Source organism: Acinetobacter sp. NBRC 100985, assembly GCF_000241225.1.
Classification (GTDB): Bacteria; Pseudomonadota; Gammaproteobacteria; order Pseudomonadales; family Moraxellaceae; genus Acinetobacter; species Acinetobacter venetianus.
In genome coordinates, this window is record NZ_BAEB01000023.1 from 1 (window position 1) to 115,343 (window position 115,343).

Genomic DNA, 115,343 nt, shown 5'->3' on the forward strand with positions numbered 1-115,343 from the left:
TTTTTTTATATCCAGTTGTTTAGAACTTGAAGTTCACACCAACTTTAGCCACTGGCATCCACTCGTATTTGCTCTTGTTAGCAATTTTGTCTGCTTCACGATCAGCCGCTGATTGACCTGACTCAACACCACCAACTTTTACCAGACCTTCTGATTTCAGATCAACAGTTGGGTTACCAGTATAGTAAGCACCGACTTCACCAAACACACCTATGTTTTTATAAACTGGAGTGTTAAGACCAAAACCTAAGTATGGAGCAAGCTGGTTGTCATAGTTTAAATGACCTTTTACAGAACCACTGCCGCCAGGTGCATAGTAGTTAGAACCATCGATTTTAATCGTATCGTTCGAGTTAGATACTGATTTTTTCAAATCATAGCTATTATCTAAATAACCAACACCCGCTGCTACATATAATGCACGAGCAAACGCATTTTCATTCGCACCCCATGGATAAATTTCTGCATTTAAATATGCATTTTTATTATCCATATCCATATCATACTTAGTGCCATCAATTTTCAAGCTATCAGACCAAGAGATATCTCCGCCGTTATAACCTAAGCTTAGTGCCACATAAGGATTCACACGATATGAAATCGCACCACCATAACCTGTCGTACCTACTTCAGCACGTACAGAAACTGGATCTAAATATGAAGGGAAAGCATAAACTGATTCCTTCACAACTTGTTCATCTGCTGCAAATGCAGTACCTGCAATCGCTGTTAATGCACCTGCTGCTAACATAACACGCAAAGCTTTCATTGGAGTCTCCTCAAAAAATGCTCTTATTTAAAAATGTATAATTGTTGCTTGTGGAATTAGCATAAAAGAATGATCGCTAACTTTTTATACAGAAAATGATTACTTTTTGTTATTTTTTGATACAAATTCAGAATAATTGTGAATTGTAAAATAATGAATAAAAAACAATAAAATCCGTTTTTATTACAATTTTGTTGCATAAATTTAAAACAGTTTATTGTAACTACTTTTTTCAAAGCTAATTGATCTAATTTAGTGTAAAATCTTCAAAATTTTTTTGGAAGAAGGAAGATCATGTCTCAGCTTTCTACAATCATTGAGCAAGCATTTGAAGACCGCGCCAACTATAGCGCAGCGGACTGCCCTACTGAAATTCGTCAAGCTGTTGAAGAAGCTTTGACTGGCTTAGACAACGGTACACTTCGTGTAGCTGAGAAAATCGATGGTGAATGGGTTGTTCACCAATGGTTAAAAAAAGCAGTTTTATTATCATTCAAACTTAATGACAATAAACCAATCGAGTCTTGTGATCTTCGTTTCTATGACAAAGTTGATACAAAACACGCAGGTTGGACTGAAGAACAATTTAAAGCAGCTGGTGTGCGTGTTGTACCGCCTGCTGTTGCTCGTCGTGGAAGTTTCCAAGCGAAAAATGTTGTGTTGATGCCATCATATGTCAACATCGGTGCGTATGTTGATGAAGGCACAATGGTTGACACATGGGCAACTGTAGGTTCATGTGCACAAATTGGTAAAAATGTTCACTTGTCTGGTGGCGTTGGTATTGGTGGTGTTTTAGAACCATTACAAGCAAACCCAACAATTATTGAAGACAACTGCTTCATTGGTGCACGTTCTGAAATCGTTGAAGGCGTGATCGTTGAAGAAGGCTCTGTGATTTCAATGGGTGTTTTCATCGGTCAATCAACCAAGATCTTTGATCGTGAAACAGGTGAAATTCACTACGGTCGTGTACCTGCTGGTTCTGTTGTTGTTGCAGGTAACCTTCCTTCTAAATGTGGTACATACAGCTTATATGCTGCAATCATCGTGAAAAAAGTTGATGCTAAAACTCGTGCTAAAACGAGCTTGAACGACTTATTACGTGCAGACTAATCTGTCATTTATTTGAGGAACTTAACCGTTCCTTGGAGCTTCAGTCGCTCCTCGTCTCTACGATCAGACATGGTCGTAGAGATTTTGTTTTTATATAGCATGCTGCTTTTGTTATAACTGTTTGTGGTAACTCTTTATGGCTTCCTTACGTTCTTCTGCAATTCCTGTCTCTGATCCTGCGGCTGGGCTGCGTATTACTGAGATTTTTTATTCTTTGCAAGGCGAAGCGAATACCTTTGGTTTACCGACCGTATTTATCCGCTTAACAGGTTGCCCACTACGCTGCAGTTATTGTGATACGACTTACTCCTTTGAAGGTGGTGAGCGTTTTTCACTTGAACATATCATCGAAACAGCAAGCCAATATAAAACACCTTATATCTGTGTCACAGGTGGAGAACCTCTGGCACAACCGAATTGCTTGATTTTGTTGCAACGTCTTTGCGATCTAGGTTTTCAAGTTTCTCTCGAAACCAGTGGTGCTTTAGATGTATCAAAAGTTGATTCACGCGTTTCTAAAGTGCTTGATTTGAAAACACCAACTTCAAAAGAAGATCATCGTAATTTATTGAGTAATATTGATCACCTCACGCAGCACGATCAAATCAAATTCGTCATTTGTAATCGAGAAGACTATGAATGGTCTAAACAGCAACTTGAACAATTTCAATTACAGGAAAAAGTGAGTACAGTGTGGTTCTCACCAGCCTTTGCTGTTGAAAAAGGTGCCGTTGCCTTACCTGCTTTAGCACGTGATTTGGCACAATGGATTTTAGAAGACCATCTCCCCGTTCGGTTCCAACTACAGTTACATAAACTGTTGTGGAACGATGAATCTGGTCGTTAGAAAACTTTAAAAGTTCGTTCTCAAAATAGATCAGCTTTTTTCAAATTTATTTTAGGTTGAATCATGGAAAATAATATGCGTTCTCGTGCCATCGTATTATTGTCTGGTGGCTTAGACTCGACAACTTGTCTTGCTTGGGCACAAGCAAACTATGAGTGTATAGCTTTAAGTTTTATGTACGGTCAACGTTCAACAACAGAACTTGATGCAGCTAAAACACTTGCGAAACGTGCAGGTGTTGAACATCGTGTGATTAATATTGATTTGGGTAACTTAGGTGGCTCAGCACTTACAGATCATAACATTGATGTTCCAGAGCAACTACAAGAAGGCATTCCTGTAACTTATGTTCCAGCTCGTAACACAATTTTCCTCTCTTATGCCCTAGCAGCAGCAGAGGTTTTTGATGCTGAAGCGATTGTGATTGGGGTAAATGCTGTTGATTATTCAGGATATCCAGATTGCCGCCCTGAATTTATTGATGCTTTTGCAAATCTTGCTCGTCTTGCAACAAAAGCAGGTGTTGAAGGAAAACCACTTAAAATTGAAACACCTCTGTTACATTTATCCAAAGCGAATATTATACGCTTAGGGATCGAACATGGCGTAGACTATAGTCAAACGGTATCCTGCTACCAAGCAGATGCTCAAGGACGTGCATGTGGCAAATGCGACAGTTGCCGTTTACGTCAACAAGGTTTTATCGAAGCAGGTATTGCGGATCCTACACGTTATACTGAATAGACGATATAGGGTAATAATTAGGTACAATATATGAAGTTTTTCAAATTAAATCTTATTCTTTCTACAATGATGTCAGCTGCTGCATTACTGGCAACAGGGGCTCACGCAGCTGATAATCCTTTACAAACTGCGTATAAAAGTACCAATGTAAAAGCTGCATTGATCAACGTATGTAAAGATCAAACTGCGAAAGGCGGTAAACTCACTTCTGCAGAAGTAAGCAAATTCTGTGGTTGCCAAATTGATGCTCAAGGTAAAGTGACCGAAGCGCAAAAATGGGAAATCCAAAGTGCGATCAATGCCAAGAAAAGCCCTAGTTCTTTAGCTTTTGTACAAAAGCAAAATAAAGACTTACAAGCTTGCTTAGGCGCACCACTCGTTTCTAAGCTAGAAAAGTTAACTGAAGAAGCAATGAAAGCAGCTCAACAAGCGCAGAAAAAATAAGCCTTTGTTGTTCTAAAGAAAGCCTGCATTTTGCAGGCTTTTTTTCTTTTCTGTTAGACTCTATTGATCTTAATTCAGTTGAATTCGCATGCAAGATCAATGGAAAACTAACGCCAATCATAAGCGATCTATCGTGTCATTCAGTGGTGGTAAAGATAGCTCTCTCGCGTTATATCATGCGCTACAATCAGGTACAGTAATTGGTTTGATTGTCATGCTAGAAGAGCAAGGACAACGATCACGTTCACATGCCATGCCTCTTGATATTATTGAAGCACAAGCAGATGCAATTGGTTTACCTGTTTTTATGACATCTTCGAGTTGGGCTGATTACGAAGATAAGTTCATAGATTTAATGAATCAAGCAAAGCAAAAAGGTGCTGAAGTTTTAGTGACAGGTGATCTGGATATGCCCCAACACGGTTGTTGGCACGATCGTGTGACTCAACAAGTTGGCCTTAAATTGGCAATGCCCCTTTGGTTACGCCCACATCGTGAAGTCGTAGAAGAATTCATCAATTTAGGTTTCCGAAGTGTCGTCGTCACTGTAAATTTAAAGCTCGGTATGAAAGTCGAAGACCTTGGTAAAATCCTAACCTTAGAATATATCCAAGAACTCGAAAGCCGTGGCATTGATCCATGTGGTGAAGGCGGCGAATTCCATACTACGGTTATTGATGGACCAATTTTTAACAAAGCTATACCTATACGTCAGTGCAATATTGTTTATCATGAAGAATATGCTTTTCTACCACTTGAATTAGATCAAATTTAATTTATTAAAAGGATGCACAATGTCTGAGAATATTCAATTACCAAATCACGTTTTCCCAACAACACAAGGCGAAATTAATCTAGCCGAGATAACAAGTAAATGGTTGGTGTTATACTTTTATCCCAAAGATTCAACACCAGGATGTACAACCCAAGCTGTTGGTTTTTCATGCTTGAAAGATCAATTTGACGCTTTAGGTTGTCAAATTATTGGTGTATCTCGTGACTCAGTGAAGGCACACCAAAACTTCACTGAAAAGCAATCACTAACCATTGATCTCATCAGTGATAAAGAAGAAGTGCTGTGTAAACATTTTGACGTAATTAAAGAAAAAAACATGTATGGCAAACAAGTGATGGGAATCGAGCGCTCAACTTTTATTTTCCATAATAAACAACTGGTGAAATCTTATAGAAAGGTTAAAGCTGCTGGTCATGCTGAACAGGTATTAGAAGATTTAAAAGCATTACAAGCTGGATAAATTAGTGTTTTAATGCTAAAGGCGAGTTTTAAACTCGCTTTTTTACTGAAGTAAATTGATCAGTGCTTTACTCTTCACGTATGATAAAAAACTAAAAAAATTACATTTAAGACATCGCCATGGACAAGCTCAAACTTCTTCTTGTTTTCCTTTTTTTATCTCCGCATGTAGTGCAAATGCACCAGATAGCTCGACACCAGTCTCTCCTAGTGTGGATCAAATCTCAAAATCTGCGATAGAAATTACTTGCCAAGATTTACAAAATCCAGCTTATCAACAATTAATTTTAAATGCGATTAACGAAATACGACAATATCCACGTCACTGCGGCCAAAAACTCTATCCAGCTGTAGCGCCTCTAGTTTGGAATAGTCATTTATACAACAGTGCATTTGCTCAGTCAGAAGACATGGCAAAATACAATTTTCTCGGTCATATCAGCACTGCGGGCTTAGACTTGAAGGCGAGATTAAAACTTTACCACTTCAAAGGTCGTGGCAGTGGTGAAAATGTTGCGCGCGGTCAGAAAAACTTAAATGAAGTCATGGCAACATGGCTTGCGAGTCCAGTGCATTGTGCAAATCTGATGCACCCTAAATTCACGGATTATGCACTTGCTTGCACATCCGACCGATCTGCAAAACAAAAGGCTTACTGGACTCAACAGTTTGGTGTTCGTTAGTCAGTCTGTAATTGATATTAAAAAACTTTCGCCATAATTTTCCATTCACCATGATCAAAAACGAAGGTTAGCGCATCATAAAAATATTTAGGTGAAATCGCACACTCTACATGTGCGACTGCCAGCTGATCATTGAGTAAATGAATTGACATAATTTTATCCTGCCTTGCTTCATGTTTAGATGCAGGTGAAATGCGCTTTGATACCATTGCAAAATAGGTTTGCATATCCAACTTTAAAATGGGTTTATCCGTGGCATTGATATAAATCGCGTCAGGGTGAAACACATCATTCAACTTGCTCACATCACAAAAATACAAAGCATCAAAATATTTTTGTAGTTGTGAGTTGATTTCAACTATTGCTTGCTGACTCATATTCTTACTCAACTTGATGAACTGTACATTTTGTTTGTTTCTGCCGTAAGGTCGTAACCGACTCCCCAGCAACCCCCCAATTATCTGTATCAACCTCATCGATCACGACAAAGGTAGTGGCAGGATCTTTATCAAGTACACGAACAACCAACTCTGTTGCTTCTTGAATCAACTGCTGCTTTTGCTGTTGTGAAACATTTTCTTTAGTGATCTGAATTAAAATATAAGGCATTTCATTTTCCTTGTGATGATTTTTATTATTTAGTTTCCGCCATGATTGCATCTTGAACCGTTTTTCGGTTAGCAACACGCTGCATAAAACTGGTTAAATACTTAAAATGCGTAAGCTCTAAACCAATAAATCCAGCCCATCTTGTCACCACAAATAGATAAATATCTGCAATGCTCAATTCATTTCCTGTTAGATAAAGCTGCCAAGTGAGTTGTTGATCGATCCATGCATAATGTTGTTTTAGAATTTCAGTAAATAGTGCTTTTGTCTGCTCACCGTAAGATTCATGGAAAAATGGTGAATACGCTTTATGAATTTCAGAGGCAATAAAATTCATCCATGCCAAGACTTGATAACGTGGCAATGTATTGATTTTTGGTAGTAAATCATCACGCTTTGCTTGATCAACCAAAAACTGACTAATGATCGCTCCTTCAGTTAAAAACTGACCATCATCAAGCTGTAAGAGTGGAACTTACCCTTTAGAATTTAACTGATAAAAATCTTCGCCGGATGTAGTCAGGTGTTGCTGTAAGTCGACTTTGACCAATTCAAAAGGAATACCAAGTTCTCTTAAAACAATATGAGGCGCTAAAGAACATGCATTTGGCGAATAAAAAAGTTTCATAAAATCACTCCATCATTTGAGATAAAGCCATCTTATTATTTACATTAATGTGCTTAAATAGCATACAAATCAAATCATTTTTTACATGGTGTAATCAATGACACAACTCAAAAGAATGATGTTCAGCAGTGTCGAACTTTTTTGCTTAGTTGCTGAATATGAAAGTTTTTCCAAAGCCGCATTACATGCCGGCGTTAGCCCCGCGGCCGTGAGTCGTTCAATCTCCCGATTAGAAAGACGTTTAACCACGCCACTTTTTATTCGAACTACACGCCAAGTCCGATTGACCACACAAGGAAAAACCTATTTTGAGGAATGTAAACAAGCACTGAATCAAATTTTAGAAGCAGAACAGCATCTCAAAAACCAAAATCAACAACCTACAGGACTGATTCGCATCAGTGTGCCAACACCTTACGGGCATTATCGAATTTTGCCCTTATTGGCTAAATTTACACAGCTATATCCAGCAATTGAAATTGATATTCAACTGACCAATAAGAATGTAGATTTCATTGCAGAAGGTTTTGACTTGGCGATTCGAGGTAGACAATTTGCCGATTCAAATTTGATTGCACGTAAGCTAGAACAAGCAGAGCTTATCGTGGTTGCATCACCAACATATTTAAAACGATTCGGTACACCACAACAGCTTGAAGATTTACAACATCATCAATGCATTCAGTTTGTGCTACCAAGTACGGGTAAAAATGTACCGTGGCTTTTCAACATCAACCATCAGACCATCGAATATATGACCAACGCTAAACTTCGTTGTTTAGATGATATTTTAGGCACAGTGACATTAGCTAAGCACAATGCAGGCCTATTACAAACTTATCGATTTATAGTGGAAAAAGAACTCGAAAGTGGTGCGCTAATAGAAGTATTGACTGATTTTTCTGGCGCATCTCGCCCATTTTCTTTGCTTTATCCATCAAAAAAACACGAGTCTTTTCATATCCGTGTTTTCATTGATTTCTTAATCGAAGCGTTAAAGCCGTAAAATGATTAAGTTAAATTGCTTTTATCTTCAGCAAAATATTTTCGTTGCAATTCCGCATAGACATTCGTCTTTTTAAATTCACTCAGGAATTTAATCGTTCCTTGAGGAAAATATTCCTTTTGAATATCACCACGATAATATGCCTCTCGCATCGGTGTCGCCGAGATTGCCCCTTTTAAGCTATCCAACTCCACCATTTCCCATTCAGGGAATAGGCTCAGGTAATAAGATGATTCATCTTTAAAATGACCAATCAAACCAACCTTTGCATCGGGCTGAATGACGCTATTAACCAAATCTTTAACTTGCTTCACCCACTTTTGATCATTATAAACGTCAACAACATGCACAAAACGAATCCGTTTCTGATCCTGTTCAGAGAAGTTGGAAAGAATCATTTGCTCACGTTCTATCGCTAAAAATGGATTCTTAATATTTCTCTCGGGCTGTGCTGAACCGAGAGCTAAAATCACAGATTGACTTTGTTGTAGTGCAATTTCAATGGTTTGCAGATGTGCCAAATGAAATGGCTGAAAGCGTCCAATAAAAACAAGATAGTCAAATGTGTACATAGGCTTAATTTCACTTTTTGTGAACTCATCAGTTGCACTATATTCAGTAAATATGCGACATAATGAGGGCACTTAAAAAATCAATCTGGATTAAAGCAAGGATAGTACGATGACACTTAGCTGTATTCAACAACCTCATCAACATTTGCAAGCAAATTTAGAAGATGGCGTACTCACCTTAGCCATTAACCGTTCAGAAGCAAAGAATGCGCTTTACGGCGAATTGTATCTTTGGATCGCTCAAGCATTAGATGAAGCTGATGCAAACAAAGAAGTTCGTGTCGTAATTTTCCGTGGTGCAGAACAAGACTTTACCGCGGGTAATGACATGAAAGACTTTATGGGCTTCATGCAAAAACCATACGAAGGCAAAGCAGGTGATCAACCTCCATTTGTCCTATTAAAAGCAGCAGCTCGTTTCTCTAAACCTCTCATTATTGCTGTGAAAGGTGTTGCAATTGGTATTGGAGTAACGATTTTATTACATGCTGATATCGTCTTTGCGGACAATACTGCCCTGTTCCAAATTCCATTTGTCAGTCTTGGTCTTTCTCCTGAAGGCGCAGCAAGCCGTTTATTAGTGAAGCAAGCTGGTTATCAAAAAGCGGCTGAATTATTATTCACGGCGAAGAAATTTGATGCTGCAACAGCGGTTAAGGCAAATCTTGTCAATGACGTAGTTGAGGACGTTTATGCAACTGCTCAACAAACTGCACAACATCTAGCGGCATTACCGTTAGCATCATTAAAACAAAGCAAAGCACTCATGAAAAAAGACTTGGCTGAAATCATCGCTTGTGTAGATGACGAAGCAGAAATCTTTATGCAACGTGTTCGCTCACCTGAAATGATGGAAGCTGTGCAAGCATTTATGCAAAAACGTAAACCTGACTTTTCTCAGTTCAATTAATGAGACAATAACTCATTAATAAAACGAAACCACTTCATTGCAAAATCGAGGTGGTTTTTTATTGAACATCCCAATATGAATATAAAAGTTTTAGGAAAATATCAAACTCATGTCAGATCAAAATCAAACTGAAAAAAAGCGTTATTATGAACCTGCCCCACAAGACATCGATATTGCCAACTTCCGTAAGGTTGTTGAAAGCAGACGCTCTGTGCGTAAATTTACAGATAAACCGATTCCAAATGAAGTTTTAGATGAATGTTTAGATTTGGCGCTACTTGCACCAAACTCATCCAACTTACAACCTTGGACATTTTATGTCGTTCAAAACCCGAGTAAGAAAAAGCAACTTGTTAAAGCGTGTCTAAACCAACTTGCTGCGAAAACTGCCTCTGAATTGATTGTCTGTGTTGCTCGTACAGATCGTCTGGATGAAATGGCAAAACGTAATATCAGCGAGTTCCCTTTTCCTGAAGCGCCGCCTGCTGTTCAAAAATATTATCGTTTTATTCCATATAATTATAAGACAGGCTATTTCAATGCCCTAGGTAACTTCAAAAAAGTGGCTTTCAAAGTTGTGAGGACACTGGATAAACAGCTTCCTGTTACAGCTTTTAATGCTGCTGATGCGAAACTATGGGCAACTAAAACTACTGCGCTCGCTTGTGAAAATTTGGTATTGGCTCTACGTGCTTATGGTTTTGATAGCTGTATGATGGAAGGCTTTGATGAGCCTTTGGTTCGCAAAATCTTAAAACTCAATGATCAACAATACCCCGTGATGGTGATTGGTGCGGGTGAACGTGCCAAAGACGGCGTATTCTTCCCACAATATCGTTTTGATCGTGATTTATTCATTCAAAAAGTATAATTATTCAATATCTAATATTTGGATAAATTCAAAGGCAGGCTCTTCATAAGGATGGCTTGCCTTTAATGCTTTGGCGACAGTACTGGCTTTATCTTTTGGGACAATGGTTTCAACCCGCCATTCTTCTAGTTGTTCGAGTTCATCTAATTGCCCAAGAAAAGGATTTGCACCTTTAATAGGCTTAAATTGCCCTATTCCTTTCACTTGCCAAGCACAGTGTTCATAATTGCCAATACCACCTGCACCCGCTTCAAAAATAGCAAGTTTGGTTGACTCTAAATGTGATTCAGGTACGTAATAAATAAGCTTTAGCATGTTTTTGATGATGTTAATCTTTATATGATCATCAAATCATAAGCTCAAAAATAAAGAAAAATCAAAGTGAAATATTCATCACAAGGTAACTTACCACGATAAACATCACTTGAATTATGACTGTTAAGCTAAACCAGAACCAGCCTTTATCTTTAGTATACGCTGTCCTTATATGATTCTCATGTTTCATCATATTGTTCTCCGAGTTTTATAATCATTATTGAGAAAGCAAAAATTGAACCAATTTTTAAAAGCAAAATTGATCTGAAGCCATACTTCTTAAATCAGTTATGCCAAGTTATATTCATAATATATTACTAAATTCTTCGATTTCAAAATATGAGCAACTCATTTCAATCTCAATGGGATCAGTTCTATCCCAACAACCTCCCAATTTCTCACCTCCTTAAGCACTACTTTCCACAATCTTGGTTTAGAATTCATAGTCTGCCCGAATCAAAAAGGTATGCGGATACGACTGCCGAATATGAATTGTTATTAAATCGACAAAATGAAATTATTACAGACTGTTTTAGGGAAAATACCTCTATCTTTATAGTTTCAGGTCACTATTTTAGCCGTTCCCGTAACAATAAAGCTTATGATCCAGCCTTTATATTCCCCTACAAATTTCATTTAGAGCAGGAAATCAACTTAACCCAAGCTAATCCTGAATATTATGATGGAGAAGATAAAGATCACTACTTTAGACCATGCTCTGTAAAAGTAGCTTGGCAAGCTAATGAACATAATGACTTATTGAAAAAAATCGCTGACGATGAAGTAAGGGCCTTTATGATTTCTTTTGAACAGAACATTATCGTTGCACCTTATGATGGCGGTATTGATTTTATTATTTTTGATAAAACCAAAAGAAATGCTTTAAGAGACAAATATAAAGACTGGCTTTCACCAAGAGAAGATGGACTATAGGATATTAGAATAAATCTTGTTGTTCCTTAATAAAACCTAGGGCCTCTTGAAACATTACATGCCAATTATCATTTGGCTGTTGATATAAAGGAAACCAAAAGAACTCAAAATCCAAACCGCCACCATCCTGACAATGATGTACCCAAGTCTCTGGTAATTCAGCCAGCGTTTCACATAAATAGAAATGCCAATCTTGCTGATTAGATTTAAGCATAAAACTTCCCATTAACTTAGGGTTTGGTTCAGCTGTCAGACCTGCTTCTTCATATAACTCGCGAATTGCAGCTTCATCATATTTTTCTCCTTGCTCTATTGTTCCTTTAACTAATTGACTACCTGCAAGTGGATGCCGAAAAGCTAATATTTCCAAACCTTGCGTTGGATTTCTTAGAATTACAGGGACAACTTTTTTCATAATTCATCTCAACAAAATAAGCCAATTTAACTGATTAGATTAAATTGGCTACATAGATGATTCAAACAAATCAAAGTTTAAATTTTAGATAGTTTAGTTCTAATCTATTGCCCAACAATCTCATATTTTTTCTTAATCTCTTGATTGATCGCAGCTGAGACATATATTTCACTTTGCTGGTTGCCACTTGCAGCAGAACAACTCACTTCTACAGTAGATTTTGGCTCGTGATATTGTCCAAAAGTATTTGTATTACCATGAATACGATTTTCTATTGCACTTGAAAAAGGGTTAATCGCATTTGTTTGTGGAAATACCACACTGCTGATCATTTCGTTTGAAGAATTAAGCACTTTAAAATTCAAACAACCTTTCGCAATCATCAACTCAGAAGCTCGTAACATTGCAAAATCATTGGCTTGTTTTTGTGAAGTCTTCTCATTGCCTTTAAACGTTACTTTATAATGATTCTGAGATAATTCAGTTTCAGCTAAGCCATTTTGCCCAATCAATGAATGTGGTTGATAGGTCGTTGAACATCCAGTTAATAGTACAGATAATATTAATATTTTTTTCATAGTGTGGTTCCCCTCTCACGTACAGAAGAATACCACAACAAAACCAATTTAAATAAAATAACTTTTATTATCAATAATTTAAATTTAATACACTTATATAGTTTATTCTTCTGCAAAATCGACAACTTGCCAAAAAAAATGCCACTAAAAAAGTGGCATTTTCAATCATCGGTTGTTTAATTAACCAATAAATTTACGTGCGTTGCGGAACATACGTAACCATGCACCATCTTCAGCCCAATCTTCAGGCTTCCATGAATGTTGTAAGGCACGGAAGTTACGCTCTGGATGCGGCATCATCACTGTTGCACGACCATCTTTAGAAGTTTGACCTGTAATCGCCTCAGGTGAACCATTCGGGTTCAACGGATAGTGCTGAGTTGGGTTACCCAAGCTATCCACATAACGCAAGATCACTTGATTCTCTGCATTTAAAGCAGCAATTTGCTGTTCAGTTGCAACCAAACGACCTTCACCATGTGCAACCGCGATTGGTAAAATCGAACCTTGCATATCTTCAAGCAATACAGAAACTGATTTTTCTACGCGAACGTTCACTGCACGCGCTTCAAAAACTTCTGACATGTTACGGTGGAAACGTCCCCAATGCTCTGCACCTGGAATCAGTGGTGCAAGTTGAGACATCATTTGACAGCCATTACATACGCCCAAGCTGAATGTATTTTCACGATGGAAGAATTGTTCGAACTGATCACGTAGTTTAGCATTGAACAATACTGATTTCGCCCAGCCACCGCCAGCACCCATTACGTCACCGTATGAGAAGCCACCACACGCCACTAAACCTTCAAAGTCGCTCAAGCTGACACGACCTGCAAGCAAGTCACTCATATGTACGTCGATGGTATTGAAGCCAACTTTGTCAAATGCAGCCGCCATTTCCACATGACCATTGACACCTTGCTCACGCAAGATGGCCATATTGGGACGACGTGTATTAATAAACGGTGCTTCAACTGGCTCATTTAAATCATAAGTTGCTTGTGCAATTAAACCTTTATGGTTTTTATCTGCAATCAAAGCAAACTCTTGATCAGCTGTTTCAGCATTGTCACGTAAACGTTGGATTTGATGAGAGACTTCAGCCCAAGCTTGTTGTAATTCAGCGCGCTCAAGCGTTAAACCATTTACAACCAATTGATCCGTGGTATTTACACGACCAACAACAGCAATTGCATCTTTCAGGCTTGATGCTGCAACTTCAACTTCTAACTGCGCCCAATCAGCAGCAGTAATTTGCAGTACGGCACCAATTTCTTCAGCAAATAGGCTTTCTGTTGATTGATTTTGTAATGCTACACCTAAGCGTGATGCAAACATCATCTCGGCAACAGTTGCTAATAAACCACCATCACCAATGTCATGGTAAGCCTTGATTAAACCACGATTGTTCCAGTCTTGAATCAAGGCAAAGAATGCTTTGAAGTCATCAAAACTATCGACATCAGGTGTCACCGAACCAATCGCTTTATACACTTGTGCAAGGATCGAACCACCTAAACGGAACTGGCCTTTAGATAAATCAATACGTACCAGTACAGAGCCTTCCAAGTTTTTCAATTCAGGCGTTAAGGTTTTACGAACATCTAGAACTGGTGCAAATGCAGTGATTACCCCTGTCATTGGCGAAGTAACAGCTTTGTCTTCACCATCATTCCACGTCGTACGCATTGAAAGTGAATCTTTACCCACTGGAATTGCGATGCCTAATGCAGGACACATTTCCATACCAATCGCTTTCACACCTTCAAACAAGGCTTGGTCTTCACCTTTTTGACCAGCTGCTGCCATCCAGTTTGCTGAAAGTTTGATATCGCTGATTTGTTCAATGTTGGCACAGGCAATATTGGTAATTGCTTCAGCAACCGCTAAACGTGCAGATGCCGCAGGATTTAACAAAGCAACTGGTGGACGTTCGCCCATTGCCATTGCTTCACCCGTGAAGCCTTGCAAACTTGTGGTGGTTACTGCTGCATCAGCAACAGGCACCTGCCAACGACCCACCATTTGATCACGCGCAACCATTCCCGTAATCGAACGGTCGCCAATGGTAATCAAGAATGATTTAGAAGCCACTGTTGGGTTCTTTAATACGCGGAAAATCGCATCTTTCAAATCAACTTTTGCTACGTCAAAGTCATTACCTGTACGCTCAATCGTTTCATATGAACGTTGCATACGTGGCGTACCGCCCAACATGACTTGCATTGGGATGTCGACTGCATTGTTTTCAAACAATGGATCTTCAACTGTTAAATGACGTGCTTCTGTCGCTTCACCTAACACGGCAAATGGACAACGTTCACGCGCACAAATTTCTTCAAACTGTTCTAAAGATTCTGGACGAATCGCTAACACATAACGTTCTTGTGCTTCGTTTGACCAGATTTCCATTGGGCTCATACCTGGCTCTAAAGATGGAATCTTACGAAGGTTTAATACTGCACCTAACTCATGGTCATTCACAAGTTCAGGCATGGCATTTGATAAACCGCCCGCACCTACATCATGTACAGATACGATTGGGTTGAAGTCTTCTAAACGCCAGCACGTATCGATCACTTCTTGGCAACGACGTTCCATTTCTGGATTTTCACGTTGTACTGAAGCAAAGTCCAAGCTCTCGCCCATGGTACCGCTGTCTACAGAAGATGCTGCACCACCGCCAAGACCGATCAACATTGCAGGGCCGCCCAATACAATAAGCAAGTCACCCGGTTGGATCGCATCTTTTTCTACATGGTCAGGACGAATGTTCCCGTAACCACCAGCAATCATGATTGGCTTATGGAAGCCTTTGACTTCACCATTTACATTTTGTTCGAAAGTACGGAAGTAACCATTTAATGCTGGACGACCAAATTCGTTGTTAAACGCAGCGCCACCCAATGGACCTTCAATCATGATTTGTAATGGCGAAGCCATACGTGAAGGTTTGCCGTAGTTTTCTTCCCAAGGTTGTTCAAAACCTGGAATATTCAAGTTTGATACAGTAAAGCCCGTTAAACCTGCTTTTGGTTTACCACCACGACCCGTTGCACCTTCATCACGGATTTCACCGCCCGAACCTGTTGCAGCACCAGCAAATGGAGCAATTGCTGTTGGATGGTTGTGTGTTTCAACCTTCATTAAAATGTGAGCAGCTTGGCTCTTATATTTATAAACAAAGTGACCATTTTCATCCGCTTTCGGATAAAAACGCATCGTGTCATAACCCACGATCACAGACGCATTGTCTTTATATGCTGACAATACATCTGTTGGAGACTCTTTATAGGTATTTTTAATCATTTGGAACAATGATAATGGTTGTTTTTCACCATCAATTGTCCATTCTGAACCAAAGATTTTATGACGACAGTGTTCAGAGTTTGCTTGTGCAAACATCATCAACTCGATGTCATTTGGATTACGACCCAGCTTGGTAAATGCTTCTGTTAAGTAATCAATTTCTTGCTCAGATAAAGCAAAACCAAACTCATTGTTGGCTTTAACTAACGCTTCTTTACCTTGACCCAAGATATCAATTGAGTTCAATGGCTTTGGCGCTGTTTCTGAGAACAAAGCTTTTGCATCATCAATTTGAGCAAAAACACTCTCTGTCATACGGTCATGTAGTGCCAATTTCACTTCGTTTGAAATCTCTGTTACACCTTTTAGCGTAAATAAGATTCCACGTTCTAAACGGTGAATTGGCGTATTACAGTTTTGGAAAATATCCGTTGCTTTAGAAGACCATGGCGAGATTGTACCAACACGTGGTGTCACTAAAATCTGGATTTCATCACTTGCAGCTTGGCGAAGTTCGAAAGATTGACCGTCGTTTAATAGTTGTAATGCCGATTGATGTTGCTGCTCGTTGAGCGCTTGATCAAACAAATAAACCCACTGGCTGTCAAAAGATTGAACAGAACTCATTGACGCTAAACTGTTTAAGAGTTGAGTTTTCTTAAAAGAAGAATGTGCTGCTGCACCGGCCACGATAAACATGTTGACTTTGGCTCCACGGGCGGGTCTGACGAACCTACCACAATGTGACTTATGAGAGAGCGCATATTCTACTGTGAAAGGCTCATTTCAGCTAGACATATCCATCTTAAAAAACAGAGTTTTCTAGCTCAAATGGTCTAATTTCTATTAGCTTTATCTGTTTTACTTTATTCGTAACAATTCATTTACTTCATTTATTAAGGATGCATGATTATTTCAACCTTTATATTTATGCATCTTAATCGACGTATAATTTATTTATCTGATCCTCATTTCAAGTAACGCCTTTTATTGTATTTTCAATCCTTAAACATTAATAAGACAAACTATGTCGCACTACGCTAGTGCTTTAATCTTTTTTTTGGCATGATGCATTGAACTTAGTTTGAATAATGATAAATGGAACAAATGCGTTGGTTAGAGTTGCTTTCTGCAATTCGTTTAGGTAGTAAAAAAAGCAGTACAGAATTGGCTCGAAGCCCTTTCCATAAAGATTATGACAGAATTATTTTTTCCCAAAGCTTTCGACAACTGAATAGAAAAACACAGGTTCACCCGCTTACACAGCATGATGGTATTCATACTCGCCTTACCCATTCGCTTGAAGTCTCTTGTATTGGACGCTCATTGGGTATGCTCGCAGCCGAAAAAATCAAAGATGAATTACCAATGTGGATTTCACCTGCTGATGTTGGCGCGATTATCCAAGCGGCTTGCTTAGCACATGATATTGGCAATCCTCCCTTTGGTCACGCTGGCGAATATGCCATCCGTGAATGGTTTGATGATGCGTCACATCGAGATTTTTTAACAAAACTTACGCCAGAAGAAGAAGCCGACGTGCGTCAGTTTGAAGGCAATGCACAAGGTCTTCGTTTACTCAGTCGAATTGACTATCACCCCGATGATGGTGGGATGCGACTGACTTGTGCGACACTTGGCGCTTATTTAAAATATCCATGGCTTTCAAAAACGATTGATGAACAAGGTGATACGCCATCCCATCAACGTGCAAAGTTTGGATGTTACCAATCTGAAAAAGAAATCTTAAAACAGCTTGCGGAACAACTCGGTTTGATTCAGCTTGGTGACTATCATTATTGTCGTCATCCACTCACCTATCTATTAGAAGCAGCTGATGATATTTGCTATGCACTGATTGATTTAGAAGATGGCATCATTCTGAATATGTTGAATTATGCAGAAGTTGAACCAATTTTTCTTAATCTAATTGCAGACTATGGAACACCTGAAGAACTGCATTTACCGCATACCACATGGCAACAAAAAATCGCAGCTTTACGTGGGCGTGTAATGAAACGCTTAGTCGATGAAGTCACAACCGCTTTTGCAAAGCATCATTATGAGATCATCACAGGTCAGCTTAAAGGTAGCCTTCTACAATATTGCTCACCCGATATTGAAGCAGGTATTCAAACAGCAAAAAATCTTGCGCGTGATCGAATTTTTGAGCATCCACAAAAATCTGGTTTGGAGATTATTGCTCATCAAAGTTTGCAAACAATTTTAGATGCTTTTGTTCCATTAACGATGCCACATAAGACATTAAGCTTTAAAGAACAGCGATTGATGTCAATTTTGCAACATTCGGGCGTAAATCTGCAAAACAACCATTATAATAATATTATGCAAGTCTTAGATATTATTAGTAAGTTTTCTGACCATCAAGCGTATAGTTTGGCACAAGAGCTACAAGGCAATAAAGTTGGATTCTTCTAATGGATAGATTTATTGATCAAGGAATTTATAGCCTATCTCTTCTCAAACCTGAAATCTGGGTACATTGCCCATCTTGTCAGAAGCTTGCAAAAATTATCGAAATAAAGGATCGAGAATCAGAAACTGTAAAAGTCTTTTGTACTCAGTGTACCTATCGCAAAGCGTTACAGCATATTCGTATCCAAAGTTATGACTACATGAGTTATCACTTTAATTTGAATCAAAATATGACTGAATGGAGTGGTGCATGTGAAGTCGAAATCAATACAAAATGTACAATATGCAAGCAAGGAAAATACAAATACCTTCAGCAATATGCTCGTAAATCACTTATTCCAAGACAAATAACTGTAAGTTGTAATTTTTGCCTACGAGAAAATAAGTTTGATGACTCTGTCTATATTTTAAGGAAGGTCAGTTATTCTAAAGTTGGCTTTGATCCCTATTATTCATATTCATTATTTTTAAATATTGCTGTTCGGCAAGGTCAAATCTGTGCTTATAACCCAACACATTTGGGAATATTAAAAAGTTTTATACAAGCTGGGCTAAGAGAACGTAAACTTCCTAACTACAATCGTAGTTATTTCTCACGTCTACCTGCTTGGGTAAAATCTAGTCGAAATCGAAAAGAAATTCTAAAAGCCATTTTGCGTTTAGAACAAATGGCATCTACTATTCAACCATTAACAAATAAGTGAAAGACTCGATGATCGGATGTTTAATTGGCGAAGTGTTTGCCTTAGAAGCCCCAACAGTATTACTCAATGTAAATGGTGTGGGTTATGAAATCGACACACCTCTTTCGACATTTTGCCAATTACATAAAGGAGAGAAAGTCACACTATGGACGCATTTAGTTGTTCGGGAAGATGCTCAACAACTTTACGGTTTTATTGATTCGCAAGAGAAAACTATTTTCCGTACACTACTCAAAGTGAATGGTGTTGGGCCAAAAATGGCATTAGGAATTCTATCAACATTAAGTGTAGAACTACTCATCCATACGATTGAACACGATGATATTAATACACTCGTTAAAGTTCCGGGTGTTGGTAAAAAAACAGCTGAACGTTTAATGATTGAGCTACGAGATCGTTTCAAAGCATTGGCTCAAACCACAAACAGCACAACAAATACCACTGCAACTCAAATACAATTTATGGCAAATTCACCTGTTGCTGAAGCTGAAGCCGCTTTACAATCTTTAGGCTATAAACCTGCGGAAGCACAAAAAGCGGTTGCTGCCGTAAAAGCAGATCATACTGAATCTGCCGATATTATTCGTGCTGCGCTTAAATCAATGATGAAGTAACTTTATGCAAGATCGTCTTATTAGTGGAACAGAAAAACCTGAAGATCATTTTGATCGTGCCATTCGCCCAACATCTTTAGCTGATTATATTGGTCAGCCTATCGTTCGTGAGCAAATGGAAATCTTCATCGGTGCAGCTCGTGGTCGTGGCGAAGCGCTAGACCATACATTGATCTTTGGCCCACCAGGTTTAGGTAAAACGACACTCGCAAATATTATCGCACGTGAAATGGGTGGAAATCTTAAATCAACTTCTGGCCCTGTCTTAGAGCGTGCTGGTGATTTAGCAGCCATGCTGACCAATTTAGAAGAAGGTGATGTTTTATTTATTGATGAAATTCATCGTCTTTCACCTGTGATTGAAGAAATTCTCTATCCCGCAATGGAAGACTATCAGCTCGACATCATGATCGGTGAAGGTCCAGCGGCTCGCTCAATTAAGCTCGATTTACCGCCATTTACACTCGTTGCAGCAACGACTCGTGCAGGTCTACTCACCTCACCTTTACGTGATCGTTTTGGGATCGTACAACGTTTAGAGTTTTATTCTGTCGAAGATTTAACTCACATTGTCACACGTTCGGCAAACCTCATGGATGTACCTATTACTCATGATGGTTCAATGGAAATTGCACGACGCTCACGCGGTACACCACGTATTGCAAATCGTCTACTCCGTCGTGTCCGCGACTATGCCCAAGTTAAAGGCACTGGTGAAGTGACACAAGACATGGCTCAACGCGCTTTAGATATGCTCAATGTTGACAAAATGGGCTTAGATACCTTAGATCGACGCTATCTGAGTATGTTACTAGAGCGTTTTGAAGGTCGCCCGACAGGTGTTGAAGCATTAGCAGCAGCAATGGCTGAAGATAGCGGTACATTAGAAGATGTCATCGAACCTTATCTTATTCAACAAGGTTATGTGATGCGTACAGCCCGTGGTCGTATTGCCACCAATATGGCTTATTTACAATTTGGTATGACTCCCCCTGAATAATATAAAAACATTCTTAATAAAATACTTTCTATAATGAAGCAATTAAAATAATATACAGATTATTCTAATTGCTTCATTATTTTATTAAGGGTCGAAATGAAAAATAAGTTATTAACAACAACACTTTATAGTAGCATTGTATTATTAACAGCTTGCGGTGGTGGGAGTGATAGCAACAATAATGAAAACTCTTTTCAAAGCAAAGAAAAAGTAGACTACACCAAAGCAGAGACAATTGAATCAATTTATGAACCAATAACAAATTTATCTCAAGATCAAAACAACATCTTATTAATCGGTACTGAGTTTGCTGAAAGTCTCTATTACGGTATTTATGCTAATAATAACTTTAAATGTTCGGATGGATCTTATACAAAAAATAGCGATAAGAGCATTACATTTAATAAATGCTCATTTCTAGATTATGCCAACGACGACAGCATCATTACACAGTTACGAGTTATAACCATTTCTGGATCAGTAAACAGTAAAGAAACACTTTATACAGATTCAGGCCGTTATGAGACTACGCTAAAAAACTTCAAAATCACGCCATCAAATAATGATACTATTACTTATAATGGCAGTATTATCAGCAAATACAGTTATAACAATGCTCAATACCAAATTAAAAAAATGACTTTTAATGTTTTTGATAACGAAACAAAGGAATCGAACCAACTAATTGCTAACAACTATCAACTCAACGTAAATAATCTGACAGTAACTAGTCAAGGAAATGTCGAAGGAAATCCAGACAACAAAATCTTCTCTGTGAATTTCAAAAGTGATATTAGATTTGAAAACATTAATGATAAAATTGCTTTCTACCCTAATTCAGCAGATATCGTAATTGAAGATACGAATAATGTGAAAAATTCAATTAAGATTTCGAATACGAGCAATTACAAAGCGCTCATTCGAGCTTATGCCGATGGAATCACAGTGGCCGGATATCCTAAAACGATTGAATGGTCTGACTTAGAATAAAGATTATTTATTTCTTTTTGAAGAAGCCCTACTTGTTAGGGCTTTTTTTATCAGCACCAAGAATATGTTATTTATTACTATTTCTTTAGTCTCATCGAGATCTTATCATTCCCTCATTGCTCCCAGTACGAAACCAATAGGTAAAAGAAATGGCAAATCATTTTGAGTTCAATATTCGCGTTTATATCGAAGACACTGATGCAGGCGGTATCGTTTACCATGCCAACCATATCCGCTTCATGGAGCGTGCACGTACTGAATGGCTACGCGCAGCAGGTGTTGATCACTACTGGCATCAACAAGACTACAACTTCGTTGTTCATCAAATTCAAGTCAAATATGTACGCCCAATATTAATGGATGATTTAATTACCGTTACAGCACGTGTTATTTCGTGTAAAGCAGCATCATTTGTGTTGCAACAAAATATTTATCGTGGTGAAATCTTGCTGGCTTCAGGTGAGGTAACGTTGGCATGTTTGAATAAAGAATTAATGCCACGTAGACTACCTGAGGAAATTCGTGATCTGATTCAAAAAGAATTAGCACAGGACTAAAAATAAACTTTCGGCACAGCAACTTATGGCAACTAACCTAGAATCTTCCCTGCATATTTCTGATTTGATTTTACAAGCAAGCCCTGTTGTACAACTGGTTATGCTGATCTTATTACTCGCATCCATTTATAGCTGGTATTTAATTGCCAAATTGCATATGGGTTTCAAGAAAGCAGATCAAGAGGATGAACATTTTCAAAAAATGTTCTGGTCAGGTGCCGAATTAAATACGTTATATAACAATGCTCAACTCAACTCTAAACGTCGTGGTTTAGAAGATATCTTCTATCAAGGTTTAGGTGAGTTTTTCAAACTTCAAAAACGTAAAGCTGATACTAACCAAACCATTGAAGGTACTGAACGCATCCTTCGTGTTGGTTTAAGCCGCGATCAAGGTGGTTTAGAACAAGGCTTGGGTGCTCTCGCAAGTATCGGTTCAGTTGCCCCTTATATCGGTTTGTTTGGAACAGTTTGGGGCATTATGAATGCCTTTATCGGTCTGGCAGCCGTTGATCAAGTGACTTTAGCCACTGTTGCCCCTGGTATTGCAGAAGCTTTAATCGCAACCGCAATTGGTCTTTTTGCAGCAATTCCAGCAGTACTTGCATTTAACCATTTCACTGCAAAAGGCGAATCTATCTATTCTGATCGCGCATTATTTGCAGAAGAAATGGTTGCTCTTCTACAACGTCAGTCAATTGGAACGACACAGGAAGATGCATAATGGCAATTCAGCGCTCAGGACGTTTTGATCGTATCAAAAAACCACTTAAAAGTGATATGAACGTCGTTCCTTATATTGACGTCATGTTGGTGCTCCTTGTGATTTTCATGGTTACGGCACCAATGATCACCAGTGGAATCAAAGTAGATTTGCCACAAGCAAATAATCATCCTATCGAATCGAAAGATATGCCTGCAATGGTAACGATTGGAAAAGATGGAAATATTTATCTGCAGTATCAAGAATACAAGGATAGTGAACCCCTATCGCTAGAACAACTTGAAACAGTCCTAAGTGATGCTCAAAAGCAAGCTGAACAAGACAACAAACAACTAACCGTATTGGTAAATGGTGATAAAACACGCCCTTACGGCGAAGTTGTATCACTCATGGCAAGTTTGCAAGAAGCAGGTTTAACACAAGTTGGTTTACTCACAGAGCCATTAAAATAAGCTATGAAAAAAATTCAAGAGCCTCCATTTAAACAAAATGCGATTGCACTGGGTTTTACACTCAGTGTTCATGCGATCGCAATTGTTGGCTTGCTTTTTTTAGGCTTGAGCAAACCACCTGAACAGCCAAAGAAACTGACAACAGTTTTAGTAAAACCCGAAGATCTTCCTCAAATCAATGATGAACAAGCTTCTGCAGAAAACCAAGCAAATGAAGTGCAAAGTCAGATCGTCGATCAAACCTTGCCAGAAAATATTCCTGTCGTGCCGCCCAAACCAACGACTCAACAACCAAATTTGGAACAACAAAAAACTGAGCAAGAAAAGTTAGCAGAACAAAAACATAATGCTGATGAAGCTGCTCGTGCTAAAAAAATTGAAGAGCAACGCAAACTTGCTGAAGCTCAGGTACAAAAGCAACGTGATGAAGCAGAAGCCAAACAAAAGGCAGATGCTAAAGCCAAATCGGATGCAGATGCTAAACGCAGAGCTGATCAAAAAGCGGAAGCTGACGCTAAAGCACGCCAAAAAGCTGAACAAGATGCCAAATTGAAGCAGCAACAGAAAGCTGCAGAAAATGCAAAGTTACAAGCTCAGCAAGATGCCAAGCGCAAAGCCGATGCTGATGCTAAACGAAAAGCTGATGCGGATGCCAAAGCTAAGGCTGACGCAGAAGCTAAACGCAAAGCCGATGCAGAAGCTAAACGAAAAGCCGATGCAGAGGCCAAAGCTAAAGCTGATGCAGAAGAAAAAGCTGCTGCTGCGAAAAAAGCTGAACAAGATGCTGCACAGAAAAAAGCGGAAGCTAGACGAATTGCATCGACAGCAAAACAAGATTTTGAAAAGAAAATCTATCGTACTTGGAATATTCCAATGGGCTCATCTGGTCAGAAAGCTACAGCTCGTGTAACTCTTAATGATAGCGGTGCTGTTATGTCTGTTATTGTAAATTCATCAGATCCAGACATGAAAGCAAGTATTGAAGCTGCCGTTCGAGCCGCTGCTCCATATCCGATGCCTCAAGATCCAGATGCTCGACGTGAAGCAAGAAGCTTTACTTCAAGTTTCACAGCAAAATAGTAATGAATAGTTAACATGCTTCGTTTTTAATAGCCGAAAGCATGTTAAGTATGTTAAATAATCAACTGTCTCAAAACACCAGCTCAAGTAATTGTAATTATGGAAAATACGCGTAGACATCTTATTTCTTTGGCAGTTCTTACAGCGCTTAGCCTAACTGTACCAGCCACGACCTTTGCACAATTACACCTAGAAATTGCTAAGGCACCCGAACAAGCGCCAAAGATTGCAATCGTTCCTTTTGGTAATGACAATAATGCGCTCTATCCCATCATTGAAAACGACTTAAATCGCTCAGGTCGTTTTACAAGTGCATCACAAAATCTTCCCGCTACAGCACAACTCAATCAGATCCAAGCGGAAAATTGGCAAAGTGCTGGCGTTCCTTATGTTGTCGTTGGTCAACTTAAGCCGATTGCAGGCAATTCTTTTGAAGTCCATTACCAGCTATACGATGTACAAAAACGTCAATACTTACTCAACGAAGTTTTAACCGTACCAAATTCACGAGTCCGCCAAGCGGGTCACATGATCAGTGATGCAATTTATCAAGCATTAACGGGTATTGCAGGTGACTTCAGCGGCCGTATTGCTTATGTATTACGAAACCAAGCGACTCCAGCTCAACGTTATACATTACAAATTGCTGATACAGATGGTGAACAGCCGAAAACTGTACTTTCATCACGCGATCCTATTCTGTCACCGACATGGTCACCTGATGCCAAGAAAATTGCTTATGTCTCATTTGAAACCAAACGCCCTGCAATTTATATGCAAGATTTAGCAACGGGTGAAAGAGAGGTTTTAGCGAGTTTCCGTGGTTTGAACGGCGCACCAAGTTTCTCTCCAGATGGCAAGTCTATGCTCTTCACAGCATCTATGCATGGAAACCCAGAAATCTATCAAATGGATTTAGGAACTCGCCAAGTAAAACGAATGACTACGGACTCAGCGATTGATACTGAAGCACGTTACGCACCAGATGGAAAATCATTTATTTTTACCTCTGACCGTGGTGGCTCTCCACAAATTTATCGTTATAGTTTTGATGATGGATCAGTTAAACGACTTACATTCAAAGGTGCGTTCAATGCACGAGGTACATTGAGTGCTGATGGCAAAAAAATTGCACTTGTTCATCGACCTAGCGGCAGCAATTACAAAGTCGCGATTCAAGATATTAATACTGGCATCACAAATATCTTAACCCCAACAAGTCTGGACGAATCACCAAGTTTCTCACCAAATGGACAAATGGTGGTTTATGCAACGCGTGAAGGTAATCGTGGCCTGTTATCAATTATGTCAACAGATGGTCGTTTCCGTATGAACTTGCCAAGCGAACAAGGCGAAGTTCGTGAACCAGCTTGGGCACCAAAATAAATTCAATCTATTGGAGATTCAAATGAATATTAAATATTTAACACTTCCACTTATTGCTGCAACGCTTGTATTTACGGGATGTGCAAGTCGTAAACCAGCTGCTGAAATTACAACGGGTAATACACCAAATGGTTCAACTACTGTAAGCACAGAAGGTTTAAGCGAAGATGCTGCATTAAATGCACAAAATCTAGCAGGTGCATCTTCTAAAGGTGTTACTGCTGCAAATAAAGCATTTTTAGCTAAACGAGTTGTTCATTTCGACTATGATAGTAGTGATTTATCAAATGAAGACTATCAAACACTACAAGCACATGCTCAATTCTTAGTTGCAAATGCCAACTCAAAAGTTGCTTTAACAGGCCACACTGATGAACGTGGTACTCGTGAATACAATATGGCACTTGGTGAGCGTCGTGCAAAAGCTGTAGAAAGCTTCTTGATTACCAATGGTGTAAATCCACAGCAACTTGAAGCTGTGAGCTATGGTAAAGAAGCACCTGTTAATACAGGTCACAATGAAGCAGCTTGGAAAGAAAACCGTCGTGTGGAAATCAACTACGAAGCAGTACCACCATTATTAAAATAATAATGATTTAGCTTCAAATAAAAATGCTCACATATCGTGAGCATTTTTTATGTTTGAGATTCTGCATCATCTTTTTTATCAGATGGCTGCATCGACTCAATCATATCGTGTTTATTAAACTCTTTATATTCAGGTTTTGATTCGTACTCTTTCCACGCCTCTTGCACATTTTCTTTAGAAATCTTTTCTAAGCTAATTGGCTCACTTGGCGTTGGGGTAGCGTCAAAATTCTTAGTCGACATCTGTGCTCTCCAAACTTCCTGTCTAGTATGCGATCAACATAGCATGTAATCTGTCGCTTGTAATCATAAAAGCAACATAAATAAAGTAAGATAATTTTTATTTTCGAGCGTTCTCATCTAAAATAGCCGCATTCTTTTATCAATTTTTTGACGCGGCTAAATCGGAGCTATTCAATTATGTCAAACCTTACCTTGTCCCAATATCTAGAACAACAAAATGGGAATTTGACACCAGAGTTGGCACAAGTCATCGAAACAATTGCAGACACTTGTAAGACAATTGATCAGGCATTACAAAAAGGTGCCTTAGCAGGTATTTTAGGCAGCGCTGGTAACGAAAATGTTCAAGGCGAAACTCAAAAGAAATTAGATGTTATTTCTAATGATTATTTAATTGATGCTTTAAAAGTACATCCTCAAGTTGGCGGTTTAGCGTCTGAAGAATTAGATGATTTCACACCTGCACAAGAAAATGGTAAATACCTCGTGTTATTTGATCCATTAGATGGTTCAAGCAACATCGACATCAATATGTGTGTAGGCACAATCTTCTCAATCTTGCCAGCAAAGAATGCCGTAACGCAATCTACTGACTTCATGCAAGCAGGTACAGAACAAGTTGCTGCGGGTTACGTATTATACGGTCCATCAACAATGTTGGCACTTACTGTTGGTGCTGGCGTAGTGTTCTTTACATTAGATCCAGTCAAACAAACCTATCTACTAACCACCGAACAAGTTCAGGTGTCAGCTGATACACAAGAATTTGCGATTAATGCATCGAATCAACGCCATTGGGAAAACCCTGTAAAACGTTATATTGATGAACTTTTAGCAGGTAAAACTTCAGTTCGTGAAAAAGACTTTAATATGCGTTGGGTTGCATGTATGGTTGGCGATATTCACCGTATTTTGTGCCGTGGTGGTGTCTTCCTCTACCCTTACGATTTAAAAGACCCTAAAAAAGCAGGTCGTTTACGTTTAATGTATGAAGCAAACCCAATGAGTATGTTAATCGAACAAGCTGGTGGTGCTTCAACAACAGGTCGTGTTCGTATTATGGAAATCCAACCGACAGAATTACACCAACGCGTTCCTGTCATTATTGGTTCTAAAAATGAAGTTGAACGTGTGACAAGCTATCACTAATCCAATCAAAATTTGATACTCGGAAACATCATCCACAACCTACGATGTATCAAAAATTCAAATATTTCATAGACATGATGAGATATTTAAATGAATAAAATCGATAGGTTTTGTGGATGACTATGGTTTACCTACTTTTCTCTCAAGAAAAGTAGGTTTAACCGAAGGCTAACCCTTAAATAAGATGAGAACTTAGCCTGATACTGCTAAACCATCCTATTCATTGAGCCTATATTTATTAGACAAACTCTTATGGCCATTATTTTCCTAGAATCAAAAGACAATGCAAAAATCAAACATTTGCGTGGGCTGATCGAGCTGAATAGTGCCCGAAAGAAACATCAGCAAACCGTTCTAGAGGGTACTCACCTATGCCTAGCGTGGTTACAACAACAAAAGAAAATCTTTTCACTATTTACCACTGAACAAGCATTAGAAAATTCCGAGTTACAACAAGTCTTTGAGCTTCATCAAGGGCATATTTTCGTTATTAGTGAGGTTTTATATAAAGATTTAAGTACACTCGGTACAACATTACCTTGTTTGGCAATCATTGATTTACCACAGAATCCTGCACAAATTGATTTTACTCAAGACGCTTTAATTCTTGAAAATGTCCAAGATCCAGGCAACGTAGGCACGCTTTTACGCTCAGCCGCAGCAGCAAATATCAAACAAGTTATTTGCACACAAGGATCTGCATCACTTTGGTCACCGCGTGTATTGCGCGCAGGAATGGGCGCACACTTTAGCTTAGTCTGCTTTGAAAATATTCAACTTGAAGACATCCTTCCTCAATTTAAAATTCCAGTTTTTGTTACGAGTTCCCATCGTTCAACAAGCTTATATAGTAAGGACTTAACACAAGCTTGCGTATGGATTTTAGGAAATGAAGGACAAGGTGCAAGTAATTATGCCCTCGAACATGCCGAGGCTGTTGCGATTCCACAACCAGGCGGACAAGAATCTCTAAATGTTGCAATTGCTGGATCAATTTGCTTTTTTGAAATGGTTCGCCAACGTCAGTAAAACGTTAATTTATTTTAAATACGATTTTTTTACTGAGAAAATCAATTACACTACTAAAAATAATTGCTTAAGTTGTCAACGAATCCACCATTTTCAACGTTATATGGTTAATGAATTGGAAATAATGGTGGGTATCCATGACAGGATTTTCCATCTCTATGGATTTAGCACCGAAACAGGCTCGAACAGATAGCTGTACTGATCACAGTACTGTTGAACAACGTCTGCGTTTTTTTATGCAAGACGTCACTGGTCGTGCCCTAGTGATGATGGAAAGTGCAACGCAAGGACAACAAGGTATTGCAATGGATTTAGTCCAAGAAGCCTTTATTTCCTTACACAAATCATATTCTGATAAAAGTACAGAAGAATGGTATCCCCTTTTCTATACCATCCTTAATAACAAATTACAGGATTGGCGACGTAAAGAAGCGCGTCGAGCAAGCCCATTTTCTCTATTCAAAAAAGTGAGTTTAGATGACGACAATGAAATTATTGATGTCGTCGATGAATCCACTCCAAATCCATTTGAATTTCTCAATCAAGAAGTAACAATGGAAGAAATTCAGGTAGCGATTAACCAGCTACCAGTAAGACAACAGCAAGCTTTTATGTTGAGAGCTTGGGAAGGTTTTGATACATCTACCACAGCTCAAATCATGGATTGTAGTGAGGGCAGTGTAAAAACACACTATCATCGTGCAATTCAAGGACTCAGAATCGCTTTAGAGCATTTAAATCCACATGGAGGATCATCAGATGAATAAAGATGAGTTCACAAAAAAAGTGACTTCCAAGCTCGATCAACTTGAGAAAGAGCAATATCACAACAAAATGTTAGTGATGAATCATGTTCTTGATACTGTTCAAAAGAAACCAACGTCTTACTACAGTATTTGGAAAATGACTGGCTTTGCTTTTGCAGCAGCACTTATGGGTATTGTTGTATTACCTAGTTCATTGCAACTTGCTGATAAGCAACAGAATCAAGTGATCGTAAATCCAAAACTTTCACCACAAATGGTTGAAGATATGGAAATGTTAATGGCCTTTGGTGAAGATAGAGTTCCTCATGGCAGCTAAAAGAATTGCTCTTGTTGTATGCACACTCAGCCTGCTACAAACCAGTTTTGCTAGTTCAGAGCGTTTTTGGGTTTTTTCTAAACCTAATAAACCAACAACTGAAGAAGCTTGGGATGATCTCTCGCCTGAAGAACAACGTGTATTGATTCAACGCTATCAAACACTAAAAGAAATTCCGACAAATCAAAGCACTCAACTCCAACAAAGAATGGAGTGGTTTACTCAACTGCCAGAAAATGAAAAACAAAAAATGCGTGACGTTTGGCAAAAAATGAGCACCCAAGAACGTAATACATTGCGCAAAAGAATGCAGAATGCCAGTGTTGAAGAAAGATTAAACATCCGAGAAGAATACTTAAGCAAATATTCTGAACATTGATTTCAAAAATTAAATTTAAAATATAAAAATAGCGCCTTTCGGCGCTATTTTATTGAATCAAATTTCATTTTTTCATTCGGCGATAACCCAGCAATCCAAATAGTCCAAGTAAAGAAAGCCACCCCATACTTCCCCCGCCACTACTTGCATTACGAGTATCATCTGTTGTTGTTGCTGTACTAATGATATTTACAGTGCCAACATTAGAAATAGCAGGTGTACTATCATTATCGTAAACTTGGTAATTAAATGAGTAATTGAACGGGTTAAAGTTATTTGACTCTTGAATATAAATATTACCGCCATAACAGGTTTCTTTATCATCTGGAGCAGGACAAGCACCCTGACGATCTGCAGTAACAATAATATTCTTACTCGGTACATTTGTTAAACGAATTGGTAATTCAATACCCTCTTCATTTATCCAAAAAGCTGATTTATTTGGATTATTATCTGGACCATTTCCACCCTCCCCCGTATCACCATCATCGTTAGCATATTTCAATAAATTCAAAGCAATTTTTTGATTTTGTTGATACTTTAAAGTTACCGAGGTATCTTCTACTTCAGGCGCAATATTAGTAAATGCGGCTTTAATTAACCCCGATGATTTTACTGTTGGATTAGCTATTGACTGAATAGTATACTTACAAAACACTTTATCGCCAGCTTGAGTAATTGTGTCATCTTTACGATAAATAATGATTTGCCCAAGATCTTGATTCCAAGAACAAACTAAATTTTCATCTGGCTGTACGCTAGTAACGGCATCATTAATTTGACCAACCCCTAATGCCTCAGTCGTAACATTATACAAAGTTTTATCAAAAAATTGGATCTTATGTGTACCATCTGATTGTATTAACTCTTCCGGTAGAGGTAACTGATATTTCTTTAAATCAACATAAATTGCACGATAATGCAGGTTATTCTTTGTACTGTCATAGAGATTTTTATTGATTTCTAAATTATCTTTATCCGATGTTGTAAGCAATGGATCGTCTGGATTTTCTATTAGATATTCATAGTTTTCAATTTGCTGTTTATAACCATCAACCAAACCTTTAATAGATACATTCGACAGATCTTCTAGATCACCAGCTGTAAACTTCATTAACTCTACTGAACCAATATCACAACTATTTCGGGCATCTGGATCATAATAAAGAGTACCATCTGCAATACGTGCTATCCCTCGTTGATCATTTGTACTACAACCATCCGCACCTACTGTGCTCACATCAACTAAATCTGTTTCAGTTTTATTATTCTTTGGATAGTACAGTGGTAAGAAAGAAGTATTTTCTGTTTCGGGCTGTAGAGCACTTAATAAAGTTCCCATACTTTGTGTACTAATATCAAGATTAGTATGGTCTTCAGGAAGTGCTTCTTTTGGTAAATCACATTTATTATTACTTGCGCTTAAAGCAAAAGCATTATAAGCAAGTAACATATTAACATTTTCTTGATCCTCAGCAGCACCTAGCAAATAACGACACGCATAACTACTATTATTAAAAGATAAGACATTGAAACCTAATGCTTTTAAGCCTAATTTATCATAGAGAAAAACTGTGTTCGCTTGGTTCTCAACGACCGTATTACTCGTCATCACTAAGCTACTATTACCACTCAGAATACTTGAAGAATTATCTGTAGCACTTCCAGCCTTAGTATCACCACTAAACTTAATTATTGTTCCAGTTGCACTATTTGCCTTGTTTTGAGCTATAGTATTTGTAGTTAAATTAACTGTTGGTTCCCCACAAAAATCGAACACGCTACCTGAAGATGTTGAACCATTTGCAATAATGCTACTTGCAGAGAAAGTAATCTCACGCTTTGAGTACACGTTGTCATTGAAACAACTCATACCCAAAACACTTCCAAATGGAGATTGATTCGCCTTAATTACAGAGTTTGCGACAGATAACCCCGCTGTTGGGCCAGCAAGAAAAATTGCCCCCCCAGCAACCGCGGCCTGAGAAGAAAGAATTTGTACATTATTCAGACTTATATCTGCCCCTGCATAAATTGCCCCACCACGATCAGAGGTTTTGCCACCTTTAAGGGTAAGGTTATTTAAAAACAATCCTCTTCCACCAATCGTTGTATTGAAAATACGAGAATTATTATTCCCATCAATCACTGTTTTAATTGCAGTTTGAGCTGGGTAACGATTAGTAATTGCACTTTTTTTCTCCCAATCCAAAGGGCTAGCACCATAAACAGTAACAGTAACATTAGGAACCAGCTCACTTTTTAATGTATATGTACCTGCCTCAAGTTGAATTTGTTTTGTTGTACTAGAAGAAATATCACTAATACTACAGCCACCATAGGACTTTCTTATTTCAGCAGCTTTTAGTGCTTCTCGTAATGAGCAAGCATTCGTATTTTCTCCATCTTCATCAGCAAAAGTAGTAACCTTAATAATATCGGTGCTTGTTGCAGCAATTAATGGCATTGATGCAACAACCATCGTAGCCAAAATTCCTTTTTTATAATTTTTCATCTTTAAACTCATCCTTGTTCAAGCTCTGAAACGGCGTAAACCAATTAACCCAAACAACATTAAAATTGCTGGAAAACCAAAACTTCCTCCACCAACATTGACTGTTTTACTTTCGAAATTATTTGGCGGGTCTTGAACAATCGTTGTAGGGATCGTGATGTAATAATTTGAAACATCATTGAAACGAGTTGTAGTTGTTATAATACGCAAATTGAATTTATCAGCACCATGCCAATTGCTATTCGGTGTATAAATAACATTACCCTCTTGATCAAGCGTTAATTTACCTTTTGATACAGTTTGAGTCTGCTGAATCTCTAAACAACCTGGTTGCCAAGATTGGCCATCTGAGCGTTTCCCCAAAATTTTCTCACATGAAGCAATATCTAATAACTCCCCATCTAAAAAGCTATCTGCAATATTAAATTTAGCTGTTTCTCCGTATAAAATATCTTGTCCAGCAACAGGTATTTCACTACGATTAATAACTAGCTCAATAGCTCCTAGATCACAAAGTTCATCATAACCGCTTCGAGTTTTCCCACGTTGATCACTTGCCTCACAACTTGCCAATCCTATTGAACTACCATCACTGTAAATTCGACCTTTATTCACAATAAGTGAGTCAGATAGTCGAATATATGACATTAATAGTCGGGGTTTAAAGTATCCAAGCATTTGATCTTTAGGAGTGTAGTATGGACATAATAGACCATTTGCTGGTGGGGCATCACAAGTTCCCTCATCGTCTACACCACCAGCTATTAATTTATGTTCGGGTTTACTCTTATCCCAAATAATATTTGGTCTTTCCGTTGGGGCATTACGATTACAATCTAATTCGGTTAAATTACTCTGTACTATCGATTCATCATTTGCTGAAGCTACGCAGTTTTTACCATCATTATCCACTAAAACACTATTTGAAATATTAGCACTTGGTAATTTCTCTGTAGTTGTTTCGCCATTGGTTGTAGATGTATATGTCCACTTAGGTGCTTGCAAATAGAGACCAGCAGCATTCTTAATCATAGTAATATTATTAAGAATCATGCCCTCTCGTACATTTGCAACATATCCACCCTTATTATGAAAAATTGTTGTGTTTCGCAAACCCGCAATACGTGTAGCGAGTGCTGTTCCAGTCGTAGTATCAGTAAATCCTGTTTGTGAATATAATAAAGCACCATCTGGTGTTGTAGCAGTGCCTTCGTTATCTCTAATGACTGATTGCGAAATTAAATAACGAGGCATTTCACTATAAATCACAGCACCTTGATCAGCCTTATTTTTTTCTATAATACTATTATTAAAACTTACGTATCCTGCTGTTTTTCGTTCATCTGACAAAATACCAGCATTATAAACAGCCCCACCTCGCGCAGCGTAGCCAGAAGATAATCTTGAATATACAATATTTAATGCCTCACGATTATAAATCAATCCACCATCGTTTAACTTACTTGATGAACCCTTAAGATTTAACTCATTAAATGTAACTAAAATAAGGTCTTTTTCTACACTGCCATCATCAATAAAGAACAATCGATCATTACCAACCATTTTCAATGTAGCATTATTTAATCCTTTTTTATTATCATTAAACTCACCACTACTTGCCACAGTAATAGTCATTGCTGCTTTAAGCTGTAATGAGCTATTTAAAGTATATTCTTTATCACGCTGCAAAATAATTGTAGATGAAGCATCTTTATCTCCACAACCATGATATCCATTTTCATATTCGGTCTGAGTTCTGTTATTTAAAAAGAATACGGCTTCACGTAATGAACAAACAGTATCATCTTTATCTTCATCAACTAATGTTGTAACTTGAATATCTGCAGAATATACATGTCCAGTAATCGCAAATAAAGCACAGGCAAGCGTCCGCTTGAGCATACCGATCTCCTTCTATTTTTCATTTTTCTTCGTATTGCAAACTAATTATTTGCAACCACAATCCTTTGTGCGTACTTTGTCACAGCTCTCGAAATTACTCAAGAAATTTTGTGCTATTGGCGATATTCATCAATTAATGCATAAATTTGCTTAAGTGTTGTATTTGAAAGCTTTGTTTTTTCGCCCTTCAACATTTTTTCGAGCTGCGCAAGAGTTTGTAATAAAATAGAGGCTTGGTGTGGGCCATTCAATAATAAATAATCAATGATTTGTTGATCAAAATGAATACCTCGACGGGTCATCACAGATTGAAGCAATGCTTGTCGATCAGTAAAAGAACTACCGTTGGGTACTTTAACACTCACAGCCTGCGTTAACCTTGACTGTAAATCTGGTAATTCTAGCTTTAACTCAATGGGAGCAACGCGAGAAGAAAAAACGAGTTGGCCTTCGTGATTATTCATTAAATGAAAAACAGCTTTTTGCCAATGTGGAACACCACTGATTGCATCAATATCATCTAAAGCAACTAAATCATAAAACTCTAATGAGGTAATCGCTTCAATAGGAGCATCTAATAACTCTAATAAAGATACCTTGATTGCTGGGCGTCCTAATTCAAGATAAGAGTCACAAATTGCTGATAGTAAATGACTTTTCCCTGTTCCAGCCCCACCATAAATATAAAAACGACTGACTAAGCCTGCATGTAACTGCCTAATCGCATCAACTACAGGCCCCCAACCTGGCCCCGAAAAATCACTGATTCGAGCATCCAGTTGGGGTTCAATATCCAGTTGGAGTTGACGCATATATGTCGTATTTTCCTCAATTACTTGGAAGTGTTTGTATCTGAAGTCTCTGTATCTTGAGAGTTTTTCACATCAATATCAATATCTATTTCATTCGTTTCAATACTAATGTGCTGGGTGCTGCCTTCTGCAACAATAATTTCGGTAGGTAATCCATAGAGACGACTTTTTTCATAGTTATTTCTTGCATGTTTAAGCAAAACAACGATGACCGCAGCGACAGGTAAAGCAATCAACATTCCAAGAAAACCACCTAATTGCGCACCTGCTAAAACAGCAAAGACAACAGCGACAGGAGATAAACCAATTTTATCACCTAACAGGAACGGTTGTAGAATATAACCTTCAACCATTTGGCCAATCATGAATACAATGCCAACTAACAATAATTGCATCCAATCAAGTCCGAATTGGAATAATGAAGCAATCACAGCTGCAATAATACCAACACCAAAACCTAAATAAGGAATAATACTCGCCAAGCCCGCAATCATTCCAATAATTAATCCAACCTCTAAACCGATAAGTTGTAGACCTACCGCATAAACAATTCCAAGTAAAAGCATCACCAAGAACTGCCCTTTTACAAATGCACCTAATACACTGTGACACTCACGAACAATTGTTAATGTTGATGCTTCGTATGGACGAGGAATTAAACGTCGAAGGCTTTGTAGCATTCTTTCCCAATCAAGTAAGAAATAGAAAGAAATAATTGGAATAAGAATAACTACCCCACCAATTTGAATAAAATTCAAACCAGACTGAGCAAGTCTTAACGCCATCGTTTGAATACTATCCGCACTATAATTAGTTTGGATATAATCCATTACAGTCTTAGAAATTTGCTCAGTATCGATTTCCATTGGTACCACATTGAACGTATGTGAAACCCAAGGCAAGAACGTCGCGTTGATCCAGTGAATGCCCGCAGGAATACTGTCTCTAGCGTACATTAACTGTTTCCATACCAATGGTACAAGGAACCACAAAACAACTGTCAGACCTACGCCAATACCAACAAATACGATACTAATGGCTAACCAACGGGGTAATTTAATTTTTACAAGAACATCAACAAGTGGACTAAACAGGTAAGCAATAAAAAATGCACCTACAAATGGCAGTACAACAGGTTTCAATAAGTATAAGACCCAGAGAAGCAATGCGAGTCCAGCGATGATAAAGATACGGCGCAGTACCTGATCTTGCATAAAATCTAGCCTTTTTTCGTGTAATCGTTATAAATGGAAAAAAATTTTAAATAAAGATAGCATTTTCGAGCATAAATAACATAAGAGTTTCGTATATTCGGGTTATAATCTGCCGCCAATGCGGAGACTTCATTATGAGCAACTCAACTTCTACCCCAAACACTGGTTTAAGCTACAAAGATGCGGGGGTCGACATTGAAGCGGGCGACGCACTGGTCGATCGTATCAAATCTGTCGCTAAACGTACCACTCGTCCTGAAGTTATGGGCGGTCTAGGTGGCTTTGGTGCGCTATGCAAAATTCCTAAAGGCTATGAAGAGCCTGTATTGGTTTCAGGAACTGACGGTGTAGGTACTAAGCTACGTTTAGCACTTAATCTGAACCGCCATGACACAATCGGTCAAGACCTTGTGGCAATGTGTGTAAATGACTTACTTGTATGTGGTGCTGAACCATTATTCTTCTTAGATTACTATGCAACAGGTCATTTGAATGTTGATGTTGCAGCGAATGTAGTCACTGGTATTGGTAAAGGTTGTGAGCTTGCAGGTTGTGCATTAGTCGGTGGTGAAACTGCTGAAATGCCTGGTATGTATGAAGGTGAAGATTACGATCTTGCTGGTTTTGCTGTCGGTGTTGTTGAGCAAAGCAAAATTATTGATGGCTCTAAAGTAAAAGCTGGTGATTTATTGATTGGTGTTGCCTCTAGCGGCGCGCATTCAAACGGCTATTCTTTACTACGTAAAATTTTAGATGTTAAAAATGTTGATTTAACTCAAATCGTTGATGGTCGTCCACTTGCAGATGTTGCAATGGAACCGACTCGCATTTATGTAAAACCTGTTTTAGAACTTTGCAAACAAGTTGATGTCCATGCAATGGCACATATCACTGGTGGTGGTTTGCCGGGTAACCTTCCGCGTGTTCTTCCAAATGGCGCTCAAGCCGTTATTGATGAATCAAGCTGGGAATGGTCTGAGTTATTCCAACTTTTACAGCGCGAAGGCAATGTAGAACGCTTTGAAATGTATCGCACATTCAACTGTGGTGTTGGTATGGTGATTGCTGTTGATCCAAGCGAAGCGGATAAAGCCGTTGAGGTATTGAACACTCAAGGTGAAAAAGCTTGGAAAATTGGTCATATCCAAGAAAATACTGAATCAGTTGAAGGCGCAGACGAAAAAATTCGTGTGATCTTTGCATAATGAAAATTGCTGTACTTGTCTCAGGCAATGGTAGCAACTTACAAGCCCTGATAGATGCTCAACAAGGCAAACAACTATCAGGGCAAATCATTGGTGTTCTTTCAAACAAAGCTGATGCTTATGCGTTACAACGTGCTGAGAACGCCAATATTGCAACTGCTGTCATTTCGCATAAAGACTTTCCAAATAGAGAAAGCTTCGATGAAGCAATGCATCAACAACTGCTGAATTGGCAGGTTGATTTAGTCATTCTTGCAGGTTTTATGCGCATATTAACACCAAACTTTGTCAGTAAATGGCAAGGGAAAATGTTAAATATTCACCCTTCTCTCTTGCCTTTCTATAAAGGTGTTAATACGCATCAACGCGTATTAAATACAGGGGATCGCCTGCATGGTTGTACGGTTCATTTTGTAACAGCTGAACTTGATGCTGGTCAAAGTATTGCTCAGTCAGTTATTGAAGTTGGTTTGCATGATACCGCTGAAAGTTTAGCACAGCGCATACATAAACTTGAGCATTTTATTTATCCTCAAGTTACGCAATGGATATGTAATGGTCAGCTATCTTGGAAAAATGGCAAAGCCTATTTCAACCAAAAACCTTTAGAGCGTCCTATTCAATTTGCTCAATTGTAGTTAATGAATCAGCAAATTTAGATTTGCTGATTCTTCTCAGCTTTTTTATTTTGATTTAATCAAACTTCTAATCTTTTCTACCGTATCCAGTGGATGTTCCAATGGGAACATATGCCCTCCGTCAACAACTGAAAATGGAATATCCAATTTCTTTTGTGCTACTTGAGGCAGCTTCTGCTTTAAAAATACGCTGTCTTGACCAACAACCAAATCAACAGGAACTTTTGGCTTTGGCATCGGCAACCACCACATTGATGGTGTTGTTCTAAATATCTTAACTTCTGCGTGCTTAGGTATGGTTAACATGACGCCATTATTTTGCGGATCGTTTGTTAAGGCATAATCGATATAGGCTTGAAAACAATCTTCATCGAAAAATTGATAAAAACCTTTTGATCTCAACAATTCAGCAGCCTGCTCTCGCGACTCCCAGCGATCTCTGCGTCTGGCAGATAAACCTGCTGGTGTAATCTGATCAACAAGTTTTGGCTTAAATAACTTTGCCAAATGAAAAGCGAAAGATGCTTTACCAATAATAAAAGGTGGATCAAGCATGATCACTTGAGAAAATAATTCTGGACGACGATATGCTGCCATTAAGGTCAAAACAGAACCCAAAGAGTGCCCTAATCCAATCACCTTACGTCCATGCGATTGCTGAACGATACTATCAATCACTTGGTCTACTAAGTATTTCCAACCGTGCGTAATTGGATAACGCTGATCAGAACCAATTTCTGATACATAAATGACATCATATTCATCTTTGAGTTGATCAAAAAGTTTTTGATAAACTTTTGAAGGGACACCGTTCGCATGTGCGAAATGGATTAAAGGTTTCATAAGTTTGTCTATAAATTTATTGATTGGTCAATTATCCCGCTATGTCACTTTAATGCAAATTAAAAGAAAGAACTAAGGAGTAATTTTTAGAGAGGGAAATTTGATGGATTAATTGATTTGCTTGGTTTCCCCTTACGAATAAGAGGAAACTAATTTTAAAAACTAAAATTATTGAATTTTTGCACTTTGCTGAGTTTCTAATTGAGCAGCTAATGAACTACTAATCCCTTCACCAATCTTCGCGCCCATACGTCCCAAAATTGACTCTAAAGGATTACGCTGTACTGTATAATCAACTTTTTGCTCAACTTTCAGCTCACGCATTAGCGTTGTAAGACTACCACTACGGTCAGCAACACCTAAAGCAATTGCTTGTTCACCCGTCCAAAATAGACCAGAGAACACCGAAGGATCAGTTGATTTCAAACGCTTACCACGACCTTCTTTAACCGCATTGATAAAATGTGTGTGCACGTTGTCTAAAACAGATTGCACATGCGCTTGTTGAGCAGGATTAATCGGTTTCGTCATACTCAAAATATCTTTGTTATTACCCGATGTGAGCGTACGATCTTCAATACCAAGCTTTTGTGCTAAGCCACTTAAACCATAATTTGGCATAATCACACCAATTGAACCCACCAAGCTTGAAGGATTCACGATAATTTCATCCGCTGCTGAAGCAATATAATAAGCACCTGATGCGCCCATATCACCAATCACAGCATAGACTTTTTTATCCGGATGTTGCTTTTTTAAATAACGAATTTCTTGCCAAATTTCATCGGATTGAACAGGAGAACCACCAGGTGAATTAATATTTAAAGCAATCGCTTTGCTACCGCTCGCTTCAAAAGCACGTTTTAATGCTTTATTGGTATCTTCACTATTGACAGTCGATTGACTGCTAGAAGAATCAATCGTACCAATAATATCCACGACTGCTAGGTGGTCGCTACTGATACTTGTTGTTGATTTTTCTGTTGATGTTGAACATCCTTTGGTCATCGCTATAAGTACAATCAGTAAATAAGCAAAACCTAAACATTTAAAGAAGATACTCCAACGACGGCTACGACGTTGTTCCTCTACGGAAGCTAAAACAGCCTTTTCTAAAATTTGCCATTCTTTGCCTGTGACATTATTACTATTTGTTGGTTCGTTTTGTGGTTTCGGTGGCCAATCGGACATAAGATTCCAATCCAATATATTGTAAAGTGGTTTTATTATATACGCGGATTTGCATAAAACTGTTTAAATAACTTGTCTTAACTTATAATTATTTTTTGCATTATACTTTCCTTTGTAATTCTCAATACCTTTGATAAATGACCCAACATACATCGACAAGTACTTCCTATCGTCTTATAAAATTGATTAGCCGCCAGCCGATTCAACTCGGGCGTTTCTTTGCGAAACTGCTGGCTGCACTATTTAATACATTTCAACTCTCTAAAATTTCTAAAATTATTGGTTTAAATCTCCGAATTGCTTTTCCACATTTATCTGAACAAGAACATCAACGACTCAAAAAACAAGCCATTCAAAATGAAATCACGTCCTATTTTGAGTTTTTGAGCATTTGGGGAGCATCAAACAAAAAAATATTCAACGTATTCATCATGTGAGTGGTGAACATTATTTCCATGAAGCTCTCGCCGCAAAAAAAGGGGTTGTCTTGATTCTTCCACACTTTGGCACCTGGGAAGTAATGAATGCATGGTTATCTCAACATACACAAATAACTATTTTGTATAAGCCCGTTAAAAACCCTGACGCTGATCGTTTTGTCCGTGATGCGAGAAGCCGAGAACAAGCAAACCTTGTTCCAACGGATGAAAGTGGCGTGCGTCAAATTTTTAAAGCTTTAAAACAAGGTGGAACCACAGCTATTTTGCCTGACCATACCCCTGATCATGGTGGTGAGATGGTCAATTATTTTGGTATTCCTCTAGCTTCAAGCAGCTTGAGTGCAAAACTGATTCAAAAAACTAAAGCTGCTGCATTATTGCTCTACACTAAACGTAATGATCAAGATGGATTTGATATAGTGATTGAACCTATTAATCCTCAAATCTATCAAGGAACTGCCGAGGATGGTACGCTGATCATTCATCAAAGCTTAGAACAACTGATTCGACGTTATCCTGAACATTATCATTGGAGTTATAAACGTTTTAGTGCCAATAAGGCATTGAAAAAAATTTATGACATTGATGAGAAAGAGGCATTAGAAAAAGTTGATGAAGTTCGCAATCAAGCAATGCAGCAGCATAATATCTAAGCTATTTCCGCTGCAACCATTTCACTTGTTGCCGTTGTTGTTTGAGCTGAACCTGCCCCTGATCAAAGATAAAGCTGATCGTTCCAGCATTTACAGTCGTCAGCAGTGGAATATTTAAAGCTTTCAATCGCTGTTGCAATTCTAAACTCGGATGACCATAACGATTGTCGAAACCTGCTGAGGCAATCGCTAGCCTTGGCTTCAATATTGCTAAAAAATCATAAGCAGAACTATGCTTGCTGCCATGATGACCAAGTACCAACACATCAACTTTTAAATCAGGATACTGCTGCAAAAGCTTATATTCAGTTTCCCATCCCGCATCTCCCATAATTAAAAAGTGCTGATAAGGCTGGGCATTGGAAAAAGTTAAATAAATGACACAGGATTGTTCATTTTGCTGACTGCTCGCAAGTGCTAAATCTTCAGTACGTGGTGATAGCACTTCAATTTTAAGATTAGTATAAGTCCACTGCTGTCCCTGCTGACACAATGAGAAATTATCTTTAAATTGCATACTGCTACGATATTCATTTGACTGAACTTGCTCAATAGCGAAAGCATTTTGAATCTTAGGAAATGCGCCACTGTGGTCTTGATCCAGATGCGATAACATCACATGATTAAGTTCCCTTATACCCTGTTGACGCAAGAAGGGAATAACAACGCGCTCTCCAATACTAAATTTTGTTTCATCATAAGAGCCACCTGTATCAATCATCAAAGTGTGCTCTGGGTGTTGCAGGAAAATCGCCTGCCCTTGTCCAACATCTAAAATATTTAAGACAGTTGGTTGTGCTTTGAAACCTAACAGAATGGGCAAAAAACCAATCAACGACCAAGCTTTTGGAAGTGTTCCATGTGGCAAAAAAAGTATGATGAGTCCGACAATTAAACTCACCATCATAAGTGGAGTACAACTGACACCATACAACGCAGGTGAAACTTGCTGTAAAATGCTTAAAATCCACAACAAAACGGATAAACAGACATCATTTAGATAAAATAAAAACGTTCCTAATATTGGAATAATGGAACTTAGGCAAGCAGCAAGAATATCCAATGGGATGACAATCATACTTAAAAATGGTATGGCGATTAAATTAGTCAAAGGTGCAAATAAAGAAATTTGCTGAAAGAAAATGAGTACTAACGGCAGTAAAGCTACAAAAATTTTCCATTGTGATTCTACTAAGAGCTTAATCGCAAAATACCCCTTTTGCACATAAGTCATCGGTTGATCTTGTGGTAATTTCGCTATGGTTTGATAAATTCTCAATAGAATAAAACATGCACCATAAGACAACCAAAATGCCGCTGATAAAATACTAAAAGGATCAAAAATCAGTAATAGACTTGCGCTATATACCAATAAAGCAAAAGGTCGAATCGACTGTCGAACAAGAAGAAAAAAGCCAACAATACAAACTGTAAGTAACGTTCTAAGTGCAGGGATTTCAAACCCAACAAAAGCAACATAGAGCAATACGCAGCAGATAAAAGGAAATAACAATACAACCTGTCTAGGCTGCCATAGATAAAGTTGTGGGCAATAACATTGTATCACTTTCTGCAATAACCACGTCAGCATCAAAGCAAATATCAGTACATGAGGTCCTGAAATTGCCAATAAATGTGAGATGCCAAGCAATTGAAATTGTTGTTTGATTTCATCAGAAAGTAAACTTTCATCGCCAGTCAACAATGCTAACATCAGTCCTTTATTCTGATAATTTGAGGTCTGTAACTTTAATCGAAATGACAATCGCATCATTTCAACATTCAAAAGAAATTTTGCAGTGATACTTTTTTGTTGTTTTAAATGTTGTTGATAACCGAGTCTATAAACCTCATCATCACTCAGAAGTTCGATCTGCTTTACTGAAAATGCAGACATGACATTTTGTTGCAAAAACCATTTTTCTTGATCAAATGCGCCAGAAACAGCATAACTATGCGCTGGCTTGATCGTGCCATAAATTTTGTAATAGCTACCGAGTTTTAAGGAAGAAGATAAGTCAAACTGATCTTTATTTTTCTTTAAATACAGAAACCAATTTACAGGCTGATCATAGCGATTTAAAACTTCTGCAATTTGCTTGTGCCCATTGTCGCTAAGCTCATCTATTTTCTTGATATAAATAATGGCTTCAAATGGCTGTGTTTGAGTTTCGCGGAATTGTAGGCGTTGCTGCAATGCCTGATCAGCAAAATGATATCCAGCACAAAACAATGCCCAACTTGAACTTATTAAAATGAGAAAAATAAATAAAGGCTGACGAACGGCTGACTGTCGTTTTTTATAAAATCCTATAGCAAATATAAGCATTGCCAGAGCAAGCCATACCCACCATGTTGCATTGATAAAAGCAAGGTTGTGCCCCATTAGAGCAATACCTGCAATCCACCCTATAAGAATAAGTTTTAACATTTAATTTTTAATTAAGTTTTTGATTTTTCTAAGGGCAAAATTAAAGCCCTTTTTCAGGGCTTTAACAAGAGTACAAACTAAAAATTATGGCTGATCAATCCATAAACCATCTTGCATATGCAAAATTGAATCAGCAGATTGTGCCAATTGCTCGTCGTGTGTCACGATCAACATCGCCATATTCAGCTCTTTTTTCAGATCAGTCAGCAGCTCAAAAATACTGAGTGCCGTTTTACGATCAAGGTTTCCTGTTGGTTCATCCGCAAGTACAACCGCAGGTTTCGTTACTAATGCACGCGCCAATGCAACACGCTGACGCTCACCACCAGACAACTCACCAGGTTTATGCTCCATACGATGCGATAAACCTACACGATCAAGTAAATATTCAGCTTGTCTTTTCACATCTTTAAAGTTGCTTTCACGACGCAACATCAAAGGCATTGCAACATTTTCAAGCGCTGAAAATTCAGGTAACAAATGATGGAACTGATAAACGAAACCTAGATGCTGGTTACGCTTGTAACCACGTTCTGCTTCGCCTAAATTATCAAAACGTTGGCCGTGTAAAAAAACCTGTCCTTGTGTTGGCTGCTCTAAACCACCCAACACATGCAATAAGGTACTTTTACCTGAACCGCTTGAACCAACGATTGAAACAAATTCACCCGCATTAACTTGTAAAGATAGACCTTTAATCACTTCAACTTTAGTTTTACCATCATCAAAATGTTTAAAAATATCTTTGGCTTCTAATACAATTTTACTCATAACGTAATGCCTCAGCAGGTTGAACTTTGGCTGCACGCAATGCAGGATAAATTGTCGCCAAGAAACTCAGCAATAAAGACACAATGACGATAATAACAACATCTTGCCATCTTAAATACGAAGGTAAGTAATGTACAAAATAGGCATCAAACAGATTCAAACCTAAGGCTGTATTAAACCAAGAAATAATATCACTGATGGTTAGAGCCAACGTTACCCCTAAAATCGTGCCCGCAATTGTACCGACTACCCCAATCACAGTTCCTTGCACCATGAAAATTTTAGTAATCATCGATGGTGAAGCACCTAAAGTACGTAAGATTGCAATATCTGACTTTTTATCTGTTACGACCATCACCAGTGATGAAACGATGTTAAACGCGGCAACTACGATGATGAGGAATAATAATAATCCAACAAGTGTTTTTTCCATTTGAATCGCATTGAACAAATTACCGTGGGTATACGTCCAGTTCGATGCGTAGAAATTACTTGGTAATTGACTCACAATTTCATCAGCGACTTTAGGCGCTGCGAAAATATTATCAAGTTTTAAACGTACACCTTGAGCCCCATCAGGTAGACGTAATAATGTCGATGCATCATTCAAGGCAATATAACCCACCATCGAATCGACTTCAGCGCCTACACTAAAAATACCCACGATTTTAAATCTTTTAAAACGAGGTACTACACCAGCTGGTGACGGCGTTGCTTCTGGTAAAACCAAAGTGACATTATCATTAAGCCCCAAGCCTAATGCATCCGTCATATCCTTACCAAGCACGATCCCAAACTCACCTTTTTTAAGTGAATTTAAATCACCTGCCACCATATGGTTCTGGATAATAGATACTTTCTTTTCGTATTCAGGTTCAATCCCTGTCACCATGATGCCTGCGACCTGCCCTTGAGCGGTCAACATGCCTTGTAATTGAGTAAAAGGTGCAGCACCCGTCACATGCGAATGTTGCTCAACCTTTTTTACAAGCTCAGGCCAATCTGTTAGAATTTGAGTAGAAGAAACAGTAGCTTGAGGAACCATTCCAAGGACACGGTTTTTAAGCTCACGATCAAAACCATTCATCACAGATAATACTGTAATGAGGACTGCAACGCCGAGAGTTAAACCAATCATGGAAACCAAGGCAATAAAAGAAATAAAATGATTACTCCGCCGAGCACGAGTGTATCTCAACCCTATATACAGCGAAATTGGCTTAAACATACCATCTAGTCCGAGGTGATTTATTATGGAAAGTTCACAACATCATCTTGTTGACGACAACACAGAACGTCGTGTGATGTCTCGTATTGATGCCGTGTTGAGAATCAACTATCAAGTCATTCCAGATGATGTTGCACTGAATGACCCATATGACTCTCATTTTGTATTGCCACGCTATTTTCTACTACTTGCAGAATTAGATCAATTTGATCATGCGTTTCGCTACGAATTAGAACAATTAAATGAAAAAGATCAACAAATTGCTCGCATCTTATCCCTATTTAATCAGAAGTTGAACCTTATCACAGGGTCTTTCTATGACAATATTGTGCAATCTTTATTGCCAGTGCCTGAGCAAGTTAATTTCTCGGAAAACGGCTTAAGTTTCTTCAGTACCCAAGATCTGAATGAAGGCACCTATATTCATATTACGTTAAGCCACCCTGAAAACTTCTTTCACATCGCTGCAACTGCGCAAGTGGCATATAGTACAGCCGAAGAGCATGGGAAATTTAGAATCGGGGCTTACTTTATTACGATTAACCCTCAAGATCGTGCAAAACTTGCTGACAGTATTCAGCTGAGTGACAACAATCAAGGTTAAATTTTTAAACGACGGTACATCTTTAAATCTTTATAGAAATAAAGTAGCAAGCCAAATAAGATGATGACAGCACCAACAAACACGCGGATTGATAGCTGTTCATTATTGAGATAAGCACCGACTAAAATTGCTAACATTGGGGTCATCACTGTGGTAAGTGAAAGTGTCGTTGCTTTTAAATTTTGCACCAATTTGAAATAGCAGAACATTGCAATCAATGAAGCCATAATCACAGTATAAGCCAATGCTAAAAGTGACTTAGCCGAAGGAATGTGTGTAGGTGCATATTGCCAAATCCAAGGCAAGATCATAACTGCAATGATCGTCGAAAAAAGGATTGATCCCGTTGCTTGTGCCATCGCCTGCACATCAGCATTAATCTTTTTAACCAAGAAAATAGATAGTGAGTATGAAAAGACACTGATCAACATTAAGACAATGCCGATTGGCTGTACATGCTTTTGGCTTCCACTCAAACAAATCATGGCCAGCCCAACAATCGATGTTCCCATACCAAGCCATTGCAGTCCTGCTAACTTTTGGTGAAAGCCAAATCGTCCTATCAAACCCGCTATAATTGGCGCAAGCCCAAACATCAGCGCAATCAAACCCGAACTGAGATAAGCTGTTGCTGCATAAGTAAAAATCTGTGATCCGATCAAACTAAATGAACCTGCAACATAACTTAGCAAGGCAAGTTTATGAACTGGAAACTTAATTTTTAAAAATAGTAGAACCGTAATTGCCAACGGTAATGCAATAAAAAACCGAATAACCAATGCCCACATTGGATGTAAATCTGAAACGCTCCAGACAATTGCTAAAGGCGTTGTCGCCCAAATAAATATAAGCAATCCATAAGTGAACATTAAGTTAAGACGTGATGGCATAGCGTGCTCAGCAAGCAGTTTTACGTTTTTGTTTTAAAATCGTTTGATCTAATGAGCTAGAGAATTCACGTTTATCTCTCTCAGAAATCGGTGGTGGCCCACCTGTCTGTACACCAGCTCCACGCAATGTATCCATAAAATCACGCAAATGAAGTCGGGCTTTTACATTCGCTGTGGTATAGATTTCACCGCGAGGATGAATCGCAATTCCACCTTTTTCAATCACTTGAGCCGCTAAGGGAATATCTTGCGTAATGACAATGTCATTCTCTTGCATACGTTCCACAATTTCTTGATCGGCACGATCAGCACCACTCATCACCTGAATTGATTTAATTCTGATAGAGGGTGTAATCCCAACATTCTGATTGGCAACGAAAGTGACTTCGAGTTGATAGCGATCAGAAGCACGTAAAATCACTTCACGTAAAATCTTAGGTAAAGCATCTGCATCTACCCATAACTTAAATGGCAGCACGTTTGCACAAGCCTAATTGAATAAAAGTATAGTTTAGCAGATTGCTAGAAAAGTAGAGTTAAAATGATCAAGTAAAAGCATTGCACTTTTCATCTAAAATCCATGATAAGAACATTGAATTAAAGGAAATAAAAAAGAAATAATTGCTCAGAATTACATATCCAGACTTGAAAAATTGAGGTTACCCTCGATTTAATAGAATAAGTTCAATCTTTTTAGCATCACGCTTTATGAAAAATCAAAACAGTCCAGAAACCATTAAAATTCAAGATCAAAATTTCGGTAATCATGTCGAGCATTGGAACTTATTGACAGATACACCCGAAGTGGATGTACCCAAATGGTTAGGATTGGCGCTAGATGCACCCGTAATGCCAATGGGCTTATGTGAAGATGAACAAGATATGGATCAGTCATTTTGGCTTATCCAAGGACCAAGTGGACAAAAGGTTTGCATCAATCAAATTATTGCAGTGGAAGACCAAAAACCTCGCGCATTAAAAACTGCTTTTCCAAGTTTTGAAAGTCCATATAAATATGATGCAAAAATTGAGCGTATTATTACCTGTGATTCTGCAACACAAGCAGTATTACGTCTAAATTTAAATAAAAATACCATTATTTATGCCTTCGATAATTTGTTCAGCGTAAATAACTGTCAGTATGATAAAAACCAAACCTATCAAGTTCAGTTTAATGCTTGGGCATATGAATTAGAACCTGTTGCTAAAGATGAGAAAATCGTTGTTGATGATCCAGCTTCAATTAAACATCACCGTGCTTTAAATGCAATTTTGGCTGAACATAATGGTATCGCACCTGAAAATTTACAGGAGCTTATTAATGAGTGGGAACCAAAAACGCCAGAAGATCAAGAACCTGTAACAGTCGACTTTTCTAAAATGGTTGCCTATTTATTTGGTGAGACATTAGGACAAGAAGATGAAGCTTGGTTTCAAGGTAATATCGTGGGTAAAACAACGATGCAGTTTATGCAGGATGAATATACCCTTTATGATGTCACTTTAGTTTTAGAAGATGATTTACCTGCAATCTTAATTCGTATTGCAACTAAAAACGTTTTGTATAAAAACTTTAACATTGGTGAATATATTCGCGGCAACCTATGGATTCAGGCGAATATTTATGCTAAAACTGCTTCTAAGTGACAAAAAATCACATAAATGGCATTTTAGGCGTTCTAATGAAAATTATACCAGAACAAACGACCACCAGTCTTATTCATTCAAGCGACCAAGGGCTTAAACTTGATGTTGGTGCTTTTTGCTTTTTTTTACTAGGTATGTTTCTAGCAGCAATCATTTTTCATCAAATTGGCTTGTTCTAATTCTAATTTTTGACCATGACCTAATTCAAATAAAAGCCCTCAATGATGAGGGCTTTTATTTTATCTATAATATATGGCTTATCCGTGACGTTTCGCGAATTCATCCATAAAGTTCACAAGAGCTTGAACACCTTCCAATGGTACAGCGTTATAAATACTTGCACGCATACCACCAACTGAACGATGACCTGCCAAGTTAAGCAAATGATTTTTCTCAGCTTCTTTTAAGAATGTCTTTTCAAGTGCTTCGTCTGCAAGTGTAAATGGTACATTCATCATAGAGCGATTTGGTACAGCGATTGGGTTGTTGTAGAAATCACTTGAGTCAATATAACCGTAGAGCAATTTTGCTTTCGCTTGGTTCATTTTGTAGATTGCATCTACCCCACCCTGCTCAAGTAACCACTCAAATACCAGTCCAGATAAATACCAAGCATACGTTGCTGGTGTATTCACCATAGAACCGTTCTTCGCTTGATCAGCATATTTCAAGATACTTGGGATCTCAGGTTTTGCTTGATCTAATAAATCTTCACGAATAATGACAATGGTTAAACCAGCAGGCCCAATGTTCTTTTGGGCACCCGCATAAATAAGTCCAAACTTATTCACATCTACTGGCGCAGACAAAATACTTGATGAATAATCGCAAACCAAAGGAGCAGCTACATCAGGTACACTCGCGAATTGCAATCCACCAATCGTTTCATTATCTGCATAATGAACATACGCAGCATCACTCGATAGATTCCAAGTACTTTGTTCAGTAATCGCATGTTTACCATCAATCATGGTGCCCGCTTCAACGATATTAATATCGCCATAACGTTTTGCTTCTTTTAATGCTTTCTCAGACCAAATACCCGTATGGATATAATCCGCTTTATTATTTTTACCGAGTAAATTAAGCGGAATTGCTGAGAATTGTAAGGATGCGCCACCTTGTAAGAATAACACTTTATAGTTTTCAGGAATATTCATGAGCTTACGTAAATCAGCTTCTGCCTTTTCTGCGACAGCAACATAGTCATTGCTACGATGACTCATTTCCATGATCGACAAGCCCTTACCCTGCCAATCCAACATCTCTTGTTGAGCTTTTTCTAAAACAGCAGTAGGTAATGCAGCAGGACCAGCGCAGAAATTATAAGCACGCATGAGTTTTCCCTTGTTAAAGTGAAACAAATTGAGATGGGAATTTAATCATAGATTGGCGAAGCTTGCAGCAGCTTATCCAGTAAATATTTCAATTTGACTGTAAAAAATAGTTTAATTTTTCAATGATGTTTTTGTGATTTCCATAAATTTTCAAATTGTCTTTTAATAAAAATTATGAAAGATAAATTATTTTAATTTTCAATCTGATATATAGATTAAATACTCTATTTTTTACAAATTAACTACACCAATTCTATGCATTCAACTATTTAATTAAAAACATAATATTTAAATTTTACAAAAAAACTTAGACTAGCGCAGGTATTATTAAATTGCGATATATCATCATGTTGAAACGACATAATCGGCCCAATGTTCAGGTCAAACGGTTTCCAAAGCAACTTTGTTTAAGTATTAGCTTAATCAGCAGTGCCTTATTTTCAACATCTTTATTCGCACAAACATTTAGTTATAGCGAGGCTGAGCAATATGTTGTAGAAAATGCCTACGCCTCTCAAGCGCAGCAAGCTTTACAACAAGCTTCACAACTCGAAATGGAGGCAGTTAAACACTTAGGACTGCCACGCATTGATTTAAATGCAACAGCCTATTCATTTCATAGTGAAACCAGCGTCCCACTCGAATCAAGTAAACGTAGGCTCGAAAACTCACTCACGCGTGGATTTGATGACAAATTATCGCAATGGGAAAATGTATTACCGCCAGATGTAATTGATCAAGTTGGTCAAGGATTCGATCAAGTTGTCAGTGATGGTTTAAATAAAGTACCGAATAATGTTGACGTCACAATTAAAGACCACGATGTTCGCACCTCTATTTCAATGGTAATGCCGATTTATACAGGTGGAAAAATTACCAGCGCCAAGCAAATTGCAACGATTCAAGCACAACGCTCTAACATTAGCAAAAAACAACAACAAGACTCGCAAAGATTTGAAATGATCCAATCTTATTTCAATGTGCAGTTACAACAACAGTTGCTGAATGCAAGTTTATTTAATCTAAATGCGATGCAAGAACATTATAACAATGCTCTGAAATTGGAACAGCAAGGCTTTATTAATAAAGGCCAGCGTATGCAATTTGAAGTCGCTCGTAACAATGCAGAACGTACTTATCAAAATGCGAAATCAAATCTTCGCGCCAGTGAATTTAGTCTTCAAAACCTATTAAAAACTAAAGAAGATCTCAACCTGACAACACCACTTTTTGTAAATAATGCGCAAAGTCAGTCTTTAGACAAATTACTAACAAACTATGACCAAAACTCAAGTTTGATTAAAAAGCTAAAAATGGATACTGAGCTTGCGAATGAAAATATCAAAATTCAACAATCAGCGAAGAAACCAAGTGTTTTTGCCTTTGGTGAATACGGTTTAGATAGCAAAGAGAATTGGATTGTTGGCGTTATGGCAAAGTACAACCTTTTCTCTGGAATCGATAATAATAAAAACATCCGTGCAGCTGAGCTGAAGAAATATGCTGCTGAACTCATGACAGAGCGAACCAAGCAAGAAGTTGAAAATGTCTTATATAAATCTTATAGCGAGTTAAACTCATCACAGACTAGTCATCAACTTCTCACCCAAAATATTAAAGCTGCTCAAGAAAACTTGCGCATTCAACAGCTGTCTTTTAAAGAAGGAATGGGAACAGCAACCCAAGTGATTGATGCACAAAATGCTTTAAGTGCTTTAAAAAGCGAAATGTCGATCAATGCGTATAAATATATTTTATCGCTCGCGACTTTATTGCAAAGCTACGGCTCAATTGACGAGTTCAAGCTTTATGTGAATCAACCACGAACTGACTATATCCGTTAATTGGAGAAACTTATGAGCCAAAATCAATCATCTTCCAATTCTGAACGTGATACAGATCAAGTTAAACAAACGACTGATACTTCTTCAACAGAAACTCAGGTAGAACATGTTTCACCTATTGAGCATACCGAAAAAGTGGATGCTATAAATACACCTTCAAATCAAGAAATTCAACCAACTGAACCACCGAAAAAAAGTAAAGCTAAAATTATTGGTTTAATTGTCCTAATTCTATTATTAGGTTTGATTGCTTTTGGACTATGGAAAGCCTATCAGCCACAACCTATTGAATTACAGGGTCGAGTCGAAGCTGAAACTGTACATATCAGTACCAAAGTTCCAAGTCGTATTGAAGAGTTTTATGTGACTGAAGGTCAAAGCATCAAAAAAGGACAAGTACTAGTTCGTTTTGTTAGCCCTGAGTTAGAAGCCAAGAAAGAACAAGCCCAAGCAGCCTTACAAAGTGCGACAGCTTTTCACTCAACCATTTATCGTGGTGCGCAACAAGAAAATATCGATACTCTCTATGCAAACTGGCAAGCAATGAAGACACAAGCAGAGCTAGCTGCTACAACCTATAAACGTGGTGAAAATCTTTATCAACAAGGTGTTATTTCACGTCAGCGTCGTGACGAGATGTTAGCGGCAAAAACCTCTGCTCGTGAGGCCGCAGAAGCAACATATCAACAATATGCTCGTGCAAAACGCGGCAGTACCGAGCAACAAAAATCTACCGCTGATGCTCAAGTAGCGATGGCTCAAGCAGCAGTGAAAGAAGCAAATGCACTGACTGAAGAAACCAAACTCTATTCACCAACTGATGGCACTATCTCAAAAACTTATGGCAAACCAACTGAGTTAGTTGCAACAGGAGTTCCTGTCGTCAGTATCATTGAAGACCATGATCTGTGGATCAGCTTGAACGTTCGTGAAGATATGTATAGCTCAGTGTATAAAACTAAAACACTGGAAGGTTACATCCCTGCCCTTGATCGTAAAACAACATTTAAGGTTAAGAGCATTGATGCCGAGGGTGACTTTGCGACGATTAAAACCACACGCCAAACTGGTGGTTACGATATTCGCAGTTTTAAATTTCACTTAGTCCCAGAGCAATCCATTCCTGATCTAAAAGTCGGTATGAGCGTATTATTCAAAATTGAAGAGGTAAAATAAGCAATGTTTGCAGTGATGCTGCGGGAGTTGCGTTATCTCAAACGTCATAAAGTTGATCTTTTTATGGCAGTGATTGCGCCTTTGCTGGTTATTTTGCTGTTTGGAAGTATGTTTTCATCTGGTAAAGCCGAACATTTACCGATTGTGGTGATAGATCAAGATCAAAGTGAAATGAGTCGCAAGGTTATTCATGCGCTCAGTATTAATCATACGTTAAAAATAAAAACGATTACTTCTAGCCAAGCTGAAGCGGAAAAACTGATTAATACAACTGAGGCTTGGGGATTTGTGATGATTCCCGAAGGTGCTGAGCAACGCTTAGTTAAAGCCCAGGATGCGCAAATTAGCATTGCCTATAACCAATCCTTTTTTAGTATTGGTAATACCATCTCCTCCGCCATGCTCATCAGTACTTTAAATGGTATGGCTGAGTATTTAGGGCAAAGCTATCTGGCTAATACTATTCCATATTTAGATGTCCCCACACCACACATCAAAATCTCAACCCTTTATAACCCAAATATGAGTTATGAATTGTTTCTTGAGCCATTTATGGTGCCTGCTGTGCTACATCTCTTGTTATGTTGCTGTGTGGCTTTCGCCATTGGGCAAGAGTTTAAGCGGAAAACGGTTAATGAATGGGTCAATTCTAAACAGGTGATTTCAAGCTTACTAGGTAAAATACTGCCTTATGTTTTCATTTTCTGTGCATGGACAGCATGTTGGATGTTTTGGTTAGCGCATGTCCGCGGTTATTTCATTGCAGGTTCACTAATAGTCATTCTAGCTGCACAATTTCTATTCTATTTTTCCTATGCTGTTATTAGCAGTACTGTTGTTCTTGCGACAAAAAACCTGCCAAAAACTTTTGGTTTTATTGCACTTTATGGTGGATCATCCCCTAGTTTTTCAGGAATCACTTTACCCTTGAATAATGCTCCTGCATTTACTCAATTTTGGTCAATGATTATTCCTTATACCCCCTATGCCAAGCTACAAACAGAACAATGGATTATTGGTAGTGACCTTTATGTTTCACTTATACCTTTTAGCATTTTAGTTATTTTCGCCATCTTGTTCTTTGTACTTAGTATTCGTCTACTCAAGAAAAATGTTCAGGAGATTCATCCATGAAATCATTTTTCGATTATTACATTCAGACGTTTAAGAATATTTTTGCCAATAGCTCAGTTTTTACGACATTGATTGCCGCGATCTTGTTATATAGTTTTTTTTATCCAACCGCGTATAAAGCACAAACAGCCGAAGATATTCCAATTGTGATCGTCGATGAAGAACAAAGTATTTTAACTTCAAAGATCATTAGTCAAGCGTCTAACAGCCCTCATATCAAGATCAAGACTGTGACTGATAATTTTCTTGAAGCTCAGCGAATGGTTCAAAATCAACAAGCGGAAGGCATTTTACTTTTACCCGAGAATCTAACCAATAGTCTCAAACGCGGTGAAATGGGAGGGATTGGCCTTTATCTGAGTACTGCATATTTCATTCGAACAAAAGAAGTCGGCGTAGGTTTAGCAGGTTCTATTGAATATACTTTGCAAGAATATCTAGAGAAATTTGGCAATGCTTCACAGTTTCATCCAGAGCTTTCAATTCATCAGATCCCGCTGTTCAATACCATCTCAGGCTATGGCAGCTATATTTTCCCAGCCGTCGCAAGTTTGATCATTCACCAAACAATTTTACTTGGCTTAGCTATGCTTATTGCCAGTTATCGTGAAAATGGCTGGGCTGCGAAACCCATCGAATTTTGGGCAACTTTTACAGCTATCTTTACCATTGGCTGTTTAGGATGTTTATATTTATTCGGATTTACATTTTGGTTGTATGAATATCCACATGGTGGCAATTTCTGGGGCATGCTGTTAGCTGTACCGATTTATGTCAGTTGTATAATTGGTTTAGGGATGCTAGTCGGTTCCTTAGTTGATATGCCAGAACGCGTGGGACATTTAATAGTCGTGACTTCTGTCCCCTTATTTCTACTTACAGGAACGGCATGGCCACATGAAGCAATGCCAGAATGGATGCAATGGTTTGCATGGACACTGCCGTCCACGAATGGCGTACAGATGTTTGTACAACTCAATCAAATGGGAGTACCAACATCGCTTGTGATCCCAAAACTTATCTATCTTATAACTCTGGGCGCAATCTTTTTGGCATTGTCTTATTATCGCTTAGTCATCATGAAACCAGTAAAAAAGGAAGCTGATTAGCTTCCTTTTTTATTACCTCAATGATTACGCTTCAGGCGCATCATCTTTTGGCTCAGCAACAACTTCTTCAGAAGTTACTGTTTCGGCTTCAGTATTTTCTACCGATTCCTCTATAGCATCCAACTCTTCGTCATCTTCTACAGCTTCAATAGATACAACACCGACAAGTGTTTCAGCATCACTTAAACGGATTAAACGAACACCTTGAGCATTACGTCCAGTCGTCGCAACTTCAGCAGCACGAGTACGTACCAATGTACCACCATCAGAAATCAGCATGAGTTCTTTAGTTTCATCAATTGATACTGCACCAACAAGCTCACCATTACGCTCACTTGTCTTAATTGCAATGACACCTTTACCACCACGTTTCTTGGTTGGGAAGTCATCTACAGGTGTACGTTTACCATAACCGTTAGCACATGCACACAATACTTCCCCAGTTTCTGGCACAACTACCAATGAAACAATACGGCTGATTAAATTCGAATCTGATGAATCATCATTGTCATCGCTATCATCATTTTCAACATCCGCATCTTCAGCTTCAATGGTATTGCTTGCAAAACTTACACGCATACCACGCACGCCTTTCGCAGTACGTCCCATTGCACGAACATCAGTTTCAGCAAAACGAATTGCCTTACCTTCATTCGAGAACAACATAATCTGCTGATTACCATCCGTAATCGCCACACCAATTAAGGTATCTTCCTCATTCAGCTCAATCGCACGTAAACCATTTGAACGAACATTACTAAATTGCGCGAGTTCAACACGTTTTACTGTACCTGAGGCAGTCGCCATGAATACATAGTGATTCTCTGGGAACTCCGTCAACGGCAAGATTGCTGTTACGGTTTCATTTGCTTCCAGCGGAAGTAAATTAATGATTGGACGACCTTTCGCACCGCGAGATGCTTGTGGTACTTCAAACACACGTAAACGATAAACTTTACCCACATTGGTAAAGCACAATACCGTTGCATGGTTTGAAGCCACAATTAAATGCTGGATGATGTCATCATCTTTCATTGCAGTTGCAGACTTACCACGACCACCGCGACGTTGTGCTTGATAATCAGAAAGTGGTTGAGTTTTTGCATAACCTGTTTGAGACACAGTCAATACAACTTGCTCTTCAGGAATTAAGTCTTCGCGGCAGAAATCAACACCTGACTCAACAATCTCAGTACGACGACCATCACCGTATTGTTGCAAAATCAAGGTAAGTTCTTCACGAATCACATTCATCAACAAGTTAAAGTCATTTAAAATTGCTGTTAATTCAGCGATTTGACCTAAAATCTCAGTATATTCTGCGTGTAACTTATCTTGTTCTAAGCCAGTTAAACGGTGTAAACGTAATTCTAAGATTGCGCCAACTTGAGTTGGTGATAAGCGATAAATATCACCAGACAAACCGAATGGACGTGCAGGATCTTCGCCTTCGATCTCATCAGGTCGAACGGAAATTGCACCCGCTTTTTCCAGCAATGCAACAACACCACCGCCAGCCCACTCACCCGCTTGCAAACGCTCACGTGCTTCAGCTGGGTTTGCAGATGTTTTAATGGTTTCAATAATGGCATCGATATTTGCCAAAGCTACCGTTAAACCTTCTAAGATATGACCACGTTCACGAGCCTTACGTAATTCGTACATGGTACGGCGAGTCACAACCTCTTGGCGGTGACGAATAAATGCCGCAATGATATCTTTTAGGTTCATCAACTTTGGCTGACCATTGTCTAGGCAGACCATGTTGATGCTGAATGAGTTTTGTAGCTGTGTATGCAAGAATAAATTATTGACCGCAACTTCAGCGTTTTCGCCACGCTTCAAGTCGATGGCAATACGCATACCCTCTTTATCAGATTCATCACGAAGCTCAGAAATACCTTCGAGTTTCTTTTCTTTCACTAACTCAGCAATACGCTCAATGGTTTTTGCTTTGTTGACTTGATAAGGAATCTCAGTAAAGACAATCGTGGTACGACCTGTTTTTTGGTCTTCTTCAAAGTGATATTTACCGCGAATATGCAAACGACCTTTACCTGTACGGTAAGCATCTACAATACCTGATTTACCGTAAATAATACCGCCTGTAGGAAAATCTGGACCAGTAATATGCTCCATCAAACCTTCTACAGAAATATTCGGATTATTTGCATAAGCCAAACACGCATTCACAACTTCGGTCATATTGTGCGGCGCCATATTGGTCGCCATACCCACCGCAATACCTGTCGTACCATTAATCAAAAGATTAGGGATACGTGTCGGCATCACTTGAGGAATACGCTCAGAACCGTCGTAGTTATCTTCCCAATCAACCGTATCTTTTTCAAGATCAGCTAAAATCTCATGGGTTAATTTTTGCATACGAACTTCGGTGTAACGCATTGCAGCTGCGCTATCCCCATCGACAGAACCGAAGTTACCTTGACCATCAACAAGCATATAACGCAAGCTAAAGTCTTGCGCCATACGAACGATCGTTTCATAAACTGCGCTATCACCGTGTGGATGATATTTACCGATCACGTCCCCGACAACACGAGCAGACTTTTTGTACGCTTTGTTATAATCGTTGCCCAATTCATGCATCGCATATAGTACGCGGCGGTGAACAGGTTTTAGACCGTCTCTAACATCTGGTAATGCACGAGAAACAATTACGCTCATCGCGTAATCTAAATATGAATGCTTGAGTTCGTCCTCAATGGCAATCGGTCTGATTTCCGATACGCTCATGCATACTCCTTGTGTACAAATAGAAATTTCTATCTGTTTTTATGTCTTCAATCTTGCAAAAATTTAGCCCAGAAATTGGAACTAAAAATAAAAAATACAGCGAAAAATTATAGCATAAAGGTCATATAAACGGGGAGTACAGCAATCGGAAAATAGCATTTTTTACAATAAAAAGTTTATTAGAATTAACAAGTTAAAAACATTGAATTGGATTGGAAAAGATACGAATAATTAAAGACCCAATTTGATTAAAATATAAACAAAACGGCTTGTAAAAATAATGATTCCTAGGATTGCAATATAGATTTTAAAGCCCACTAATCTAGAACAATAGCTGCAGGCTTTTTAAATCTTAGTTAGATTCTGTACACACCATTGCCATATCAACCTCAACTGGTCGATCTTGCTGCATAAAGAAAAGAGCAGCAGAAAATAACGCAAAAATAAATGGTGTTTCATATAATTCTTCTACAACATCTTGGCTCGCTATATCAGTCAATAGCCATGAACCAATAAGACGATGATGCTCGACACAGTCGGCGAAAAATAAAGATACGATTGCTATCATTAAATACCAAAATGGAAACCTTACAAAGCGTACTTTATACGCAATCTCTGCACGTAATTTCGATGAGAAAAGCATAAATACGACTGGTGCAATCACAACCACAGAGATGGCTCTAAAGTAAATCCTTTCAACCTCAGGAAAAAAGTCACGCCCCCAACTGATACTCCGCCCAAAAAACATAAACCACCATGCGATAGCCCACATCCAAAACCATTTCTTTTGATCTGATAAGCTTTTAGGCTTCATATAGAACCAAGTAAAAGGCACACATAGAAGTAAGATTAAAGCTTGTACATCCTCGATTAAATGTACATTCCACGTCAACAACCACTCAACTTTTGTAATAGAGATCAGGAGAATAAGCAATACTAAGCTAAGCAAAAATAGCGCCTTAGCATCAAAACGCATATCAAATTTCATCAGGAGATAACCTATCCAAATTGGATAAAAGCTAATTTTAGCAAAAGTGTACTAACAAGTACACTTTAAGATTAAAACAATAACTTAATTTGATAATAGAATTTAGGACGCGATACATATTATTCAGATTTTTTTAATCATAAAAAAACGCTCCTTTCGGAGCGTTTTTCAACTTAATTCAAAGAATTAAAGTTTAGATACCAATTCTGGTACAACAGTGTTCAAATCACCAACTAACCAGTAGTCAGCAACGCTGTTGATTGGCGCTTCTTCGTCTTTGTTGATCGCAACAATAACTTTAGAATCTTTCATACCAGCTAAATGCTGGATCGCACCAGAGATACCGATCGCCATGTAAAGATCAGGCGCAACGATTTTACCAGTTTGACCAACTTGGAAGTCGTTTGGTACGAAACCAGCATCAACCGCAGCACGTGAAGCACCTTGTGCTGCACCAAGCTTATCAGCTAATGGGTCAAGTACTTTATGGTAGTTCTCACCTGAACCTACACCACGACCACCAGAAACTACGATACGAGCAGCAGTTAATTCTGGACGATCAAGTTTAACGATTTCTTCGCTAACAAACTTAGAAATACCAGCATCGTTTGCTTCAGCAACAGCTTCAACTGCAGCAGAACCACCTTCAGCAGCAACCGCATCAAATGCAGTACCACGAACTGTACCAACGATAATTGCTTCGTCAGATTGAACAGTTGCGATCGCGTTACCTGCATAGATAGGACGCTTAAACGTATTTGCAGATTCTACAGCAATGATGTCTGTAATCATGCTTACGTCAAGAAGCGCAGCAACACGTGGAAGAAGGTTCTTACCAGTCGTTGTAGAAGCAGCTAATACGTATTTGTAACCACCTTTCGCGATGTCAGCAACTAAGCCAGCAACGTTTTCAGCAAGTTGGTTTGCATAAGCAGCATTGTCAGCAAGCAATACTTTGCTCACACCAGCAACTTTAGCAGCAGCGTCAGCAACTGCTTGAGCGCCAGAACCAGCAACTAATACAGTAATGTCACCACCAATTTTTTGAGCTGCTGCAACAACGTTTAAAGTTGCACCATTCAAAGCTTGGTTGTTGTGATCTGCGATAACTAAAATACTCATGATTTTACTCCCTTAGATCACTTTCGCTTCATTTTTCAATTTTTCAACAAGCTCGTCTACAGACTTCACTTGTACGCCAGCTTTACGTTCAGCAGGTGCTTCAACTTTAACAGTTTTAAGCTTAGTGCCTGTTGCAACGCCGTAATCAGCTGGAGTTTTAGTATCAAGAGGCTTCTTACGAGCTTTCATGATGTTTGGAAGAGCAGCATAACGTGGTTCATTCAAACGTAAGTCAGTTGTGATGATTGCAGGAAGTGCAAGCTCAACAGTTTGTAAACCACCGTCGATTTCACGAGTAACTTGAACTTTACCGCCATCAACTTTAACTTCAGATGCGAAAGTACCTTGACCTGCACCAAGTAAAGCACCAAGCATTTGACCTACTTGGTTAGAGTCATCATCGATTGCTTGTTTACCAAGAAGAATAAGTTCTGGTTTTTCAGCATCAACAACGCCTTTAAGAATCTTAGCAACTTCTAAAGCGCCAACTTCATCTGCAGTTTCAACTAAAATACCACGGTCAGCACCTAAAGCCATTGCAGAACGAATTTGTTCTTGCGCGTCTTTAGAACCCACTGAAACAACAACGATTTCTGAAACCGTTCCTTTTTCTTTTAAGCGAACCGCTTCTTCCACTGCGATTTCACAGAATGGGTTAATTGACATCTTAACGTTGGTAAGGTCAACCCCACTATTGTCCGGCTTAACACGAACTTTAACGTTGGCATCAACCACACGTTTTACAGCAACAAGAGCCTTCATGTAATCCTCGGCTGTTCTAAGCAAGTAAATGTAGTGAAGAGTATTCTAACTCTTCGATTGAAACTTTTTAGGTGCCCTATCTTGCAATGTATTTGGCATTTCGGTCAAGTCAGAATTTCCGCTATGCTTGTAAAAAAGATGAAATGCTCAGTTCACTAAATAAAAGTTGAGTTTGATAAACGCAATTCAGAACAATTAAATTAAAATTATTATGCTTTGATTTATTTAATATTTTAATAAATTCAATGATCTAAAAAACACAAAATTGCTTTAATGCTTAAAACCCAAATTAATCAGTTTGACTTATGCTTTAACACATTTTTCATTTTACCAAAACTTGGCAAAAAAGTAAGAACACGAATTAAACATTCTCTAACGATAAAGTGTGTATACAGCTGATTATTAATCAACCGCATTTGAAACATAATGTATCGTTCAAAGTTTATCTAAAGCACAATCATAAGTTCTAACTACCATTTAAACATCGGTAGTGGGCTCCATGGTTTTTGCAATAGACGTTTTATTCCCAAATAAATTAAGGTCTTATGAAAACCATTATTTGGGAATTCTCTTGTCAATTTATCAAATTCACTCAATGGAATATTTGATCGAACTAACCCAAGTGTGAAATCGGCATAATCAGCCCGTCGAAATTTTTCAACTAAATGATATTCAGAACATTCAGCCTTAGTGACCTTATGATGCTCAGTAATCATGAATGTGATTTCTTTTTCCCACATTAACAACTCATTTGATACAAGATATTGCCGCATTTCCTCAACCGAAGGTTCGATATAATCAATAGTGTGTGCAGTCCATATACCAATATCATGAAAAGCCGCAGCAATCGCAATTTTACACAGTGTTTCGTTACTGTCATCCTTACTTAACATCAAACAACATGCCGCCACACGCTTACAGTGATTTAAATAACCTTGATAGCTTTGATTTATAACTGCTCGATAATCTTGCAAAATCTCATCAATTAATTCACAACATTGCCTAAATTCAACTTGATCTAATAATTGCGGCTGTTTCTTAATGTTCATTCTTTTGCGCCCGTGGATGTGTCTGATCATATACTTTTGCCAACTGATCAAAGTCGACATGTGTATAAATTTGCGTGGTCGATAAATTGCTATGTCCCAACATTTCTTGCACTGAACGTAAGTCTCCACTAGCTGACAGCATATGACTAGCAAAACAATGTCTTAATAAATGTGGATGTAAATCGATATTTACACCAGCGCGTTGCGCTTGCAGCTTAACTCGATTTTCAATCTGCCGAGGCGTTAATGCATGACCCCGTTGAGAAATAAAAACCGCTGATTCAGCAGTGAAGTTACCTTGCCAAATACGATAAACCTTCAACCAATCAATCAAGCTTTGTTTTGCTGGGGAACCGAAGGGAACTATTCTCGTTTTATTTCCTTTACCTGTGATCCGTAAAAGCTGTCTATTGAAATCAATATCCTTAACGGTTAATCCTTGCAACTCAGCCAAACGCAGACCACTGGAATACAATAATTCCAATATCGCCTTATCTCTTGCCCAAAGTTGCTGCTCTATCGGTTTTTCAGGCAAAGCCTGATCTAATATTTGATGAACCGTTTCGATATCAATTAGTCCCGGTAAAGGTCTTGGCTGGCGTTTTAACTTAAAGTCTTCTGATGGATTTTGTGCTAAATACTGACCTTGCTCTGCCCACTTCATAAACTGACGAATAGAGGTTAAATGACGTTGTAAACTGCTTGAACTCAATTGGTCACGCTCAACACGCGCCGCCAAATACTCCCTCAAGTCTGAAGCTTCAACATCTTGCAAATTTAATTGCTTATTTTCACAAAATTTAAAAAAGTCAGTTAGATCACGTTGATATGCTGAAATCGTATGTTCAGACTGATTTTGAATAATTCGTTCTTTTAACCACATGGACAGCAGTTTTTCTGGGACTTCCAATTCGCTCTCCATTCTGACCTGAATCACCTATTATTAAAGTCTAACAAATATTTCCTAAATAGCGCTAACAGCACTCCAAGAATCATTATTGATGTAATACAATCGAATTCAAGCTTTACTGAGCGCCCCCAAAATGTCAACGATACTTATTCCATATTTGATTGCAATCACGGTACTTACCATCACGCCTGGATTGGATACAACATTGATTATCCGAACAGCAACACTGGAAGGTCGAGCGAAAGCTTTTCAAGCCGCTTTAGGAATAAATTTAGGTTGTGTCGCATGGGGTATTATTGTGGCCTGTGGTTTAGGTGCGCTGTTGATGACGTCTGATCTTGCGTTCAATGTATTGAAGTGGGCTGGAGCAATTTATCTTGCTTGGTTAGGTCTCAATCTTATTTTAAAACCACGTACTCAACTTGCAAATATCAATGAAACAGCAGTAACTCAAAATTGGTTCATGCGAGGGTTTTGGGGAAATTTATTAAATCCCAAAGTTGGTATTTTTTATATTTCATTTCTTCCACAATTCATTCCCCCATCCTCTTCTCCAGTAATTTGGACCATGGGTCTTGTCTCTATCCATGTCATATTAGGATTTATTTGGTCTGTTTTTTTAATTGCAGCAATGCAGTCGGTCTCTAGTTATTTAAAACGACCTAAATTTATTCAATACATGGATCGTATAACAGGCAGCATTTTTGTTTTATTTGCTTTAAAACTCGCATTAAGCAAAAGATAAAAAAGTGTACCACTTTATGTTGGTACGCTTTTTTCAGTTTGATAGCGATAATTCCTCTAAATAATGCTTAATTTGCAGGCTAACTTCATTTGCATATTTCTCTGCAAGTTGATGATCACCATTTTTGACTATATATAACGTTGAGTTTTTCAGAATACGATTAAGATATTGTCCAACTGGAACAGGGCTAATGAAATCTTGATCTCCCCAAATGAGTAAGGTTTTTATATCAACATCAGTTAATGAATTTTCGTAGGCTATATTTGCTGTTACAAACCAATCTGGATATTGCAAGTATTCGGCTTGATAGCCTTGTCGCCAGTCTTGAACTTGAAATTGGTCTAAATTAATTCCACCTGAAGTAGCAATCAATACCAAACCCTTCACCAAATCTGATTTTTGCAATGCCGCAGCTATGGCAAAGATCCCACCCATGGATTGGGCAATAAGAATAGAAGGTTGCTGAATTTGTTCAACCACATAATTGCTCAGATCTGCAAAACTGTGAATGTCTGGGTTTGTTTCCACCCCATGAAAACCAGGATAAGCAACCACTTGCTTTGTATAACTATTAGGAAACTGTTCGATCAGAGGATTCCAAAATTGTGTATTGCCTGATGCGCCTGCAAGAAAGACTAAGTTCATCTCATCAACCATCTATCAATTGTGTAAGCAAAGGCTCAACCATTTCCTTGGCTCTTAACTGCTGTAACCATGCAGGAGGAATATCCTCATACCCAAAAGCAAGTCCTGCCAATCCACCAGCCACACATGCTGTTGTATCCGTATCACGCCCCAAAGAAATTGCTTTTTTTATCACAGCTTGGTAGCTTGACTCTTGTAAGGCTAAATAAGCTGATTTGAGGCAATCCACAACATAACCACTTCCCGTTCCCTTCTCTAAATCATCAGGGCGGATAAAAAATTCTAATTGTTCCAATTCATCAGGTCGATTTCCACAATATCCTCTTAAGATAGTCACAGCATGTGACCACGCTGTATTAATCGTCATCCCTTTTAAAATATACCTCGCCCATAAACAATATAAACCACAACATACTTTTGAGCGTAGATGCGCATGGGTAATATGAGATTGTAAATAGGCAGCTAAGATTAATGCCTCATCTGTCCCTTGATGCCACAACGCTAATGGTAGAACCCTCATCAATGCTCCATTGCCGTTCGCATGTTCATCATCAATGGCGACTTGCATAATTGGCGTGCCTTGTAAATATTGCCGAATGGCTGTGGCTGTCTGCACGCCTACATCAAATACATGATAATCAGGAGCCATATATCCAAACTGATACCAATTCGCGATGCGATTCATTAAATCAACAGGGTCTAACTTTTGACAATGAAGTAAAGATGCCAATAAACACAAAGCTTGTGCACCATCATCTGACCATGTGCCAATTGGAATATCAGGATAGGTTCGACTAAAATTTTTAGGCGGAATCATATCAATATCAACAATATGTGGTAGCTGTTCAGGTAGATTAAACTCATAAGGCACACCAACCGCATCACCGATTAATAAACCATAAATAGCACCACGAATCTTATTTTTCATTTTCTCTCATTTTATTATTGTAAAAATAAAAGGTAAAAAGCCCAATGTCAGACTTTTTACCTACAATCAGCCTAATTTAGCCTTGGAAATATCTTAAATCCAAACGGGCATCATAAACATGCGTGGTTGGACCTGTCATCCAGACCACATCACCTTCACGCCAAGCGATATGTAACTTACCACCTGCAAGCTGAACTTCAACTTCATTTGCTAGCAAACCACGGCGCATACCACTGACTGCTGCTGCGCAAGCACCTGTACCACAGGCCAATGTTTCACCAACGCCACGCTCAAATACACGGAGTCGCACTTGTTTTTCATTCAAGATTTGCATAAATCCAGCGTTAACACGTTTAGGAAAACGAACATGAGACTCAACTTGCGGACCAATTTTGGCAACATCAGCAGTCAGTACATCAGAAACAATCGTCACCGCATGGGGGTTTCCCATATTCACGACATCTATGTTAATGCTCCTCTCTTCAGCTAAAGCCAATGAATACAAACCTTCAGCATCTTCATTTTCTTCCGCAACAAAAGGAATTTCTTGTGGCAAGAACTTTGGATAGCCCATATTCACACGAACCCATCCATTTGCACCTAATTCAGGTTCAACAATGCCAGCCTTAGTTTGTACGCGGATTTTTGTTTTCGTCGTCAGTTGACGCTCATGTACAAAACGCGCAAAACAACGCACGCCGTTACCACATTGCTCGACTTCAGAACCATCCGCGTTAAAGATACGATATTTAAAGTCAACATCAGGTAAATCAGGCGGCTCAACAATCAGCAGTTGGTCAAAACCAACGCCGAAGTGACGATCAGCCAAACGCTGAATCGTGACCGTGTCTAAATAAGCTCGTTGGGTAACAAGGTCAACGACCATAAAGTCATTGCCCAGACCATGCATTTTGGTAAATTCTAAATACATCTCAATTTACTCCTCAGGCAATAAACGCTCTTTTTCCCAAAGAGATTCTATTGTTTCACGCTCACGAATTAAATAGGCTTGATCTCCGCTGACCATAATCTCAGCAGCACGACCACGCGTATTATAATTTGAGCTCATCACAAAACCGTAAGCACCTGCACCTAATACTGCTAGGACATCATTTTCTTGTAGTGCTAAATCACGCGCTTTACCCAAGAAATCCCCAGTCTCACAGATTGCACCAACTAAGTCCCACATCTTTGTTTCAACTTCAGGATTTGGGTTAACTGATTGAATATCCATCCAAGCTTCATATAAAGATGGACGAATCAAGTCATTCATCGCGGCATCAATAATAGCAAAGTTACGATGATTGGTCGGTTTTAATAAATCTACCTTGGTAAGTAATGCACCTGCATTGGCAGAAATACTACGTCCCGGTTCCATATAAACTTTTAAACCGAGTTGTTCTAATACTGGACGCATCGAGTTTGCATATTCTGCAACGGTAGGCGGCGTTTCATCTTTATAACGAACACCCAAGCCACCACCGATATCAATGTGTTTGAGATTGATACCTAATTTTTTTAACTGCTCAATCATCACGACAACACGATCAAGCGCATCCACAAAGGGCTTTGTTTCTGTTAATTGTGAACCGATATGACAATCAATTCCGACAATAACTAAATTTGGCAAAGATGCAGCATATTGATAGGTTTGATCTACCGTATCACTCGGAATACCAAACTTATTTTCTTTCAAACCAGTCGAAATATAGGGATGTGTTTTTGCATCAACATCGGGATTCACACGCAAAGAAATCGGCGCTTTTTTACCTAGCTTTGCCGCAACTTTTTGAATACGATCAAGCTCGGCATGCGACTCCACATTGAAACAAGCAATACCAACATTTAATGCATTTTCAATATCTGATTCTGATTTACCCAAACCAGAAAAGACAATTTTTGCAGGATCACCGCCAGCCGCAAGTACACGAGCTAGCTCACCACCTGTAACGATGTCAAAACCAGCGCCTAATTTTGCTAAAACATTCAGAACAGCTAAGTTTGAGTTTGACTTCACCGCAAAACAGATTTGATGATCAATGAAATCAAAAGCACGATGCATATCTAAATAATGCTTCTCCAAAGTTGCTTTTGAATAAACATATAAAGGTGTGCCAAATTGCTGTGCGAGCTGATCTAATGAACATTGCTCAGCATGCAATACTCCATTAATGCGAGTGAAACCCATGAAGATGTCCTTATTTACAAACTTAAGGTGAGATTGTCTGTGATTGAGTCGTCGAAGCTGTGTTCTGATCTTCTGTAATTACATCAGATGAAACTTTACTTTGAGATGCTTCATTTTTATAAAGCAGATATTTGGCACGTTTGTCATGATTTGGATCAGATGGTAATTGCAATGCACCTGATTGACCACATGCTGTTAACACGACACTGCTCAGTAATAAACTGATCGAACAAATGACTTTAAGCATCTGAGCACCTAACTTTTACAATTCGCAGCAGTATAGCGTGATCATAGGATTGGCTAAAGACCAAACATAAAAAAACGCCAACTTATGCTGGCGTTTTTTTCTTATCGAATGTTTCTGCCTATTTCTTTTTCGCAAAGAAATAACCAATGATCAATACTACAAACCAAATGGGACTGACTTTTAACGCCTCTAAAGTGGTCTCATCCAAAGCAAGGAAATAAATCGTTGCAAGGAAAAATACGATCACAACCCAACAGGTTGCAATTCCACCTGGAAGCTTAAATGTCGATTGTGCATGAAGCTCAGGGCGATTCTTACGGTAGTTAATATAACTCCACATAATAATCATCCAAACACATATAAACAGAATCGTTGATAAAGTCGTCGCTAAGGTAAATGCTGTGACTTCATCATTTGTTCCCGTTTTCAACTTATAGACAAATTGTACGAATGCACCGATGAAGATACAGATTGATGAGAAAATCAACGCTTTGGCTGGTACAGCAGATTTAGACAACTTACCGAATAATTTTGGTGCTTGACGATCTACAGACAAGCCAAACAACATGCGACTTGTAGAAAATACGCCACTATTCATCGATGACATTACCGAAGACAACACCACCAAGTTCATAATAATTGCCGCTGAAGCAATACCCGCTTGAGAGAAGATATTTACAAAGGGGCTAACTTTCGGATTGATTTGGTCCCAAGGCGTTACACACATGACAACGAACAAGGCCAACACATAAAAAATAATGATACGAATTGGAATCGAGTTAATTGCTTTAGGAAGATTTCGTTTCGGATCTTGTGTTTCAGCTGCCGTTGTACCCACCAACTCCACCCCAACAAAGGCGAAAATTGCGATCTGGAAACCAGCTAAGAAACCATCCAATCCTTTAGGGAATAAACCACCATGTGTCCACAAATTACTGACACTTGCCGTTGTTCCTAAATTATTAGTAAAACCTGTAAAGATCATCCATAAGCCCACAGCAATTAATACAATAATTGCTGTGATTTTGACCATCGCAAACCAAAACTCCATCTCACCGAATAATTTGACAGTGACAAGGTTCAAACCAAGTACGAATAGAATGGCAACCGTACTAATCAATAATCCTTCTGCTGCACCAAAAGATTCACCACCATTGAAAAACTCAAGGTAATAAATAATTGCGGATAAATCTGCAATACCAATCGTGACCCAACAAAGCCAGTAGGTCCAACCCACAAAATAACCAGCCCAAGGCCCAATTAAATCAGTAGATAAGTCGATGAAGGATTTATAATTTAAGTTGGATAATAATAATTCTCCTAATGCACGCATTACGAAGAACACCATCAAACCAATCATCATGTAAATAAACAGAATAGATGGACCAGCTAAACTAATTGTTTTACCTGACCCCATAAACAATCCCGTTCCGATTGCTCCGCCAATCGCAATCAACTGTAGATGTCGATTGGATAAGCTACGGTGAAGTCCGTCTTGTTCTACAGACTCACTCAGATTTTGATTCGACATTTTTACAAAACCGCTCCAGTATTCTTAGTGAGCTAGCTCAGAGCCAACCCCAAATACTCTTGCACCATTTATAGGCATCTTTTCTGCTAAGTATTCTTGATAGGCTTCTAGCTAACCAATTCTTTGTGTGTATTACTCAATATTTCATGGGAGATACAATGGGCATCGATAATACGCACAAGAATGGAGCAATACAATGCACTTTTTTGACACAGCAGTTTTTAGAAAATCCGAATATTGACAATAAAAAAGCAGCCTATATGGCTGCTTTTTTAAGTTTTGCTGAACGAATCCTTAAATATTTAGTCATTCTTTTGTTGTTTCTTTAAACGCTCTTCCCAGTAAGTTGCATTACGGATACCTAATTTCACTGGATCGAAAGTGAACTCTTTTACGCCAGCTTTCTGCTGTTGTTCATAGTCTTTCAATGCTTTCATGGTTGGCTTCCAGATGAAATAGGTCAAGATAATACCAATGATATTAATCCAAGCCATTAAACCTACGCCGATATCACCAATACCCCAGATATAACCAGTTGCACTAATAACACCATAAATCACTGCAATCATGATGAAACACTTCGTGATAAACATCAGTGATGGCATCTTCATGATATAGCTGAGATAAGTAATGTTGGTTTCAGCAATGTAGTAATACGCAACGATTGTTGTGAACGCAAAGAAGAATACCGCTAATGCAACAAAGATTTGACCAAAACCACCGAATACAGTGCTTACAGCCATTTGAGTGAATGCAGGAGAACCAATCTCAATCGTTGCGCCTACGTTTTGTACAATAAAGCTTCCAGCTTCTAAAGTCCCTTGTACGTTATACATACCCGTAATGAGGATCATAAATGCTGTTGCTGAACATACAAATAAGGTATCAACATATACAGAGAATGCTTGGACAAAACCTTGTTGTGCAGGATGTTGAACTTCAGCGGCTGCGGCTGCATGTGGACCAGTACCCTGACCCGCTTCGTTTGAGTAAACACCACGTTTTACACCCCAACCAATTGCAGCACCAATACCCGCCATTGGAGAGAATGCATCGGCAAAGATCATTTTGATTACACCAGGAAGTTCATGAATGTTCATAAACACAATCACAAGCGCCATCAAGATATAGCCAACTGCCATGAACGGAACTACAAACTCTGCGAAACGTGCGATACGTTTAATACCACCAAAAATAATGATGGCTAACAGTGTCACAATAACAACCAGTGCTAATAATTTATAAGCACCAATCCCAGCAAATACGACTGCACCCTCACCCGTAATCTGAGTAAAGGCATTACCAACTGCATTTGCTTGGATACCCGGTAGGAATAAACCACAAGAGATAATTGCAGCGATGGCGAAGAGAATACCTAACCAACGTTGTCCCAAACCTTTATCGAAATAGAACGCAGGCCCACCACGATACTGACCTTGATACTCAACTTTATAAATTTGACCTAAGGTTGATTCGACATAAGCTGTACTCGCACCTAAAAAGGCAACAACCCACATCCAAAATACAGCGCCCGGACCACCAAAACCAATTGCTGCGGCAACCCCAGCAATATTACCTACACCCACACGTCCTGAAAGCGAAACTGCCAGTGCCTGAAACGATGAAATACCTTGTGCTGATGAAGATCCATTTATCAGAAGCTTCATCATTTCTTTGATCTGTCGGACTTGGACAAATCGCGTTAAAACCGAGAAAAATAAACCTGCACCTAAACATAAATAGATTAGAGCTTTGCTCCAAATAACTCCATTTACCCAATCAACAATTTCTGCTGCACTCATAAACATCAACCTTTTTATATAATTTGAAAATATAGCAAATGATATATTTTCATTTGTCTGAGCAGGAGCAATATCTATGCCATTCAACCTGCGCTATATGACAAGAATTGAACAACTGCTCGCAGACCTTCCATGGTAAAAGTGAATTGAACGAATATTTTGACTCAAAAACACACTGTATCTTACTTGTAAAAGTCTTATATCATGTTATTTTTCTGAGCACTTCCCTTTAACCAATGAGTTACGAAAAACGCCCTTTTTCTTTATTCCTTATTCAGAAAAATGGACTCGACGCATCGTTTTCGTAATTACTATACTTTTTAACTAATTTATAGAAAATTTTCAATTTAAAATATGGCAAAAGTTAAAACAGTTTACCGCTGTGAACAATGTGGTGCAGATCATCCAAAATGGGCTGGGCAATGCACTGAATGTGGCGAGTGGAATAGTCTCGTAGAAGTACGTATTGAACCCGTTGTGACGCATCGCGGTCAAACTAAATTGGGCGGTGGCTATGCTGGTCAAGCAGCAAGCATTACAACATTAAATCAAGTTTCGGTTTCACACGAAACACGTCTTGCAACAGGTATTGGCGAATTTGATCGCGTACTCGGTGGTGGATTAGTCACAGGCTCTGTTGTGCTGATCGGTGGTGATCCGGGTATTGGAAAGTCTACAATTTTATTGCAAACAGCAACGCACATGGCAGCGGCAAAGAGTTCTGCACTCTATGTTACAGGCGAGGAATCTCTTTCCCAAGTTGCCCTTCGCGCACAACGTTTAGACTTACCGACAGATCAACTCAAGGTCATGGCAGAAACCTGTGTTGAACGCATTTGTGAAGTATTAGCACATGAACGACCTGCCGTTGCTATTTTAGATTCGATTCAAACCTTATACACAGAAACCTTGCAGTCGGCTCCGGGTGGTGTTTCTCAAATCCGTGAATCAGCAGCCCTACTCACACGCTTCGCGAAAAATAGCGGAACAGCACTATTCATCGTTGGACACGTCACTAAAGAAGGCGCTTTAGCAGGTCCTCGCGTACTCGAACATATGGTTGACTGTGTGTTGTATTTTGAGGGGCAATCTGACTCGCGATATCGCATGATTCGTGCAGTAAAAAATCGTTTTGGTGCAGTCAATGAACTGGGCGTATTCGGTATGACCGATAAAGGTCTCCGCGAGGTTGCTAATCCTTCTGCTATTTTCCTCAGTCGATATGATGAAGCGATTCCGGGTTCAATCGTCATGATTAGCCGCGAAGGTACGCGTCCATTATTGGTTGAAGTACAAGCTTTGGTAGATGATGCTCATGGACAACCTCGACGTGTTGCACTTGGCTTAGAACAAAATCGTCTCAATATGCTGCTCGCTGTAATGCATCGTCATGGTGGCGTACAAACCTCTGGACAAGATGTTTACGTCAATGTCGTCGGTGGTTTAAAAATCACTGAAACAGGCTCCGATCTCGCGGTCTTGCTCGCATGTGCCTCTAGTCTTCGCGGTAAAGCATTACCACAACAATTAGCTGTTTTTGGTGAAGTGGGATTATCAGGAGAGATCCGTCCCGTACCGAATGGGCAAGAACGTTTAAAAGAAGCAGCAAAGCATGGCTTTAAATATGTGATTCTCCCTAGAGGCAACGCGCCTCAAAAATCAATTGAGGGAGTTCAGATCATTTCTGTTGCACGTTTGCATGAAGCACTAACTGAAGCAATGCAGTTAAGTGATGAGCTCAGCTATTGATTTAAGCAATATTGCTTGATCAATTGTATGATTGGATAAAATTTCAATAGGTCTGATTTTTAATGTAAAGCGTAGAAAGCTGTTTTCTATATTTTAAAATAAAATCTATTGTGATTTTATCCTTTATAGCTCCTATTTAAAATTATTGGCTTAAATCTCACTCTGCTATAATTACTCTATTTAAAATAATAAATTAGCTCAAACTTACTGTTTATTATCAATAGACTATAATATTAGAACAACCATAAATATGAGCTAAATAAATCCTTAATAAAAAAACATATTTTTCTAGTTGAAATTACTGACAAATGCCTGCATAAATACACTGACAAATTGGATTTAAATAGGAATTTTCGATGCAAGTACATCAGCGTGGCTTGATGGCAGCTTTATTAATGGCGACTTTGGTTGCAGCACCTATTGCAGAAGCAAAACGTGCAGGTGGCGGTAAAAGTCATGGTATGAGCCGTTCTAGCTCAACTAGCCAGTCGTACCAACAACCTCGTCAAGCGACTCCGACTCAACAACAAACAACTACTCCACAAAAGTCTGGTCCTGGTGTAGGTTCAATGGTTGCTGCTGGTGTGGCAGGTGCTGCTGTAGGTGCTGTTGCTGCAAATGCGCTTGCTGATGATAAAAATCCAACTGCAACAGAACAACAATCTGCTGAACAAGCTCAACAAGAAGAAAAAGGCGGCATTCCTAGCTGGCTTTGGGTTCTTCTTGCAGCTGCTATCGCTTTCTTTGTATTCCGCAAATTAGGCGCAAAAAAAAATTAGCAGCCAATAACCCATACGCTCCAAACAACAGCGGTCAAAACAATTTTGGCCGCCCTAGCTCACCTCAATCAACAGCTCGTCAATCTGGCGATAACACCAATATCTTTGGTCAATCCGTCGCTGGTAGTGCTGCAACACAAGCGCCTTTCGGTGCCGCATCTATGAATAGCGGAAATCAGCTACCAGATGGCACTGAGCCTGCTGCATTCTTACGTATCGCACGCCAACGTTTCAATCATATCCAATCCGTAAATAGCGCAAGCAATGTTGAAGAAATTCGTCGTTATTTAACACCTGAACTTTATAACTCAATGTACAGTGACATCGTGGCAAACCAAGACCAAGATGTAGCTGAATTTAGTAATTTAAATGCAATGGTTGTTGAAAGCACGACAGAAAACGGTCAATACGTTGTAAGTGTTCGCTTTACGGGTACAGTAAGTGAAGATTTAAATAGCTTACCGCAACCGTTTACTGAGATCTGGCATTTTGTAAAACCTGCTGGCTCACAACAAGATTGGGTTGTTGCTGGTATTCAGCAAGCTTAAAGCTTGAAAAAATAAAAAAGAGCTGATCCGTCAGCTCTTTTTTATTGCTCAATTTAGGGCCTGTTGGTATTTCAGATTGCGAGCTATTCAACTCTCATTTCGACAGAATAGACTCTTTAGATGATACAACGCATGACTTGCGAAATTTAACCATGCTAATTGAGCCAAGTTATAAAGCAGTAATAGCAAAAATAACATTATCTCTATTAAAAACCAAAAAAAGCCACTCTCGACTTCTGAGAATGGCGGAGTGTAAATCAAATTTAGCTACTTTATGAAGAGAAACTTAATACATAGGCAAATTAATACTAGTAGATAATTTTGTAGAAAAACATTCCCCGTTTGGGGAATAAACCCTATTTTTCACCCGCTTATTTTGCTCAACTCATCACAGAATAAGATATTAAAACACTTATAAATAATATGATCAGTTGCTACATACTTTAACGTTGATTAAAAGATTCAGAACCTGATATTCGCTCAATTTTATGAGCTATACTTTAATTTTATCTCTACATCTAATTAAGTAACTGAACTCATCTATGATGGACATAAAAAAAGCTTTGCCGAAGCAAAGCTTTTAAAGAAACGATTTTATATTTGTGTTGATCTATCAAGACACAAACTGTAAGAACAACCAATATAGACCGCCTGATAATGCAATCGTAGCAGGCAATGTAAAGATCCATGCTGAAAGAATTGTTTTCACAGTCGCAAAGTTTAGACCTGACTTGTTAGCAACCATTGTACCTGCAACCGCACTGTTCAATACGTGAGTTGTAGAAACAGGCATCCCTAAACCATCCGCGGCAGCAATAGTGCTCATCGCAACAAGTTCAGCAGACATCCCTTGGCCATAAGTCATATGGTTTTTACCAATACGCTCACCAACAGTCACAACAATACGCTTCCAACCCACCATCGTCCCTAAACCCAGAGCAAGTGCTACTGCAACTTTTACCCAGTTAGGAATGTATTGTAGGAATGAGTCCAAATTACTGCGGTATTCTTTAACAACTTTCTCTTGGTCTTTATCCATCGCTGGTAAAGCTTCAGCTTTATCTAAGCGCTTGAATGTTGTTGTGCTTAAATACATGTCATTACGGATTTCACTAACAGCACCTTCAGGAATCGCTTTAAGATCACCATAAGTTGCCACACGCTCACCTAAATGCATTGTCATACTTGCTAGTGCTGGTACAACTTCAGCCGTTTGTTCTTTAGTTTGGATATATTTCGTCAATACATCACGGGCTTTTTCATCAGATAGCTCATTTTGATTAACATTCAAAACGGTTGCTGTCTGAACTGAAAGCTGTTCAAATGACTGTAAATGATGTGCATCAAGGTTCTTATTTAAAGAATAAGCCAATGGAACCAAACCGATCAAAATTAACATGATTAAACCCATGCCCTTCTGACCATCATTTGAACCATGCGCAAAACTTACACCAGTACAAGTGAAAATTAAGATCGCACGAATCAATGGTGGTGGTGGCTTATTACCAACTGGCGGTTGGAATAACTCCATTTGACGCTTAAAGATTTTCTTTACTAGTAAGAATAGGATCGCAGCAAAAGCAAAACCAATTAAAGGAGAGAACAATAAAGCCTTACCGACTTTAATCACTTGATCAATATCAATCCCACTCGTTGCACCAGTCGATGCATTTAAAAAGTGGTTCATGATACCCACACCTAAGATTGAACCAATCAAAGTATGCGAGCTAGACGCAGGAATTCCTAAAAACCATGTTCCAAGATTCCATAGAATCGCAGCGATAAGCAAAGCAAAGACCATAGCAAAGCCAGCACCACTGCCGACATTCATGATCATTTCTACAGGAAGTAACGCGATAATACCGTATGCCACTGCACCACTTGCAACCATAACTCCCAAGAAGTTACAGAAGCCAGCCCACATGACTGCCACTGGAGCAGGCAAAGCATTGGTATAAATAACCGTAGCTACAGCATTCGCTGTATCGTGGAAACCATTTACAAATTCAAAGCCTAAAGCAATGAAAAGAGCCGTCGATAAAAGAATAACGGAATATAAACTCAAAGGTGGCACGTGTGCCAAATCTGCACTTACCTGAAAACCAATGTAAATCAATGTCGCGACAATGATCGTCAGGAACACCGGCATAAAGAATTTTGGTGTTGGTACATGTACATTCGTCGATTGTGCCGAAGAGTCGGCAAGCGGTGAATCCGAAACAGGAGGAAGATTTGAATTCATGTAGACGGCTAGAGGATAATAAAATCCCCTGTATTGTTTAATTAAATTATGACAATTATATGACAAAGCACTGTCACATAAAGCCAAAATTTCATGTTTTTAATACATTTTCTTGCCGTTTTTTGCGATAATTCAGCCCTGAATTTTTACTTATTTAAATAAAAACATATAGATAGAAAAAGACAAACACCGTAAAAACTGTTTGTCTGATTTTGCAACAAACGCAAATAAATATGACAACAGCTTGTCATATTTCATTCATGCGTTTTCTTTTTAAGCATTATTCAACTCAATTGTTACAGCCTGATGAAGCTTTTATGACATTTTCAAATTGAACTTAGCAATCACCTCTCCTTTTTGATGAAAATACGCGCTTTGGCTTCGCTTCTGTTACAATGCGCCTGCTTTTTCAATTTGTTATGTACTGGGGTTCTTTATGTCCACGCTTGCCACCCTACAATCCCTTCTCGCCCAACGCATCTTAATTATTGATGGTGCAATGGGGACTATGATTCAACGCCATAAACTAGAAGAAGAAGATTATCGTGGTGATCGCTTTGCAGATTGGGCATCAGACCTAAAAGGCAATAACGACTTATTAGTTTTAACACAACCACAAATTATTCAAGGCATTCACGAAGCTTATCTTGATGCTGGCGCTGACATTATTGAAACCAACAGCTTTAACGGCACACGTGTTTCAATGTCTGACTATCACATGGAAGACCTCGTACCAGAGATCAACCGTGAAGCAGCACGTTTAGCGCGTGCAGCCTGTGACAAATATTCAACTCCAGATAAACCGCGTTTTGTAGCAGGTGTACTTGGTCCAACATCACGTACCTGTTCGATTTCACCGAATGTGAATGACCCTGCTTACCGTAATATTACTTTCGATGAATTAAAAGAGAACTATATCGAAGCAGCACATGCATTGATCGAGGGTGGTGCTGACATCATTTTGATCGAAACTGTATTCGATACATTAAACTGTAAAGCAGCGATCTTTGCCGTTAAAGAAGTATTTAAGCAAATTGGTTATGAATTGCCATTAATGATTTCAGGGACGATTACAGATGCTTCTGGTCGTACATTAACAGGTCAAACCGCAGAAGCGTTCTGGAACTCAGTTCGTCATGGTGATCTACTTTCAATCGGCTTTAACTGTGCGTTGGGTGCAGACGCAATGCGTCCGCATGTTAAAACCATTGCTGATGTTGCTGATACTTTTGTTTCTGCCCATCCAAATGCGGGCTTGCCAAATGCCTTTGGTGAGTATGACGAAACGCCTGAACAGACCGCAGCATTCATTAAAGAATTTGCGGAAAGTGGACTGATCAATATCACGGGGGGTTGTTGTGGTACAACTCCTGATCATATCCGTGCTATTTATAATGCAGTTAAAGACATTCCGCCACGCCAAGTACCTGAAACTATTCCTGCTTGTCGTTTAAGTGGTTTAGAACCTTTTAACATTGATGAAAATTCATTATTCGTCAACGTGGGCGAACGTACAAACGTCACAGGTTCTAAAAAATTCTTACGATTGATCCGTGAAGAAAACTTTGCCGAAGCATTAGAAGTTGCACAACAACAAGTTGAAGCGGGTGCACAGATCATCGACATCAACATGGATGAAGGGATGCTCGACTCGCAAAATGCGATGGTACATTTCTTGAATCTCGTTGCATCTGAGCCTGATATTTCTCGTGTGCCGATCATGATTGACTCATCAAAATGGGAAATCATTGAAGCAGGCTTAAAGTGTGTACAAGGTAAACCCGTTGTCAACTCTATTTCCCTTAAAGAAGGTTATGACGAGTTTGTCGAAAAAGCGCGTTTATGCCGCCAATACGGTGCTGCAATCATTGTCATGGCCTTTGATGAAACAGGTCAGGCCGATACTGCTGCACGCAAACGTGAAATCTGTAAACGTTCTTATGATGTATTGGTCAATGACGTTGGCTTCCCTGCTGAAGATATTATTTTTGACCCGAACGTATTTGCTGTTGCAACAGGGATCGAAGAACACAATAACTACGGTGTCGACTTTATTGAGGCAACAGGCTGGATCAAACAGAATCTACCTCATGCCATGATTTCAGGTGGTGTTTCTAACGTCTCGTTCTCTTTCCGTGGTAATGAACCTGTGCGTGAAGCGATTCACTCTGTGTTCCTGTACTATGCCATCAAACAAGGCATGACCATGGGGATTGTGAACGCAGGTCAAATGGCGATTTATGACGATATTCCAAAAGAACTCAAAGATGCTGTTGAAGACGTTATCCTGAATCAAAATCAAGGTGAAAGCGGTAACGATGCAACAGAAAAACTTCTCGAAGTTGCAGAGAAGTTCCGTGGTCATGGTGGTGCAGCGAAAGAAGCTGAAAATCTTGAATGGCGAAATGAATCCGTTGAAAAACGTCTTGAATATGCATTGGTTAAAGGGATTACCACGTATATTGATGAAGATACTGAAGAAGCGCGTTTAAAAGCCAAACGTCCACTTGATGTCATCGAAGGTGCATTGATGGATGGTATGAACGTAGTCGGTGACTTATTCGGTTCGGGCAAAATGTTCCTACCGCAAGTAGTGAAATCTGCACGCGTGATGAAACAAGCCGTCGCTTGGCTCAACCCGTATATCGAAGCGGAAAAAACAGGTAGCCAATCTAAAGGTAAAGTGTTGATGGCAACTGTTAAAGGTGACGTACACGATATCGGTAAAAATATCGTAGGTGTAGTGCTTGGTTGTAATGGTTATGACATCGTTGACCTTGGCGTGATGGTGCCATGTGAAAAAATACTACAAACTGCGATTGATGAAAAATGTGACATCATCGGTTTGTCTGGTCTGATCACCCCTTCTTTAGATGAAATGGTGTTTGTTGCTAAAGAAATGCAACGTAAAGGCTTTGATATTCCATTATTGATTGGTGGTGCGACGACTTCTAAAGCGCATACCGCAGTGAAAATTGATCCACAATACCAAAATGATGCTGTGATTTATGTGGCGGATGCGTCTCGTGCAGTCGGTGTGGCAACCACCCTACTTTCTAAAGAAATGCGCGGTAACTTTATTGCAGAACACCGTGCTGAATATGCCAAAATTCGTGAACGCTTAGCCAATAAACAACCGAAAGCAGCAAAACTTAGCTATGCCGAATCGATTGAAAATGGTTTCAAGGTGGATGATAACTATGTTCCACCGATTCCAAATACTTTAGGTACGCAAGTGATTACCAATTATCCATTGGCGACATTGGTTGAGTACTTTGACTGGACACCATTCTTTATTTCTTGGAGCTTGGCAGGTAAATTCCCGAAAATTCTGACAGATGAAGTGGTCGGTGAAGCAGCCACTGATTTGTATAACCAAGCGCAAGAGATGTTGAAAGACATTATTGAGAATCATCGTTTCGATGCTCGTGCTGTATTTGGTTTATACCCTGCGCAACGTACAGCTGCGGATACCGTCAGCGTGTTCGATGCAACTGGTCAAAATGTTACGCATACATTCGAACATATTCGTCAGCAATCTGACAAAGTCACAGGTAAACCAAATTTATCTTTAGCGGACTTTATCAGTACCTCTAAAGACAATACTGATTACCTTGGTGGTTTCACTGTGTCGATCTTCGGTGCAGAAGAACTTGCTGATGAATATAAAGCCAAAGGTGATGACTATTCAGCGATTCTGATTCAGTCTTTAGCGGATCGTTTTGCAGAAGCATTTGCTGAGCATTTACATGAACGTATTCGTAAAGAGTTCTGGGGCTATAAAGCAGATGAAACTTTGAGTAATGAAGAACTGATCAAAGAGAAGTATGTCGGTATTCGTCCTGCGCCAGGCTATCCTGCTTGCCCGGAGCATTCTGAAAAAGCGGTGTTGTTTGATTGGTTAGGTTCAGAAGCGAAGATTGGTACGAAGTTGACTGAACACTTTGCCATGATGCCGCCATCTTCTGTAAGTGGTTTCTATTATTCACACCCTCAAAGTGAATACTTTAATGTCGGCAAAATCTCTCAAGATCAGCTTGAGGATTATGCAAAGCGTAAAGGCTGGACACTCGATGAAGCGAAGCGCTGGTTAGCACCGAATTTAGATGATTCGATTGGTTAATTGAATCCCCCTAAATCCCCCTTTGGCAAAGGGGGACTTTCACGTATCTAATAAATTACATGACCGCTCCTCCCTTTTTCAGAGGGAGGTTGGGAGGGATTTATACTTTACGATTTTAGCCTGAATATTGCCTACTCTAACTTTCATTTTACATGACCAAATTTTTTTATTTTTAATGGGCTTTGGATACTTTAATCTACTAACTATTTTTATTTTTTCTAGAGTATCCAATTGACCCAATAATTTTTTTTACGTCTTAAAAAACCAGTCAAGCCATACATTCCTGATCCTAAAAATGCTATATTTAAATATCCGGTCCCAATAAGCTTATTATTAAACTCATATGTGATTAAAACTGCTAATAGCTGTTCTCTTAATTTACGAAATAAAGTCCTTTCATATCTTTCCGTAATAACTCTTACAAATTGCTGAGCTACAGTACTTGCTCCTTGAAACTCTTTCTTCACATGTGTAAAGTAAATTTCCCTAAGCATAGCATAATGATCGATACCATAATGAAAATTAGATCTATGGTCTTCTGCCAAATACAAAATCTCAATTATTTCATCATCTAATTCTATATTTAAATTTTCTAAATAATTACAACTTTTCAAAAAATCATTATTTAAATTATCTAAATTAAAAAATATAAAAACCTTACCTAACACATAAAATGGAATTGTGAAGAAAAAATATAAAATTTTCATACTTTTTCTCGAACTTCAGGAATAAACTTCTGAAATGCTGTTTTAGATAGGCAAACTATTCCTCTTTGATCAGCAACCATAGAATAAAAATCTCCATCAAACCTTGTTGCCATACGATCACTAAAAAAGAAATACTTTTTCTTCAACTCAAAGCGACAATAAATAGTTGATTGTCTTTTTTCACCATATTCTGTCGCATGTATAGTCAATATATCTGGACCAAAGATATTCTTTTGAATTGAGCCTTCAATGCTTGCTCGTGCTCTATTCTTACCTGTATATTCTAAAATATGTCTCAAATGTGTTTTACGTTTTCCATAACTTGAATCTTCGTAAATTTTTTCAGAAGCGCCTCTTATATTATTTCCTTCGAGCCGTAAAAATAAATTATGCTGTAACTCCATTTTTTCATAAGGTCTATATACAGTTGTATTTGTAACTGATTTTAAAAACCATTGACCTGAAAAGTCGGGAATCCCAAAAACTCTTTCTCGAATCCAAAAAAAACTATTGCAATAATTATAGCAGCAAGAATAGCTTCCCAAACATCTCCTAATGCAAAATCCTCAAAGATAAAACCCAAAGCCCAAGATATATTCATATACTCCCCACATCAAATAATAAAGTACTAAAGCCTAGAATAAATTTTAAGTTATTGTCTCATTAAAAAGGAAAAGTACTTTTAATCAAAAACCATCATTAAATTCGCGTAAAGTCCCCCTTTATCAAAGGGGGATTTAGGGGGATTCCAATCTCTGTTTCACAATCCAATAAATCTGATCTAAAACCGCATCTATTTCAGTCAAAATCTGATGATTACTAAATCTTAAAGTGAGCAGCCCTAATTCACTCAAAGCATAATCTCGATTTTGATCAGCCTCTAACCCAACCTCGGTGTAATGTTGCCCACCATCACATTCAATGACTAAATTTGCTGCAGAACAATAAAAATCTACGATGAAATTTAATATTGGCTTTTGTCGATAAAACTGTAATCCTAAAATTTGTTTACGGCGTAATCTCCGCCATAAACAGTGTTCTGCGTCAGTCATATTACTCCGCAAATCACGCGATGGAAGTTTTAAGTTTTTATTATAAGATTTCATTGTTTTTATTTTCTAAGCACTCAATCTATCCACAAACAACACACCATCTAAATGATCCACTTCATGCTGTACTATACGTGCAGGAAAACCATCAAAGTTTGTTTCAACCACTTCACCCTGTAAATTGTAATAACGAACTTTGACTGCTTGTGCTCTTTCCACCTCTCCACGCTCATTTGGTACACTCAAACACCCCTCTTCACCAAAACAGGTCGCTTGAGAAAACTCTAAAATCTCAGGGTTCACCATCACTACTGGATCCATTTCAGGAGCATCTGGATAACGAGGATTGGCGCGAGAAGCAACGATAATCACTCGCTTAGAGATATACACTTGCGGCGCTGCTATCCCTACACCATTACGTTCAAGCATAGTGGCATGCATCGCAGAAGCCAGTTGCAATAGCCACTCGCTATTGAACTCCCCATGAGCAACCGCAGCCGCTTTAATTTTTAAAATTTCTTCACCACGTTGCGCTACAGGTAAAATTACACTCATCCCACGACCTTATTATTTTTGATCAATACTCATACACATCGTATTCGATATTTATTCACGCTTCTATAATTTTCATTTAAGAATCTTGTCATATTATTTACATAATAAAAAATCAATTCACGGCATAAAACAATGAATGCAACACAACTTTTTCTAGGGGTCATCTTTAGCTCGATAGGCTTAGGCTATTTTCTGTATGGCAAAAAACAAAAGATGACGGTACCTCTCGTCTGTGGATTGGTTCTCATGCTATTTACCTATTTTATTGATAACGCCATGATCATCAGCGTAATTGGTATTGTTCTATCGATCCTTCCCTATTTTCTACGCTTTTAAAAATAAAAAAACTCCCCAAATGGAGAGCTTTAGATTTAGGTTAAATTAAAGATGTTTCTTTAACTCATCCTCAACGATTTCAATTTCAAGCTGGCTAAATTTACGAATTTCGCCTTCTGCATGTTTCTCCAGCATACCGCCAATCAACGGAACTTTAACTTTTACAGTCCATGTCAATGTGATATCAACTTGCTGGCTATTGCCTGTCACTTTGCGCTCAGCTTTGGCATCTAAAGGTAAGTTTGCACCTAACTCCACTGTCGAAGTTAGATTTTTTAAATGTGTAATGTCAGAACGCTTTAAGCGAAATGCATTTTTTAATAGTTTTTTTGCAACTTCAGGAATATTAACATCAAGGTTATATTCACGGCGTAAAGTATAAATATCGCCATTTACATTAGATTCAATAATTTCTAAGTTTTCACCCGGAATGCGTTTACACACTGCTTCATGCAATGATGTTTCAGCGACTAATCTTGAAAAGTCTTCAATCGAAACACCATGAATTGTTTCATTAACCGTAAATTGATGTGCCATCTTTAAATTTCCATTTCGTTTTATTTAGGATCTCATCATTGCGCAAAAGTATAGCATTCTCATTCAAAACTCAAAATCTGATCAGTTAAAAATGGATGACTGCGCGGATTAGTTATTTTTATTGTAATGATGTCGACGACCTAATTTTACCGTCACCCGTTCGGCGCGACTGATATATAAATAATGATCCCCATATTCAATCACTGCATAAAACTGCTCAGCACAATCATCCAAACCTGTTGCTGACCATGTTGTTCCTTGAGGAAATTCATCTAACCAAGCCGCTTTATAAAAATCTGACACCGACTCAAAATCCAAATAGAGTTCTGGATTTGCCATAATTTTGGCAGCAACTTGATCAAATTTTTGCTGTTTAAACGCTTCTAAACTGAGTAGCACAGATATTCCTATGATCAAAAATAATGGTTTAATTTCAGCATTGCGGCTAAAGTAAATTTTTAACTAAATTACAAAAATACAGTGATTTTCTTATACCCCTATTTTGCTGAGGAATTTCCAACAATTCCACATTAATTTCAGTTTTATCAGATGCTTTTGATCAAGGTCTAATTTGCTTGAACCTGCTCAATATGCTATCAACTTATTATAACTTTTATCTTTTTTACAACGATAAACTATAAGGAGCAAACATGTCTTATCAAAATATTTTAGTGCCTGTAGATGACTCTCCAATTTCTTATGCGGCGGTTGAACATGCACTTTCTTTAGCGAAATTGTCAGGGGCAAAAGTTACGATTCTCAGTGTGGTTGCAGTTGATCCATTTGTAGGTGTCGATTTTTATCAAGTTGCACCCGCTGTCACTGATTATTTCATGCAAGCTGAATCACATGCCAAGACACAACTACAAGATATTGCTCAGTCATTTGTACGTGATGGAATCGAGGTTGCAACCAAGATTTATCATGGCTCTGCTAGTGAAGGCATCATTTTCGTTGCGGATGAAGTCGGTGCTGATTTGATCGTCATGGGTTCTCATGGTCGTACTGGCGTAAAACGCCTATTGCTGGGTAGTGTTGCGCGTGCAGTTCTCACAGAATCACATATTCCAGTATTGATTGTTAAGCAATAAATTTGTTTAAAAATCTGAAAGCCTTGTACGTCATTACAAGGCTTTTTTATTGTCTATCGTTTTTATTTGACCGATCTCCCCCCCCATTTTGATGAATTACAACCCTACTCCATCATTTCAAAAGATGCTTCACTACGCTATGGACATAGACTTTCTATCAAAATAGTAAATGGAATCATGCTGCTATAGATAGAAAAAATGACCGTTTATAAAAAATAGAACCTCAACATTAAAACACTGTTTAGCAAGGATGATGGCTATGAAACTCAACCCTATAGTGCTTGGTATATTTGGAATGTATATCTCGACATTAAACCATGCAGCAGCACTGGATCAATCAGGACAAACCATTCTGCCCTTTCTGGAAAATGGCAATTATGTTGAGGTGAATGCTACAGCAGTTGATCCAGATATTTCAGGAACGATCCGCAATCGTCCTGAACTTGTGAATGATCCTAATAATCTGAACTCTGGCAATATGGGCAATAGTTTTCATTATTACAGTGCAGCTTTAAAACTCCAACTCACTGAAAAAATTAGTTTTGGTCTACTCTATGACCAACCATTTGGCGCGGATATTCGCTATCCGATGCAATCCAATAATACCTTCTCGGATAATGAATATACTCAGCAAGGAACATCGGTCAATGTTGATACTGAAAGTATTAGCATGATCTTCGGATTAAGCCCATTTACCAATTTTCAACTTTACGGCGGCGCAGTTTATCAATCCGTTAAAGGTGATGTCGCTTTACGTGGTAATTCTTATAGCGAAGCATTTAATGGTTACGATGCAAAATTTAAGCAAAATCATGCAGTAGGTTGGCTTGCAGGTTTAAGCTATCAAATTCCAGATATTGCATAAAAAGCAGCTGTGACGTATCGCTCAAAAATAGATCATGACATGCAAGTTACAGAAACCATGTTCGGTGAACCATTAGACGTAACCACACCAAGTAAAACCACAATCACGACGCCACAATCAGTCAATATTGATTTTCAAACAGGTGTTTATAAAGACACGCTCGCCTATGCGAATCTACGTTGGGTCAATTGGAAAGATTTTCATATACGTCCGACACAATTTGGAGCAGTCACCGAATATCTCACTGATTTAATCAGTGAAGGTTCTTATATAGGTGGTTTTGATTTAGATAGTTATCAAAAAGATCAATGGGCAGCGACGCTAGGAATTGGTCATCAATTTACTGAAAAATGGAGTGCATCCACTGAGGTGAGTTGGGACTCAGGCACAGGTAATCCTGCATCGACCTTAAATCCAACCAAAGGTTCTTGGGGGCTTGGTTTAGGCGTACAGTTTAACCCTGCCGAAAACTACTTTATTGCAGGTGGGCTTAAATACTTCTGGCTAGGCGATGTGGTAGCTGAAGACGGCACGTATTATATTCCTGTAGCAGGAATCAAACCGATTGCAGAGCAAGCAGATTTTAAAGATAACTCAGCGATCGCCTATGGCTTGAAAATCGGCTATAAATTCTAAGTTTTTAAATGTTGAGCATATGAAATATCTAGTTGGACTTCATCTTTTTAACAATCTTTTGACCAACTAGATATTTTTATGATTTAAACAAAAATAAAACCATTAAAAAGTTTAAAAACCGTTCTTAATCTACTGAGTTTATATAGAATAACGGCGGTCTTATTTAATAAATTCTTTCAATACAATATCTGCATATTTCTTTATATTGCTATTCACCAATTCGGAAAACTCAATGAAAAAAACTTATATTTTACTTTCTATGCTGACATATGGTTTGCTTCAACCTATTATCGCTTTTGCAGACAGCACAGAGCCAAAAGAAATAATGGATATGTTTATTGGTACTTTAAGTGTTAAAGATAAAAAAGCAATTTTGACTCGCTGCGATCTTGCTGAAAATACATATACATTAAAAGATGCAGATTGGGCTGAAAAAAAAGCAGTCGAAAATTATTTGTCAAAAGCAGAAAAACTAAAACAACCCATTTATGCAGAAGTGCTTGGTGCATATAAGCAAGAAGCAGATACAAATGTGCTTTTAGTTGATTCAATTGAAAATATAACGGAAGCCAAAAGCTGCCACTTAAACGATTTATTTTAAAATTTATATTTTCATTGAAGATAGAAACGCTCTCATTTCTACTTAACAAGCCCCTTTGTTTAAAATATAAGGGGCTATTTATACCGTATCGTTATTCACGAAATGTATCCCATGCTTCAAAGGTATTTTGCTTATATCGTATTAACGTTGAAAACTGAGGAAGAATTGCTTCACTTTGCTTCGGTCTAAGAAAAACAAAATCATCAACTTGAATATCACAATCCTTAGGAACATTGACCAATTCTTGATTAGTACTACGTCCGTACAATGCATGAATATGCGCTTGGTTAGGATAGACATAGTCAGCCAGCCAATAGCCACCATAGATGAATAGCGCCTTATGCTTATGTGGTAATTTATCCAATAATGACATAGAGGGAAGCTGGGTAAACGGTAGGACTTTTAATACAGGCGCAGCAATCCACAACGCAGGTTGTAATGCCTTTAAAAAATCACTGTCAAAATCACTCGGTTTTAGTAGCATTGAACCAAAAGATAGATCATTACAAACACTATTGTCTGTATGAAAACTAAAAGTTGGACTCCCCCCACCATTAAAACAAAGTTGTTCTGACCATAGTGAATTAAACTGTTCTTGAATTAGCTTTTTATAAACCGCGTAAACATGTTGAGATTCTTGATAAGCAAGTTCTGGTTTTTTAATGATGGCTGGGATTTTGGTGATATGCGCATCATAGCCCATCAAACCAGAAAGCTTTAAATACTTTGGATACTGTTGAATCAGCTTTAAGATTTCAGTCAGTTGTTGTGTCGACTGTACCCCACCACGATGTAAACCAACATCAATTTCAATATTCACATCTAAGCACAAAGAATACAGTTGAGCGATCTCAAGATATTGCTGTAAGCGTTGCTTGCTATCAATCAGCCATTGAATTTTGGCATTCGACCACTCCGCATGCTGATCAAAAAAATGACGTACAGCGTGGGCAGGCATCGGCTTACCCAATAAAATATCTGCTTCAGCAAAATTTTCTAGGATCGAAACAATATGTGGTAAGTGAAATACCATAAAGCGTTGCGTATTGATTTGCTCAGATAACAACTTAAGTAAATCTAGGCTTGCTAATGATTTCACCACCAAACGTGCTCTTAAATGTTTGGCATGAGCAAGACGAATCTGAACATGCTGGATATTTTGCTTAAGTGCAGCATCATCGACGATCAGTTGTGGTGTCGCCATTCCCTGTGTTTTTAGATCGAGATTGAGTTGTTTAAAATAATGATCCAACATGGCTATACCTTTTTTATTTAATCGTGATCCTAAAAAAATCTTATACGAGGGAATGTCATCTACAACCTGAGCAAGCCGAAGCGACTATAGCTTTAGTGAAGCGCAAGACGAAGAGGCTTATCCTAAAATAAATAAAACTCGACAAGACTCCGTTAAGTTAATTATTTTTCAATAAATTAAATCAATATTTAAGTCGAACCTGAATTAAAACTAACCTAAAAAAAGCTTTTCCAGATAGGGGTTTAAAAACTTGGCTTCTGGATCAAGTTGCTGACGTAAAGCCATAAAATCATCCCACTTTGGATATAAAGCCCGAAGCTGTGCCGTAGTCATAGTATGCATTTTTCCCCAATGAGGTCGCCCTCGATATTTCTGTAAAATCGGTTCAACTACATCAAAAATTAAATGTGGGTCTTGCTTATGATATTGATGCACTGAAATCGAAATTGAATCTTGCTGATAAAAAGGGCTAAGCCAAATATCATCCCCTTTTACAAAACGAAATTCGAGCGGAAAAAAGGTCGCGACTTTATGTGTTCGCAGTGCATGTAATACTTCGTCTAAACAAGCAACCCCTTGATTGACTGGAATCTGATATTCCATTTCATTGAACTTGGTATTTCGTGGCGTCGGAAATATTTTGCTCGACCAATCGACATAGGTGGTCGGTTTGACAAAGATGCCCAATAGCTTTTGTAAATAAGGATTCAATGAAGGAAATGTTCTAGTTAACTCTGAGCACATCGTGAGTAAAGTATCATCCGAAGGAAAATTTTCTTTCCTAGGCAAAATTGCTTCCTCTGTTTCATCTAAAGTTTTCAGCATCAATTGCTTTTGATACGAAAATACAAAGCACTCGATATGTCGATGCTGATGCTTCCATTGATGAATATGTTGCATCATGTCCTCTACAGGACAAAGTTCAATATGTTCTTTAAGCTTATAACGCGGGCGGTTTTGCATAGTGATCTTTGTCAAGATTCCCAAGCTTCCCAAAGAAACTCGTCCAGCGGCAAAGATTTCGGGATGTTCTGTTCGGCTACATGTCAGGATTTCACCAGAAGCCATCAATAACTCAAAAGCTTCAACATAACCAGAAATACAATGTAAATCTGCACCTGTACCATGTGTTCCCGTAGAAACAGCTCCTGCTAAGCTTTGCTGATCAATATCACCCTGATTCATCAAGGCTTGGTTGATCGATTGCTGCTGTAGATATTGGTCTAAATCATATAAGCGTGTCCCTGCATAAATACTGCTCTGACATCGATTAGTATCCGTCGATGCGACACCTGAAATATGATCTAAAGACAAAAGAGTTGCATCAGTACACACCAATGGCGTGAATGAGTGCCCTGCACCAACCACTCTAATCTTGTCATGATCTCTGACGATATTCTGAAGCTCTTGAATATTTGCTGGTTGTAAAATTTGTTGTGGATTGGACATTTGAAAACCAGACCAATTTGACCACTTCGCTTGATGCATATCACTCATACAGCCTCTCCTTGGCTCACAGCAGTTTTTAGATTTCCATGATTGGTACGTTTTGCTAGTTCTTGAAGTGGAATTAATTTCGGTCGTGTTGCTTGATCGTAGTCGCGGTATTTTTTATCCAATAATAATTGCTCAGCGAATAATTTAAACTTGCTTTGACAAGCAGCTAAGGTCCATTGCCCAAATAAGGTATGTCCACCTTCATAGGCTTGTTGTTGATATTCCTCATACGTGGTGACATAACCCATGTAATCATTGCAATATGAGGCAAGCCAGACTCGATCAATTGACGATTTTCCAATAAGTTGTTGTTTTACTGTTTCCATAACGCGTTGCCCAGCAATCGTCGTAAACTCTCCCGGACAACAAACGAGCGCTAAATTACCTAAACGAACAATTTGTAGCGGCACAATACTCGGAACCAGTGGGCTTTGTTGAATCGCACCAGCACGAACTTGTCGATTCATCTCTGCAATCAATGGATCAAGAATACTGGGAGGAAAACCAATCGGTTGACCTAATATTTTTTTAGCGCCAGCTTCAAGCAAAATCTGTTTAGGTCCTTGAGAAGCGTACAGCTGTTGATAAGCAGTAAAATCATGCGCAGCGTCACTCTTTAATTTTTGCTTTTTAAATTGATCAGCAAGAAATTGCATCCCTTTGATCAATGGTTTTGGCGCACCTAAACCATCCACAGGCGTACCTGCAAAAAATGCTACGCCATGACAGGGCTGACTGGTTTGTGCATCCTTCTTGCCATGTGCAAACTCAGGAGGAACGTCAATATGACTCAGATCAACATAAGAAAAAATTGCATCAATCTGACCTTGCACTTTCTGCATTGGTTGCTGCAAACCTGTTAATGCCAAATCACTTTGATAACGACCATTTTGCTGAGCATAGTAATATTCCTGCTCGCCTTTAATCTTGTTGCGAATCTTAAGTTGATCTTTGCCATGAAAATGCGGTGACACATCGCCAGCTGTTGCTTGAGCAAAAATCGTGACTGGATTTTCAATTCCGCGTTCAATTAAAGCCTGCTCTGAAAATGACGCGGCATAACCTTTATTATCACCATCATAAGCACTTAAACTATTTCCTAAACAGGTGGCATGCACACCAAACAGAGAAATAAATGACTGTAATTTCTGCTCTCTATAAAAACCAATCAACTGCATTTCACGATTGATTGCTAAATGCGTTTCATGTTCTGAATGCTCAATCACCTCTGGATTTCGATTATAAGCATGGATCGAGCGATTCCATGCAACAGGCGTATCATTTTCAAAATGTTGGGTGGAAAGACCGATTTCGGTATTTTGTTCATTTTCAATTGCAGTCTGAATACTGAGAACAATCGCATGCACTATCGCATTGACATGTTCAGGAACAAATCCTGGCGTGGGCATATTATATAAGGCTTCATGCGCGCAGCCCCCAGGTCCTGAATGGGTATGTGTTGCCATGAGTACCAATTGATTTTCATCAAACTCAGCACCCAACATTTCTCTTAATCGAGCGACGGTCTTAGTTCGCATCGCATGAGTAATACAGCCTAAATCTAAACAACACAGAATCAGTCGACTCTGTTGCTGATCCACAATACTAAAGCTTCGCACATACAAAGCAGTTCGCTGCTCATAAGCACGATGTGACCATTGACCATAGCCAAACATGGCATAACCTTTCGGTGCAATCTTGATTTCTTGTTTATCCCAACCAACTTGATACATTGGCACTTCCTTTGTAAATTCTTTTTCTAACTGCAATAAAGCATGTTGAAAGTTAAACAAAATTATGAGATACCCAAAAGGGTTAAAGAATCTTCTTTTTGGGGGGCTAAACGGACTTATGCCTAAACAAATTATCCATATGGAAAGCACACAGCAATTTATACCAGCTACGATTTTGGCAAGCTTGATCCACTATGCAGAACAACAAGAATGGGATTATAAAAAATGGTTTGAAGATTCTGGTTTAGATTTAGATCAAGTCCAGCAAAGCAATGGCTTTGTTCGTTTTAGCCAAATGTGTGATGTTATTCGTAAGGCAATCACAGCCTACGACCAACCTGATTTGGGTTTAAAAATGGGTCGCAGTGAAGGCTTAATTTCGATGGGAATATTAGGCTTTGCAATGCAATCTTGTAAGACTGTTGCCGATGCACTGGAAATAGCACTCGAATTTCATCGCGTTTCAGGTAGTGTGTTGAATATCGAATTTTCAATTCTTGATGATATTTGTACGCTCGAAGTGACTGAACCGAGCCCAACTTTTGATCTCAAATCTTTTTTTTACGATGAATTATTTAGTAGTGTAATTGCCTGTTTAAATGCAATTTTAGGTGACCACGATGATGTTATTGGGCTTGAACTTAACTATGATCCCACCGCAAATTTAGAAGATTATCAATATCTTTTCGGCTGCCCTGTTCAGTTAAATACTACCAGCAATAAAATTCATTTTAAAAGCAGCATGCTCAATCGAAATCTCAAAAATTACAGCCCAGCGAACTACGCTACGGCGATACAAATCTGCAAACAGGCTTTAAAAGAAATTGATCAGCTCAATCAAGTCGACTTTGTGCATATCGTCGAGCATTTGATTGAACAATATTTACCTGAACGTTTTGAGATGCGACAAGCAGCAGACCATCTGCAAATGAGTGAACGCCATTTAAGACGTAAATTATTATCTGAAGGTTTGAGTTTCCAACAAATTCGACAAAACGCCTTGGAGCGTAAAGCTAAACAATTACTGGAAAAGAACCTATCCATGAGTGAGATTAGCCTACAATTGGGCTTTAGCGAATTACGTGAATTCCGACGCGCCTTTAAACGTTGGACAGGACAAGCACCTTCTGTTTATAAACAAGAGACTCACCTTACTTAATATCTAAGAATAAAACGGTCTAAAAATTTCCAAGCGCAGATAAAAGAGAACCGGAAATGCTTTTTCTTGTAATTTTAAATTTTCGCAAATATTCACTACCGCGCTCGGCGGCATGGATGCCGCCAGTTTGGCTGTGATACAAGGAAGTATCATCAGCCAAACAAAGGATTTTTGTTACTTTTCATCCCTAAAAAGTAAGAGAGAAAAAGAAAGCTTATCCAAAAATAGGATGAGATCTCCGTAAGATCCCACAAAGACGATCAAACTATAAAATAAAAAGCTCAGGATTTTACCCAAGCTTTTTATCAAACTAAATTTTAACTTGCCGCTTGATAAAATGGTACATCACCATTAATCGTGGCACGATGCATAATTCGATGCGCATCCCCATAATCAAATAAAGCCTTATGCTGCGTGCAACGATTATCCCAAATCGCCACATCACCCGCTTGCCACTGCCAACGCAAATGAAACTGCTCATTGGTGGCATGCGCAAATAAGTACTGCAGCAATTCAGCGCTTTCAGCCTCATCCAGCTCATTAATACGTGTGGTAAAACCTTCACTCACAAACAAAATTGGCTGACCTGTCACAGGATGCGTTCTCACCACAGGATGAATAACAGGTGGATTACGCTTAAACGTTTCTTGCAGTTTTTTACGCTCAACATCATTATGCGCAAAACGCTCAATCGGGAAAGATTGACGAATATCATGCGTTGCAGTTAAACCTTTTAACTTCTTCTGTAAATCTTGATCTAGCGCAGCAAATGCAGCTGCCCCACTCGACCATAACGTATCGCCACCTACAGGCGGTATCTTAATCGCTTGCAATACACAGCCCAATGGTGGCTTCTGGCTAAAGGTCACATCGGTATGCCAAAGCTCATTGTCACGTAAATCCTGTTTCCAGCTATCCAATACAATGATTTCAGGCACATTTTCGACTGATGGATAGATCGGGTGAATATGCAAAGAACCAAAACTACGTGCCAACTCCGCTTGCGCCTGAGGTGCAAGTTGCTGATTGCGGAAGAAAATGACATGATGATCCAGCAAAGCCTGTTGAATTTGTTGCGCGGTATGTTCATCAGCCGTGTTTAAATCTACATCATGAATAATTGCACCGATTGTTGGTTTAATCATTTCAATATTTAACGACATTTCTAACTCTCTCATCTTTACCATTTGCACTTACAACTGTTGACCATACCAAGGAGATAATTGCTGTTGTAACCAACGCAAGAATAATTCAAAACTGACTGCAACAATCGCAATCACAATAATGCCAAGCACGACGGTATCCGTAATCAGGAACTGCGCCGCTGACTGCACCATAAAACCAATACCACGATCTGCCGCGACTAACTCCGAAGCCACCAATGTTGACCAACCGACACCTAAACCAATACGAATACCCGTTAAAATATGCGGTAAGGCCGTCGGCAGAATCACATGCCAAAACACTTGTGATTGGCTTGCCCCTAACGATAAGGCGGCACGTTCACGATTGAGCTGATGGCTCAGCACGCCATGGGTACTGCTGATAATCACAGGTGCAAGGATCGAAAAGAAAATCAAAAGTACCTTGGTGGTTTCACCAATGCCGAACCAAATCACCAATAAGGGTAAATAAGCCAACGGTGGAATCGGGCGCAATAACTCAACCAAAGGATCCAGTACAGCACGTACCCATTTGTTCAATCCCATCCATAAACCCAAAGGTACACCAATCGCAATCGCTGCAACAAGTGCCAACAAGACACGCGAAATACTAGCTGCTAAATGCTGCCATAAAGTGGCTTTCATAAAACCTTGCTGACTGACCTCAAGGAACTTTTGCCATACTGCTTGTGGACTTGGTAAAAACAGGCTTGGGACAACTTTTAATGCAGTGATCAAATACCAAATCACCAGTACGCTCAAGACACTGGAAAGACTCAGCACTAAACTACGATGTCGAGTAAAGAAAGCCCATATTGGACTTAAAACCGAAGCGGATTGTGACTTGTTGATCTGTTGTGGCTCTTCGGCCTTGCTCACCTCATAGGCTGTATTTTTAGCTTGACCCGTCATACAGCCACCTCATGCCCTGCCTGTTTCTGCACACGTAAACGTTCAAACAGTTGTTCACGCAATTGAATAAATTTCGGATCTGATTTAATTGCACGAATCGATTCGCCCTGCTTATAACGATCTGCAAAATCAAGCTTTAAAGTTTCCACGATCTTGCCAGGTCGAGCTGTCATCAACACCAGTTGATTACTCAACAACAAAGCTTCTTCGATGTCATGAGTAATCAGGAAGAACGATTTATTTTGTTCAATCCACAGATCTAGAACCAGCTGTTGCATGGTTTCACGAGTAAAAGCATCTAAAGCTGCAAAAGGCTCATCTAATAAAATAAAGGCTGCGTGGCTAATCAAAGCGCGTGCGATCCCAACACGTTGTTTCATGCCACCCGATAATTCCCAGATATTGGCTTGAGCAACATGGCTTAAACCCACAATTTTCAGAATCGCATCGACTTGCAGTTGAATTTTTTGCGCTTTCAAGCCCTTGAGCTGCAAAGCAAAACTAATATTTTCCGAGACATTTAACCACGGCAACAAGGCATGATCCTGAAAGACCACCGCACGGCGCGCATCAGGCGCAGTCACGACTTCATGATCCAGTGTAATCCGCCCCAAACTCGGTGCTTGGAAGCCTGCCAAGATGTTGAGCAATGTGGTTTTTCCACAACCAGACTCACCCAAAATTACCGTCAAACTCCCTTCTGCAATCTTGAGATTGATATCTTGCAATACAGGTACAGTCTGCTTTGGAAAAGTTAAATGAAGATGCTCAGCAGCTAATACGCTCATTTCGATCTCCTATGGCTGTAAGAATTGGGTGGTGACATTGCCTTGATAATCAGGCTTCACCTGATCGACCTTGCCCTGACTTTTTAAGAAAGTCGCTGTATCAAAAATATTCTTGGCGAATTCACCCGCTAAAGTTGCGTGTTGTTGCTGGCCATTCAGATAAATATTGCCTGACAACAGTAAAGGAATATCTTTCGCATCAGAGCCTGTCAGTTGAGCAATTTTTTGGATATTGTCCGCATTTTGTTCAAATGCTTTTGGGTCTTGGTTATAGGCTTCGATCTGTTGTAAACTGGTCTTCACGAATGCTTTCAAGAACTCAGGATTTTTCTCGGCAAAGTCTTTACGAACCACCCAAAGATCATAAGTTGGCGCGCCCCATTCACCGACCTGTTTCGAGTCAGTTAAAACATGGCCGCTGGCTTTGACTTTGCTTAAAGCAGGTTCCCATACATAAGTCGCATCGATATCACCACGTTCCCATGCCGCGGTAATTTCAGGTGGACGCAAATTGATGATCTTGACCTGATTGTCTGCAATATTCCAATGCTTTAAAGCGGACAATAAGCTGTAATGCGTGGTTGAAACGAATGGCACGGCAATAGTTTTGCCAATCAAATCTTGCGGATTTTGAATGCCTAATTTGTTGCTGACCACCAATGCCTCAGAACCACCTAATTTTGCTGTCACCAAAAACACTTCAATCGGTAAATCACGGCTGGCTGCAGCCGCCAATGGACTTGAGCCAATATTGCCAATCACGACATCGCCCGAAGCTAATGCATTGACCACATCTGAACCCGCATCAAATTTACGCCATTGAATTGCTTGATTACTATCACGTTCATAATCACCATTGGCTTGAGCAACCTTAGTTGGATCCACACCAGTTTGATAAGCTATCACCACGGTCTGACCATTTTTAGATAGGTTTGGAGTAGCATCTTTTTGATTTTGATAGACAATAAAAGCAACAATCGCCACTAGGACGATTGCTGTAACAATGAGCGGCTTGGTGTTCTTGATGGCCATAATTAGATGATCTTTCAACAATATCGACTTATGTTATGCGCCACGCTTTATGATTAAAAATAAGAAAAAATGCGTTGCTTATTTATTTTTAATATATAGAAATTAAGATTATCTGATGAACTCTATTGAAGTGACTTTAACAATTCATCATTCTGAATTATTCAATCGCTAAAATGTCCTATCTGACTTAGGTGATTTATTTCAATGACCTAATAAGTAAAAGAATATATTGAGAAATCTGAATGCAGCAGTCCAACGATGTTTCAATCCAGCCAGCAATTCCATTTTGGCAAGCTTTTTGGTTTTGGCTAAAACTAGGTTTTATCAGTTTTGGTGGACCAGCGGGTCAAATCGCAGTGATGCATCACGAGCTAGTTGAACAAAAACGCTGGATTTCAGAACGAAGATTTTTACATGCACTCAACTATTGCATGCTATTACCCGGCCCTGAAGCACAACAATTAGCGACCTATATGGGGTGGCTGATGCACCGAAACGTTGGTGGACTAATTGCTGGGATACTGTTTATTTTACCCTCTCTCTTTCTACTGATTTTATTGTCATGGATTTATATTCAATTTGGTGATGTTCCAATTATTGCCGGGCTTTTTTATGGGATCAAACCCGCAGTAACAGCCATCGTATTTCATGCAACGTATCGTATTGGCCATCGAACTTTAAAAAATCACCTTTTATGGTTAATTGCAGTCGCAGCATTTATTGCCATCTTTGTATTTAGTCTTCCTTTTCCACTCATAATTTTTTGTGCGGCAGCATCGGGATATGTATTCAGTAAATATTATCCTCGGTTATTTAATCAACAAAATACTCAACAGCATCAGCAAAAGAATTACGGCACTGCACACATTGATGATGATACTCCTTTACCCCAACATGCGATCTTTAGTTGGTCTCGACTCGGGAAAATTTTAATCATTGCCGCTATTTTATGGTGTTTGCCGATACTTATTTTGAGCTTCAGCTTAGGTTGGCAACATACATATACTCAAATGGGATGGTTCTTTAGCAAAGCTGCTTTACTGACATTTGGTGGCGCGTATGCTGTGTTGCCGTATGTTTATCAAGGTGCAGTTGATCATTATGCATGGCTCAATCCAACACAAATGATTGATGGTCTTGCATTAGGTGAAAGCACACCAGGCCCATTAATCATGATCGTTGCTTTTGTCGGTTTTGTGGGTGCTTTTAATCAAGCTTTATTCGGTGTAGAGCATCTCTTTATTGCTGGTGTTGTAGGTGCAATCATCGTTACCTGGTTTACTTTTCTTTTTTCTTTTGTATTTATTTTAGCTGGTGCTCCAATTATCGAATCCACCCACAATGAATTGAAATTTACAGCACCTTTAACTGCCATTACAGCAGCAGTCGTCGGTGTCATATTAAATTTGGCATTATTTTTTAGTTATCATGTACTTTGGCCAAATGGCTTTGAACAAGCTTTTGATTATAGTGCAGCACTCATCACCATTGCCGCATTGATCGCTTTATTCAAATTTCAAATCAACGTCCTGTACGTGATTTTTGTCTCAGCGCTTTGTGGTTTAGCCGTATATTTACTTATCTAAAAAAATCAAACCACACTAGAATTGAGTCAGCTCTAGTGTGGTTTATAGATTAGATGTGATGAATCTCAATGGAGGCATGTACAATTTCTTCGTGAATCGATAATTCAGCTTTGATTTGATCAGGGTTTAAATCAGCACTTGTTGTCTCTAAACCGAGAATACAAGAAAATTTACCCTTGCCCACTTTCCACACATGCAGATCAGTAATTTCAACATCCTTAAACGTTGCAATCAGCTCTCGAATTTCTGTAACCACAGGATGCTCCATTTCAGCATCTAATAGTGTTTTGCCAGTTTCCTGAATCAATCCCCAAGACCACTTTGCGACCAATAATGCTCCAACAAGTCCTAATAGTGCATCTAAAAAATCCCAACCAAAATATTTAGCTGCAAATAAAGCAATAATCGCAAAAACTGAAGTTACGGCATCAGCAACTACATGTAAAAAAGCCGCTTTTTGATTTAAATCATGATGATCATGTGAATGGTGATGGTGTGAATGTCCATGATGATGATCATGATGGTGGTGATCATGTCCACCTTCATGTAGTAACCAAGCACAAACTAAATTAATCACCAACCCAACGATCGCAATCGGAATTGCTTCATTAAAATGAATCGTAACAGGATTAAATAAGCGCTCAAGTGATTGAATACCCATCATTAAAGCAACAACCATCAATAAGATTGCACTGCTATAACCAGCTAAGACTTCAATTTTCCAAGTACCAAAACTAAATCGTGGATCATGCGCATAATGACGTGCCATTCGGTAAGCAAAATAAGCTAAACCTAAAGCCAACATATGAGAGCTCATATGCCAACCATCAGCCAATAACGCCATTGAATTAAAAATCCAACCGCCCGCGATTTCTAAAACCATCATGATTGCAGTCAAAATTGTTGCAATTAAAATACGCTTTTGCGCTAGAGGATTGCCTTGATCAAACTGATGTGAATGACGTCTTTCTAGGTTACTATGCTGCATTTGTTTTAGCTTTAAAATATACTCCCCTATAGTATATATTTTTTTGGAAAAAAAGTATGTCTCATCTCCATCATGACAAGAAAATTTTAAATCGGGTTAAACGAATCCAAGGGCAAGTTACGGCTGTTGAAAAATCCATACTCAACCCAGAAAGCTCATGTATTGAAGTTTTACAACAAGTTGCCGCAGTCAAAGGTGCGGTAAATGGTTTAATGAATCAGCTCATAGAGCAACATTTAAAACAACATGTGCTGAAAGATGCTGATCATGTAAATGATGAAGAAATGCAGAAGTTTTTAGCTTTGTTACAACGCTACTTATAAATACCAGATGTCTTCGGTCAGTTGCTCGAGTTCGGATTTATCATGACTGACATAAAGCATTGGAATCTTTAATTCATTTTTAACCATTTGAAAAAAAGGAATAATTTCAGCTTTATGATCAGCATCAAGCGCAGACAACGGTTCATCCATTAGCAATAAATGAGGTGAATATAACAACGCACGTCCTAATGCAACACGTTGTTTTTCTCCACCAGAAAGCTTGATCGGCATACGCTCAGTCAAATGTCCTAATTTAAGCAATTCCACCATATAGTCGAGTTCAAACTGACGCTGCTCTGGTCGAATATGCTTAAAACCAAACAACAGATTTTGCATTACATTCTTATGAGGAAATAACTGTGCATCTTGAAAAACTAAACCAACGCGGCGCTGTTGCGTGCTCAGGTTTATTTTATGTTGATGATCAAACCACGTCTGATCCTCAACTTTAATCCATCCTGATTGAGGCGTAATCAAACCTGCGATGCTATGAAGAATTGTTGTCTTACCCGAACCAGATGCACCAAATAGACCAACCACAGCATGTGCAGAGCTAAAAGCTTGATCAAGGTGAAACTGCCCTTGCTGGATTGAGATATGACAATCAATCATGATGAAAAACCACGTTTATTTCTTTGATAACGGTTGAACCATTGAGCAAACCACAATGCAAAAAATGCAACCGACAATGAAATCATAATCAATCGCCAAACAGCCGTCTCAGTATCTGGTTGTTGCATCAAACTATACATCGCCAAAGGTAAAGTTCGTGTTTCACCTGCAACATTACCTACAAAACTGATGGTCGCGCCAAACTCACCTAAGCTACGACAAAAGCAAAGAATTCCACCCACTAAAATTCCACTACTGGCTAAAGGCAATGTCACTTGCATGAAAGCACCAAGCGAAGAAGCACCCAAAGTTTTGGCAGCCATTTCTAAACGTTGATCAACCAGCTCTATTGCTAAGCGTACCGATTGGACCAGAAGTGGAAAACCCATAACAGCGGAAGCCAACACAGCTCCTTTCCAATTAAATGCAAACTCCAATCCATAAGGTGCGAGATATTGCCCAATTAATCCACGATTTCCAAAAACTTGTAGTAATAAATAACCTGGCACCACTGGAGGTAAAACTAAAGGAAGAAAAATGAATGTTTCGAATAGAGATTTACCAAAAAACTCTTTTCTTGCTAAAACCCAAGCGATGAATATGGCTGGAACAAGACTAAAGATGAGACAACTTGCAGCCACTTTACAAGACAGCTTCAGTACTTCTAACTCATCTGGGCTTAATATCATGACTGAATCACTTTAATACACTAAACCCATACTTTTGAAATATAGTTTTAGCCTGCTGACTTTGTAAAAATTGATAGAAATTTACAGAATCCACATTCTTTTTAACTAGACCAATCGGGTAAATAATTGGAGGATGGCTGTTTTCTGGGAAAATACCAGCAATCACAACATCTTTACTGATTGCTGCATCTGTTGCATAGACAATTCCAGCTTGGCATTCTCCCCTAGCAACAAAGTTCAGAGCTACCCGAACATCTTCAGTTTCAACAAGTCGAGGTTTTATGGTTTCCCACCATCCGAGTGAGTTTAAAGCTTGCTTGGCGTATTTTCCGACTGGAACACTATTAGTATCCCCTGTACAGACCTTACCTTGTAGTACCTTACTTGGATCGAATCCTTTAACCATTTTAAGTGTTAGAGGATGATCTTTAGGGGTTATCAGCACAAGTCGGTTCCCTAATAAATTAATACGATCTTTGGCGTTAATGATTTGTTTATTCTGTAAATAATCCATCCACTGTATGTCTGCTGACATAAATACATCGGCTGGCGCACCTGCCTCAATTTGCTTCGCTAATGTTGAAGACCCAGCATAGGAGGTTTTCACTTGCGTCTTATAATTTTTTTCATACAACACATCTAATTCATTTACTGCATTGGTTAAGCTGGCAGCAGCGTAAATGGTTACTGAATCAGCTGCATAGATTTGAGAGCTTATTAATAAACTTCCAAAAATCATCCCTATCGTATGTTTCTTATGTCTTTTGATCAGCATTTACTATCCTCATATTCCGATATATTTCTAAAAACATATCGCTTGATAAAGATACACTAAAAATGACATTTAGCTAATCATTCTTTCAAATTTAAGGGAAACGTACCGGCTAGAATACTTAGTTAGCAAAGTATTTTAAGCTCTAATATCTCTTAAAATAGATTTATCCCTTTACCACCAAACTCTGCTTAGGCAACAACTTACAACCACATGACAAAGCATCATTTACTCTTGCCACAGCTTTACCCATCACTTGAACTGTGGGATCACCCGCAACAATTGTGGCAACTGTTTGATGTTTTGGACAAGTTGCTTTATCGCCAACACAAGCAACAGGAATGCCTTCAACTAAAAAACTACTATTTCCAGTAATTACTTGCCCACCACCTGTCGTTGGACAGCCAATAACAATATAAGGTGTTGCCATGCGGATATCTCTCTTATACTTTTCAATAAATTAAAGTACTTCAAACTCGATTCGACGATTTTTTCTACGTCCATCAGCAGTTGCATTGTCAGCGACTGGCTGGCTAGAGCCTTTACCCTCTGTACTCAAACGATCAATCGCAATATTTTTACTTACTAAATAGCTTTGTACAGCTACAGCACGTTCTTGGCTCAAAATTGTATTTTTAGCTGCATCACCAGAACTATCAGTATGACCAATAATTTTGACTTTCTTAGTACCTACTTTATTTAACGCGACAGCCATTTCATCAAGAATACTTTTACCTGCCGCAGTTAATATTGCACTTCCTGATTCAAATTCGATGATGCGATTTTTAAGCGCATCATCAATAATTTTTTGTTCGGCTTGATTTACTGTAAGTTGTGCACTAAAACGATAAGGCTGTTGAACCAATGATTCAAATTTCGATGTTGTTGGTGTTATCTCATTCGGGTCAGTCATTTTTCCTGTCAATTCGATCTGAGTGCCACGAACATTCAATTGACCCTGCTTCACTTTTTTTAAATCAGAAGTAATGACTTGAGTGACAGAATCACTCCAATCATTAGGCGCAGAAACAGACCGTACTTGTATTTTATCCACGACTTGGTCTGTACCATAAACCGACTGCATTTTAGCTAAGATCGCCTGTTTGCTTGCATCATTCGGTACAACACCCTCTACAACAATTGGAGCAGCGTTGATCACGGCACTGTAACTTACAACAGTTAGCCCTAAACATAACGTTGCCAAAATCACTTTCGAATTATTTTTCATCGTTACTCATCTAAAAAAGTTTGTCTGAAAAGTTTTAAACCTTGATTTAGGCTCAACTGACGCTGACAAAGAGATTGCTCTAATGTCGCAAGACCTGCATTCTGTTCAAGATAAGCATCGATCCATTGTGCTTGAATCAAAGAAACCCAATGCTCACTCTGCATGTTTTGAGTGAAAATATCACTCAGTGCCATGATGTCTGCACCTTGAAAGCCAATAAACAGGAGTGGTTCATCGCGATGTAAAATCCCTATTAACACCTCGGTATTACTACTTCCTAAGAATCGACCAATCATTCCTACCCAAAAAGCAGCGATTTCATAACAATACATATGGTTATTAATTGGAAGAATCAGCACTTTATTTAAACGGTTTGTACCATTCTTTAAAATTGGCTGTAGCAAAAGCCCAAGACCAATCATACTTTGAGCCAATTCATACACATTAATCTTCATCAATTGAGCAAATGAATGCATCGTATGATTTTCATAAAAGCTATTACATTCAGTGGATGTAAATACTTGAATAACATTCGGTAAATTATTCAACTTTTCAATCATGATATTGGTATCAGCAATACTACGAAGCACTCTATTTCTTTGGAATAAATCCACCAAAACAGCTTTATAAATGTACGGCGCTTGCAAAAGGTTCTGGTATGGTTGTTCAACCTCGAGTAGCTGACTTACCACCATTGGAAAAGCACGTCCAGAACTGTCTTGACTGGCAATCAAATTTGCAGCCAAAAACATTGGCTCGGCTGGATTTGCAATAAAGAAGTCTAGTGCAGGTAAGGAAGCGTAGCGTTGTTTAAACTCAGGAGTACGCATTGCCAGCTCTAGTGCTTCAGTAATCCACTGATCAAGCACTTGGATCAAAGCATATTGACCTTTAGACTTAATGAAATCCCCTCTTGCAGGCGTCTTTCCATAATACAATGGGGTGCTTTTTAATTGCTGCATATCAGCACCTCTTGCTTAATGATGATCATCCCTATCATTGCTGTACTGCTCCTGATTGTGGTGATAAAACTGGCGGTACTTTCACACCCTCTCCAGCTGGGGTTGCTTGCGCTGCAACAACACGAACAGCTTTGTCTGTTACCACTTTATCGACCAATTTCAATCCAGCATATCCACGACTAGAGCCAATATTTCCTGAGCTATTTCCACTGATCAATCTGAACTTTACTTTAATTGAAAGAGATGGATCAGCCTTGCTCGTCCACGTCATTTCAAAGCTGCCATTTTGTTCTTTGCGTTGTGCCGCATCAATCAAACGGTTAATCCCATATTCGCCGGGCTCTTCAAAAATCGTATGCGTCTTCCCTTCCAAATCAACAGCCGTGATGCGCGCACCAGGAATCGCTCCCTTATTTGGCCAAACGAAGTTCACCCACTGCTGAATACCATTTTCAAAGACCATCCGCTGACCATCGATATCAATCGTGTAAGACAAATACTGTGGATTTTGTAATGGATAAAATTGGAAATTAGACTGATTTGAAGCAGGCGCAGCAGCAGGCTGATCTAAACTGCCTGTCGCCATCCCATTGATTGGTGCAACATATTGTTGGAAAGCCATAACAAATTGTGGATTTAAACTAATGCCTAAATCTTTCCACGTTTTTGAAGTAAGAACGTATCCTCGGCGTATGACAAATGGATCTAAGGCTTCTTTAACAAATCTTGAAATGCTTCCAGTCTCACCAAAAATTTGAGCTATTTCATTACTTGTTGCTTGTAAAGTAACACCTGAGTTAAAGGGATATTTTTGACTTAAATTCGCTTGGAATGGTTGATAAGCTTGAATACCCCATAGTTTATTTAATTCATCCTGAGTCGGAACAATCAAACTTGCAAATGATTGCGTTAATGGTCCCATCAATAGCTTTTGTAATAATTGCTGATCGGTGTCTTTCAAACCGACCATCATTTTTTCATCAACATATTTCTGAGTTACATTAAAGACTGAGTTTTGATCATTAATGGTTTGTTTTACCAATGTCATCGCGCTCGGCCCAATTTCACCAGCAGTTTTTAAATCATTAAACTTACTACGCACTTGAGCAAGATTGTTCATGTACTCATCAAACAACGATTTATCTTGCAAATCATCCCGCTTACGAACGAGCTGATAAAACATTTGATATTCTTGAGAGATCGCACCTTGCGCTTTATTCACTGCCTGTGCAGCAGCTTTATCATCTGTATTATTTAAAACTTTTCGTTTAAACCATGCCACAAAACCTTTTTCAGGCACAGCAAGTTCAGCTTGTACAATCGGATTATCCCAGTTCGTCTCTATTGCAATCCGTTGTAATAATGCTCGAATTGGCGAGTTTTCAGGTTCACCCAAAACATCAATCGTTTTTACTTGCTGGCTGAATTGATCGGCTTTTGCGTAATAAATACCGTTCAGAAACTTCTTCCACTCAGCTACATATTCTTGCTTATATAATGCAACCAATTGCTTACGAATCTGTTCAGGACTACCAGAGAAAGTCAAATCATCAGATTGATTGCTGTTCAGCACCCAATCCTTACTATCGGTTGGTTTATTTGCGGCATCATCAATCGCTTGTTCTACATATTCATCCCATGCTTTATGAGTAAATACACCTGGTAATGCATAACTTCCCAAAACAATATTACGGTTTTGTTCGCCTACGATTTGACCAACTGTGACTGCTGGGAAGCGTACTGCAGCACGCATTTTGATTTCGTTATAAACACGATCTCGCGCAGGCATACCACGTATGACAGACAATAAAACTTGGCGTGTTTGGTCCACCACTTGTGCATCTGTTTCTAACGTAGGGAAACCTTCTTGATTCGCTAAAGACATCGCATAAGATAAAATTTTCTCAGCATCTTGAATCATCTCACCACGCGGCATATCACCACGATTTGCATCTAACCAAGAGCGCCAAAATCTAGACACCTGATCACTCAAATGACTACTATCCATATATTCAGGATTGCTCAACATAAGATATGCTTTCAAGGCGTTATAGGCATCTTGAGGATTGGTATCTGATGGTTCTAAATATTGTTGGGTCTTGGCAACTTGTTTAATTTCAACATTTGCATGATTGGCTTTGAGCGTTGCCTCATTATTTTTCACACGCTGTAAATACTGTGCAATATTTTGCTGTGTCGGTGTTAAAACAATCTGCTGAATCCCTTTCAGATACTCAGCTTTTAGACTTTCGCGTAACTGATTGCCTTGATATAAACCAAAACTAAATTTTAAAGGGCGATTTGCATCAAATTCATCTAGCTGCTGTAAACGCTCTTGCAAGATCAATAAAGATTCAAGTTGGGTTGATAATTGTTGTCCAGATGCTTTTTCTAAATGTACAACTTTATCTAAATCCGCCTGTACATCTGCAATCAATTGCTGGTTATTTCGATATGACCATACCCATACGCCCAGAACCAAAGACACACCCACCAAAGCAGCAATAAAAGCAATATAACGCTGACGTTTTTTAGCAGGATTAATATGTTGTTTAACGAGATCCTTATCTCGTAAGATCACATTCGAGAAAAGACCTTGTAAGAAGTAACCATGATTAGGTGTAAGCGAAGAGTTTATTCCATCTTGATCTTGATTTGAGATTTGCTGTAATTGGAATTCTTGGGCAATATTTTCAGTCATTGGACTTCCAATAGCACCTTCCTGTAAAGCACTGGTGAAATAAAAACCACGGAATACAGGCTGGAATTGATAAGGATTTTCTTCGAATAATGTTCCAATAAAACTCTTCAATGCTGGTTTTAGTGTTTTAAACTCTAGTGGAAATGTCATCACGCTTGGTGAAATATTTTGTGAATGACGACGACTCAAATGCGTTGTACTAACACTTTTTAGTCCATCGTAAAGAATGCTGTAGTGCTTATCGAATAGTTCAACAGCATTATGAGATGAACTTTGCTCATAAGGTAAAGTAGCACCCCAAGCTTGATTGTATTCTTGAGATTCATAGCAATCAAAGAACTCAGTAAACCCAGCAATTAAGTCCATTTTCGAAAAAACCAAATAGACAGGAACCACGACTTCTAATTTTTCAGTCAAATCTTGAATTCGAGCGCGTAAGTTTTTAGCTAGTTTTAATGAACTTTCAGGGCTTTGACTAACCAACTCAGCAATACTAACAATCACAATAAGGCCATTTACGGGTGATTTTGAACGGTTTTTCTTCAAAATATTTAAAAAGCCTAACCATTCAGAATGGTCTTCAGAATAAACGGAATAACGCCCTGCTGTATCCAATAGAATACCTTCTGTTGAAAAGAACCAATCGCAGTTACGCGTTCCACTCAGCCCTGCTGAAACCATTTTTTGATGTGTTTCTTCAAATGGAAACTTCAATCCAGAATTATAAATTGCAGAACTTTTCCCAGCAGCAGGATTACCAATCACCATGTACCAAGGCAATTCGTATAAAGCAGCATTGCCCTTTTTGTCCCCCAATTTAGATTTACGAATCAATTGAATTGATTCTTTCACCTGCTGATTGATCAGTTGCAACTCGGCTTTATCTTTTTGTTGAGCATTTTCTGAGTTGCCTTCTTGCTCTATCGCATTAGCAAGCTCTTCGCCTTGTGCAGCATGGCGTTTTCTTTGTATTAACGAATAAATCCCATAAACAATTAGCCCCAAAGCATAAGTCGCAGCCAACGCCCAAAAGATATGGCGAGGAATAGAAGAATATGAGGAAATAAGCGCCACAAATAATGATAGGGCAATGATTGCCTTAGGATTTGTGATGTACTGCCATAGATAACCTAAAATGATGTACATTGAGTTCTCGAATTCTTAATAAAATTAATCAATCAGCAATTGCAGCACTTTCCTGATCTGCTGAGACCTCAGGGAAAGTTTGAAAAAATGCTTTTAAATCTTGACTATAAACAAACGCAACGTATTGATCCGAAAGCTGAGCAGCAAGCATCACTGCAAAAACTTTTGCGACATTTAACGTATTTCCAACTGCAGGTTTACAGTACAAATAATGATGTTGCTCAACTGAACTTTGTCCAAAAAACTGCTCAAGTTTCTTTACAACTTTGATGTCTGATCCATCTTCAGCAACAAATACAAATGGAGCTTCATCTTGATATTGCGGTAAATCATGGATATCTAACTCTTTAAATATTTGATTTAAATTATTATGATGAGCAACCAACTTTAAGGTTTTTACAGGCTGGGACTGCTCGATTTCTAGACTTGGATGCGCCACAAAACAACTACTGATAAATTCAGCTGGAATATACATTTTCGCACTCCAGCTCTTTTCATCGATAACATCCTGATCAATTTCAGAATCGACAGCAATCAACCATGAAATCTCATGAGGTTGTTTTTGAATACGATCAAATAATTCAAGTAAATATTGATCAGAGGATTCAGAACTCACAAAGTGATATTCGATATGCAATTTTTGAGGAATGATTTCTAAATCATAAAAAATGGTTTGGATATATTCATTACAATCATGTTCATTCCACGTATGTAGGAGGTCTTCAGACAGTAGGATATGTAAATTGAGTTTGTCTATACGATAAACTTGTTGAACCAGCTGAGGTTCTAGATCTTCTTCACTATCATGCGTTGGATCAGTCCAAGCAGGATGCATACGGTATTCATACAGATTTTGGCTTTCATAGAATAAACTTGAAGCTTTTAAATGCTGAGAAACCCGCATGAGGAATTCAGTATTTTGTTCAATTTGATGCTGAAGCAATGCGGTAATACGTTGCTGACGAATTGATAGAAAAGCTTGCTCAGATTCTTCATCATGTTCGAGTTGTTGATCTAAATCAGCAACTCGATAAGATAAAATCGGTAGTCCTTGAAAATTCAAAAGCGCTGTATCAAGTTGCGCGCTAGTAAATTGTTTGATTCCCTCAACAATTGCATCATTTTCACCAAAAGAGTGATAAGCACTCGCAGCAAATACATTCAATGCTATCCATTGGCTAGATTGATTAACTTGCTCTGCATCAACCTTCTGATCACTCCTCTCATCTTGCTGACTCGATGCCTGCTGCTTTTTCTTCTTGCGATGTTGATAAACGCTATAAACGAACCACGGTGAAAGTAAAACAACTGTGATAACAATAGGTAGAAAAATAAAATAATTAATTAAATCAGTAGATTCAGGTTGATACTGTGTATCACGCCAGTAAAAAATCACAATCAAAGCAACCAATACAAAGCAGCTCATCAAAGTTGCAAGGATTTTCTTAATCATTATGCCGCTCCCAAAAGTGCATAACGAGTTTCCTTGTTATGATGCAATTGTTCTGATGGCATTAGAAATGTACCCTGCCCCAACCCCAACTCATGACTAGAATCAAGACACAGAGGAATGACGTTATCTTTATCTAAAATCAACCGAACATCGATAAATAAAGTTGGGCTGCACCAAGTTTGGATGAGATCTTTTAATTTTTTACTTAATGGTTGATTTGGTAAAAAAGCTAAATATTTTTCGCGTGATAGTGGACCAATTTGGATTTCAATCTTGCCATCTATCTGCTCAACCGTGTCACCACAAAACGTGTTCACACCAAGTAAACTTGGGTTTGTGCCCCCTAGCGTTGTTTTTTGATCTTCGCCTAACTTAAATTTTTCTTTTATAAATTCATCAACATTGACTTGTTCGTTAAACACACAGGATAAAACGGTTTTCAAAGCGTGAGCCGTGTTGTTTTGCCCTTGCATCAAACCAGAAAATTCAGCGAAATATTCATCTAAATCATGTTGTTGATGCTGAGCACGAACATAGCCATTCAAAGCATGCAAGATATCAAGATAATGATTTTCTTGTTCTACTTCATAACGGATAGGTAAATTATAAGTAAGACTAGCAGCTACGTATTTAGCGGTGAGATTATGGTTAAATAAACCAAGAAATTCTTTAATCTCAAGTCGTTGTTGTCTTGAACTTTGCTTTATCTTATTGGTATATGTATATGGCAAAGCTCCTTGTGTTCCTGTTAAACCGACAATCAAATTAGTCAAATGAATACGATCATCTTGATAACTTAATTCTTCAATTTCTGTCGCAGGAAAACTTAAGCTAAAAGAAGTGTCGAACTTAAAATCAGCCGACCAATTTTTTACGCTACTGCTATTGGGGACATGACGCAATAATCGTGTTGACTGAATAAACTCAAATGTACTCGATCGATTAAAAACCTGATCAACTATAGAAGCGTCTTGCCACCAACGTTCTGAACGCATTGGTACATCTCCTGCTGATGAATACTGTCTTTAACCACGACATCGACGAAACTATTGATTTGGACTTTTAGATTAAAAATATGACTTAATAATTGAATGAAAATATATAAGCTATGTCCTCTAAATACACTGCTATTCACACTTAATTCAGCTTGAACACCTCGAATAAACATTGGAAAAGGCTTTGCATGAACGAGCTTATTCGTTGTCGAGAAACTTAGACTTTTAAGCGCATCAATTAACAAAATATTTTCTTTGGAATGTGGCAAGTTATACAAAGCAAGCAACTCTTTAACATGACTCAAAGCATCCCCTTTCATCAAAGCCAAAGTATTCAAAGACAAATGTGAAATGATGCGCCACTGTTCATTTTTATTTTGATCAAAATAAAATGGCGATGTCGGGCGCTTTAAAATCAGAGCACGTCTTGCCAGACTACTATCATTCAGATTTAGAATATTATTGCTTTGACTCAAAGCTTCATGTGGTAAATCACCATTCGAGCAAAGTAATTTCGTACTAATAAAATCTGATTTTATTTCATAGGGTTTTAGGTCTTTTGAAATGATTGAATATCCCATTTGCTTATGTTTGTTTTGGGAGGATAAGTAATTCAATGAATAGAAAAATTGTACTTTGTCATTGTGATAATGACTCATTGCAAAAAAAGGTAATACAGGAAGATGAGTCTGCTCCTGATTTGTCTTTTCTCGTACCATATTCATTTCAACAACTGAGTAAACATGGTAAAGATCAGGATGATGAGCATCTGTAATCAGTGGATATTGCAATTGTGTATAAGAAATTTTTTGTGGTTCAGCCTGCTTTTCAAATAAATTAATCGCAGGTGTAGTAAATAATTTGAAGTTTGCGACATTCAATTCGGAGTAATTACGAACAACGGCTTGATCATTTAAATTGAGCTTAAGATGAATCAAGATTTCAAAATGATTGCTATTCCCTACCAGTGCCTTGAGTTGGCTTAGATCTAAGTTTAAATAATTAAACTTCTCTGGGAAGCAAAAATACTCCATCAATAAACGATAAGCATGGTGGGTATGCTGATCAACAGGCAACAAACTTTCTTGCTCAGTAAAGCCCATCACTTCAAAAGGATTATCAATTTGGACTAGCCGCTGCCCGACACGAACTGAAAAACCAGTCTCTTTGCGAAAAATACTATCTAAAACCTGCAATGGGAAATTAGAAATCGCATCTAAATAAATCGGTAACTTTTCGTCTAAAACCCAATTCTGCGCATCATTAAAGATTTCAAATTTTAAGCTAAGTGATGCATTTTGATTTAAATGCATATGGCTACTTGGAGACGTTAAAAACTCTAATCCTGAAAGTGTAATCGGCAATAATCGAACAGCATTCGTACTATTAAATTCACACTGAACTCCTTTAAAACTTCGAGATTTCAATGCAGTTTTTTGAGGAATGATATGTGCTGTTGTAAGTTGCTTAATTTTATTTATATCTTCAAAACTAACGACCGTACATGCGGGGAAATGGCGTAAATATTGAGGAAACATAACCTCAAATAAAGAATGGGTAAAAACGTCATAACTATCCGCTAATTTTTTATCAATACGTGCGGCAATAAGTGAAAAAGCTTGAATAAGCCGCTCAATATGTGGGTCGTCAATTTGTTCTTGGTTTAATGACAGACGTTGCGCAATTTTGGGATATTTCTGCGCAAACTCTCTAGATTGCTGACCAAATTCTTGTAATTGTTTTTCATAATACGGTAAAAGTTGTTCTATCACGGTACGCTCACACTAAGTTCTAGCAGAAATAACATACTGCTGTGTTGTCGGTTTCAGTAAAGCGTCGAAAAAAACAGGTTCGTATAATGGATGAATGTTTAAGTAAGCTTGAATACTTAAACATAGTGATCCCATATTATGACCATCTAATAACATCTCAACTTTGATCTGACGTAACCGTGGTTCGTGCGCAGCAATAGACTGTTCGATAGACTGACAAATTTTATCTCGATCCAAAGGATTTGCTGTTGAAAGGCCTACGAAATCAATAATTCCAAACTGCAAAATAGATTGTTTTGCCAATGGATAGTCATCCATGTCTTCATCAAACTGTGCAATACGACTATTAAGTAAATCCTCTAAATCACGAGCAACAGATTCTCGTAATTGCTGAATAGATAAACCTCTTAAATAATCTTCATGCTCAGGAACTAAACGATCAAATAACGTTGATCGAAATCCATAAGGATATAAATGATCTAGATTCATGTCACAAAACAAAATATGGGAGAAATAGAGGCTAATGAATAATTAACCTCTATTAGAAAATCACTATAACTATTACGCAGCGTATGAAGCTGTGTTATTAGAAAGTGACCATTTCTTAGTAACAGCACCTTTCGCAGTACCGTTAATATCTTGTTGATTATATGTCCACTCAACAGCAGCATATTTCAAACCAAATGCTTCTGTTGGTACACCTTCTTCATTTACAGTTGGCGTTACGCTTGATACAAGCACATGCTTCAATTTGATTTGTAAGTACTTGATGCGCTTATCACCATTTGCACGGTAAAAATCGATTTGTACTTCATCAAATGTATAACCAGCAGAACATGCTTCCCAAAGTTTAGGACTTGTAGCATCTAAATCTTTAACGAAGATCATGTCTGAGTGTTCAACACGTTCAGCAGTATGGCCACCAACACTACTCGAAGTAGCAGATTTTGGTTGGCGGATGTTGTGCGACCAAGAGTTAACTTCTAGCCAACCTTTGTGCTCAGAGTCACGAGACTCACCATCCACTTTATATTTGCCGCGAAACTCAACGTATATATCTTTCATTTAAAAATTACCTCTATTTATTTAAAGTTATTATCTAGCTGATCTCATTTTTAATTTGAGGACTGCGGTAGTTCAGTCACGAGTCGCAAAGAAACGGACAACTCATCCAGCTGGAAATGCGGTCTTAAAAAGACCACTGATTTGTAGTGACCTGGTTGAGCAGGATCTTCTACAACTTTTACTGATGCTTCACGAAGTGGATATTGCGCCTTCGCTTCTTGAGAAGCACCATCATCAAGCAATACATATTGAGAAAGCCATTCATTCAAAAAGGCTTCAACATTTCCTGCTGATGCAAAACTTCCTACTTTGTCACGCATCATTGCTTTTAAGTAATGAGCAATCCTTGACACTGCCATGATGTATTGAATTTGACTTGAAAGTGCTGAGTTCGCATTTGCGGTATCGTTGTCATATTTCTTGGGTTTTTGCGTAGATTGCGCACCGAAGAAAGCGGCATAGTCAGTATTTTTACAATGCACCAATGGAATAAAACCAAGATCACTGAGCTCTTTTTCACGACGGTCAGTAATTGCAATTTCAGTTGGGCACTTAAATACCACTTCACCATCTGAAGTTTTGAATGTGTGAACAGGAAGCCCTTCAACTAAACCACCACCTTCAACACCACGAATCGCAGCACACCAACCATGCGAATCAAATGCATTGGTTAAACGTGTACCAAATGCATAAGCAGCATTCATCCAAAGATAATCATGATGATTTTCACCAGAAACATCTTCAGCAAAGTTGAAGCCTTCTGTCGCAGTTCCTTCTTTTGGATGGTACGGCAAACGACCTAAAACATGTGGCATAGTCAAAGCAACATAGCGAGAGTCTTCACTGTCACGGAAAGATCGCCATTGAACATATTCAGCAGTTTCAAAAATTTTAGATACGTCACGAGGGCGGTCAATATCAGTAAATGACTCAAGACCTAAAATACTTGGGCTGGCTGCTGAAATAAATGGCGCGTGAGCTGCTGCGGCAACATGCGATACTTGTTCTAATAAATACATGTCAGATGGCGTACGATCAAATTCGAAATCACCAATCAATGCAGAGTATGGCGCACCACCAAATGAACCATATTCTTCTTCATAAATCTTTTTGAACAATGTGCTTTGATCAAAATCCGTTGCACCTTGAAAGTCCTTAACCAATTCTTTTTTCGTCGTATTTAACATACGAATTTTGATCATTGGATTAGATGGTGTTTCTTGGCAGAAATAATAAAGACCACGCCAAGTAGACTCAATTTTTTGAAATTGTTCGTGATGCATAATTTGACTTAATTGATTTGAAATCAATGCATCAATTTCAGCAATACGTTTATCAATAGACAAAGTCATATTTTCAGAAACAGTGATTGTTCCTGCCATCACTTCTTTAGCTAACTCACCAATTAAACTTTTAGCGCGAACATGCTCATCATCATTACGTGCGATGCGACTTTGCTCAACGATTGAATCTAATAAATTATTAGAATCTGCTGCTACTGCTGTTGCAGCTAAGGCTTGTGCATTACTCATTTTCAGCCTCCGCACTTAATTGACGTACTTGATCTGTATTTTGTAAGACCTCATCCAACAAATCTTCTAGACGCTCACTGTTAGAGATTTTGTTACGAAGATCTGTTAAACGTTCACGTGCAGCAACTAATTTGCGTAATGGATCAACCTGCTGAACAACTTGCTCAGGTCTAAAATCTTCCATTGAGTTGAATGTCAAATCCACTGACATGCGACCACCGTCCTCAGTCAAAGTATTTTCGACTTGAAAAGCAGCTCTAGGCGCTAAAGATTCCATAACTTCATCAATATTATCTAAATCAACATTGATGAATTTTTTATCTTTTAATTTGGTTTTTTCTAATTCAGAAGCCGCAGAGAAATCACCCATTACACCAACAACAAAAGGTAATTCTTTTGACTCTTTTCCATCCCCAACTTCAACATCATATGTTAGCTGGACGCGTGGTGGTCGAATGCGTTGCAGTTTCTTCTGTACACTTT

At 38.6% G+C, this 115,343-nt stretch carries 110 protein-coding genes and 4 pseudogenes (1 of these 114 running past the window's edge); 48 read left to right on the top strand and 66 right to left on the bottom strand.

Annotated elements, in window-relative coordinates; translation table 11 throughout:
- Window positions 1–19: 19 nt before the first annotated feature.
- Window positions 20–769: an ornithine uptake porin CarO gene (gene carO, locus ACT4_RS08750; protein ID WP_004878512.1), complete on the bottom strand. Its 750-nt coding sequence runs from the start codon at window positions 767–769 to the stop codon at window positions 20–22.
- Window positions 770–1,063: 294 nt separating this feature from the next.
- Here carO and dapD point away from each other — a divergent pair, with 294 nt between their 5' ends.
- The 7 genes from dapD to ACT4_RS08785 all read left to right on the top strand — a co-directional run bounded on the left by dapD (window position 1,064) and on the right by ACT4_RS08785 (window position 5,858).
- Window positions 1,064–1,885, top strand: a complete 822-nt coding sequence (dapD, locus tag ACT4_RS08755) for a 2,3,4,5-tetrahydropyridine-2,6-dicarboxylate N-succinyltransferase (protein WP_004878511.1) — start codon at window positions 1,064–1,066, stop codon at window positions 1,883–1,885.
- A 136-nt stretch (window positions 1,886–2,021) separates the two neighbouring features.
- A complete protein-coding gene (gene queE, locus ACT4_RS08760) occupies window positions 2,022–2,732 on the top strand; it encodes a 7-carboxy-7-deazaguanine synthase QueE (RefSeq protein WP_007481471.1) in 711 nt (236 codons plus the stop codon).
- A 75-nt stretch (window positions 2,733–2,807) separates the two neighbouring features.
- Complete coding sequence (gene queC / locus ACT4_RS08765) at window positions 2,808–3,476, top strand: 7-cyano-7-deazaguanine synthase QueC (protein WP_019384053.1); 669 nt, start codon at window positions 2,808–2,810, stop codon at window positions 3,474–3,476.
- A 30-nt stretch (window positions 3,477–3,506) separates the two neighbouring features.
- Window positions 3,507–3,920 (top strand): hypothetical protein, encoded by a 414-nt coding sequence (locus ACT4_RS08770; RefSeq protein WP_007481475.1) that lies wholly within the window; start codon window positions 3,507–3,509, stop codon window positions 3,918–3,920.
- Window positions 3,921–4,008: 88 nt separating this feature from the next.
- Complete coding sequence (locus tag ACT4_RS08775; protein WP_007481476.1) at window positions 4,009–4,695, top strand: diphthine--ammonia ligase; 687 nt, start codon at window positions 4,009–4,011, stop codon at window positions 4,693–4,695.
- A 19-nt stretch (window positions 4,696–4,714) separates the two neighbouring features.
- A complete protein-coding gene (locus ACT4_RS08780; protein ID WP_007481478.1) occupies window positions 4,715–5,176 on the top strand; it encodes a peroxiredoxin in 462 nt (153 codons plus the stop codon).
- A 157-nt stretch (window positions 5,177–5,333) separates the two neighbouring features.
- Window positions 5,334–5,858 (top strand): CAP domain-containing protein, encoded by a 525-nt coding sequence (locus tag ACT4_RS08785; protein ID WP_050934470.1) that lies wholly within the window; start codon window positions 5,334–5,336, stop codon window positions 5,856–5,858.
- A gap of 17 nt (window positions 5,859–5,875) precedes the next feature.
- Here the strand turns inward: ACT4_RS08785 and ACT4_RS08790 are convergent, their stop codons facing one another.
- The 3 genes and pseudogenes from ACT4_RS08790 to gstA form a co-directional block, all read right to left on the bottom strand.
- On the bottom strand, window positions 5,876–6,235 hold the full coding sequence (locus ACT4_RS08790) for a nuclear transport factor 2 family protein (RefSeq protein WP_007481481.1): 360 nt from the start codon (window positions 6,233–6,235) through the stop codon (window positions 5,876–5,878).
- 4 nt (window positions 6,236–6,239) lie between these two features.
- The gene (locus tag ACT4_RS08795) at window positions 6,240–6,467 is read right to left on the bottom strand and encodes a 2-hydroxymuconate tautomerase family protein (RefSeq protein ID WP_007481483.1); all 228 of its coding nucleotides are present in this window, start codon (window positions 6,465–6,467) and stop codon (window positions 6,240–6,242) included.
- Between the two features lie 25 nt (window positions 6,468–6,492).
- Window positions 6,493–7,095, bottom strand: a pseudogene (gene gstA / locus ACT4_RS08800) (glutathione transferase GstA).
- A gap of 97 nt (window positions 7,096–7,192) precedes the next feature.
- Here gstA and ACT4_RS08805 point away from each other — a divergent pair.
- Window positions 7,193–8,101, top strand: a complete 909-nt coding sequence (locus ACT4_RS08805; RefSeq protein ID WP_007481487.1) for a LysR family transcriptional regulator — start codon at window positions 7,193–7,195, stop codon at window positions 8,099–8,101.
- Between the two features lie 5 nt (window positions 8,102–8,106).
- On the opposite strand, the gene ACT4_RS08810 is transcribed toward ACT4_RS08805, so the two are convergent.
- The gene (locus tag ACT4_RS08810; protein ID WP_007481489.1) at window positions 8,107–8,673 is read right to left on the bottom strand and encodes a nicotinate-nicotinamide nucleotide adenylyltransferase; all 567 of its coding nucleotides are present in this window, start codon (window positions 8,671–8,673) and stop codon (window positions 8,107–8,109) included.
- Window positions 8,674–8,782: 109 nt separating this feature from the next.
- Here ACT4_RS08810 and ACT4_RS08815 point away from each other — a divergent pair, with 109 nt between their 5' ends.
- Window positions 8,783–9,583, top strand: a complete 801-nt coding sequence (locus tag ACT4_RS08815) for an enoyl-CoA hydratase-related protein (protein WP_007481491.1) — start codon at window positions 8,783–8,785, stop codon at window positions 9,581–9,583.
- 109 nt (window positions 9,584–9,692) lie between these two features.
- On the top strand, window positions 9,693–10,454 hold the full coding sequence (locus ACT4_RS08820; RefSeq protein WP_004878498.1) for a nitroreductase family protein: 762 nt from the start codon (window positions 9,693–9,695) through the stop codon (window positions 10,452–10,454).
- On the opposite strand, the gene ACT4_RS08825 is transcribed toward ACT4_RS08820, so the two are convergent.
- On the bottom strand, window positions 10,455–10,769 hold the full coding sequence (locus ACT4_RS08825) for a hypothetical protein (RefSeq protein ID WP_007481493.1): 315 nt from the start codon (window positions 10,767–10,769) through the stop codon (window positions 10,455–10,457).
- 61 nt (window positions 10,770–10,830) lie between these two features.
- Complete coding sequence (locus ACT4_RS17515; RefSeq protein WP_252152115.1) at window positions 10,831–10,962, bottom strand: KGW motif small protein; 132 nt, start codon at window positions 10,960–10,962, stop codon at window positions 10,831–10,833.
- Between the two features lie 146 nt (window positions 10,963–11,108).
- Here ACT4_RS17515 and ACT4_RS08830 point away from each other — a divergent pair, with 146 nt between their 5' ends.
- Window positions 11,109–11,702: a hypothetical protein gene (locus ACT4_RS08830; protein ID WP_007481495.1), complete on the top strand. Its 594-nt coding sequence runs from the start codon at window positions 11,109–11,111 to the stop codon at window positions 11,700–11,702.
- A 4-nt stretch (window positions 11,703–11,706) separates the two neighbouring features.
- Here the strand turns inward: ACT4_RS08830 and ACT4_RS08835 are convergent, their stop codons facing one another.
- From ACT4_RS08835 to purL, 3 genes are all read right to left on the bottom strand, one after another.
- Window positions 11,707–12,117 carry an NUDIX domain-containing protein gene (locus tag ACT4_RS08835; RefSeq protein ID WP_007481497.1) on the bottom strand — a complete coding sequence of 137 codons (411 nt, stop codon included), beginning with the start codon at window positions 12,115–12,117 and terminating at the stop codon, window positions 11,707–11,709.
- 104 nt (window positions 12,118–12,221) lie between these two features.
- Entirely contained in the window at window positions 12,222–12,695 is a 474-nt protein-coding gene (locus tag ACT4_RS08840; RefSeq protein WP_007481499.1) for a hypothetical protein, read from the bottom strand.
- A gap of 180 nt (window positions 12,696–12,875) precedes the next feature.
- Complete coding sequence (gene purL, locus ACT4_RS08845) at window positions 12,876–16,706, bottom strand: phosphoribosylformylglycinamidine synthase (RefSeq protein WP_007481501.1); 3,831 nt, start codon at window positions 16,704–16,706, stop codon at window positions 12,876–12,878.
- Between the two features lie 399 nt (window positions 16,707–17,105).
- Here purL and ACT4_RS08850 point away from each other — a divergent pair, with 399 nt between their 5' ends.
- From ACT4_RS08850 to pal, 11 genes are all read left to right on the top strand, one after another.
- Entirely contained in the window at window positions 17,106–18,446 is a 1,341-nt protein-coding gene (locus ACT4_RS08850; RefSeq protein WP_004878490.1) for a deoxyguanosinetriphosphate triphosphohydrolase, read from the top strand.
- Window positions 18,446–19,147 (top strand): hypothetical protein, encoded by a 702-nt coding sequence (locus ACT4_RS08855; protein ID WP_007481504.1) that lies wholly within the window; start codon window positions 18,446–18,448, stop codon window positions 19,145–19,147. Before ACT4_RS08850 ends, ACT4_RS08855 begins: the two co-directional genes overlap by 1 nt.
- Before the next feature lie 8 nt (window positions 19,148–19,155).
- The gene (gene ruvA / locus ACT4_RS08860) at window positions 19,156–19,761 is read left to right on the top strand and encodes a Holliday junction branch migration protein RuvA (protein ID WP_007481506.1); all 606 of its coding nucleotides are present in this window, start codon (window positions 19,156–19,158) and stop codon (window positions 19,759–19,761) included.
- A 4-nt stretch (window positions 19,762–19,765) separates the two neighbouring features.
- The gene (gene ruvB, locus ACT4_RS08865) at window positions 19,766–20,761 is read left to right on the top strand and encodes a Holliday junction branch migration DNA helicase RuvB (protein WP_007481508.1); all 996 of its coding nucleotides are present in this window, start codon (window positions 19,766–19,768) and stop codon (window positions 20,759–20,761) included.
- 96 nt (window positions 20,762–20,857) lie between these two features.
- Window positions 20,858–21,751, top strand: coding sequence for a hypothetical protein (locus ACT4_RS08870; protein ID WP_007481509.1), 894 nt, complete (start codon window positions 20,858–20,860; stop codon window positions 21,749–21,751).
- A gap of 149 nt (window positions 21,752–21,900) precedes the next feature.
- A complete protein-coding gene (gene ybgC, locus ACT4_RS08875) occupies window positions 21,901–22,308 on the top strand; it encodes a tol-pal system-associated acyl-CoA thioesterase (RefSeq protein WP_004878485.1) in 408 nt (135 codons plus the stop codon).
- Between the two features lie 25 nt (window positions 22,309–22,333).
- Window positions 22,334–23,032, top strand: a complete 699-nt coding sequence (tolQ, locus tag ACT4_RS08880) for a protein TolQ (RefSeq protein WP_007481512.1) — start codon at window positions 22,334–22,336, stop codon at window positions 23,030–23,032.
- Complete coding sequence (gene tolR, locus ACT4_RS08885; RefSeq protein ID WP_007481514.1) at window positions 23,032–23,484, top strand: protein TolR; 453 nt, start codon at window positions 23,032–23,034, stop codon at window positions 23,482–23,484. Before tolQ ends, tolR begins: the two co-directional genes overlap by 1 nt.
- Window positions 23,485–23,487: 3 nt before the next feature.
- Entirely contained in the window at window positions 23,488–24,564 is a 1,077-nt protein-coding gene (gene tolA, locus ACT4_RS08890; protein WP_007481517.1) for a cell envelope integrity protein TolA, read from the top strand.
- 99 nt (window positions 24,565–24,663) lie between these two features.
- On the top strand, window positions 24,664–25,950 hold the full coding sequence (gene tolB / locus ACT4_RS08895; protein WP_007481519.1) for a Tol-Pal system beta propeller repeat protein TolB: 1,287 nt from the start codon (window positions 24,664–24,666) through the stop codon (window positions 25,948–25,950).
- A 22-nt stretch (window positions 25,951–25,972) separates the two neighbouring features.
- Window positions 25,973–26,539 carry a peptidoglycan-associated lipoprotein Pal gene (gene pal / locus ACT4_RS08900; protein WP_004878480.1) on the top strand — a complete coding sequence of 189 codons (567 nt, stop codon included), beginning with the start codon at window positions 25,973–25,975 and terminating at the stop codon, window positions 26,537–26,539.
- A 47-nt stretch (window positions 26,540–26,586) separates the two neighbouring features.
- On the opposite strand, the gene ACT4_RS08905 is transcribed toward pal, so the two are convergent.
- On the bottom strand, window positions 26,587–26,781 hold the full coding sequence (locus tag ACT4_RS08905) for an NF038105 family protein (protein ID WP_007481521.1): 195 nt from the start codon (window positions 26,779–26,781) through the stop codon (window positions 26,587–26,589).
- 177 nt (window positions 26,782–26,958) lie between these two features.
- On the opposite strand from ACT4_RS08905, the gene ACT4_RS08910 reads away from it, so the two are divergent.
- The 5 genes from ACT4_RS08910 (at window position 26,959) to ACT4_RS08930 (ending at window position 30,421) form a co-directional block, all read left to right on the top strand.
- Complete coding sequence (locus tag ACT4_RS08910) at window positions 26,959–27,930, top strand: class 1 fructose-bisphosphatase (protein ID WP_007481522.1); 972 nt, start codon at window positions 26,959–26,961, stop codon at window positions 27,928–27,930.
- A gap of 252 nt (window positions 27,931–28,182) precedes the next feature.
- Entirely contained in the window at window positions 28,183–28,959 is a 777-nt protein-coding gene (locus ACT4_RS08915; protein ID WP_007481523.1) for an RNA methyltransferase, read from the top strand.
- A gap of 158 nt (window positions 28,960–29,117) precedes the next feature.
- On the top strand, window positions 29,118–29,726 hold the full coding sequence (locus ACT4_RS08920; RefSeq protein ID WP_007481524.1) for an RNA polymerase sigma factor: 609 nt from the start codon (window positions 29,118–29,120) through the stop codon (window positions 29,724–29,726).
- Entirely contained in the window at window positions 29,719–30,042 is a 324-nt protein-coding gene (locus tag ACT4_RS08925) for a hypothetical protein (RefSeq protein WP_004878474.1), read from the top strand. Before ACT4_RS08920 ends, ACT4_RS08925 begins: the two co-directional genes overlap by 8 nt.
- On the top strand, window positions 30,032–30,421 hold the full coding sequence (locus tag ACT4_RS08930) for a DUF3106 domain-containing protein (protein ID WP_004878473.1): 390 nt from the start codon (window positions 30,032–30,034) through the stop codon (window positions 30,419–30,421). Before ACT4_RS08925 ends, ACT4_RS08930 begins: the two co-directional genes overlap by 11 nt.
- Before the next feature lie 64 nt (window positions 30,422–30,485).
- On the opposite strand, the gene ACT4_RS08935 is transcribed toward ACT4_RS08930, so the two are convergent.
- The 4 genes from ACT4_RS08935 to cxpE form a co-directional block, all read right to left on the bottom strand.
- Window positions 30,486–32,936, bottom strand: coding sequence for a CSLREA domain-containing protein (locus tag ACT4_RS08935; RefSeq protein WP_007481525.1), 2,451 nt, complete (start codon window positions 32,934–32,936; stop codon window positions 30,486–30,488).
- Between the two features lie 18 nt (window positions 32,937–32,954).
- A complete protein-coding gene (rbtA, locus tag ACT4_RS08940) occupies window positions 32,955–34,838 on the bottom strand; it encodes a rhombotarget A (protein ID WP_007481526.1) in 1,884 nt (627 codons plus the stop codon).
- Window positions 34,839–34,951: 113 nt separating this feature from the next.
- The gene (gene hda / locus ACT4_RS08945; protein WP_007481527.1) at window positions 34,952–35,650 is read right to left on the bottom strand and encodes a DnaA regulatory inactivator Hda; all 699 of its coding nucleotides are present in this window, start codon (window positions 35,648–35,650) and stop codon (window positions 34,952–34,954) included.
- 20 nt (window positions 35,651–35,670) lie between these two features.
- Entirely contained in the window at window positions 35,671–36,864 is a 1,194-nt protein-coding gene (gene cxpE / locus ACT4_RS08950; protein WP_004878469.1) for a chloramphenicol efflux transporter CxpE, read from the bottom strand.
- Between the two features lie 134 nt (window positions 36,865–36,998).
- Between cxpE and purM the strand changes: the two genes are divergently transcribed.
- Window positions 36,999–38,069 (top strand): phosphoribosylformylglycinamidine cyclo-ligase, encoded by a 1,071-nt coding sequence (purM, locus tag ACT4_RS08955; RefSeq protein ID WP_007481528.1) that lies wholly within the window; start codon window positions 36,999–37,001, stop codon window positions 38,067–38,069.
- The gene (purN, locus tag ACT4_RS08960; protein ID WP_171054793.1) at window positions 38,066–38,707 is read left to right on the top strand and encodes a phosphoribosylglycinamide formyltransferase; all 642 of its coding nucleotides are present in this window, start codon (window positions 38,066–38,068) and stop codon (window positions 38,705–38,707) included. Before purM ends, purN begins: the two co-directional genes overlap by 4 nt.
- A 45-nt stretch (window positions 38,708–38,752) precedes the next feature.
- Here purN and ACT4_RS08965 read toward each other — a convergent pair whose 3' ends face one another.
- Window positions 38,753–39,550: an alpha/beta fold hydrolase gene (locus ACT4_RS08965; RefSeq protein WP_007481530.1), complete on the bottom strand. Its 798-nt coding sequence runs from the start codon at window positions 39,548–39,550 to the stop codon at window positions 38,753–38,755.
- Between the two features lie 168 nt (window positions 39,551–39,718).
- On the bottom strand, window positions 39,719–40,741 hold the full coding sequence (gene sppA, locus ACT4_RS08970; RefSeq protein ID WP_007481531.1) for a signal peptide peptidase SppA: 1,023 nt from the start codon (window positions 40,739–40,741) through the stop codon (window positions 39,719–39,721).
- A 137-nt stretch (window positions 40,742–40,878) separates the two neighbouring features.
- Between sppA and ACT4_RS08975 the strand changes: the two are divergent.
- Window positions 40,879–41,834, top strand: a pseudogene (locus ACT4_RS08975) (lysophospholipid acyltransferase family protein).
- Between the two features lies 1 nt (window position 41,835).
- Here the strand turns inward: ACT4_RS08975 and ACT4_RS08980 are convergent.
- The 3 genes from ACT4_RS08980 to ACT4_RS08990 form a co-directional block, all read right to left on the bottom strand.
- Window positions 41,836–44,265 carry a DNA internalization-related competence protein ComEC/Rec2 gene (locus ACT4_RS08980; protein ID WP_007481535.1) on the bottom strand — a complete coding sequence of 810 codons (2,430 nt, stop codon included), beginning with the start codon at window positions 44,263–44,265 and terminating at the stop codon, window positions 41,836–41,838.
- An 84-nt stretch (window positions 44,266–44,349) separates the two neighbouring features.
- Entirely contained in the window at window positions 44,350–45,036 is a 687-nt protein-coding gene (lolD, locus tag ACT4_RS08985) for a lipoprotein-releasing ABC transporter ATP-binding protein LolD (RefSeq protein WP_004878462.1), read from the bottom strand.
- Window positions 45,029–46,264: a lipoprotein-releasing ABC transporter permease subunit gene (locus ACT4_RS08990; protein WP_034604841.1), complete on the bottom strand. Its 1,236-nt coding sequence runs from the start codon at window positions 46,262–46,264 to the stop codon at window positions 45,029–45,031. The genes lolD and ACT4_RS08990 overlap by 8 nt, the downstream gene beginning before the upstream one ends.
- Window positions 46,265–46,289: 25 nt before the next feature.
- Here ACT4_RS08990 and ACT4_RS08995 point away from each other — a divergent pair, with 25 nt between their 5' ends.
- A complete protein-coding gene (locus tag ACT4_RS08995; RefSeq protein ID WP_007481538.1) occupies window positions 46,290–46,868 on the top strand; it encodes a PilZ domain-containing protein in 579 nt (192 codons plus the stop codon).
- On the opposite strand, the gene ACT4_RS09000 is transcribed toward ACT4_RS08995, so the two are convergent.
- A complete protein-coding gene (locus tag ACT4_RS09000; RefSeq protein ID WP_007481541.1) occupies window positions 46,865–47,758 on the bottom strand; it encodes a DMT family transporter in 894 nt (297 codons plus the stop codon). The genes ACT4_RS08995 and ACT4_RS09000 overlap by 4 nt on opposite strands.
- A gap of 7 nt (window positions 47,759–47,765) precedes the next feature.
- A complete protein-coding gene (locus ACT4_RS09005) occupies window positions 47,766–48,236 on the bottom strand; it encodes a YaiI/YqxD family protein (RefSeq protein ID WP_007481543.1) in 471 nt (156 codons plus the stop codon).
- Window positions 48,237–48,466: 230 nt separating this feature from the next.
- Between ACT4_RS09005 and ACT4_RS09010 the strand changes: the two genes are divergently transcribed.
- Both ACT4_RS09010 and ACT4_RS17280 read left to right on the top strand, forming a co-directional pair.
- Window positions 48,467–49,405 (top strand): hypothetical protein, encoded by a 939-nt coding sequence (locus ACT4_RS09010; protein WP_007481545.1) that lies wholly within the window; start codon window positions 48,467–48,469, stop codon window positions 49,403–49,405.
- A 35-nt stretch (window positions 49,406–49,440) separates the two neighbouring features.
- Window positions 49,441–49,584, top strand: coding sequence for a hypothetical protein (locus ACT4_RS17280; RefSeq protein WP_004878454.1), 144 nt, complete (start codon window positions 49,441–49,443; stop codon window positions 49,582–49,584).
- A 78-nt stretch (window positions 49,585–49,662) separates the two neighbouring features.
- Here ACT4_RS17280 and serC read toward each other — a convergent pair whose 3' ends face one another.
- Window positions 49,663–50,742, bottom strand: a complete 1,080-nt coding sequence (serC, locus tag ACT4_RS09015; RefSeq protein WP_007481547.1) for a 3-phosphoserine/phosphohydroxythreonine transaminase — start codon at window positions 50,740–50,742, stop codon at window positions 49,663–49,665.
- Window positions 50,743–51,089: 347 nt separating this feature from the next.
- Here serC and ACT4_RS09020 point away from each other — a divergent pair, with 347 nt between their 5' ends.
- Genes ACT4_RS09020 through ACT4_RS09035 form a run of 4 tightly spaced genes read left to right on the top strand, consistent with a single transcriptional unit; the run spans window position 51,090 to window position 56,005 of the window.
- Complete coding sequence (locus ACT4_RS09020) at window positions 51,090–52,586, top strand: TolC family protein (protein WP_007481548.1); 1,497 nt, start codon at window positions 51,090–51,092, stop codon at window positions 52,584–52,586.
- Between the two features lie 12 nt (window positions 52,587–52,598).
- Window positions 52,599–53,762, top strand: coding sequence for an HlyD family secretion protein (locus ACT4_RS09025; RefSeq protein WP_007481550.1), 1,164 nt, complete (start codon window positions 52,599–52,601; stop codon window positions 53,760–53,762).
- A 3-nt stretch (window positions 53,763–53,765) separates the two neighbouring features.
- The gene (locus ACT4_RS09030) at window positions 53,766–54,896 is read left to right on the top strand and encodes an ABC transporter permease (protein ID WP_007481552.1); all 1,131 of its coding nucleotides are present in this window, start codon (window positions 53,766–53,768) and stop codon (window positions 54,894–54,896) included.
- Window positions 54,893–56,005, top strand: coding sequence for an ABC transporter permease (locus tag ACT4_RS09035; protein WP_007481553.1), 1,113 nt, complete (start codon window positions 54,893–54,895; stop codon window positions 56,003–56,005). Before ACT4_RS09030 ends, ACT4_RS09035 begins: the two co-directional genes overlap by 4 nt.
- Window positions 56,006–56,029: 24 nt before the next feature.
- On the opposite strand, the gene gyrA is transcribed toward ACT4_RS09035, so the two are convergent.
- The 6 genes from gyrA to xerA all read right to left on the bottom strand — a co-directional run bounded on the left by gyrA (window position 56,030) and on the right by xerA (window position 63,566).
- The gene (gene gyrA, locus ACT4_RS09040; protein WP_007481554.1) at window positions 56,030–58,762 is read right to left on the bottom strand and encodes a DNA gyrase subunit A; all 2,733 of its coding nucleotides are present in this window, start codon (window positions 58,760–58,762) and stop codon (window positions 56,030–56,032) included.
- Window positions 58,763–59,114: 352 nt separating this feature from the next.
- Window positions 59,115–59,750 (bottom strand): hypothetical protein, encoded by a 636-nt coding sequence (locus tag ACT4_RS09045; RefSeq protein ID WP_007481556.1) that lies wholly within the window; start codon window positions 59,748–59,750, stop codon window positions 59,115–59,117.
- A gap of 186 nt (window positions 59,751–59,936) precedes the next feature.
- Window positions 59,937–60,872, bottom strand: a complete 936-nt coding sequence (locus ACT4_RS09050) for an FAD-binding protein (RefSeq protein WP_004878446.1) — start codon at window positions 60,870–60,872, stop codon at window positions 59,937–59,939.
- A gap of 12 nt (window positions 60,873–60,884) precedes the next feature.
- Window positions 60,885–61,634, bottom strand: coding sequence for an electron transfer flavoprotein subunit beta/FixA family protein (locus tag ACT4_RS09055; RefSeq protein WP_004878445.1), 750 nt, complete (start codon window positions 61,632–61,634; stop codon window positions 60,885–60,887).
- A 470-nt stretch (window positions 61,635–62,104) separates the two neighbouring features.
- On the bottom strand, window positions 62,105–62,683 hold the full coding sequence (locus tag ACT4_RS09060) for an HD domain-containing protein (protein WP_007481559.1): 579 nt from the start codon (window positions 62,681–62,683) through the stop codon (window positions 62,105–62,107).
- A complete protein-coding gene (gene xerA, locus ACT4_RS09065) occupies window positions 62,673–63,566 on the bottom strand; it encodes a site-specific tyrosine recombinase/integron integrase (RefSeq protein ID WP_034604846.1) in 894 nt (297 codons plus the stop codon). Before xerA ends, ACT4_RS09060 begins: the two co-directional genes overlap by 11 nt.
- A 160-nt stretch (window positions 63,567–63,726) precedes the next feature.
- Here xerA and ACT4_RS09070 point away from each other — a divergent pair, with 160 nt between their 5' ends.
- Window positions 63,727–64,338, top strand: coding sequence for a LysE family translocator (locus tag ACT4_RS09070; RefSeq protein ID WP_007481563.1), 612 nt, complete (start codon window positions 63,727–63,729; stop codon window positions 64,336–64,338).
- Between the two features lie 33 nt (window positions 64,339–64,371).
- Here the strand turns inward: ACT4_RS09070 and ACT4_RS09075 are convergent, their stop codons facing one another.
- The 7 genes from ACT4_RS09075 to ACT4_RS09105 form a co-directional block, all read right to left on the bottom strand.
- Window positions 64,372–64,983 carry an alpha/beta fold hydrolase gene (locus tag ACT4_RS09075; RefSeq protein WP_034604871.1) on the bottom strand — a complete coding sequence of 204 codons (612 nt, stop codon included), beginning with the start codon at window positions 64,981–64,983 and terminating at the stop codon, window positions 64,372–64,374.
- A 4-nt stretch (window positions 64,984–64,987) separates the two neighbouring features.
- Window positions 64,988–65,911 (bottom strand): ADP-ribosylglycohydrolase family protein, encoded by a 924-nt coding sequence (locus ACT4_RS09080; protein ID WP_007481567.1) that lies wholly within the window; start codon window positions 65,909–65,911, stop codon window positions 64,988–64,990.
- Window positions 65,912–65,987: 76 nt separating this feature from the next.
- Window positions 65,988–66,842, bottom strand: a complete 855-nt coding sequence (gene dapF / locus ACT4_RS09085; protein WP_007481569.1) for a diaminopimelate epimerase — start codon at window positions 66,840–66,842, stop codon at window positions 65,988–65,990.
- A 6-nt stretch (window positions 66,843–66,848) separates the two neighbouring features.
- On the bottom strand, window positions 66,849–68,099 hold the full coding sequence (gene lysA / locus ACT4_RS09090; RefSeq protein ID WP_007481571.1) for a diaminopimelate decarboxylase: 1,251 nt from the start codon (window positions 68,097–68,099) through the stop codon (window positions 66,849–66,851).
- A 22-nt stretch (window positions 68,100–68,121) separates the two neighbouring features.
- Complete coding sequence (locus ACT4_RS09095) at window positions 68,122–68,346, bottom strand: lipoprotein (RefSeq protein WP_007481573.1); 225 nt, start codon at window positions 68,344–68,346, stop codon at window positions 68,122–68,124.
- Between the two features lie 118 nt (window positions 68,347–68,464).
- Entirely contained in the window at window positions 68,465–69,877 is a 1,413-nt protein-coding gene (locus ACT4_RS09100; RefSeq protein WP_007481574.1) for an amino acid permease, read from the bottom strand.
- A gap of 302 nt (window positions 69,878–70,179) precedes the next feature.
- Complete coding sequence (locus tag ACT4_RS09105) at window positions 70,180–71,679, bottom strand: sodium:alanine symporter family protein (RefSeq protein ID WP_007481578.1); 1,500 nt, start codon at window positions 71,677–71,679, stop codon at window positions 70,180–70,182.
- Between the two features lie 354 nt (window positions 71,680–72,033).
- On the opposite strand from ACT4_RS09105, the gene radA reads away from it, so the two are divergent.
- Window positions 72,034–73,428 carry a DNA repair protein RadA gene (radA, locus tag ACT4_RS09110; protein WP_007481580.1) on the top strand — a complete coding sequence of 465 codons (1,395 nt, stop codon included), beginning with the start codon at window positions 72,034–72,036 and terminating at the stop codon, window positions 73,426–73,428.
- 356 nt (window positions 73,429–73,784) lie between these two features.
- A pseudogene (locus ACT4_RS09115) lies at window positions 73,785–74,755 on the top strand (Tim44 domain-containing protein).
- A gap of 613 nt (window positions 74,756–75,368) precedes the next feature.
- Here ACT4_RS09115 and ACT4_RS09120 read toward each other — a convergent pair.
- Window positions 75,369–76,997, bottom strand: a complete 1,629-nt coding sequence (locus ACT4_RS09120) for an inorganic phosphate transporter (RefSeq protein WP_004878432.1) — start codon at window positions 76,995–76,997, stop codon at window positions 75,369–75,371.
- Window positions 76,998–77,433: 436 nt separating this feature from the next.
- Between ACT4_RS09120 and metH the strand changes: the two genes are divergently transcribed.
- Window positions 77,434–81,120, top strand: a complete 3,687-nt coding sequence (gene metH, locus ACT4_RS09125) for a methionine synthase (RefSeq protein ID WP_007481585.1) — start codon at window positions 77,434–77,436, stop codon at window positions 81,118–81,120.
- 218 nt (window positions 81,121–81,338) lie between these two features.
- Here metH and ACT4_RS09130 read toward each other — a convergent pair whose 3' ends face one another.
- From ACT4_RS09130 to def, 5 genes are all read right to left on the bottom strand, one after another.
- Complete coding sequence (locus tag ACT4_RS09130) at window positions 81,339–81,827, bottom strand: transglycosylase domain-containing protein (RefSeq protein WP_007481587.1); 489 nt, start codon at window positions 81,825–81,827, stop codon at window positions 81,339–81,341.
- Window positions 81,824–82,231, bottom strand: coding sequence for a hypothetical protein (locus ACT4_RS09135; protein WP_007481589.1), 408 nt, complete (start codon window positions 82,229–82,231; stop codon window positions 81,824–81,826). The genes ACT4_RS09130 and ACT4_RS09135 overlap by 4 nt, the downstream gene beginning before the upstream one ends.
- A gap of 41 nt (window positions 82,232–82,272) precedes the next feature.
- Window positions 82,273–82,428 (bottom strand): hypothetical protein, encoded by a 156-nt coding sequence (locus tag ACT4_RS17285; protein ID WP_007481591.1) that lies wholly within the window; start codon window positions 82,426–82,428, stop codon window positions 82,273–82,275.
- A 136-nt stretch (window positions 82,429–82,564) separates the two neighbouring features.
- Window positions 82,565–82,933 carry an endonuclease domain-containing protein gene (locus ACT4_RS09140; RefSeq protein WP_007481593.1) on the bottom strand — a complete coding sequence of 123 codons (369 nt, stop codon included), beginning with the start codon at window positions 82,931–82,933 and terminating at the stop codon, window positions 82,565–82,567.
- 12 nt (window positions 82,934–82,945) lie between these two features.
- A complete protein-coding gene (def, locus tag ACT4_RS09145; protein ID WP_007481595.1) occupies window positions 82,946–83,431 on the bottom strand; it encodes a peptide deformylase in 486 nt (161 codons plus the stop codon).
- Between the two features lie 132 nt (window positions 83,432–83,563).
- On the opposite strand from def, the gene ACT4_RS16935 reads away from it, so the two are divergent.
- The gene (locus ACT4_RS16935) at window positions 83,564–83,767 is read left to right on the top strand and encodes an amino acid transport protein (RefSeq protein ID WP_081107090.1); all 204 of its coding nucleotides are present in this window, start codon (window positions 83,564–83,566) and stop codon (window positions 83,765–83,767) included.
- A gap of 45 nt (window positions 83,768–83,812) precedes the next feature.
- Here the strand turns inward: ACT4_RS16935 and ACT4_RS09150 are convergent, their stop codons facing one another.
- Complete coding sequence (locus ACT4_RS09150) at window positions 83,813–84,304, bottom strand: DUF2505 family protein (RefSeq protein ID WP_004878425.1); 492 nt, start codon at window positions 84,302–84,304, stop codon at window positions 83,813–83,815.
- A 108-nt stretch (window positions 84,305–84,412) separates the two neighbouring features.
- Window positions 84,413–84,703 carry a hypothetical protein gene (locus tag ACT4_RS09155; protein ID WP_007481597.1) on the bottom strand — a complete coding sequence of 97 codons (291 nt, stop codon included), beginning with the start codon at window positions 84,701–84,703 and terminating at the stop codon, window positions 84,413–84,415.
- Between the two features lie 251 nt (window positions 84,704–84,954).
- On the opposite strand from ACT4_RS09155, the gene ACT4_RS09160 reads away from it, so the two are divergent.
- The 3 genes and pseudogenes from ACT4_RS09160 to ACT4_RS09170 all read left to right on the top strand — a co-directional run bounded on the left by ACT4_RS09160 (window position 84,955) and on the right by ACT4_RS09170 (window position 87,497).
- Window positions 84,955–85,395 carry a universal stress protein gene (locus ACT4_RS09160; protein WP_004878423.1) on the top strand — a complete coding sequence of 147 codons (441 nt, stop codon included), beginning with the start codon at window positions 84,955–84,957 and terminating at the stop codon, window positions 85,393–85,395.
- A 259-nt stretch (window positions 85,396–85,654) separates the two neighbouring features.
- A pseudogene (locus tag ACT4_RS09165) lies at window positions 85,655–86,896 on the top strand (transporter).
- Window positions 86,897–87,128: 232 nt separating this feature from the next.
- The gene (locus tag ACT4_RS09170; RefSeq protein WP_007481602.1) at window positions 87,129–87,497 is read left to right on the top strand and encodes a hypothetical protein; all 369 of its coding nucleotides are present in this window, start codon (window positions 87,129–87,131) and stop codon (window positions 87,495–87,497) included.
- A gap of 91 nt (window positions 87,498–87,588) precedes the next feature.
- On the opposite strand, the gene ACT4_RS09175 is transcribed toward ACT4_RS09170, so the two are convergent.
- The 3 genes from ACT4_RS09175 to ACT4_RS09185 form a co-directional block, all read right to left on the bottom strand.
- Window positions 87,589–88,752 (bottom strand): alanine racemase, encoded by a 1,164-nt coding sequence (locus ACT4_RS09175; RefSeq protein ID WP_007481604.1) that lies wholly within the window; start codon window positions 88,750–88,752, stop codon window positions 87,589–87,591.
- Window positions 88,753–88,962: 210 nt separating this feature from the next.
- Complete coding sequence (locus ACT4_RS09180) at window positions 88,963–90,249, bottom strand: D-arabinono-1,4-lactone oxidase (protein WP_007481606.1); 1,287 nt, start codon at window positions 90,247–90,249, stop codon at window positions 88,963–88,965.
- Window positions 90,246–91,982, bottom strand: a complete 1,737-nt coding sequence (locus ACT4_RS09185; protein ID WP_007481608.1) for a neutral/alkaline non-lysosomal ceramidase N-terminal domain-containing protein — start codon at window positions 91,980–91,982, stop codon at window positions 90,246–90,248. Before ACT4_RS09185 ends, ACT4_RS09180 begins: the two co-directional genes overlap by 4 nt.
- Before the next feature lie 64 nt (window positions 91,983–92,046).
- Between ACT4_RS09185 and ACT4_RS09190 the strand changes: the two genes are divergently transcribed.
- A complete protein-coding gene (locus ACT4_RS09190; protein ID WP_050934469.1) occupies window positions 92,047–93,141 on the top strand; it encodes an AraC family transcriptional regulator in 1,095 nt (364 codons plus the stop codon).
- A 317-nt stretch (window positions 93,142–93,458) separates the two neighbouring features.
- Here the strand turns inward: ACT4_RS09190 and tauD are convergent, their stop codons facing one another.
- Genes tauD through tauA form a run of 4 tightly spaced genes read right to left on the bottom strand, consistent with a single transcriptional unit; the run spans window position 93,459 to window position 97,054 of the window.
- Window positions 93,459–94,304 (bottom strand): taurine dioxygenase, encoded by an 846-nt coding sequence (gene tauD, locus ACT4_RS09195; RefSeq protein WP_007481612.1) that lies wholly within the window; start codon window positions 94,302–94,304, stop codon window positions 93,459–93,461.
- Window positions 94,305–94,334: 30 nt separating this feature from the next.
- Window positions 94,335–95,216: a taurine ABC transporter permease TauC gene (gene tauC / locus ACT4_RS09200; protein ID WP_007481613.1), complete on the bottom strand. Its 882-nt coding sequence runs from the start codon at window positions 95,214–95,216 to the stop codon at window positions 94,335–94,337.
- Window positions 95,213–96,004 (bottom strand): taurine ABC transporter ATP-binding protein, encoded by a 792-nt coding sequence (locus tag ACT4_RS09205; RefSeq protein ID WP_007481615.1) that lies wholly within the window; start codon window positions 96,002–96,004, stop codon window positions 95,213–95,215. Before ACT4_RS09205 ends, tauC begins: the two co-directional genes overlap by 4 nt.
- A gap of 9 nt (window positions 96,005–96,013) precedes the next feature.
- Window positions 96,014–97,054 carry a taurine ABC transporter substrate-binding protein gene (gene tauA / locus ACT4_RS09210; RefSeq protein WP_171054791.1) on the bottom strand — a complete coding sequence of 347 codons (1,041 nt, stop codon included), beginning with the start codon at window positions 97,052–97,054 and terminating at the stop codon, window positions 96,014–96,016.
- A gap of 224 nt (window positions 97,055–97,278) precedes the next feature.
- Here tauA and chrA point away from each other — a divergent pair, with 224 nt between their 5' ends.
- Window positions 97,279–98,622: a chromate efflux transporter gene (gene chrA / locus ACT4_RS09215; RefSeq protein ID WP_007481620.1), complete on the top strand. Its 1,344-nt coding sequence runs from the start codon at window positions 97,279–97,281 to the stop codon at window positions 98,620–98,622.
- A 49-nt stretch (window positions 98,623–98,671) separates the two neighbouring features.
- Here the strand turns inward: chrA and dmeF are convergent, their stop codons facing one another.
- Complete coding sequence (dmeF, locus tag ACT4_RS09220; RefSeq protein WP_007481622.1) at window positions 98,672–99,610, bottom strand: CDF family Co(II)/Ni(II) efflux transporter DmeF; 939 nt, start codon at window positions 99,608–99,610, stop codon at window positions 98,672–98,674.
- 56 nt (window positions 99,611–99,666) lie between these two features.
- Between dmeF and ACT4_RS09225 the strand changes: the two genes are divergently transcribed.
- Window positions 99,667–99,933 carry a metal/formaldehyde-sensitive transcriptional repressor gene (locus tag ACT4_RS09225; RefSeq protein ID WP_007481624.1) on the top strand — a complete coding sequence of 89 codons (267 nt, stop codon included), beginning with the start codon at window positions 99,667–99,669 and terminating at the stop codon, window positions 99,931–99,933.
- On the opposite strand, the gene ACT4_RS09230 is transcribed toward ACT4_RS09225, so the two are convergent.
- The 14 genes from ACT4_RS09230 to tssB form a co-directional block, all read right to left on the bottom strand.
- Window positions 99,928–100,545, bottom strand: coding sequence for an ATP-binding cassette domain-containing protein (locus ACT4_RS09230; RefSeq protein WP_007481625.1), 618 nt, complete (start codon window positions 100,543–100,545; stop codon window positions 99,928–99,930). The two genes, ACT4_RS09225 and ACT4_RS09230, sit on opposite strands and share 6 nt — an antisense overlap.
- Entirely contained in the window at window positions 100,542–101,234 is a 693-nt protein-coding gene (gene modB / locus ACT4_RS09235) for a molybdate ABC transporter permease subunit (RefSeq protein ID WP_007481627.1), read from the bottom strand. The genes ACT4_RS09230 and modB overlap by 4 nt, the downstream gene beginning before the upstream one ends.
- A gap of 7 nt (window positions 101,235–101,241) precedes the next feature.
- Entirely contained in the window at window positions 101,242–101,973 is a 732-nt protein-coding gene (gene modA / locus ACT4_RS09240; RefSeq protein ID WP_227509609.1) for a molybdate ABC transporter substrate-binding protein, read from the bottom strand.
- Window positions 101,974–102,172: 199 nt separating this feature from the next.
- Entirely contained in the window at window positions 102,173–102,436 is a 264-nt protein-coding gene (locus tag ACT4_RS09245) for a PAAR domain-containing protein (protein WP_007481631.1), read from the bottom strand.
- Between the two features lie 30 nt (window positions 102,437–102,466).
- Entirely contained in the window at window positions 102,467–103,234 is a 768-nt protein-coding gene (locus tag ACT4_RS09250) for an OmpA family protein (protein ID WP_007481633.1), read from the bottom strand.
- A 2-nt stretch (window positions 103,235–103,236) separates the two neighbouring features.
- On the bottom strand, window positions 103,237–104,196 hold the full coding sequence (gene tagF, locus ACT4_RS09255; RefSeq protein WP_007481634.1) for a type VI secretion system-associated protein TagF: 960 nt from the start codon (window positions 104,194–104,196) through the stop codon (window positions 103,237–103,239).
- A gap of 34 nt (window positions 104,197–104,230) precedes the next feature.
- Window positions 104,231–108,043, bottom strand: coding sequence for a type VI secretion system membrane subunit TssM (tssM, locus tag ACT4_RS09260; RefSeq protein WP_007481636.1), 3,813 nt, complete (start codon window positions 108,041–108,043; stop codon window positions 104,231–104,233).
- Between the two features lie 28 nt (window positions 108,044–108,071).
- On the bottom strand, window positions 108,072–109,496 hold the full coding sequence (locus tag ACT4_RS09265; protein ID WP_007481637.1) for a hypothetical protein: 1,425 nt from the start codon (window positions 109,494–109,496) through the stop codon (window positions 108,072–108,074).
- A complete protein-coding gene (tssG, locus tag ACT4_RS09270; RefSeq protein ID WP_007481638.1) occupies window positions 109,496–110,491 on the bottom strand; it encodes a type VI secretion system baseplate subunit TssG in 996 nt (331 codons plus the stop codon). The genes ACT4_RS09265 and tssG overlap by 1 nt, the downstream gene beginning before the upstream one ends.
- Complete coding sequence (gene tssF, locus ACT4_RS09275; RefSeq protein ID WP_007481640.1) at window positions 110,455–112,263, bottom strand: type VI secretion system baseplate subunit TssF; 1,809 nt, start codon at window positions 112,261–112,263, stop codon at window positions 110,455–110,457. Before tssF ends, tssG begins: the two co-directional genes overlap by 37 nt.
- A gap of 12 nt (window positions 112,264–112,275) precedes the next feature.
- A complete protein-coding gene (tssE, locus tag ACT4_RS09280) occupies window positions 112,276–112,752 on the bottom strand; it encodes a type VI secretion system baseplate subunit TssE (protein WP_007481642.1) in 477 nt (158 codons plus the stop codon).
- Window positions 112,753–112,824: 72 nt separating this feature from the next.
- Window positions 112,825–113,328, bottom strand: a complete 504-nt coding sequence (locus ACT4_RS09285) for a type VI secretion system tube protein Hcp (protein ID WP_007481644.1) — start codon at window positions 113,326–113,328, stop codon at window positions 112,825–112,827.
- A gap of 50 nt (window positions 113,329–113,378) precedes the next feature.
- On the bottom strand, window positions 113,379–114,860 hold the full coding sequence (tssC, locus tag ACT4_RS09290; protein ID WP_007481645.1) for a type VI secretion system contractile sheath large subunit: 1,482 nt from the start codon (window positions 114,858–114,860) through the stop codon (window positions 113,379–113,381).
- A protein-coding gene (gene tssB / locus ACT4_RS09295; protein ID WP_007481647.1) for a type VI secretion system contractile sheath small subunit crosses the window boundary here: on the bottom strand, window positions 114,853–115,343 show its 3' portion. The gene runs 13 nt beyond the window's last position; 491 of the gene's 504 nt are visible here — the last part of the coding sequence; its start codon lies off the right edge, out of view — the gene reads right to left on this strand; the stop codon is at window positions 114,853–114,855. Before tssB ends, tssC begins: the two co-directional genes overlap by 8 nt.

Bases quoted from the DNA above. Each gene is read 5' to 3' on its own strand.
- carO (WP_004878512.1), bottom strand. From the start codon at position 769: ATGAAAGCTTTGCGTGTTATGTTAGCAGCAGGTGCATTAACAGCGATT.
- dapD (WP_004878511.1), top strand. From the start codon at position 1,064: ATGTCTCAGCTTTCTACAATCATTGAGCAAGCATTTGAAGACCGCGCC.
- queE (WP_007481471.1), top strand. From the start codon at position 2,022: ATGGCTTCCTTACGTTCTTCTGCAATTCCTGTCTCTGATCCTGCGGCT.
- queC (WP_019384053.1), top strand. From the start codon at position 2,808: ATGCGTTCTCGTGCCATCGTATTATTGTCTGGTGGCTTAGACTCGACA.
- ACT4_RS08770 (WP_007481475.1), top strand. From the start codon at position 3,507: ATGAAGTTTTTCAAATTAAATCTTATTCTTTCTACAATGATGTCAGCT.
- ACT4_RS08775 (WP_007481476.1), top strand. From the start codon at position 4,009: ATGCAAGATCAATGGAAAACTAACGCCAATCATAAGCGATCTATCGTG.
- ACT4_RS08780 (WP_007481478.1), top strand. From the start codon at position 4,715: ATGTCTGAGAATATTCAATTACCAAATCACGTTTTCCCAACAACACAA.
- ACT4_RS08790 (WP_007481481.1), bottom strand. From the start codon at position 6,235: ATGAGTCAGCAAGCAATAGTTGAAATCAACTCACAACTACAAAAATAT.
- ACT4_RS08795 (WP_007481483.1), bottom strand. From the start codon at position 6,467: ATGCCTTATATTTTAATTCAGATCACTAAAGAAAATGTTTCACAACAG.
- ACT4_RS08805 (WP_007481487.1), top strand. From the start codon at position 7,193: ATGACACAACTCAAAAGAATGATGTTCAGCAGTGTCGAACTTTTTTGC.
- ACT4_RS08810 (WP_007481489.1), bottom strand. From the start codon at position 8,673: ATGTACACATTTGACTATCTTGTTTTTATTGGACGCTTTCAGCCATTT.
- ACT4_RS08815 (WP_007481491.1), top strand. From the start codon at position 8,783: ATGACACTTAGCTGTATTCAACAACCTCATCAACATTTGCAAGCAAAT.
- ACT4_RS08820 (WP_004878498.1), top strand. From the start codon at position 9,693: ATGTCAGATCAAAATCAAACTGAAAAAAAGCGTTATTATGAACCTGCC.
- ACT4_RS08825 (WP_007481493.1), bottom strand. From the start codon at position 10,769: ATGCTAAAGCTTATTTATTACGTACCTGAATCACATTTAGAGTCAACC.
- ACT4_RS17515 (WP_252152115.1), bottom strand. From the start codon at position 10,962: ATGATGAAACATGAGAATCATATAAGGACAGCGTATACTAAAGATAAA.
- ACT4_RS08830 (WP_007481495.1), top strand. From the start codon at position 11,109: ATGAGCAACTCATTTCAATCTCAATGGGATCAGTTCTATCCCAACAAC.
- ACT4_RS08835 (WP_007481497.1), bottom strand. From the start codon at position 12,117: ATGAAAAAAGTTGTCCCTGTAATTCTAAGAAATCCAACGCAAGGTTTG.
- ACT4_RS08840 (WP_007481499.1), bottom strand. From the start codon at position 12,695: ATGAAAAAAATATTAATATTATCTGTACTATTAACTGGATGTTCAACG.
- purL (WP_007481501.1), bottom strand. From the start codon at position 16,706: ATGTTTATCGTGGCCGGTGCAGCAGCACATTCTTCTTTTAAGAAAACT.
- ACT4_RS08850 (WP_004878490.1), top strand. From the start codon at position 17,106: ATGGAACAAATGCGTTGGTTAGAGTTGCTTTCTGCAATTCGTTTAGGT.
- ACT4_RS08855 (WP_007481504.1), top strand. From the start codon at position 18,446: ATGGATAGATTTATTGATCAAGGAATTTATAGCCTATCTCTTCTCAAA.
- ruvA (WP_007481506.1), top strand. From the start codon at position 19,156: ATGATCGGATGTTTAATTGGCGAAGTGTTTGCCTTAGAAGCCCCAACA.
- ruvB (WP_007481508.1), top strand. From the start codon at position 19,766: ATGCAAGATCGTCTTATTAGTGGAACAGAAAAACCTGAAGATCATTTT.
- ACT4_RS08870 (WP_007481509.1), top strand. From the start codon at position 20,858: ATGAAAAATAAGTTATTAACAACAACACTTTATAGTAGCATTGTATTA.
- ybgC (WP_004878485.1), top strand. From the start codon at position 21,901: ATGGCAAATCATTTTGAGTTCAATATTCGCGTTTATATCGAAGACACT.
- tolQ (WP_007481512.1), top strand. From the start codon at position 22,334: ATGGCAACTAACCTAGAATCTTCCCTGCATATTTCTGATTTGATTTTA.
- tolR (WP_007481514.1), top strand. From the start codon at position 23,032: ATGGCAATTCAGCGCTCAGGACGTTTTGATCGTATCAAAAAACCACTT.
- tolA (WP_007481517.1), top strand. From the start codon at position 23,488: ATGAAAAAAATTCAAGAGCCTCCATTTAAACAAAATGCGATTGCACTG.
- tolB (WP_007481519.1), top strand. From the start codon at position 24,664: ATGGAAAATACGCGTAGACATCTTATTTCTTTGGCAGTTCTTACAGCG.
- pal (WP_004878480.1), top strand. From the start codon at position 25,973: ATGAATATTAAATATTTAACACTTCCACTTATTGCTGCAACGCTTGTA.
- ACT4_RS08905 (WP_007481521.1), bottom strand. From the start codon at position 26,781: ATGTCGACTAAGAATTTTGACGCTACCCCAACGCCAAGTGAGCCAATT.
- ACT4_RS08910 (WP_007481522.1), top strand. From the start codon at position 26,959: ATGTCAAACCTTACCTTGTCCCAATATCTAGAACAACAAAATGGGAAT.
- ACT4_RS08915 (WP_007481523.1), top strand. From the start codon at position 28,183: ATGGCCATTATTTTCCTAGAATCAAAAGACAATGCAAAAATCAAACAT.
- ACT4_RS08920 (WP_007481524.1), top strand. From the start codon at position 29,118: ATGGATTTAGCACCGAAACAGGCTCGAACAGATAGCTGTACTGATCAC.
- ACT4_RS08925 (WP_004878474.1), top strand. From the start codon at position 29,719: ATGAATAAAGATGAGTTCACAAAAAAAGTGACTTCCAAGCTCGATCAA.
- ACT4_RS08930 (WP_004878473.1), top strand. From the start codon at position 30,032: ATGGCAGCTAAAAGAATTGCTCTTGTTGTATGCACACTCAGCCTGCTA.
- ACT4_RS08935 (WP_007481525.1), bottom strand. From the start codon at position 32,936: ATGAAAAATTATAAAAAAGGAATTTTGGCTACGATGGTTGTTGCATCA.
- rbtA (WP_007481526.1), bottom strand. From the start codon at position 34,838: ATGCTCAAGCGGACGCTTGCCTGTGCTTTATTTGCGATTACTGGACAT.
- hda (WP_007481527.1), bottom strand. From the start codon at position 35,650: ATGCGTCAACTCCAACTGGATATTGAACCCCAACTGGATGCTCGAATC.
- cxpE (WP_004878469.1), bottom strand. From the start codon at position 36,864: ATGCAAGATCAGGTACTGCGCCGTATCTTTATCATCGCTGGACTCGCA.
- purM (WP_007481528.1), top strand. From the start codon at position 36,999: ATGAGCAACTCAACTTCTACCCCAAACACTGGTTTAAGCTACAAAGAT.
- ACT4_RS08965 (WP_007481530.1), bottom strand. From the start codon at position 39,550: ATGAAACCTTTAATCCATTTCGCACATGCGAACGGTGTCCCTTCAAAA.
- sppA (WP_007481531.1), bottom strand. From the start codon at position 40,741: ATGTCCGATTGGCCACCGAAACCACAAAACGAACCAACAAATAGTAAT.
- ACT4_RS08980 (WP_007481535.1), bottom strand. From the start codon at position 44,265: ATGTTAAAACTTATTCTTATAGGGTGGATTGCAGGTATTGCTCTAATG.
- lolD (WP_004878462.1), bottom strand. From the start codon at position 45,036: ATGAGTAAAATTGTATTAGAAGCCAAAGATATTTTTAAACATTTTGAT.
- ACT4_RS08990 (WP_034604841.1), bottom strand. From the start codon at position 46,264: ATGTTTAAGCCAATTTCGCTGTATATAGGGTTGAGATACACTCGTGCT.
- ACT4_RS08995 (WP_007481538.1), top strand. From the start codon at position 46,290: ATGGAAAGTTCACAACATCATCTTGTTGACGACAACACAGAACGTCGT.
- ACT4_RS09000 (WP_007481541.1), bottom strand. From the start codon at position 47,758: ATGCCATCACGTCTTAACTTAATGTTCACTTATGGATTGCTTATATTT.
- ACT4_RS09010 (WP_007481545.1), top strand. From the start codon at position 48,467: ATGAAAAATCAAAACAGTCCAGAAACCATTAAAATTCAAGATCAAAAT.
- ACT4_RS17280 (WP_004878454.1), top strand. From the start codon at position 49,441: ATGAAAATTATACCAGAACAAACGACCACCAGTCTTATTCATTCAAGC.
- serC (WP_007481547.1), bottom strand. From the start codon at position 50,742: ATGCGTGCTTATAATTTCTGCGCTGGTCCTGCTGCATTACCTACTGCT.
- ACT4_RS09020 (WP_007481548.1), top strand. From the start codon at position 51,090: ATGTTGAAACGACATAATCGGCCCAATGTTCAGGTCAAACGGTTTCCA.
- ACT4_RS09025 (WP_007481550.1), top strand. From the start codon at position 52,599: ATGAGCCAAAATCAATCATCTTCCAATTCTGAACGTGATACAGATCAA.
- ACT4_RS09030 (WP_007481552.1), top strand. From the start codon at position 53,766: ATGTTTGCAGTGATGCTGCGGGAGTTGCGTTATCTCAAACGTCATAAA.
- ACT4_RS09035 (WP_007481553.1), top strand. From the start codon at position 54,893: ATGAAATCATTTTTCGATTATTACATTCAGACGTTTAAGAATATTTTT.
- gyrA (WP_007481554.1), bottom strand. From the start codon at position 58,762: ATGAGCGTATCGGAAATCAGACCGATTGCCATTGAGGACGAACTCAAG.
- ACT4_RS09045 (WP_007481556.1), bottom strand. From the start codon at position 59,750: ATGAAATTTGATATGCGTTTTGATGCTAAGGCGCTATTTTTGCTTAGC.
- ACT4_RS09050 (WP_004878446.1), bottom strand. From the start codon at position 60,872: ATGAGTATTTTAGTTATCGCAGATCACAACAACCAAGCTTTGAATGGT.
- ACT4_RS09055 (WP_004878445.1), bottom strand. From the start codon at position 61,634: ATGAAGGCTCTTGTTGCTGTAAAACGTGTGGTTGATGCCAACGTTAAA.
- ACT4_RS09060 (WP_007481559.1), bottom strand. From the start codon at position 62,683: ATGAACATTAAGAAACAGCCGCAATTATTAGATCAAGTTGAATTTAGG.
- xerA (WP_034604846.1), bottom strand. From the start codon at position 63,566: ATGTGGTTAAAAGAACGAATTATTCAAAATCAGTCTGAACATACGATT.
- ACT4_RS09070 (WP_007481563.1), top strand. From the start codon at position 63,727: ATGTCAACGATACTTATTCCATATTTGATTGCAATCACGGTACTTACC.
- ACT4_RS09075 (WP_034604871.1), bottom strand. From the start codon at position 64,983: ATGAACTTAGTCTTTCTTGCAGGCGCATCAGGCAATACACAATTTTGG.
- ACT4_RS09080 (WP_007481567.1), bottom strand. From the start codon at position 65,911: ATGAAAAATAAGATTCGTGGTGCTATTTATGGTTTATTAATCGGTGAT.
- dapF (WP_007481569.1), bottom strand. From the start codon at position 66,842: ATGTATTTAGAATTTACCAAAATGCATGGTCTGGGCAATGACTTTATG.
- lysA (WP_007481571.1), bottom strand. From the start codon at position 68,099: ATGGGTTTCACTCGCATTAATGGAGTATTGCATGCTGAGCAATGTTCA.
- ACT4_RS09095 (WP_007481573.1), bottom strand. From the start codon at position 68,346: ATGCTTAAAGTCATTTGTTCGATCAGTTTATTACTGAGCAGTGTCGTG.
- ACT4_RS09100 (WP_007481574.1), bottom strand. From the start codon at position 69,877: ATGTCGAATCAAAATCTGAGTGAGTCTGTAGAACAAGACGGACTTCAC.
- ACT4_RS09105 (WP_007481578.1), bottom strand. From the start codon at position 71,679: ATGAGTGCAGCAGAAATTGTTGATTGGGTAAATGGAGTTATTTGGAGC.
- radA (WP_007481580.1), top strand. From the start codon at position 72,034: ATGGCAAAAGTTAAAACAGTTTACCGCTGTGAACAATGTGGTGCAGAT.
- ACT4_RS09120 (WP_004878432.1), bottom strand. From the start codon at position 76,997: ATGAATTCAAATCTTCCTCCTGTTTCGGATTCACCGCTTGCCGACTCT.
- metH (WP_007481585.1), top strand. From the start codon at position 77,434: ATGTCCACGCTTGCCACCCTACAATCCCTTCTCGCCCAACGCATCTTA.
- ACT4_RS09130 (WP_007481587.1), bottom strand. From the start codon at position 81,827: ATGAAAATTTTATATTTTTTCTTCACAATTCCATTTTATGTGTTAGGT.
- ACT4_RS09135 (WP_007481589.1), bottom strand. From the start codon at position 82,231: ATGGAGTTACAGCATAATTTATTTTTACGGCTCGAAGGAAATAATATA.
- ACT4_RS17285 (WP_007481591.1), bottom strand. From the start codon at position 82,428: ATGAATATATCTTGGGCTTTGGGTTTTATCTTTGAGGATTTTGCATTA.
- ACT4_RS09140 (WP_007481593.1), bottom strand. From the start codon at position 82,933: ATGAAATCTTATAATAAAAACTTAAAACTTCCATCGCGTGATTTGCGG.
- def (WP_007481595.1), bottom strand. From the start codon at position 83,431: ATGAGTGTAATTTTACCTGTAGCGCAACGTGGTGAAGAAATTTTAAAA.
- ACT4_RS16935 (WP_081107090.1), top strand. From the start codon at position 83,564: ATGAATGCAACACAACTTTTTCTAGGGGTCATCTTTAGCTCGATAGGC.
- ACT4_RS09150 (WP_004878425.1), bottom strand. From the start codon at position 84,304: ATGGCACATCAATTTACGGTTAATGAAACAATTCATGGTGTTTCGATT.
- ACT4_RS09160 (WP_004878423.1), top strand. From the start codon at position 84,955: ATGTCTTATCAAAATATTTTAGTGCCTGTAGATGACTCTCCAATTTCT.
- ACT4_RS09170 (WP_007481602.1), top strand. From the start codon at position 87,129: ATGAAAAAAACTTATATTTTACTTTCTATGCTGACATATGGTTTGCTT.
- ACT4_RS09175 (WP_007481604.1), bottom strand. From the start codon at position 88,752: ATGTTGGATCATTATTTTAAACAACTCAATCTCGATCTAAAAACACAG.
- ACT4_RS09180 (WP_007481606.1), bottom strand. From the start codon at position 90,249: ATGAGTGATATGCATCAAGCGAAGTGGTCAAATTGGTCTGGTTTTCAA.
- ACT4_RS09185 (WP_007481608.1), bottom strand. From the start codon at position 91,982: ATGTATCAAGTTGGTTGGGATAAACAAGAAATCAAGATTGCACCGAAA.
- ACT4_RS09190 (WP_050934469.1), top strand. From the start codon at position 92,047: ATGAGATACCCAAAAGGGTTAAAGAATCTTCTTTTTGGGGGGCTAAAC.
- tauD (WP_007481612.1), bottom strand. From the start codon at position 94,304: ATGTCGTTAAATATTGAAATGATTAAACCAACAATCGGTGCAATTATT.
- tauC (WP_007481613.1), bottom strand. From the start codon at position 95,216: ATGACGGGTCAAGCTAAAAATACAGCCTATGAGGTGAGCAAGGCCGAA.
- ACT4_RS09205 (WP_007481615.1), bottom strand. From the start codon at position 96,004: ATGAGCGTATTAGCTGCTGAGCATCTTCATTTAACTTTTCCAAAGCAG.
- chrA (WP_007481620.1), top strand. From the start codon at position 97,279: ATGCAGCAGTCCAACGATGTTTCAATCCAGCCAGCAATTCCATTTTGG.
- dmeF (WP_007481622.1), bottom strand. From the start codon at position 99,610: ATGCAGCATAGTAACCTAGAAAGACGTCATTCACATCAGTTTGATCAA.
- ACT4_RS09225 (WP_007481624.1), top strand. From the start codon at position 99,667: ATGTCTCATCTCCATCATGACAAGAAAATTTTAAATCGGGTTAAACGA.
- ACT4_RS09230 (WP_007481625.1), bottom strand. From the start codon at position 100,545: ATGATTGATTGTCATATCTCAATCCAGCAAGGGCAGTTTCACCTTGAT.
- modB (WP_007481627.1), bottom strand. From the start codon at position 101,234: ATGATATTAAGCCCAGATGAGTTAGAAGTACTGAAGCTGTCTTGTAAA.
- modA (WP_227509609.1), bottom strand. From the start codon at position 101,973: ATGATTTTTGGAAGTTTATTAATAAGCTCTCAAATCTATGCAGCTGAT.
- ACT4_RS09245 (WP_007481631.1), bottom strand. From the start codon at position 102,436: ATGGCAACACCTTATATTGTTATTGGCTGTCCAACGACAGGTGGTGGG.
- ACT4_RS09250 (WP_007481633.1), bottom strand. From the start codon at position 103,234: ATGAAAAATAATTCGAAAGTGATTTTGGCAACGTTATGTTTAGGGCTA.
- tagF (WP_007481634.1), bottom strand. From the start codon at position 104,196: ATGCAGCAATTAAAAAGCACCCCATTGTATTATGGAAAGACGCCTGCA.
- tssM (WP_007481636.1), bottom strand. From the start codon at position 108,043: ATGTACATCATTTTAGGTTATCTATGGCAGTACATCACAAATCCTAAG.
- ACT4_RS09265 (WP_007481637.1), bottom strand. From the start codon at position 109,496: ATGATTAAGAAAATCCTTGCAACTTTGATGAGCTGCTTTGTATTGGTT.
- tssG (WP_007481638.1), bottom strand. From the start codon at position 110,491: ATGCGTTCAGAACGTTGGTGGCAAGACGCTTCTATAGTTGATCAGGTT.
- tssE (WP_007481642.1), bottom strand. From the start codon at position 112,752: ATGAATCTAGATCATTTATATCCTTATGGATTTCGATCAACGTTATTT.
- ACT4_RS09285 (WP_007481644.1), bottom strand. From the start codon at position 113,328: ATGAAAGATATATACGTTGAGTTTCGCGGCAAATATAAAGTGGATGGT.
- tssC (WP_007481645.1), bottom strand. From the start codon at position 114,860: ATGAGTAATGCACAAGCCTTAGCTGCAACAGCAGTAGCAGCAGATTCT.